Below are 115,343 nucleotides of genomic sequence, written 5' to 3'. Positions count from 1 at the left end.
ACAGCAGGGACAGGCCGAGGCCCGCGATCGCGAAACCGCCCAGGGCGACGTAGGCGTTCGGCGCCAGCACGGCGAAGAACAGGCCGGCTGCCGAGACCATCGAGCCGATGGTGACCAGGCGCTGGGCGCCGAAGCGCACTTTCATCTTGTCGCCGACCATGCGCGACAGCAGCATCATCACCGAGAAGGCCGACAGGGCCAGCGGCGCCAGGCCGTCCGATGCGCCGAAGTGCTCTTTCAGGAACACGCCGCTCCAGTCGGCAATGCTGCCTTCCGACATCGAACCCAGGAAGCCCAGCAGACCCAGCAGTGCCAGCGGACCGCGCGGCAGCGAGAACGATTTCTTTTCGACCTTTTCGACGCTGTCGTCGGCATTCATCATGCTGAATGCACCCCACAGGACCACGGCCAGCGGACCGGCCAGCATCAGGAAGTGGGTGCCTGGTGCAATCTTCATGCTGGCCATCAGGCTGCCGAGGGTGGCGCCCGCCAGGCCGCCGGCGCAGCCGATACCGTGCAGCATCGACAGTTCCGACTTGCCGGTCAGCTTTTCACGCTTGGTGGCGGCCGAGTTGATGGCGACGTCGAAGGTGCTGGCGGTAATGCCCAGCATCAGGACCGACAGCATCAGGCGCGGCACGGTCGGCGCCATGCCGATCGACACCAGCACGCACAGGAGGGCCATGCCCGAGATCAGCAGCGACTTGCGCGCACCAAAGCGGCCCATCAGGAAGGACGAAATCGGATAGGACACGACGGCGCCCAGGCCGCCGCACAGCAGGACCATCGACAGCGCCGAGTGGGACACCTGCACACGCTCGGCCAGCGCCGGGATACGGCCGGCCCACGAACCCATGATCAGGCCGAACAGTGCGAACAGGACCGGCAGTGCGTACTGCTGGGTCTGCGCGAGGGAAAACGAACGTGGAGCAGAAACAGTGGTGTGCATCGAAGGAAACCGAATTGTTAAATTTTTAGGTGACTTAAAAACTGCTAACAGGCTTTGAAATGCAAACGCCAACCGAAAATAGTTGGCGTCGAAAGCTGATGGACGGCAATTTTACCGTCAGGAAAAAATCTGTGTTTGCCGCGCGGAAAAAAATTTGTCGCTGTTGTTTTGAGTCGACGCCAAGATGGCAACTGTGTTGGCGGATGACTATGAATCCCTTCGGCAAACACAGCGAATCGCGCCAAAAGCGTGCAGATAGCTGTCAAATACTGTTGAGTTAGCGCCGTATTGACATTGCGGCACAGTGGCATAGTCGTCTATTTCCGGATGCTGAAAATACGCGCGAACTGATCAACCGGGCAAAAAAATAGGCGGGAAATGCGAACTCAGCATTATGCTGAATTCGCATTTCCCGCCATAAGCAATCCCTTTCCGGAATCGCCGTTTAGCGCATCAAATTGTTAAATATAGGGATCGCGAATATGCGGCATACACAGCGCGCATTTCTCCCGCTTTCATTAATTAGATGAGTTCCAGGGTGACGTCGATATTGCCGCGGGTCGCGTTCGAATACGGGCAGACGATGTGCGCACGCTCGACCAGGGTGCGCGCTTCCTCTTCCGGCACGCCAGGCAGGCTGATCTGCAGCGTAACTTCGATGCCAAAGCCGGTCGGGATCGGGCCGATGCCGACACTGCCCTGCACCGAGACGTCCGGCGAGATCTTCAGTTTGTCTCTAGCCGCCACGAACTTCATCGCGCCCAGGAAGCAGGCCGAGTAGCCGGCAGCGAACAGCTGCTCGGGATTGGTGCCGTCGCCGCCGGCGCCGCCCAGTTCCTTCGGGGTCGACAGTTTGACGTCGAGTGCATTGTCGGACGAGACGGCACGGCCATCGCGGCCGCCGGTGGCCTTGGCGCTTGCACGGTAGAGGACTTTTTCGATTGCCATGGTGATGCTCCTTTGCTGGTTGCGGGCTGCTGCCCGGTTGTTTTAACTCGATTAAATAGCGCACTACTTATATGCACTTGTTTGATGCTGATGTGGCAGCCATCTGGATCTGCTCCGTCTTCGCTGCCATGGACGGAATATTACATAGCGCGCTATTTAATTGCAAGCGATTTTTATTGAACGCTTCGAATGAAGTCGAAGCGTCAGCCGCGATCAGATGCGCCGCACCGATTCCCGCACGATCAGGCTCAGCGCCGGCATGTCCATCTCCGGCTGCTCGTGGCCCAGCATGCCCAGCATCATGCGGCCGATGTTGGTGCCGACTTCGTACAGCGGCTGGCGCACCGTGGTGAGCGGCGGCGTCGTGTACATCGAGCTATGCAGGTCGTCGAAGCCGACGATCGAGATATCGTCCGGCACCCGGATGCTGCGGCGGTACAGCGCCAGCCGTGCGCCATAGGCGGTCAGGTCGTTGCTCGCGAAGATCGCGGTAAAGCGCTGGTTCGAGGCCAGCAGCTGGTTCACCGCCAGCAGGCCGCCCGATTCCTGGAAGTCGCCCGGCACGATCAAGCCCTTGTCGACCTCGATCTTGTGCCTGGCCAGCGTGTCGCAATAGCCGGCCAGGCGCGCACGCGCATCCTCGTGGTCGGCCGGACCGGTGATCATCGCGATGCGGCGGTGTCCCTGCTCGACCAGGAACTCGACCGCTTCGCAGGCGCCGCGGTAGTTATCGAGCCCGAAGCTCAGCACGCGCTCGCCCGCCACCTTGCGCCCGAAGGCAACGATCGGCACGCGCCGCGAGAAGTCCAGGATTTGGCTGTCGCTCATGTTCCCGGTCAGGATGGCCACGCCGTCGACACGGCGCGCGATCAGGAGTTCGACCCGCTCCGCTTCCTCGTCCGCGTGCCAGTGGCCGCTCATGATCAGGAGCGCATAACCGGAGGCCTTGACCGCGTCCTCGATGCCGACCATGGCGCGGTTGAAGTAACCGCTCTCCAGTGACTGGGTGAGTACGCCGATGGTGCGCGTGCTGCCCATCTTCAGACTCTGGGCCAGGCGGTTCGGCTTGTAGTTGAGTTCTTCGATGACGCGCTCGATGGTGCGGCGCTTCTCGTCGGCGACCTTGGCGGTGCCATTGAGGAAGCGCGACACCGTGGCGGGAGACACACCGGCCGCCTGGGCAACCTGGTTCAGGGTAGTCGTGCTGCTCTCGTCGTTTTTCATGAATGCGTTCGCTATGCAAGGGCCGATACGTCGAGCTTAACACGCCATGAAAATCTTTCATAGATTTGACGGCACTGGTTTACGAACAGCTGTTCGTTAACTTTTTCAAAATTTTGTTTGACTTCTTATCAGGAGCAGATTTAGCATGAAATCGTTTTCAAGAATTATGAAACCGTTTTCTTGAAACGCATGCATTAGATCAATAAAACTCAAAAATTCGAATATTGGAGACAGCATGAACACCTTCGCACCGCAGCGCCGGCGCTTCGCCCCCATTCACCTTGCCGTGCTTGCCCTCGTGGCAGGTATCGGGAACGCGTCCGCCCAGACCGCTCCCGACATGGCGCGTCCGGGCGAGACCGCGCCCGGCCCGGCAGCCACCGCGCCCTCCGGCGCAATCGACAGCAATGGCATGGCCGAAGTGATCGTCACCGCGACCAAGCGTTCCACTTCGCTGCAAAAGACCCCGATCGCGATCACCGCGCTGTCCGCCGCGACCCTGGCCGACAACCATGTGCAGACCATGCTTGACGTGGTGCAGCTGGTTCCGGGCTTCCAGGCCACCGCCCAGGGCGACCACGGTGTCACCACCATGACCCTGCGCGGCATTGGCAACGACAGCGCCAAGACCCAGTACGCCGACCCGGAAGTCGCCTCGTTTGTCGACAACGTCTACTCGCCGCGTGCGGAAGGCGCCACCGCCCTGATGTTCGACGTCGAGGGCATCGAAGTGCTGCGCGGCCCGCAGGGCACGCTCTGGGGCCGCAACTCCACCGTCGGCGCGGTCAACATCCAGACCATCAAGCCGGAACTGAACAGCCGCAGCGGCTATGTCGAAGGCGGCGTCGGCGACTACAACCGCTATGGCATGCGCGGCGCCGTCAACGTGCCGCTGTCCGATACCGCCGCCCTGCGCTTCGCCGTGGTCCACGAGCAGCACGACGGCTACGTCGACTATCAGAAATTCCCGGGCGTGCCGCTCGACCAGCAGCGCGCCGCCTACCTCGCCGCCGGCGGCGCCGCAGCGGCCTTCCGTCCGATCGACCCGAACCAGTGGGCTGTCGGCGACAAGAAATACAATGCCCAGGACCAGAGCGCCGCCCGCATCAGCCTGCTGTGGCAGATCACGCCGGCACTGCGCTGGAACGTCGCCTACGAAAAATTCGACGACCGCGGCACCCCCAGCGCCAACCTGATGCAGACCCCGCGCGCAGGCCAGAAGCACTGGTCGATGCTGAGCGACAGCGCGCCCTGGATCGACCGCACCAGCCACAACATCCGCAGCCGCCTGAGCTGGGACCTCAACCAGGACATGGCCCTGCACTACATCGCCGGCCTCTCCAAGTACAAGGGCACGATGCGCTTCGACCAGGACGGCGGCGCGGTGCTGCCGACCTCGGTGCGCTCGGGCGGCGTGTGGCAGGAGCACACCACCACCGATTCCGACTACCGCAGCCAGAGCCACGAGGTCTACCTGCAGTCGACCGGCGCCCGCGCCATCGACTGGCAGGTCGGCGCCTACTACGGCGGCGAGAAGAACAGCATCCGCTTCGACATTCCAATCATGAACGGCACCAAGGACAGCGGCAGCGTGGTGTGGCAAGGCTCCTTCATCCAGCCGAAGGAAACCGTCGACTCCACCGCGGCTTTTGGCCAGGCCACCTGGAACCTGTCGGACAAGCTGCACCTGACCGGCGGCGCGCGCTACACCCGCGACAAGCGCGAGAACATCGGCGGCCGTGCCTACACCTGGGCCTACAACGCCGCGGCGCCGCAGCTGCCGCTGAGTCCCTCGATCGACCCGCGCGTGCAGCCGGGCTTCAAAGAAGACGTGCCGGGCAACGACGGCAAGTTCAGCGGCAGCAAAGTCACCTGGCTGGGCCGCGTCAACTATGACCTGAACAAGGACCACATGGTCTACGCCAGCGTCTCCACCGGCTACAAGTCGGGCGGCACCCAGGACCGCGGCCTGACCTACCAGCCCGAGACCCTCACCAACTACGAGCTCGGCTCGAAGAGCTCCTTCATGGGCGGCGCGGTCAAGCTCAACAACGCCCTGTTCTACATGGACTTCAAGGACTTCCAGTTCAACTCGCCGGTGAACTTCTCGGACGGCAGCCGCGGCCTGTCCATCGAGAACGCCGAAGGAGCGGAAGTCTATGGCCTGGAATCCGAGATCGCGGCGCGCCTGTCGCCGGACGACCGCCTGTCGGTCAGCGTCGCCCTGCTCAAGACCAAGCTGGGCGCCCTGATCGCCGGCTCCAACGACTACACGCTGCCGAGTCCCTGCCTGGCCAAGCCCGAGTTCGACCGCTGCCTCGACGTCGGCGGCAATACCCTGCCGCACGCGCCGCGCTTCTCGACCACGGTGATGTACCAGCATACCTTCCGCTTCGCCAGTGGCGCGACCCTGGTGCCGCGCATCACCGCGCACTACGAGACCGATGCGGAACTCTCCGTGTTCAACCTCGGTGCGGAAGACCGCCAGGAGTCGTATGCCACCGCGGACCTCGGCCTGCGCTACCAGAACAAGGGCTGGTGGGTCGACGCGTTCGTGCGCAACGTGAACGACAAGAAGATCAAGACCAGCGCCTTCAACGGCTTCGGCCCGTGGCTGGCGCAGTACAAACCGCCGCGCACCATCGGCATCAACACCGGCTTCGATTTCTAAAGCCGTCAGCAGCGGCGGGCCCGGACACCGGCCCGCCGCCTTTTTGCAATCAAGATAAGCGTCCCATGACCAAGCGATCCTCCTTCGAATCCGAATTCGACTCCATCAACGATTTTCCTGCCGATTTCACCTGGGGCGTCGCCACCAGCGCCTTTCAGATCGAGGGAGCATCCGACGCCGATGGCAAGGGGCCGTCGATCTGGGATACGTTTTGCCAGAACCGGTCCAACATCAAGGACGCCAGCGACGGCACCGTCGCCTGTGAGCACTACCACCGCTACCGCGAGGACGTGGACCTGATGGCCGGCCTCGGCGTCGACGCTTACCGCTTCTCGATGGCCTGGTCGCGCGTCCAGCCGAACGGCAAGGGCGCCTGGAACGAACGGGGTTTCGATTTCTACGACCGCCTGCTCGACGAACTGGCCGCCAAGGACATCCGCGCCCACCTGACCCTCTACCACTGGGACCTGCCGCAGGGACTGCAGATTGATGGCGGCTGGCTCAATCGCGACACCGCGCACCGCTTCGCCGACTACGCGCATGAAGTGGCGCGCCGCTTCGGCGACCGCATCGAGGCGATCGCCACCCACAACGAACCCTGGTGCACGGCCAACCTCGGCTACGGCAACGCCCAGTTCGCGCCGGGCGTGGCGGACCTGAAGCAGTCGATCCAGGTCTCGCACCACCTTCTGCTCTCGCACGGCCTGGCGATGCGCGCCATGCGCTCCCTGAACCGGAGCGCCAAGCTGGGCATCGTCCTGAACCAGTGGACCGCCGACCCGGCCACCGACTCGCAGGCCGACCGCGACGCCGCCGCCTTCGAATACGCACGCTCGACCCAGTGGTTCATGGACCCGATCTTCAAGGGCCATTATCCGGAACTGGCGCTGCGCGGCCATGGCGCCAACGCGCCCGTCGTGCAGGAGGGCGACTTCGACATCATCCACCAGCCGATCGACTTCCTGGGCTGTAATTACTACTTCCGCGCCTGGTGCAGCACCGACAACCCGCCGAAGCCGATGCCGGGCAAGCTCGGATTCACCGACATGGGCTGGGAGATCTACCCGCAGGGCCTGCCGGAACTGCTGCTCAAGCTGAAATCCGAATACGCGCTGCCGCCGATCTACATCACGGAAAACGGCATGGCGCATGCGGACGTGGTGGCCGACGGCCACGTACACGACCAGGAACGCATTGCTTTCGTGCGCAGCCACCTGGCTGCGCTGCATGCGGCGATCGCGCAGGGCGTCGATGTGAAAGGCTACTTCCTGTGGAGCTTGCTGGATAATTTCGAGTGGAATTCCGGCTACAGCAAGCGTTTCGGCATTGTCCACGTCGACTACGCCACCCAGCAGCGCACCCTGAAGGACAGCGCGCTGTGGTACCGCGAATTCCTGGCCGCACGGCGTCGCTAGAACGCCGGCCGCACATAAGAAGGAGGAGACATGAACGATTACATCGACGGGCCACGCTTAGTGGCCGACATCGGCGGCACCAACGCCCGCTTCGCGCTCGAGACGGGTCCCGGCAGGATCGAGGCCATGCTGACCCTGGCCTGCGCCGACTACCCGCGCTTGGAGGATGCAGTCCACGCCTACCTGGCGCATTGCGGCGCACCGGTGGCGCATGCCGTGATCGCGATCGCCAACCCGGTCGACGGCGACGCCATCCGCATGACCAACCACCACTGGGGCTTTTCGATCGAGGCCGCGCGCGCGGAACTGAAGCTCACGACCCTGCTGGTGGTGAACGACTTCACCGCGCTGGCGATGGCGCTTCCCGCGCTGGGTCCGGCCGACCTGATGCAGGTGGGCGGCGGCGCCGCGCGGGCCGGCAGCGCCATCGGCCTGGTGGGCGCCGGCACCGGCCTCGGGGTCTCCGGCCTGCTCGCATCAAGCGGGCGCTGGGTGCCGCTGCACAGCGAAGGCGGCCACGTCGCCTTTTCCCCGCTCGACGAGCGCGAAGTCGACGTCCTGCGCTACTGCTGGCAGCGTTACGACCATGTGTCGGCCGAGCGCTTCGTCTCCGGTCCCGGCATCGCCCTGATCCGCGAAGCGCTGGCGGCTGGCCGCGGCATTGCCTTCGACGCAGAGCTGTCTCCGGCGCAGATCGTCTCGCGCGCGCTGAGCGGCGGCGATGCCCTGAGCCGCGAAGCGGTCGACTGCTTCTGCGGCATGCTCGGCACCGTCGCCGCCAACCTGGCGGTGACGCTGGGCGCGCAGGGCGGGGTCTACATCGGCGGCGGCGTGGTACCACGCCTGGGCGAGTACTTTATTGACTCGCCCTTCCGCGCCCGCTTCGAGAAGAAGGGCCGCTTCAGCACCTTTACCGCGCAGATTCCGACCTGGGTCATCACGGCGCCCTATCCGGCCCTGACCGGCGCGGCTGGCATCCTGGCCGACCATCTGCAGCGTCATCCTGCGCCGGCGCGACCACGCCGCCGCGTCCGTTCAGTTTCGCCGACCCACGCGGAGGTCGAACATGCGGTCCGCTAAACCCGCCGTATCGCCGCTGCTGTGGGTGCCGACCGGCTACTTCACGATGGCGCTCGGCTACGTGATGCTCACCAGCGTCACCGCCATCATGTTCAAGAACCTCGGCATGGACAACGGCCGCGCGGCCCAGTATTCGAGCCTGCTGATCCTGGCCTACACCATCAAGCCGCTGTTCGCGCCTTTCGTCGAGATGTACCGCACCAAGAAGTTCTTCGTGCTGTGCGCGCAGGTGCTGATCGGCCTGGGCTTTGCCGGTGTCGGCCTGTCCCTGGGACTGCCCGGCTATATGGGCTTCCTGATGGTGGTGTTCTTCGCGCTCTCCTTCATCGGCGCCACCCAGGACATCGCCAGCGACGGCGTCTACGTCACCTCGCTGGACACGCGCGCCCAGTCGCTCTACTGCGGCATCCAGAGCCTGTCCTGGAATATCGGCCCCATCGTGGCGGCCGGCGGCATGGTGTTCCTGAGCGGTTACCTGCACACCAAGGTGTTCGGCCATGACCCGACCATCTTCGGGCCGGACTGGATCGACGCCTGGCGCGTGATCTTCTTCCTGGTCGCCGGCATCACCCTTCTGATGGCGCTATGGCACCTGCGCTTCATGCCGCAAGGGGCGCGGGCAGCCGACACACCCTCCAGCGTACGCGACGCCGGCCGCATCCTGCTGGACGCCTTCGTCACCCTGTTCCAGAAGCGCGGCGTATGGCGCATGATCGCCTTCGCTTTCCTGTTCCGGCTCAGCATCGGCTTTCTCGAGAAGATCGGCCCCTTCTTCATGGTCGACCCGGTGTCGAAAGGTGGGCTGGGTCTGTCCAACGAGATGCTCGGCCTGATCTACGGCACCTATGGCCTGGCGGCCGTGCTGCTCGGCTCCCTGCTGGGCGGCTGGTACGTGGCCAGGCGCGGACTGAAGGCGACCCTGTTCGTGCTGTGCTGCGCGGTGAACATCCCGAACGTCACCTTCCTCATCATGAGCATTTACCTGCCCAGTAGCCTGCTTGCCATAACGGCGGGGGTCGTGATCGAGAAGTTCTTCTTCGGTTTCGGGGCGGTCGGCTTCATGATCTACCTGATGCAGCAGCTCGCGCCGGGCAAGTACACCACCACGCACTACGCCTTCGGCACCGGCCTGATGGCGCTGAGCGGCATGGTGACGGGCGTGGTCAGTGGCCACCTGCAGGAGATGATGGGTTACGTCAGCTACTTCGTGTTCGTGATGGTTGCGACGATTCCTTCCTTCCTGGCGACCTGGTTCGCGCCCTTTTACCACGATGACGGCAGCACGCCGGCAAAGGATGGGCAGGCCAGGGCGGTGCCGGCATGAAGCGGCTGTCCCTGCTGCTGACATTGTGCGCGGCCGGCGGCGCGCTGGCCGCACCCGAGGCGATCATCAAGGTGAACCAGCTCGCCTTCCTGCCGGCGTCACAGAAGCTGGCCGTCGTGCCCGCGGAGGCAAAGGGCGGGCGCTTCGACATCGTCGATGCGGAGGGCAAGCCGGTCTTCAGCGGCACCCTCGGCAGCCCGGTGCGCTGGGATGCATCAGGCGAGACGGTACGCATCGCCGGCTTCAGCGGCGTCAACGTGCCGGGGCGCTACCGCGTGAAGGTCGACGGCCTGGCGCCCTCCGATCCGTTCACGGTCGGCCCGGATGCCTACCGGGCGCTGGGCGCCGCCTCGCTGAAGGCCTACTACTTCAACCGCAGCGCCATCGCGCTGGCGCCGAAGCACGCCGGTGTTTATGCCCGGCCCGCCGGACATCCGGATGATCGCGTGCGGGTGCACGCCTCGGCGGCATCGAGCACCCGTCCTGCGGGCAGCGTCATCGCCAGTTCCAGGGGCTGGTACGACGCCGGCGACTACAACAAATACCTGCCCAGCTCGGGCATCTCGACCTATACGCTGCTGGCCGCCTACGAGCATTTCCCGGCCTGGTTCGAGCGCCTGGACGTGAACATCCCTGAATCCGGCAACGGCGTCCCGGACGTCGTCGACGAGGCCATGTGGAACCTGGAGTGGATGTTGAGCATGCAGGACCCGGCAGACGGTGGTGTCTACCATAAGCTCACTAACCTGAAGTTCGACGCCATGGTCATGCCGCACCTGGCCATGAAGGAACCGCGCTATGTGGTCGCCAAGAGCACCTCGGCTGCTCTCAACTTTGCCGCCACCATGGCCGCGGCCAGCCGCGTGCTGGCGCCCTACCAGAAGCAGTATCCCGGCATGGCCGCGAAGATGCTGACGGCCGCCGAAAACGCCTGGAAGTGGGCGCAGGCCAATCCGGCCGTGCTGTTCAAGAATCCGCCCGACGTCGTCACCGGCGAATACGGCGACGCCCGCGTGGACGACGAGCTGGCCTGGGCCGCGGCGGAGCTCTACATCAGCACGGGCAAGGACAGCTACTACCTCGCGATGCAGCCGGAGACGGTGTCCGCCACCTATCCCGCCTGGGACGACGTGCGCGGCCTGGCCTGGATGTCGCTGGCCCACCACCGGTCGCGCTTGACCCCGCTCGCCGACCACGCCCTGATCGCCGCCCGCATCGACGGCCTGGCCGCGCGCCTAGCGGCAGAATGGCGCAGCTCCGCCTACCGGGTCCCGATGCGGGCGCAGGACTTCGTCTGGGGCAGCAATGCCGTGATGCTGAACCAAGCCATGATGCTGGTGCAGGGCTACCGTCTGAACGGGAAGCGCGAGTACCTGGAAGCCGCCCAGTCCGCGCTCGACTACGTCCTCGGCCGCAATGCGCTAGGGCTTTCCTTCGTCACCGGTTTCGGCGCGCGGCCCTCCATGCATCCGCACCACCGGCCCTCGCAGGGCGACAGCGTCGCGGCGCCGGTGCCGGGCTGGGTCACCGGCGGGCCACAGCCCTTCCAGCAGGACAAGGCGGAATGCCGGCCCTACCCGAGCACGCTGCCGGCCCTGTCCTATCTCGACCACGTGTGCAGCTTCGCCAGCAACGAGGTCGCCATCAACTGGAACGCGCCGCTGGTCTACCTGACGGCTGCGCTGTCCGAACTCACGCCACAGGCCCGCACCATGAGTGAACACGGCAATGCGCTGGACGTCCTGCGCCGCCAGGAACAGCTGCTGCAGTTCGACAGCTTCAGCAACGATACGGCGCTGGAGATCGGTCTCAAGCTTGTGGAACTGGCGCGCGCCAACAAGCAGGTGATCAGCGTCGAGATCGCACGCAACGGCCAGGTGCTGTTCGCCCACGGCATGACCGGTGCGCCGGCCGACCATGGGGACTGGATCCGCCGCAAGAGCAAGCTGGTCAACCGTACCGGCCACAGCTCCTTCTACGTCCACACCGAGGTGGTGCAGAACGGCGGCGACATCGATGCCATTCCCAGCTTCGACATCCGGGAGTATGCTGCACATGGCGGCTCCTTCCCGGTGGTGGTCAAGGGAACCGGCCAGGTCGGCACCATCACCGTCTCGGGCCTGCCGGGTCCGGATGACCACCGGCTGGTGGTGACCGTGCTGAAGGATTACCTCAAGGTGAGGGAGGCTCTCTGATGAGTGAAACGGTACGGTGGGGCATCCTGGGCACAGGCGGCATCGCGCGCGCCTTTGCGCTCGGCCTCAAGCACGCGCCCGGCGCCGTGCTGGCGGCGGTCGGCTCGCGCACGCTGGACAATGCCCAGGCCTTCGCGCGCGAACTCGGCATCGAGCAGGCCTACGGTTCCTACGAGGAGCTGGCCGGCGCCGATGGCGTCGACATCATCTACATCGGCACGCCCCACCCCATGCACGCCGCGAACGCGCTGCTGGCGCTCGGCGGCGGCAAGGCGGTGTTGTGCGAAAAGCCCTTCGCCATGAACCGGCGCGAAGCCGGCGAAGTGGTGGCGCTGGCACGGGCAAAACAGCTGTTCCTGATGGAAGCCATGTGGACCCGCTTCATGCCGGCGCTGGCCGAGGTGAAGCGCATCATGGCGTCTGGCGAGATCGGCACGGTCACGCAGGTGCATGCCGACTTCGGCTTCTCCGCCACGCTCGATCCCGAACACCGCGTCAACAAGCGCGAACTGGGCGGCGGCGCCCTGCTCGACCTCGGCATCTACCCGCTGTCGATCGCCTGCGCCCTGTTGGGCAGGGTGGAAACGGTACAGGCGCAGGCCATCATGAGCGAGACCGGTGTCGATGCGACCACGGCCTTCACCATGAAGCACGGCGGCGGTACGCTGTCGATTTGCAGCTGCTCGATCCGCGCCCGCTCGGCCTCGGAGCTCATCGTTTCCGGCACCAGGGGCAGCATCCGCATGCACCGCATGTTCCACCTGGCCGAGCGCATCACGGTCGACCTGCAGGATGGTTCCTCGCGCACCATCCCGACGCCCTACCTCGGCAACGGCTACACCCATGAAGCGATCGAGGCGGGGCGCTGCCTGCGCGATGGGCTGATCGAGCATCCCCTCATGACGCACGGAGACACGCTCATGCTGATGACCCTGCTCGACCAGATCCGCGCCCAGATCGGGCTGCGCTACCCTTCGGACGCCTGAAGCGCGCCTGCCGGCACCGGCCGCTCGCCGATCTGCTGGCGCCACATCGCGTAGTACAGGCCCTTCTGCGACACCAGGACCTCGTGCGAACCGGTTTCCACGACGCGTCCTTTTTCCAGCACGTAGATCGTATCCGCATGCATCACGGTCGACAGGCGGTGCGCAATCAGGATCGTGATCTGGCTGGCGCGCGCCGAGATGCTCCGCACCGTGTTGGTGATCTGCTCTTCCGTGAGCGAATCGAGCGCCGACGTCGCCTCGTCAAAAATCAGGAGCCGCGGCTCGCGCACCAGGGCGCGCGCGATCGACAGGCGCTGCTTCTCGCCGCCCGACAGCTTCATGCCGCGTTCGCCGATCACGGTGTCCAGCCCTTCCGGTGACTTCTCGAGCAGATTCAGGCAGGAGGCCTGCGCCATCGCCGCCATGATCTGCTCGTCGGTCGCATCCGGCTTCACGAACAGCAGGTTGTCGCGAATGGTCCCGGCGAACAGGTTGGTCTCCTGGGTCACGAAGCCGATCTGGCGGCGCGCCTCGTTGTAGCGCAGGTCCTCGGTCGAGATCTCGTTGTAGAACACCTGGCCGCGCGCCGGCGTGTACAGGCCGACCAGCAGCTTGACCAGGGTCGACTTGCCCGATCCCGACGGCCCCACGAAGGCCAGGGTCTGGCCCAGCGCGGCGCTGAAGGAGATGTCGACCAGCGAATCCTCCGGCGCGCCCTTGTGGCGAAAGCCCACGTCGGCGAAGCGGATCTGCTCCAGCGGGCCGATCTCGACGAAGTCCTGCGGACGCCGTTCGATCGGTTTGTCCATCAGGGTGCGGAAGTTGAGCAGCGAGGCCTCCACCTCGCGGTGCGCCAGGATGATGTTGCCCAGCTCCTGCAGCGGCGCGAAGATCGCCACCGAGATGAACTGCATCGCGATCAGTTCGCCCGTGGAGAGCACGTTGCGGAAGATCAGCCACAGCAGCGCGAACAGGATCGCCAGCCTCAGGAGGCTCAGGGTACTGCCCTGCAAAAAGGAGAGCAGGCGGATGCGCTTCACCTTTTCCATCTCGAGCGCGAAGATGCTGTCGGTCTGTTCGCGCAGGCGCCGGATCTCGGTGAAGGTCAGGCCCAGGCTCTTGATCAGTTCGATGTTGCGCAGCGACTCGGTGATGAAGCCGGAGTTGCGGTTGGTCTCGCGCACGATCGAGCGCTGCTGGGTCTTGATCTCGCGCGACAGCAGGCCGGTAAGCCCGCCCAGCACCAGCACCCCGACCAGGAACACCGGCACCAGCAGCCAGTGCTTGGTCACCGCGTACCAGATCAGGAAGGAGACCCCGACCAGGGACGCGAACACCGTATTGATGAAGGTGTTGATGAAGCGCTCGCTGTCGGCGCGCACTTTCTGCAGCAGCGACAGGGTCTCGCCGCTGCGCAGGTCCTCGAATTCCTGGTACTTCAGGCGCAGCACGTGGCGCAGGCCGTCGTTGAAGATCGCGACGCCGAGGCGCTGCACGGTCAGGCGCGTCACGTATTCCTGCAGCGCCTTGGCCAGGCGCGACAGCAGGGCCACCAGCACCGCGAGTCCCAGCAGGCGCAGCACGCCAGACACCAGCTGCGCGTCGGTCTTGCTGCCCGGGTGCAGGGCATAGTCGTCGATGATCTTCCCGAAGATGATCGGGTCGACCAGGTTCAGCACCTGTGCCAGGCCCGCCAGCAGCAGGGCCAGGACGGCGAGGCGCCAGTGCGGGCGCAGGTAGCTCCAGAGGATGTGCATGCCTGGATGGTATCAATGCCTCCTGCCGAAGCGCGCACGGCATTTACCTGGCTTTACATGTGCCGCCCTGCGCCGCGCCTGCCCGGCGCCGTTAATGGGGGAAGACGTTCACGCAAGGATTGATATGGTAACGAGCATCGGCAGCGCCACCCTGGCGCCAACTACGCAAGCACAGGCGGCTAAGCCCCGCCCCGAGGACACCACCGTACCCGCGCAGGCCGTCGCCAGCGACAGCGCGGCAACGGAGAACGGCGCCGAAACGCAGAGCGCCCTGTCCAGCGCCACGGCGCGGGTCGGCGACGAGCTGCAGGCACAGGCGGATGCCTCGCGGGTGCAGCGCGCCATCGAGGAAGCACCACCGGCGCCCGAGGGAGCGGAAAGCGGCACGGAGGACACGGAGGACACGGTAACCGCCTCCGCCGCGCCGGCACGCGGCGCGGCGCCCGCCGGTGGCGGAGGCGCAGCGGCGACGAGCGAGACCACGTCTGCCGACTACATCGCCGAAGCCGACACCAACTCGGACAAGAAGGTCAGCGACCAGGAACGCATCGCCTACGAGAAGAAGCTGGAGCAGCAGTCGGAGTCCAAGGCCGCAAACCGCGACCAGTCGTCCGAGCTGAACGCAGCCTACGGCCTGTCGGAAGAGGCAGCGCCGACGCTGGCGGTCACGGCCTGAACTCCTTTGTTGCCGGCATGACCGTGAGGTGTGCCTGAGGTAACGCGTTGCCGTAATCCATGCAAAAACAGTACAGTAGGCATATTTGCCATCTGCGCCCGCATGGAGATTCGCGTGAACGACAGCACAATCCGGGTCTCGTCGCCGCTGCCGTCCCAGCGCTCGCTGCCGGGGACCGGACTGTGCGCGCATAACAAGACCTTCTGCGGCACCTGCTCCCTGCAGGTGCCGCGCGCGGAAGGTGGCGACGATGGCTGAGCGAGCGCCGGGGAGCTGACTGCGATGCTGCTGATACTGCTCCTGCTTCCCTTCGCCGCTTCCTTCATCGCGGCCTGCATGCCCGGCGACTCGCGCGACCGGCCCGCGGCCGTCGCCGGCATCGCCACCCTGATGGCCCTGCTGCTGGCCGTTTCCCGTTTCGACTTCATCGCCGGCGGCGCCGTGCCGCTGGAGCGCTACGCCTGGCTCCCGTCCTATGGGCTCGACATCACGCTGCGCATGGACGGCCTGGCATGGCTCTTCAGCGTGATGGTGTTGGGGATCGGCGCGCTGGTGCTGCTCTACGCGCGCTACTACATGTCGCGGCGCGATCCGGTGGCGCGCTTCTATTCCTACATGATGGCCTTCATGGGGGCGATGCTGGGCGTGGTCCTGTCGGGGAACCTGATCCAGCTGGTGGTGTTCTGGGAGCTCACCAGCGTCACCTCTTTCCTCCTGATCGGCTACTGGCAGGAGCGTAACGACGCGCGCCGCGGCGCCCGCATGGCCTTTACCGTCACCACCATCGGTGGCCTGTGCCTGCTGGCCGGCGTGCTCCTGCTCGGCCACATCGCCGGCAGCTACGAGCTGGAGACCGTGCTGGCGGCCGGGAACCGGATCCGCGCCCACGACTGGTACGTGCCGGCCCTGGTGCTGGTACTGCTGGGAGCCCTGACCAAGAGCGCGCAATTCCCCTTCCACTTCTGGCTGCCGCATGCGATGGCGGCGCCGACACCGGTCTCCGCCTTCCTGCACTCGGCGACCATGGTCAAGGCCGGCGTATTCCTCCTGATGCGCCTGTGGGCGGCGCTGGCCGGCTCCGAGGAATGGTTCTGGATCCTGGGCAGCGCCGGCGTGGCTACCCTGCTGCTGGGTTCCTTCTTCGCGATCTTCCAGTACGACATGAAGGGCCTGCTGGCCTATTCGACCATCAGCCACCTCGGCCTGATCACCGTCCTGCTGAGCATCGGCACGCCGCTGTCGGTGGTGGCGGCCATCTTCCACACCATGAACCACGCGGTGTTCAAGGCTTCGCTGTTCATGGCGGTCGGCATCGTCGACCACGAGACCGGCACGCGCGACATGCGCCGGCTGCGCGGGTTGAGACGGGCCATGCCGCACACGGCGGCGCTGGCGATCGTGGCCAGCGCGGCGATGGCCGGGGTGCCGCTGATGAACGGCTTCCTGTCCAAGGAGATGTTCTTCGCCGAGACCATGATCGTCGGCGGCAGCGACAACTGGTGGATGTCGGTGGCGGCCGGGCTGATGGGCCTGTTCAGCGTGATCTACTCGCTGCGCTTCATCAGCGTGTTCTTCGGCCCGCTGGAGCGCGACCTGCCGGAAGAGCCGCACGAGCCGCCGCGCTGGATGCGGGTGCCGATCGAGTGCCTGGTCCTGCTGTGCATCGCGGTTGGCATGCTGCCCGAGCGCGTGGTGGGCGACGTGCTGGCGGTGGCGGCGGGCTCGGTGCTCGGCCCCACCCTGCCAGAGTACAGCCTGGCCATCTGGCATGGCGTGAACCTGCCGCTCCTGATGAGCGCCATGGCGCTGGCTGGGGGCGTGGTCGCCTACCTCATCCTGCGCAACCGCTTCGAGCTGGCGCAGCGCGAGCGCGTGCCGGTATTGCACCGCGTGAAAGGCGCCCAGCTCTACGAGAACATCATGCTCGGCCTGTCGCAGGGCGCGGCCTGGCTGCTGCGGGTGGCCGGCACCCGGCGCCTGCAGCCGCAGCTGCTGGTCTTGACGGCGGCGATGGCCGCGGTGCCGCTGCTGCTGGCGCAGCCGGTGCTGGATTTCGTCATGCCCGACCCGGCCAATGCCGACCCGCTGTTCGCGCTCCTGTGGCTGATCGGCGCCGGCTGCGCCGTGGCCGCGGCCTGGAAGGCGAAATACCACCGGCTGGCGGCGCTGGCGCTGGTCGGCGGCACCGGCCTGGCCACCAGCGTCACCTTCCTGTGGCTGTCGGCGCCGGACCTGGCGCTCACCCAGCTGATGGTCGAGACGGTGACCACGGTGCTGATCCTGCTCGGCCTGCGCTGGCTGCCGCCGCGCTTCCAGCCTGCCCACCTGAAGGGGCGCGTCCCGCCAGGCTCCTGGCTGCGCCGCTCGCGCGACCTGCTGGTGGCGCTCGCTGGCGGCCTGGGGCTGGCGGCGGCAAGCTACGCGGTTCTCACCTCGCCGCAGGAAGGCGCCAGCGCCGCCCTGCGCGACTTCTTCGTGCTGCGCGCCCTGCCGGAGGGCGGTGGCGCCAACGTGGTCAACGTGCTGCTGGTCGACTTCCGCGGCTTCGACACCATGGGCGAGATCACCGTGCTGTCGGCGGTGGCGCTGACGGTGTATGCCCTGCTGCGCCGCTTCCGCCCGGCGCCCGAGAGTATCGCGATTCCCGTCCAGCAGGCCAACGACGTCGACCCGGCCGTGGGCCAGAAGCCCGCCCAGCAGGCGCGCGACGGCTACCTGATGGTGCAGGCGGTCTACCTGCGCTTCCTGCTCCCGGTGATGGGGGTGGTCGCAGTGTACTTCTTCATGCGCGGGCATAACCTGCCGGGTGGCGGCTTTGTAGCCGGCCTGATCTTCGCCACCTCCCTGATCGTGCAATACATGGTGGCCGGCACCGACTGGGTCGAATCGCACCTGCGCCTGCGGCCGCACCGCTGGATCGGCTGGGGCCTGGCCACCGCCTGCGGCACCGGCATCGGCGCCTGGCTGCTCGGCTATCCCTTCCTGACCAGCCACACCGCGCACCTCACGCTGCCGCTGCTGGGCGAGCTGCACATTCCTTCCGCCTTCGTGTTCGACCTCGGCGTGTTCCTGGTGGTGGTCGGCACCACCATGCTGATCCTGGTGGCGCTGGCGCACCAGTCGCTGCGCAGCCGGCGCACGCCGCCCGGGACCAGCCGCAGCGCCGCACTGGCCGCCATGCCGCCACCCAAGGAGATCCGGTAATGGAAACCGTGCTGTCGCTCGCCATCGGCATCGTGTTCGGCTCCGGCATCTGGCTGCTGCTGCGTCCGCGCAGCTTCCAGGTGCTCACCGGCCTGATGCTGATGTCCTACGCCGTCAACCTGTTCATCTTCGCGATGGGACGCCTCACCGTGGACCAGCCGCCGTTCACGCCCGCCGGCAGCACACCCGACCCGGTACTGCTGGCCGACCCGGTGCCGCAGGCGCTGGTGCTGACCGCCATCGTGATCGGCTTCGCCACCACGGCCCTGTACCTGGTGGTGATGATCGGTGCGCGCGGCCTGACCGGTACCGACCACATCGACGGCGAGGAGCCCGAGGCATGAGCCTGGACTGGACTCGCCACCTGGTGATCGTGCCGGTGCTGCTGCCGCTGCTGTGCGGCGCGCTGCTGGTGCCGCTGACCGAAGGCCGGCACCGCCTCAAGTTCGCGGCCAGCTATGCCTCGGTGCTCGGCCTGATGGCCACCGCGCTGGCGCTCGTGCTGTTCACCGACAACCGCTGGCCGGGCGGCGTGCAGCCCTACTTCGCCGCCAACTGGGCCGCGCCCTTCGGCATCGCGCTGGTGGCCGACCGCTTGTCGAGCATCATGCTGGTGCTCACCGCGCTGCTGGCCCTGGCCGCCCTGCACTACGCGCAGCCGCGCTGGAGCCGGATCGGGGTGCACTTCCATTCGCTGTTCCAGTTCCTGCTCATGGGGATCAACGGCGCCTTCCTGACCCACGACCTGTTCAACCTGTTCGTGTTCTTCGAGGTGATGCTGGCCGCCTCGTATGGCCTGGTCCTGCACGGCTACAACGTGGCGCGCCTGCGCGCCAGCATGCAGTACATCGCCGTCAACCTGGTCGCGGCCCTGTTGTTCCTGATCGGCGTCGCGCTCATCTACGCCACCACCGGCACCCTCAACATGGCCGACCTGGCGGGAAGGATCAATACGCTGGCGCCGCACGCCCTCGGCCTGCTCAAGGTGGGCGTCTCGGTGCTGGCCCTGGCCTTCCTGGCCAAGGCAGCCATGTGGCCGCTCGGCTTCTGGCTGCCCACCACCTACGACGCCGCCTCGCCGCCGGTGGCCGCGATGCTGGTGCTGATGACCAAGGTTGGCGCCTACGTCGTGCTGCGCATCTGGCTGCTGGTGTTCCCGGAAGGCGCCGGCGAGGCGGCGCGCTTCGGCTATGACGCCCTGCTGTGGGGCGGCATGGCGACCATCGTGTTCGGCGCGGCGGGCATGCTGGCCACCGACGGGGTCGGGCGCATGGCCGGCTATGCCGCGATCGTCTCGTCCGGCACGCTGCTGGCCGTGATCGGCTATGGCCAGGCGCCCCTGGTCACCGCCGGCCTGTATTACTACCTGGCCTCCACCATCGCGATCGCCGCCTTCGTGCTGCTGATCGAGCTGGTCGACCGCATCCGCACGCCCGGCGCGGCGATGCTGGCGCTGACCATGGAAGCCTACGCGGTCGAGGACATGCCGGCCGAGCCGAAAGGCCGCGGCGTGCCGGCCGCGATGGCCTTCCTGTCGCTGGCCTTTGCCGCCTGCGCCCTGATCATCGCGGGCCTGCCGCCGCTGTCGGGTTTCGTCGCCAAGTTCGGCATGTTCCATGCGCTGGTCAATCCGGGGCCTGGCCTGCCCCCGATCGGGGCGCGCGGCTGGACCTTGATGGCGCTGGTGATCGGCTCCGGCCTGGTCGCCATCGTGTCGCTGATGCGCTTCGGCGTGCGCACCTTCTGGGCCGCGGAGACGGTCGGCCCGCCGCGCCTGCACGCGGCCGAGGCGCTGCCGGTGGCGGCGCTGCTGCTGGCGTCGGTGCTGCTGACGGTGCAGGCGCAGCCGGTGCTCGACTACCTGGGGCGAGCCAGCGCTGACCTGCACCATCCCGCCCTCTACCTCGACAAGGTGCTGGGCACGCCGCCCGTACCTGGTCCGGAGACGCCATGACGCCCTGGCTGCCCTACCCGATCGTGTCGCTGTCGCTATGCGCGCTGTGGCTGCTGCTGAACCAGACGCTGGATCCGGCCAACCTGCTGTTCGGCGTGGCGTTGGGCATCGCGGTGCCTCTCTTGAGCCGCCGCCTGCAGCCCTTCGGCTATCCGCGCCTGCGCGCGCCGCTGGTGTTCCTGCGCCTGATGGGCATGGCCCTGGTGGAGATCGTGCACTCCTGCTTCAACGTGTCGCGCATCATCCTGCTGCGCGACTACAAAACGGTGAATGCGCAGTTCATCCGGGTGCCGCTCACGATCCGCGATCCCTACGGGCTGGCGATGCTGTCCTGCCTGATCAACATGACGCCGGGGACGGTGTGGGTGGAGATCCTGCCGGAGCACCATGAGCTGTCGCTGCACGTGTTCGACCTGCACGACCAGCAGTGGTGGATCGACACCATCAAGGGCCGCTACGAAGCGCCGCTCATCCAGATATTCGAATCGGAGAATGACCATGCAAACCCTGCTTGAACTGGCGATCGGCTACGCCATGGTGTGCGTGCTGGTGGCGATGGGCTTCTGCGCGCTGCGCCTGCTGATCGGCCCGTCGGCGCACGACCGCGTGCTGGCCCTGGACACGCTGTGGATGTCCGGCATGCTGCTGGCCCTGGTGCTGGGCATCCGCTTCGGCACCCAGGTCTACTTTGAGGTGGCGATCCTGATCGCGCTGGTCGGCTTCGTGTCGACGGTGGCGATGGCGAAGTTCCTGATGCGCGGGGAGATTATCGAATGAGCGGCATCGAATACTTGCCTGCCTGGGCCGCACTTCCCGTGGCGGTACTGCTGGTGCTGGGCGCGAGCATCGTCCTGATCGGCGCACTTGGCCTGCTGCGCCTGCCCACCTTCTACCAGCGCATCCATGGCCCCGCGCTCACGGTGACGCTCGGCGCCGGCTGCCTGCTGCTGGCCTCGATGGTCTATTTCACGGCGGCGCAATCGCGCCCGGTCATCCACGAGATCATCATCGCGGTCTTTATCCTGATGACGGCGCCGGTGGTGTCGATGACGATCATGCGCGCCGCCGTCTACCGCGACCTGCGGGCACGCAAGCGCGATTCCGGGGTGACGCTTGGCGGAGTATACGGCATCGTCGAGGAGACCGAGGGCAAGCCGCCCGGCGAAGCCTAGGCGCTCATCCGCTCGTGAAGCGGCCGGCAATGCCGCGCGCCCGGAACTGGTCGACCACATACTCGACGAAGACGCGGACCTTGGCCGGCACCAGCTTGCGGCTTGCGTAATAGATGAACAGGGGCCGGGTCGTCGCATGCCAGCGAGGCAGGATGCGCACCAGTTCACCGCGCTCCAGCAGCGGCAGCGCGTGCGGTAGCGGCAGCAGCGCAATCCCGATCCCACAGGCCGCGGCGCGCGCCATCGCTTCCGGGTCGTCGAACACGGCGGCTGGACGGATCTCGGCCACCACTTGTTCTCCGCTGTCGCTCTGCAGTTCCCAGCTGACCAGCCGGCGCGATACGATCGAGCGCCGCAGCAGGCCGCGGTGGCCGGCCAGCGCGGATGGGTCTTGCGGCGTGCCCTGGCGTTCGAGATAGGCGGGCGAGGCCACCGGCACGATCCGTACCTGCGACAGCTCGCGCGCCACCAGGCCTTCGGTCAGCTCGATGCCGCCGCCAATGGCGACGTCGAAGCCTTCCGCCACGAGATCGACCTGTCGGTTCTCGAACCAGACGTCGGGCACGATGTCCGGGTACTGCGCCAGGAAGTCTTCCAGCAGCGGCACGAAGTACATCCGCCCAACCGCAGGCGCCATCGAAATCTTGAGGTTCCCCGCCGGCTTGCCAGCGCCCTGGCGCAGCTCGCCGAAGGCGTCGGCGATGTCGCGCCAGGGCAGGCCCACCTGGCGGTACAGCAGCTCGCCTTCCGCCGTCATGCTCAGGCTGCGCGTGCTGCGCTGGAACAGGCGCACGCCCAGCCCGGCTTCCAGACGCGCCACGCTCTTGCTGACCGCGGCCGGCGTCACGCCCAGGCGGCGCGCCGCCGCCGAGAAACCGGCTTCTTCAACGGACGCGATGAAGGCGTCCAGGTGGATGGCGAGTTCATTTTGCATGTCTCGTCTTATACCACGGGTTGAAAATGTTATGCCTGGGTTGCTACTACCGCTATCGATTCCCTTGGCCGATACTGGCTTCCATCAACCCAAGAAAGGAAACATCATGAACACCAGGCTCGAAGGAAAAGTGGCATTCATCAGCGGCGGTTCGCGCGGCATCGGCGCAGCGATCGCTCAGCGCCTCGCCAGCGAAGGCGCGCAGGTCGTGATCGGCTATGCGGCCTCCAGCGCCGCGGCGCTGGCCCTCGTCGACCGCATCGAAACCGGCGGCGGCAAGGCTATCGCGGTGCAGGCCGATGCCGCCGATCCGGTGGCGCTGACCAAAGCCATCGACGATGCGGCGGCACGTTTCGGCCGGCTCGACATCCTGGTCAACAACGCCGGCGTCCTGCTGCTCGGGCCGGTGGACGAATTCTCGCTCGAAGACTTCGACCGCACCCTGGCCGTCAACGTGCGCGCCGTGTTCGTCGCGGCAAAAGCAGCGGCGGCCCACATGCGTGACGGCGGCCGGATCATCAACATCAGCAGCACCAACGCCTTGCGCATGCCCTTCACCGGCGGCGCCGCCTACGCGATGAGCAAGTCGGCCCTGACCGGCCTGGCCAAGGGCCTGGCGCGCGACCTCGGCCCCCGCAACATCACGGTCAATAACGTCCAGCCGGGCCCGGTGGACACCGACATGAACCCGGCCGAAGGCGAGTTCGCCAGCTTCCTGCATGGCCTGATGGCAGTGCCGCGCCACGGTCACGTCGACGAGATCGCCGGCATGGTGGCCTACCTGGCCAGTCCGGAAGCGGCCTTCGTCACCGGCGCCGACCTGCTGATCGACGGCGGCTTCGCGGCCTGAAGCCGAATAAAAAAACGGATGAGCCCAAAGGCCCATCCGTTTTCGTTTCTACCGAAGCGTCGTTTGATCAGAACGGGATGTCGTCATCCATGTCCGAGAAGTTCGGCGCCGGACGCTGCGGCTGCGGACGGGCTGCCGGTGCCGGCGGCGCCTGGCGCGGGGCCGGACGCTGCTGCGGCTCGTAGCCACCGCCGTCATCCATGCCGCCACCCATGCCGGCGTCGCCGCCCATGCCTTGGCGGCCGCCCAGCATCTGCATGTTTTCAGCGATGATGTCGGTCGCGTAGCGCTCGATGCCGTCCTTGTCGGTGTACTTGCGGGTCTGCAGGCGGCCTTCGACGTAGACCGAGGAGCCCTTCTTGAGGTACTGGCCCACGATCTCGGCCAGGCGGCCGAAGAACGAGATGCGGTGCCATTCGGTCAGTTCTTTCTGTTCGCCGGTCTGGCGGTCCTTCGACTTGTACGAGGTGGCGACCGCGATGTTCGCGATGGCGTCGCCGCTCGGCATGTAGCGGATTTCCGGATCGCGGCCCAGGTTGCCGACGATAATGACCTTGTTAACTGATGCCATTTTGATACTCCATTGAGTTTTGTAGAGCCCTGACTCTGCACATGACTAAGCGTCAGGGAACGTGGTGCTGCAACTAACTATTATGGGGCCGACGAGCAGGAATCGAAAGTGCTTTTTTGCGTCTTGCCGGCGCAATGATCCGGGTCAAAAGAGCAGGTCCATACCCGAATCAGGTCTGCTTTCCGTGCATGGCTTCATAGGCCTCGCGGCTGGCCTTCAGGTTGGCGATAATGGCGAGGGCCCGGTCATCGTCCTCGGTCATGTCTTGCAGGAAGGCGGCGTTGTTGTCGCGGATCCAGGTCAGCGGCATGTCCCACCAGGCCAGGTCGACCAGGGCGGCCCGCACCGCTTCGGAGAAGCGGAAACGGATCAGCTTGGCCGGCGCACCGGCGTAGATGCCGTAGGGTTCCGAGCGGAAGTTGGGCGGCAATACCGAGCGCGCGCCGATGACGCAGCCGTTCTCGATGATCCCGCCGCCCAGCATCATGGCCTCGTCGCCGATCCAGACGTCGTTCTTGATGACGGAATCGCCATACTGCGGCGGCGGCGCGTTCATCAAGCCCATGCCGGCGACCGAAAACATGTGGGTGGAAATCGTGCGCATCTCGTGCTGGCCGTTGAGCAGGAATTTCAGGCGCAGACCGCCCGCCACGAAGCGGCCGACGGCCAGGCCTTGCGCGTTGCCGTCGTACTTGGCCAGCGAGCCCACTCCGAAGCCCGAGCAGCGGCCGATGTAGAAGGTGCCGGCCTCCGGTTCCTCGTCCAGCCAGTTGCGGAAGAAACCGTGCGGGATGGTACTGGTGCCGCCGCTGGCGTAGCCCATCACCATGAATTGCTTGGCCCAGGGATGGTCTTCCTGGACACCGCTGAAATCGTCTTCGGTAAAAATCTGCATGCTTGTCTCGCGTGAGTGATTGGCAAGTTCTCGAGAACTTGCACCAAGCCAACACTCTACTATGAAGCCTCCCGCGGCGATACTCGGAAAAAACCTAAAAAAAGTGTCGATTATTGCCGACTGAACTATTGAACTAGCGGCCGGACGCATCAGATACCTCACTTCACCCACGTCGCCTCGTGTGTCCTAGCGGCACAAAAGTGCTGGATGCATGTACAGCACTTCGAAAAACCGGCTACACTAATGGGTTCTCCCTGACAGGCCCGCTCACCGCGATAAACTTTGTGCGCCGGCCCCGCAAACTTACAGAAAGCCTTCAAAAACTTAATGGAAGAAATTCGGATCCGCGGCGCTCGCACGCACAACCTGAAGAACATCAACCTCGACCTTCCGCGTAACAAGCTGATCGTCATTACGGGCCTGTCCGGGTCGGGCAAGTCCTCGCTCGCGTTCGATACCCTGTACGCAGAAGGCCAGCGCCGCTACGTCGAGTCGCTGTCGGCCTACGCGCGCCAGTTCCTGCAGCTGATGGAAAAGCCGGACGTCGACCTGATCGAAGGCCTGTCGCCGGCGATCTCGATCGAACAGAAAGCCACCTCGCACAACCCGCGCTCGACCGTCGGCACCGTCACCGAGATCCACGACTACCTGCGCCTGCTGTACGCGCGCGTCGGCACGCCCTACTGCCCGCAGCATCCGCACGAGCCGCTGGCGGCCCAGACCGTGTCGCAGATGGTCGATGCCGTCCTGGCCATGCCGGAAGGGACCAAGCTGATGATCCTGGCGCCGGTCGTGGCCAACCGCAAGGGCGAGCATGGCGACCTGTTCCAGGCCATGCAGGCCCAGGGCTTCGTGCGCTTCCGCGTCGCGAGCGGCGTCAACGCGGCCAAGATTCACGAGATCGACGAGCTGCCCAAGCTCAAGAAGACCGAGAAGCACACGATCGACGTCGTGATCGACCGCGTCAAGGTGAATCCGGAGATCAAGCAGCGCCTGGCCGAGAGCTTCGAGACCGCATTGCGCCTGGCCGACGGCCGCGCCGTGGCCTACGAGATGGACACCGAAAGGGAAACCGTCTTCTCGAACAAGTTCGCCTGTAACGTCTGCGGCTACTCGCTGCAGGAGCTCGAGCCGCGCCTGTTCTCCTTCAATAACCCGATGGGCGCCTGCCAGGAATGCGATGGCCTCGGCCACATCGAGTTCTTCGATCCGAAGCGCATCGTCGCCTTCCCGCACCTGTCGCTGGCTTCCGGCGCCGTGAAGGGCTGGGACCGCCGCAACCAGTTCTACTACCAGATGCTGCAAAGCCTGGCGTCTTACTACGACTTCGACCTGGACAAGCCGTTCGAGTCGCTGCCGAAGACGGCGCAGGAGGCCGTGCTGAACGGTTCCGGCAAGACTGCGATCCCGTTCAGCTATGTGAACGAGCGTGGCCGCACCGTGATCCGCGAGCATACCTTCGAAGGTGTGGTCAACAACCTGCAGCGGCGCTACCGCGAGACCGACTCGATGGCGGTCAAGGAAGAACTGGCGAAGTTCATCAATGAGAAGAAGTGCCCGGCCTGCGAAGGCGCGCGCCTGCGCACCGAAGCGCGCTTCGTCAAGATCGGCCAGGGCGAGCAGCAGCGCGCGATCTACGAAGTGTCGGACAAGCCGCTGCGTGATACGCTGGCCTTCTTCGAGACGCTCGAACTCACCGGCGCCAAGAGGGACATCGCCGAGCGCGTGATCAAGGAGATCACGGCGCGCCTGAAGTTCCTGAACAACGTCGGCCTTGATTACCTGTCGCTCGACCGCAGCGCGGACACGCTCTCGGGCGGCGAAGCCCAGCGTATCCGCCTGGCCTCGCAGATCGGTTCCGGCCTGACCGGCGTGATGTACGTGCTGGACGAGCCCTCGATCGGTCTGCACCAGCGCGACAACGACCGCCTGATCGCGACGCTCAAACATTTGCGCGACATCGGCAACAGCGTGCTGGTGGTGGAGCACGACGAGGATGCGATCCGCACCGCCGACTACATCGTCGACATGGGTCCGGGCGCCGGCGTGCATGGCGGCCAGATCATCGCCGAAGGCACGCTCGAAGAAATCATGCAGAACGAGCACTCGGTGACGGCCCAGTACCTGGACGGCCGCCGCAAGATCGCGGTGCCGAAAAAGCGCACCAAGGCCGATCCTGCACGCCAGCTGGTGATTACCGGCGCCAAGGGCAACAACCTGAAGAACGTGACGCTGACGCTGCCGGTTGGCCTGATGACTTGCATCGCCGGCGTCTCGGGTTCGGGCAAGTCGACCCTGATCAACGACACCCTGTACCCGGCCCTGTCGCGCCACCTGTACGGTTCGCAGACCGAGCCGGCGGAGCACGAGACCATCCACGGCCTCGAGCACTTCGACAAGGTGATCTCGGTCGACCAGGCCCCGATCGGCCGTACCCCGCGCTCGAACCCGGCGACCTACACCGGTCTGTTCACCCCGATCCGCGACCTGTTCGCGACCGTGCCGACCGCGAAGGAACGTGGCTACTCGGCGGGCCGCTTCTCGTTTAACGTCAAGGGCGGCCGCTGCGAAGCCTGCCAGGGCGACGGCGTGATCAAGGTCGAGATGCACTTCCTGCCGGACGTGTACGTGCCTTGCGACGTCTGCCACGGCAAGCGCTACAACCGCGAGACCCTGGAAGTGCAGTACAAGGGCAAGAACATCACCGAAGTGCTGGAGATGACGGTCGAGGATGCGCACGAGTTCTTCAAGCCGGTGCCGGTCATCGCGCGCAAGCTCCAGACCTTATTGGATGTGGGCCTCGGCTACATCAAGCTGGGCCAGAGCGCGACCACGCTGTCGGGCGGCGAGGCGCAGCGCGTCAAGCTGTCGCTGGAACTGTCCAAGCGCGATACCGGACGCACCCTGTACATCCTGGACGAGCCGACCACCGGCCTGCACTTCGCCGACATCGACCTGCTGCTGAAGGTGATCCACCGCCTGCGCGACCAGGGCAACACCCTGGCGATCATCGAGCACAACCTCGACGTGATCAAGACGGCGGACTGGATCGTCGACCTGGGCCCGGAAGGCGGCGCGGGCGGCGGCCAGATCGTGGCAAGCGGCACGCCGGAAGAGGTGGCGAAGAACAAGGCTAGCGTGACCGGCAAGTACCTCAAGCCGCTGTTGAAGGCTTGAGGAGTCGGCGTCGCCTGACGCTGACCACCAGCCCGAAGACCGTCGTACCGGCAAAGGCCGGTACCCAATTTTCCACGCATTTCGTTAGCGTGTGACGCTAAAGGTAGGTACGAAAAATTGGATTCCGGCCTTCGCCGGAATGACGACTCAAAGGCTGGAGGTACTAATGAAAAAGGGGCAGCGCCGCCAGGCACTGCCCCTTTTTTTTACTCCGCCGTATAAAGCGGCTGCTGCATCCGCACCGGCCTTACATCCATCCTGATCCGGTAGATCGACCACGCATCCTCGCGGTTGGTCACATACTCGCGGCTGTCCGGCACCCGCGTAAACGTGAACTCGAACCCACGCTCCGGCGCGCGGCTGGCCGGCCCTTCGAAGGCCAGTCCCGTCGCCCGATCCAGGTTGCTGTCGACCAGCTTCTCGAGCAGGTTGACGATCGAGGTATTCCCCAGGATGTCGGTATAGAACAGCGCCTCGCGGTGCTCGCGCAGGCTCTTATCGACCGCTTCCTTGCCCGGACCCGGCGTATAGCCGCGGCTGACCAGGTTGAAGCGGTCGCCGTTGTCCAGGTAGCTGACCCGCGCGTTCGACAGGTTGAACAGGGGCTTGGCCTTGTCGCTGCTGGCCTCGTGAAGGTCCAGCACCAGCGCGCCGGTGTAGCCGACCACCGTCACCTCGCGATTCGGCCCGACCACGGCGGCGGTGTTCTCGTCGATCCCCAGTCCCAGCCTGTAGCCCTTGGCCAGCATGACCGGCAGCATGCGCGCGAAGCGGCCGCGCACCAGGAGGTGCTGGTCGATGAAGACGTCGCCGCCGATAAAGCCCAGGCCCGGCGCGATGTCCTTGCCGTCCACCACCCCATGCTTGAGGACCGGGACCACGTCCAGCGGCGGATCGAAGAACATGGTGCTGCTCATGATCGCGGCGCCGGCGCTGGTGCCGGCGATCACGCCGCCGCGCCGGTACATCGACCACAGCGCATCGAGCACCGCGCTGTTGCTGCCATCAAGCCGGCGCAGCGAGCCGGTGATGCGGGCCTGGTCGCCGCCGGTGAAGAAGGCGCCGCCGGCGCTGCGCACCGCGTCGGCGATCGCCGGGTCATCGGCCGCCTTGCGCGCATCGCTGCCTGCGAGCTTCGGCGCAAGCGGCACCACGAAAGCCTGGGCCCCATGGCGGTTCAGGTTCTCCGCCGCCTTGCTGCCTTCGAACTGCGGATTCTGGGCAGCCGTCGGGAACACGGCGATGCGCGCGCCCTTGCCGCCTGCCAGGGCCACGATTCTCTCCCACACCGCCGCATTCTCGGCGCGCAGGCCGCCGCCGATGATGACCAGCGATCCCTTCGGCGCCTCCGCTGCCGTGGTGATGGCGGAGGCGCCGGCGAGCGCCAGCGCGAAACACAGGCTTTTCAGCATACGTCCTCGCTTAGCGGAACGAGTAGTTCACGCTGACGAAGGCGTTGCGGCCGCGCGGATCCGTGTAGCTTGGGTCGTACCCGGCCAGGAAGAAATAAGCCTGGTTCGAGAACGGCGGATCCTTGTCCAGCAGGTTCAGCACGCCGGCGCGCAGCTTGAGCTGCTTGGTGATGGCCCAGCTGCCGGTCAGGTCCCACAGCGAATAGGCCTTGACGTGGTTCGGCGCCAGCAGCTTGTCCGTGAACGGGTCGTAGGTCGTGTTCTGGTCGGTGTAGCTGGACGAGTACTGGTTCGCCAGGGTCAGGCTGGCCGGACCGCCGTCCCACTCGAAGCTGATCCGGTGACGCCACTTCTGGATCGCCTGGTCGTTCAGGAACACGCCCAGGTTGCTGCGGAAGGGCTCGGACGGGCCGTACTGGCGGTCGTATTTCAGGATGCGGGTGCCGGACAGGTTGACGCCGAACCGGCCCCAGGCCCCGCGCTCGCTGCGCCAGTCGGCCGCGATGTCGATGCCCGAGGTCTTGAGGCGCCCCTGGTTTTCCTTCATCAGGAGGATGTTGGAGATGAAGCCGTCCTCGTCGCGCTCGATGTATTTGCCGTTGTAGGCGGCCGGGTTCTCGATGATCACCTGCTCGCCCAGGGTGCTGATCACGTCCTTCTTCTCGATGTTCCAGTAGTCGACCGAGAAGTTGGTGCGCTTGTTCAGCTCGAACACGGTGCCGAAGGTGAACTGGCGCGACTTCTCAGGCTTCAGGTCCGGGTTCGAGCGGCGCTCGACGTTCCACTGGTCGGTACACAGGTCGATGCTGCCTTCCTGCGCCACGCATTGCGGATCGGTCAGGATGCCGGCCGAAGTGCCGAAGATGGTGGGACGCTTCAGGTCCGACAGCGAGGGTGCGCGGAAACCGGTGCCGGCCGAGGCGCGCACCAGGAAGGCCGCATTTGGCTGCCAGCGCAGGCCGATCTTGGGGTTGGTGGTGGAGCCGACTTCGCTGTAGTGGTCGTAGCGCAGCGCGAACTGCATTTCCAGCTCTTTGGTGAACGGCGCGTTGATCTCGGCGAACACCGAACCGACCTTGCGCGTGTTGTCGGCGGTCTCGACTTCGAGCAGCTCGCCGGCCGGCACCGTGCTGTCGCGGTCGCCGGCGATGTTGTTCGACACCAGCAGCGTCGAAGGGTTGAACATCTGGTGTTCGCGCCGGAATTCGCCGCCGACGGCGAGGGCCAGGTCGCCGCCGCCCAGCGTGGCCAGGGCGCGCGACATCTTGCCGTCGATCGAGGTCGATACGCCCTTGGCCTTGCGCGCCACGTCGTCGATCTTGATCGAGTTGATCAGGTCCAGGCCCGCCTGGGACGAGGGTGCGAACGGATTCACGGTGCCGTTGCGCACGGCGGCGTCGAACTTGTCGTACAGGACGTAGCCGTCGAAGTAGCGGTCGTCCGCGCGGTTCTCGGCGCGCGCCAGGGCCAGGTCGTAGTCCCAGCCGGCCAGGGTGCCGGTGGCGCCCAGCACCAGGCGCTGGCCTTCGCTGGTCACTTCATTGCTGCGGTTGCCCGCTTCCTTCATGCGGTAGCGGATGCCGCTGAAGGTGTCGGGCAGGCCGGGACCGGTGAGCGCGCGGCGGTAGGCTTCGGGCAGGATGGCGACCGGCAGGTTGCGGATGCGGACCGGGTTCGGCGACAGCACGTACTTGGTCTTGGCTTCGGTCTGCACCAGCTCGGCGAACAGCTGGTTGTTCGCATCGACCTGGAAGGTGGCGCGGCCGATGAAGCCAAGCTTGCGCGAATCCGGATAGATCTCGGTGTCTTCCATGTAGTCGTAGCTGCAGCCGGCCACGCCGCCCGGGCCCTGGGCCGCATACACGGTGGCGGGCGGGTTGCACTTGGGCGCGCTCGGGTTGACGCGGCTGACCCGGCTGCCCGCCGGCAGCAGGCCGGCGGCGATCAGGGCGCTGCGCTGCGCGGCCGAGATGTCGACGTTGGCCGGGAAGGTGTTGCTCGACATCTGGGCCGGCAGGGTCGTGGCCAGCGCGCGGTCGGCGATGAAGCTGCGCTGCCCGGAGCGCAGGGCGTCGAGCTGTTGCACGTCGAGCACGCCCCAGACGTTGAAGCGGTCGGTGGCCAGGTCGCCGAAGCCGCCGCTGATGCTGGCGGTGCGCTTGCCGGCGCCGCCGTGCTGGGTGCCGGCAGCCGACGCCGCCAGGTCGATGCCGGTGTAGTCCTTGCGGGTGATGAAGTTGATCACGCCGCCGATCGCGTCGGTGCCATAGATCGCCGAGGCGCCGTCCTTGAGCACCTCGACGCGCTGGATCGCGCCGGCCGGGATGTTGTTCAGGTCGACGCCGGCGTTGTCGCCCGGGGACGCGAAGTTGGCCAGGCGGCGGCCGTTCAGCAGGATCAGGGTCGAAGACACGCCGATGCCGCGCATGTTGGCGCCGTTGAAGCCGCGCTGGCCCGAGGTCGAGTCCGAGATGCTGGGGCCGTCGGTGAGAGGCGCCGTGTTGGCGCTGATGTTCTTCATCAGTTCGGCGGCGGTGGTGACGCCCATCTTGTCGATGCTTTCGCGCGAGATCACTTCCACCGGCAGCGCGGCCTCGCTGTCGAGACGCTTGATGAGCGAGCCCGTGACTTCCACGCGCTGGATCTTCGGGGCTTCCGGCTGCGGCACTGCCTGGGCCCAGGCCTGCTGCCCGACCAGGCCCAGTGCGGCCACGACGCTCGATGCCAGGATGGTCGGCCGCAAGGTAATCGACATGTGCTTCCTCATGCAATGCTCCTCTCGATGATGAATCAGGACTTCTTCACGGACTGGCGCCTGCGGGCGCCCTCTTTTTTCTGCGTGCTGCCGGTACGGATCTGGTGCTCGCCAACCAGGTAGGCGGCGATCGCCTCGGTGTGGCGCGCCGCCTTGGCGACGTTGGCTTTATTGGAGGTCATCAGCGAGACGGCCAGCGCCTCGATGACGGCCAGGGCCGCGCTCGAACTGCTGGGCAGCACCGGATGCGCGCTATGCGCGTACAGCACGTGGTGCCCGAGTTCGGCCAGCGGCGAAGCGGGGGAATCGGTGATCGAGACGACGGTGGCGCCGCTGTCGCGCGCGAAGCGGGTCAGCGAGACCGCCGCCAGCGTGTAGCGCGGCAGCGAAATCACCACCAGTACGTCCTTGTCGGTGACGGTCGCCAGCTGGCTGGCCGCGACCTCGGTGCCGCCGGCCGCGGCCACTTCGACCACGTGGCGGCAGAAGGGCTGCAGGTGCATCGCCAGCGTCCCGGCCAGGAAAGTGGACAGGCCGAAGCCCATCACGTAGACGGTGCGCGCCTTGGTGAGTCCAGCGCCGATGCGATCCAGCTGGGCGCCGTCCAGCGCGCGGCTGGTGGCCGTGATAGCCGCCTCGGCATAGCCCAGGCTTTCCAGCGCGGGCGAAGCGGGACGGCGCGCGATCGAGCTGCGCAGCTTCTCGACCGGCTGCAGCATCGACTGCAGGGTCTCGGCCACCGCGCCGCGCATCGCCGCGTAGTTCTTGAAGCCGAGGTCGCGCGCGAAGCGGCTGATGGTGGCGGTCGAGACCTCGCAGACCTCGGCCAGCTCCTCGATGCCCAGCGCCGTCACGCGCACCTGGTTGCGCAGCAGGTAGTCGGCGATGCTGCGGTTCGAGACCGAGCCTTCGGCCAGCATGCGCAGCAGCGACTGGCCGAGCGAGGACTCGGCGAAGCCGATATCGGGAGAAGCGTTGGACTGGGCGGGCGCTGGCATGTGTTGTCTTGATCGCTTTTCTTTATGACATGCAAATTTCAAAATATTTTCCAAATGTAATCATCTTCTGTGGCAAACTCAACAGGAATTTGAAAATATTCTTTCATTCATTCGACCTGTGTAAAAAAACCGACATCGGTTTTCATGGTGTGGAGACTTCGCATGCATATACAGACCCACCCGATCGCGACGGAGCCGGGCGTCGCCATCCACCAGCTGGTGTCCTGCCACTACGGCACACCCGGCAGTGGCAGGAAGGCCTATATTCAGGCTGCATTGCACGCCGACGAAGTGCCGGCGATGCTGGTGGCGCAGTTCCTGCGCCGCGAACTGGAACGGCTCGACGCCGAGGGACGCATCCGGGGCGAGATCGTGCTGGTGCCCACCGCGAATCCGATCGGCCTGTCGCAGGTGGTGCACGGCATACCGTTCGGCCGTTTCGACCTCGGCACCGGGGTCAACTTCAACCGCGCCTTCCTGCACGTCGCCGCTGAACTCAAGCAAACGCTGTCCGGACGCCTCGGCCCGGACGCACAGTCCAACGTCGCCGCCATCCGCCGCGAGGCCTGCGCCGCGGTGGCGCGCTGGGAGCCGCAGGACAATGTCGAGCTGCTGAAGAAGACCCTGCTGTCGATGGCGATCGACGCCGACGTGGTGCTCGACCTGCACTGCGATAACGAAGGCCTGATGCATGTGTATGCGGGCACGCCGCTGGCCGAACGGGCGGCGCCGCTGGCGGCACTGCTGGGTGCGCGCGCCCTGCTGCTGTCCAGCGCCTCGGGCGGCGCGCCTTTCGACGAAGCCTGCAGCCGCCTGTGGTGGGACCTGGCGGCGCACTTCGGACCGGACACGCCGGTTCCTGCGGCCTGCGCCGCCGTGACGGTCGAACTGCGCGGCGAAATGGATGTGCGCTACGACTACGCAGAGCAGGATGCGCAGGCGCTACTGCAGTTCCTGGCGCGCGAAGGCCTGCTCGACATCCCGCTCGCCGAGCTGCCGGCGCCGCAATGCGATCCGACCCCGCTGGCCGGCGTCGAACCGCTGCATGCGCCGCAGTCCGGGGTGCTGGTGTTCCTGAAGGCGCTGGGCGAGTGCGTCGCCGCCGGCGAGGCGGTGGCCGACATCGTCAACCCCGTCAGCGGCGTCACGACTACCCTGCGCGCATCACAGGATGGGCTGCTGTTCGCCAGCACGGCCCATCGCCACCTGATGCGCGGCATGCAGGTCTGCAAAATCGCGGGCGCCACGCCCTTCCGTTTCGGTCCCTTATTAAGCCAGTGAGTGAGTCCATGCGCCTTCGAATGCCCAACACCTTCGTGCTGCTGTTCGCCATCCTGGCGCTGATCGCGCTGGCGACCTGGTTCGTCCCCGGCGGGAAGTATGAGACCCACCTGGTCGACGGCCGCCAATTGGTCGACCCGGCTTCCTTCCACTACGTCGCCAGCAATCCGCAGGGCCCGGTGGCGCTGCTCAAGGCGCCGATCAAGGGCTTCGTGGAGGCGGCCCAGATCATCGGCTTCGTGCTGTTCGTCGGCGGCGCCTTCGCGGTGCTGCAGCGGACCGAGGCGATCGATACCGCGATCCGTTCGATCGCGCGCGCCCATACCCGCTCGGCGCTGGTGCGCAAGCTCTTGATCCCGGTCTTCGTCACCCTGTTCTCGCTGGGCGGCGCCACCTTCGGCATGAACGAGGAGGTGATTCCCTTCATCCTGATCTTCGTGCCGCTGGCGCTGGCACTGGGCTACGACACCGTGACGGGCGTGTCGATTCCTTTCCTCGGCTCGCAGGTCGGTTTCGGCGCGGCCTTTCTCAATCCCTTCAACGTCGGCATCGCCCAGGGCATCGCCGGGGTGCCGGTATTCTCGGGCATGGGCTACCGTCTGATCGTGTGGGCCAGCGCCACACTGGTAACGGTGCTGTTCCTGATGTGGTACGCGGCGCGCGTCAAGCACAATCCGGCGCTCAGCCCGACCTATGTGCTCGACCAGAGCAAACGCCAGGACATGCCGGCGGTCGCCGTCCACGAACACGAACGCATGACGCGGCGCCATGCGGCGGTGCTGGCGATCTTCGCGCTCACGCTGAGCGCGATGGTGGTCGGGGTGGTGCGCTACGAATGGTTCATCGACGAGATCGCGGCACTGTTCCTGGCGATGGCGATCGTGGTCGGCCTGGTCGGGCGCCTGGGCGCCGACGACTGGGTGGCCTCCTTCATGCAGGGCGTGAAGGACCTGGCGCCCACCGCGCTGGTGATCGCGATCGCGCGCGCCACCATGGTGATCGCGCGCGACGCCCACATCATCGACACCATGCTGCACGAACTGATGCCGCTGGTGCAGTCCAGCCACCCGGTGTTCGCGGCCCAGAAGATGTACCTGATCCAGTCGGTGATCAACTTCTTCATCCACTCGGGCAGCGGCCAGGCCGCGCTGACCATGCCGATCATGGCGCCGCTGGCCGACCTGGTGGGCGTGTCGCGCCAGACCGCCGTCCTCGCCTTCCAGCTGGGCGAACTGTCGACGCCGATGATTCCGACCTCCGGCATCACCGTGGGCGTGCTGGCGCTGGCGCGCATCCCCTGGCTGACCTGGGCCAAGTGGATGATTCCGCTGCAGCTGATCTACCTGGTGCTGTCGCTCCTGCTCCTGGTGCCGCCCTGCCTGATGGGCTGGAATTGAATCGTCATCGGCTGCGCTCGCGCTCGGTATCGGACTTGGCCTCCTTGCCGGAACCCGTCGTGCCGCGCGCGCCGCTGCCGCCCATGCTCGAGGCCGCGCTGCCGCTGGAGGTGTTGGCCAGGGCCTGGCGCAGCATGTCGGCCTGGGGATTGGTGACCTTGCCGCTCAGGACGTCACGCGCAGCCACCGGGCGCTTGTAGTAGGCCGAGGTTTCGTCCTCGTCGTAGTCGATGTCGGTGAGGTTGATGGCGGCGCCGCCGAACAGCCCTTCCGTATCGGACCAGGCGGTGATGTTGCCCCAGTCGGCCGAGCCCGCACCTTTCTTGGACCAGTCCACCAGCGTCAGGTCGGCGTCGGCGCCCAGCGAGAACTTGTTGTTCTGCGCAAAGCTGTTGAGCGCCTTCTGGTCATTGAGCACGAAGGCGATGGCGCCCGCTTGCGCGCCCGCCTGCAGGCCGGCGCTGATGCCGCCCATGTTGTAGAAGGCCAGATGGCTCCAGGTAGAGCCATTACGCACCAGCAGCACGCCGGCGCCGCCGCGCGCGCCGACACCGAGCGCCGCTTCGCCATACTGCGGCACCACGAACACGCCTTTCGAGCGCTGCAGCAACGCGCGCATCTCCGGGTTGGCCTGCATCCTGTGCACCACCTGCACCGCCCTGTTGACGTGCTCGGTCGCATTCCGCATCTCCTTCCGGTTGCGCTCGGTGCCCGGCGTGCCGGCCTCCCTGGCCGATCCGACCTGGGCTGCCGCGGCCGCGGTCGTTCCTGCCAATAGCGCGGCCAGCGATGCGGCGACGAGGTGCTTCATGGTCGGATTCATGATGGTTCCTTCCTGGAGTGGCGTTGAACGAGCCGATAGCCTAAGACGCATGCTGGACGGGCAGCGCCACTTTGAACGCGAGACAGCGCTTGTTGGCAACGTCTTGACAGCGCGACAGGTCGGAGAGACATTGTTGCTACCAATCTCATCGGGTAAGCAGCCATGATCGATTTCTTCCTCGCCAGCGTCCACCACCTGATCGTGTTCGGCATCGCGGCCGTGCTGGCCGCCGAGCTGGCGCTGATGCGTCCGGCGGCGATGTCGCCGCATACGGTGCGGCTGCTGGGCCGCTTCGACGCCGCCTACGGCCTGCTGGCCATCGCCATCCTGTTCGTCGGTTTCGCCCGGGTCTGGCGCGGCGCCAAGGGCGCGGATTTTTACATGGACAACCCGATGTTCTGGGCCAAGATCGTTGCTTTCGCTGTAGTGGGCGTCCTGTCGATCCGGCCGACCATGCGCATAGCAAGCTGGCAGAAGGCCCTGAAGCTCGATGCCGCCTTCGTGCCGGCGCAGGAAGAGATCGCGCGGGTACGCCGCACCATGCTGCTGGAAGTCCACGTGTTCGCGCTGATCCCGATCTTCGCCGCGGCCATGGCGCGCGGCATCGGTTACGGCCCATAAAAAAAGGACAGGCCGGGCCTGTCCTTCTTCAGCGAAAAGCGGCCTGGGCCGCCATCATCTTCCTTACGCGCTCAGGCGCTGCTCGAGCTGCTTCTTGGTGTCCACCAGTTCCTGCGGCAGGCGGTAGGCCAGCTTGTCGAACAGTTCGCTGTGCAGCTTCAGTTCTTCGTTCCAGGCATCCTTGTCGATCGAGGTGATCTGGGTGAACTGCTGCTCGGTGAAGTCCACGCCTTCCCAGTTCAGGTCGCCGTAGTTCGGCGAGGTGCCGAACATGTGCTGCTGGCCTGCCGGGGCCGAGCCTTCGGCACGGTCCAGCACCCACTTCAGGACGCGCATGTTGTCGCCGTAGCCCGGCCACACGAAGCCGCCGTCTTCACCGGTGCGGAACCAGTTGACGCAGAAGATCTTCGGCGCCGTGCCCTTGGCTTCGACTTTCTTGCCGAGATCGAGCCAGTGCTGGAAGTAGTCGCTCATGTTGTAGCCGATGAAAGGCAGCATCGCGAACGGATCGCGGCGCACGATGCCCATCTGGCCGGCGGCGGCGGCGGTGGTTTCCGAGCCCATGGTGGCGGCCATGTAGACGCCTTCCACCCAGTTGTTGGCTTCGGTAACCAGCGGCACAGTGGTCGAACGGCGGCCGCCGAAGATGAAGGCCGAGATCGGCACGCCGGCCGGGTCGTCCCAGGCGGCGTCGATCACCGGGTTCTGGGTGGCGGCGACGGTGAAGCGCGCGTTCGGGTGGGCGGCCTTGGTGCCCGATGCCGGGGTCCAGTCCTTGCCCTGCCAATCGATCAGGTGACTAGGTGCCTGCTTGGTCATGCCCTCCCACCACACGTCGCCGTCGTCGGTCAGGGCCACGTTGGTGAAGATGACGTTCTCGCGCAGCGAGGCCATGCAGTTCGGGTTGGTCTTGTCGTTGGTGCCCGGGGCCACGCCGAAGTAGCCGGCTTCCGGGTTGATGGCGTACAGCTGGCCGTCCGCGCCCGGCTTGATCCAGGCGATGTCGTCGCCGATGGTGGTGACCTTCCAGCCATCGAAGGCTTTCGGCGGGATCAGCATCGCGAAGTTGGTCTTGCCGCAGGCCGACGGGAAGGCAGCCGCCACATATTTCTTGTCACCCTTGGGCGATTCGACACCCAGGATCAGCATGTGCTCGGCCAGCCAGCCGGTGCCGCCCTGCTGCGCTTCCTGGTAGCCCATGTTCGAGGCGATGCGCAGTGCGAAGCACTTCTTGCCCAGCAGCGCGTTGCCGCCGTAGCCCGAACCGAAGGACCAGATCTCGCGGGTTTCCGGGTAGTGGACGATGTACTTGGTGGCGTTGCACGGCCACGGTACGTCCTTCTGGCCGGCGGCCAGCGGCATGCCGACGGTGTGCACGCAAGGCACGAACTCGCCATCGGTACCCAGCACGTCGAACACGGCCTTGCCCATGCGCGTCATGATGCGCATGTTGACGGCGACGTAAGGCGAGTCGGACAGCTCGACGCCAATGTGGGCGATCGGCGAACCCAGCGGGCCCATCGAGAACGGCACCACGTACAGGGTGCGGCCGGCCATGCAGCCGTCGAACAGGCCGTTCAGGGTGCGGCGCATCTCGGCCGGGTCCATCCAGTTGTTGGTCGGGCCGGCCTGCTCCTTGGTTGCCGAGCAGATATAGGTGCGGTCTTCGACGCGGGCCACGTCCGACGGGTCGGACCAGGCCAGGTAGGAATTGGGACGCTTTGCCGGATTCAGTTTCTTCATGGTGCCGGCTTCGACCATCTGCGCACACAGGCGGTCGTACTCTTCCTCGGAACCGTCGCACCAGTAGATGCTGTCAGGCTTCGTCAGGGCGGCGATGTCCGCTACCCAATTGATGAGCTGCTGGTGTTTGACGTGAGCTGGAACGTTCAGTGCGGCGACGCCGCCCATCACGGGCTGGTTCATAGATACCTCCAATGCCAATTAAGAATACTGTCACGGCAGGATCGTCCGTCTGGCCGTGCCTTAGAATGGCTGTTCGCTCCAGCGGAGCGCGGCGTTTACGGCGGTCGTGTCGACGGTCTCTAAGGAGACCGGTCTGGATGCTGCGGCGGGTCGGCAAAGCATGCCAATCCCTCAAGAATTGGCCGATTGTACACCCGGAAAACCGCGATTCGTGCTCAGCTACTACAAAAAAGTAGCAGAAATGCCAGAGTAATGTAGTAGGCTATTCGGCGGCATTTTGGAACCTGTTATTTCGCTACGCGATCAACGTTAATTGGAAGAAACTCTCATGCGAATAGCTGTTTTGGACGACTACCAGGACGCGGTGCGTGGTCTGGCCTGCTTCCGTTTGCTGGACGGCCACGAGGTCAAAGTATTTACGCATACCGCGCGCGGGCTGGGCCAGCTGGCTGCCCGGCTGGCGCCCTTCGAGGCGCTGGTGCTGATCCGCGAACGCACCGCCTTCCCCGCCGCGCTGCTGGCGCGCCTGCCCAACCTGAAGCTGATTTCACAGACCGGCAAGGTCAGCGGCCACATCGACGTCGCCGCGGCGACCGAGCACGGCGTTGCCATCGCGGAGGGCATCGGCTCGCCGGTGGCGCCGTCCGAACTCACCTGGGCGCTGATCATGGCGGCCAGCCGCAAGATCGTGCCGTATGCAAACAACCTGAAGGATGGCCTGTGGCAGACGGCGTCCACCAATCCGGTGCTCAACGGCCTGGGCCGCTCGCTGCGCGGGCGCACGCTGGCGATCTGGGGCTACGGCAAGATCGGCCGCCTGGTAGCCGGCTATGCGCGCGCCTTCGGCATGCGGGTGCTGGTCTGGGGCAGCGAAGGCAGCCGCCAGGCGGCGACGGATGATGGCCTTGAGGCGGCCGTGTCGCGCGAAGCCTTCTTCGCGCAGGCGGACGTGCTGACGATCCACCTGCGCTTGTCGGACGAGACGCGCGGCATCGTGAAAGCGGAAGACTTCGCACGCATGAAACCGGACGCGCTGTTCGTGAATACGAGCCGGGCGGAACTGGTCGAGGAAGGCGCGCTGGAACAGGCGCTGCGTGCGGGACGGCCGGGCTATGCCGCGCTGGACGTGTTCACCAACGAGCCATTAAAAGGCGATGCACCGCTGCTGCGCATCCCGACCGTGCTGGCGACGCCGCACCTGGGCTACGTGGAGCAGGACAGCTACGAGATCTATTTCCAGACGGCCTTCGAGAACGTGGTGCGCTTCGCGGCGGGTACGCCAGATAACATCCTCAATCCGGAAGCGCTGGGGAAACGCTAGCTTTCCTGCTTGAGTTCGGGCACGCCGGTGAAGCTGGGCCGGCGCACCGGCATCACATGGGTGCCGGTCCACAGTCCGGCCCAGCCCGGCGGCCAGCCGATCGCGGGGCCGGCATACGGCTGCAGGCCGGCGCGCACCGGGACCACCGGCACCGGCGGCGCCTCGACCAGGCCACCGCCTGCCGGACGATCCATGTTGAGGCTGTACATATAGCCGGGCAGCAGCAGGTCGCAGACCTGCGCGAACCAGGCCGTGTGGTCTTCGTCGCGGCCCAATGCCTGCGCCAGTCCCTGCGGATCGAACTTCGCCAGCGCGTGGATCAGCTCGTCCGTGCTCGCGCCCGGCGTATCGCCCCAGCCCATCACCGGATTGTTGTTGTAGTCCGCGCCCGAGCCATACCAGCCTTCGCGCCAGGTGCGCTGCATCCAGTTGCGCGGGCCGGTGAACAGGTGCCAGCGCCAGTGCAGGCCCGAGGGTTTGGGCCAGGAGTACAGATACAGCTTCTGGTAGCCGGCCTTGTGCAGCTCGCGCACCACGGCCATCAGGCGCGCATGCGGCATGCGGTCCGGCGGGGTGCGGCGGAACAGGATCGGTTCGCCGTCCGCGTGCTGCACCTCGTCGCTCGACAGGTTCAGGTCGAGGGTGCGCTGCTCGTTGCCGAATCGGGCCGAGATCCACCCCGTCAACAGGTTGACGTGGGTGATCACGCCATAGCCCCGATGGCGGTGGAAAATGACGGTACCTGGTGCGACGGCTTTCATGGGAACAAGTGAAGAAGAGAAAGGGAAGGGAGTAGTCTACTCATCCGATCCAGACGATTCTAGCGCAGTCACATACGGATACACTACCGTTTAGGGCTATCATGTCGCACCTTATTTCTGCACGTGGACAAACCAACATGACTTTACGAATCATCGCCACCGGCGGCACTTTCGATAAACACTACAATGAACTCAATGGCGTACTCGGCTTTGCGGAAAGCCACCTGCCGGCCGTGATCGCGCGCTCGCGCATGACGATTCCCGTCGAGTTGGAGGTGTTGCCGCTGCTCGATTCGCTCGACATGCAAGACCCGGACCGCCAGCGCGTATTGGCCTCCTGCCAGGCGGCAAAAGAAAAGGCCATTGTCATCATCCACGGCACCGACACCATGCGCGAAACCGCCGCCGTGCTCGGCGCGGCGAACCTCCGCCAGACCATCGTTCTGACCGGCGCCATGATCCCCTACGAGATCGCCAACTCGGACGCGCTGTTCAATCTCGGCTTGGCTTGCGGCGTTGCGCAAACCCTGCCGGCCGGCGTGTACGTCGCCATGAACGGCCAGGTGTTCCCGTGGGATAACGTCACCAAAAACCGCTCGGCCGGCGTCTTCCAGCAGCTGTAGTTGCGTGCGGGCAGGCGCGCGCTGCCCGCTCCTGCGCCTGCCTATACTCGCCTCTCCAACGAATCCGCACGAGGAGAGAAAATGAACGAGCAGCGTCCCTTCCTGACCACGCGCCAAGGCCACCCGGTCCGCGACAACCAGTCGCTGCGCTCGGTCGGCGAGCGTGGTCCCGCCACGCTCGAGAATTACCAGTTCATCGAAAAGATCACCCACTTCGACCGCGAACGCATCCCGGAGCGCGTGGTCCATGCGCGCGGCACCGGCGCCCATGGCTACTTCGAGCCCTACGGCACCATCGGCGGCGAACCCGCCAGCAAGTACACGCGCGCCCGCGTGCTGAACGAACTCGGCGTGCAGACGCCGATTTTCCTGCGCTTCTCGACCGTGATCGGCGGCAAGGAATCACCCGAGACGGCGCGCGACCCGCGCGGCTTCGCGATCAAGTTCAAGACCGTGGACGGCAACTGGGACCTGGTGGGCAATAACCTGAAGGTCTTCTTCATCCGCGACGCGATCAAGTTCCCGGACATGATCCACGCCTTCAAGCCCGATCCGGTCACCAACCAGCAGGAGCCCTGGCGCTTCTACGACTTCATCTGCAGCCATCCGGAAGCCCTGCACATGGTCACCTGGGTCAAGAGCCCGTGGGGCATCCCGGCTACCTACCGCGAGATGGAAGGCTCGGGCGTAAACACCTATAAACTGGTCAACGACCAGGGCGTGGCCCACCTGGTGAAGTTCCACTTCCAGCCGAAGCAGGGCGTGCGCAACCTGACCGCGCAGCAGGCGGCCGAGATCCAGGCGCACGACACCAGCCACGCCACGCGCGACCTGTACGACGCGATCGAGCGCGGCGAGTTTCCGGAATGGGAATTCTGCGTGCAGGTGATGAGCGACGGCCCGCATCCGGAACTCGACTTCGACCCGCTGGACGATACCAAGCGCTGGCCGGAAGACCAGTTCCCGCTGCTGCCGGTCGGCCGCATCGTGCTCAACAAGAACCCGGACAATGTGTTCGCCGAGACGGAGCAGTCGGCCTTCGGCACCGGCGTGCTGGTGGACGGCATCGACTTTTCGGACGACAAGATGCTGCAGGGCCGCACCCTGTCCTATTCCGACACCCAGCGCTACCGCGTGGGCCCGAACTACCTGCAGCTGCCGATCAACCAGCCGCAGGAAGGCGCGGCCGCGCGCACCAACCAGCGCGATGGCCAGATGACCTATTACGTGGACGGCCGCGGCGAAGACAAGCACATCAACTACGAACCGAGCCTGATGGGCGGCTACACCGAAGCGCCGAAGCCGGAGAAGGAATACAACCAGTACGTCGAGGGCCACCTGGGCCGCTTCCAGACCACCCGCACGATGGACGACTACGCCCAGGCCGGCACCCGCTACCGTACGTTCGAAGACTGGGAGCGTGACGACCTGGTCAACAATGTGGGCGGTGATCTGAAGAAGTGCCCGGAACCGATCCAGCTGCGCATGGTGTGGCACCTGTGGCACTGCGACGAGGACTACGGCCGCCGCGTGGCGGCAGTGGCGGGCATCGACCTGGAACGCGCCAAGGCGCTCGAACCGCTGCCGGGCAAGCCGGCGCCGCACCAGAACCGGTCGGGGTCAACGTATTCCAGCGGCAAGGCGGAACAGGGGGATGAGCCGTCGACCAGTGAGGAGATGGCGGGGGCGAAATAAGTTAGCCTAAAAACCGTCATCCCGGCGGAGGCCGGGATCCAATTTTGCATGCATTCCGATAACGCAAACAGAACTAGGGTCCCGGCCTTCGCCGGGACGACGTGCTAACTCAAATAATGAGCGTTGCTGGCCTGCTTAGGCCTTGGCTTCGCCGCCCAGCGCCTCGACGACGTCGGTCAGCAGCTTGGCCATCTCACCCGTCATCAGCGTGATGTCGTTGTCAAAACGCTCGTCGTCGCTGTAGGTGACCGCTTCGCCTTCCTTGATCACATCCAGGGGCTTCACGCCCTTGATTGCCAGCGACTCGGTCAGCACGAAGCTGATGCGGTCGTTCCAGGTCATGGCCAGGCGGGTGCATTGCTTGCCGGCGGCGATGTGGCGGCGGATGTCGTCCGGTTCCAGGGTGTGCTTCACGTAGCGCACGGCCGCGCGGCTTTCGCCGGTGGCGCGCAGTTCGGTGTCCTGGTCGATCGTGAAGCCGTAGGGCGCTTCGTCCGCTTCCAGCCAGCCGGTCATCACGGCCACCGGCGAACGCTGCACGCGCAGCGATTCCAGCGGCATGCGGTCGACCGCCTTGAGCAGTAGCTTGATCACGTCGTCGGCTTTGGCCGGGCTGGCGGCGTCGATCACCAGCCAACCGTTGACCGGGTCGATCCAGACCCAGACATTGCTGCGGATCGAGAAGGCGCGCGGCAGCAGTTCGTCGGCCACGCGTTCCTTCAGTTCCTTCATCGCCTTCTTGCCCGGCGGGAAGCCCTGCTGCTCTTCCAGCTCGGCGGCCTTGGCCTTGGCGACCTGGTTGATGACCGAGCTCGGCAACAGCTTCTTCTCGCTGCCCAGCATCATCAGCATCTGCTTGTTGACCACATGGACCAGCTTGCCGTTACCGCGCGGCGAATCCCAGCCCTGGCGCAGCAGTTCATTGCTGCTCGCGGGCGTGAAGGCCTGCGACTGCAGTGCTTCTTCCATCTGTTCCGGGTTGAATGCCCAGGGAGCGGGCAGGCGATAAATCTGGAGATTCTTGAACCACATACGCTTGTTATCCGATTGTTTCCAACATTTTGGGGAACGACATTCTACGCTGCCGCGCGGAAATTTCGACCGGCGGAGCAGGGAAAAAGTTAACTTGTTGTCGAGTCGCCAACGACCTCGACGATCGCCAGCGGCATCGTGTCGTCGAACAGGCGCAGCTGTTCCACGGTCTCGGTATCGCCCAGGCGCACGCCCACGCCGAGCAGCCGTACCGGGCGGCTATGGCGCGCCCAGCCGGTTTCCATGAGGCGTGCATAGGTTGGGATATGTGGCGCATAGCCAACACACTCCACCGTGGTCTGCTGGAAGTTCGAGAACTTGATCTTCACAAAAAGCTTGTTGATGAACTTTTCAGCACCGTTGCGCTTGATGCGGCCAAGCAGGTGCTCATAGAGATCCGGCAGCAGGCGCAGGCAGGCGCCGAGGTCCGGTACGTCCGGCGTATAGGTCTCTTCCGTGCTGATCGACTTGCGCTCGCGCGAGGTATTCACTTCGCGCTCGTCGATGCCGCGGCACAGCTGGTACAGGCGGTAGCCGAAGCTGCCGAAATGTTCGGTCAGGCGTTCGATGCTCCAGTTGCGCATGTCGCCGCAGGTCTGCAGGCCGAGCCGGTGCATCTTCTCGGCCGTCACCTTGCCCACGCCATACAGCTTCTTGACCGGCAATGTGGCGACAAACGCATCCACCTCTTCCGGGCGTACCAGGAACAGGCCATCCGGCTTGTTCCAGTCGCTGGCGATCTTGGCCACGAACTTGTTCGGCGCCACCCCGGCCGAGGCGGTGATGCCGACGGTTTCAAAAATGCGCTGCCGGATCTCCTGGGCGATGAGGGTGGCGCTGCCCTTGCAGTGAGGCGAGTCGCTGACGTCGAGGTAGGCTTCGTCCAGGGAGAGCGGCTCCACCAGTTCGGTGTAGTCGCGGTAGATGTCCATGATCTGGCGTGAGGCGATGCGGTACTTCTCCATCGCCGGCGGAATCACCAGCAGCTGCGGGCACAGCTTCATGGCTTGGGCCGTGGCCATGGCCGAATGGATGCCGAAACGCCGCGCCTCGTAGTTGCAGGTGGCGATCACACCGCGCTGGTCGGGACGGCCGCCGACGGCGAGCGGACGCCCGCGCAACGAGGGGTCGTCGCGCATCTCGACCGACGCGTAGAAGCAGTCGCAATCGCAGTGGATGATTTTACGGAGAGGGGGGTTCACAAGACGGCGGGGCCGACTACTGTCATTCCATACAGTATCCGGTTTTTCTCGTGAGCCGTCAAAAAAGAACGCGCGGCATTGCCGCGCGTTCCCGGATGAAGCGGCGCAGGGGAGCGCGCCGCTTCGCCCTAGGCTTACCAGCTCAGCTTGACGTTGTAGGTACCTGCGGTACCGACGCTGCCGCTGTAGTACACCACGCGCACGTAACGGCTGGCGGTGGAGGTGCCGGTGTTGGCCGAGCTTGCGCTGTCGACCGCGCCTGCACCGTTCTCGCTGCTGCTCAGCAGGGTGCCCGAGCTGTTGTAGATGTACAGGTCGTAGTCCGACGAGCTGTTCGGCGTCATCGTGGCGCTCAGGGTCTTGCCGGCCGGCAGATCGACACGGAAGTAATCCGTATCGGTCGAGCTCGACATGGTGGCGTTCACGGTGGTGCCGGTGGTCGAAACCAGGTTGGCGGTCGCCAGCGTGTTGTTCGACTCGGTCTCGCTGATGGTCGGCGCGGTCGGGGTGGTGGTGCCCAGCGCAGCGTTCACGGCGGCGGTGGCGTCCACGATGCCGGTGCCGCAGCCCGAGCAGGTCGCCGGGAAGGCGCGCGCGGTCGACTTCAGCATGCTCTCCACCTGGTCCGGGGTCAGGGTCGACTTGGCCGCGAACATCAGCGCAGCGGTGCCGGCCACGTGCGGGGTCGCCATCGAGGTGCCCTGGTAGCCGGCGTAGTTGTCCGAACCCGGCGAGCTGGTGCCCGAGTTCAGGGTCGAGATCACGCTGTAGCTGCCGTCGCCGCCCGGGGCTGCAACGTCGACCAGGGTGCCGTAGTTCGAGTACGAGGCACGGCCGCCGGTCTTGCCGGTAGCGGCCACGGCGATGACGCCGGAGCAGTTCGCCGGGCTGGCGTTGCTGACGTTCATGTTGTCATTGCCGGCCGCCACGACCACGACCGCACCGCGCGAACGGGCGCCGTTGATCGCGCTCTGGGTGGTGGCGTCGCAGGCGCCGGTGCCGCCCAGCGACAGGTTCAGCACCTTGGCCTTGTTGGCATTGGCCGGCACGCCGGTCACAGTGCCGCCCGAGGTCCAGGTGATGGCGTCGGCGATGTCCGAGGTATAGCCGCCGCACTTGCCCAGCACGCGGGCCGGGACGATCTTGGCGTTGTACGCCACGCCGGCCACGCCCAGGCTGTTGTTGGTACGGGCGGCAATGGTGCCGGCCACGTGGGTGCCGTGCCAGCTCGAGCCGGAGGCCGGCGAGCCGGTGCCGCACTCGCCTGCGGCGACCCAGTCGCCCGGATCGCTGGCGTCGCTGTCGCGGCCGTTGCCGTCGTTGCCGATGGCGGCGGTGCTGATGAAGTCATAGCCCTGCAGGATCTGGCCGCTCAGGTCGGCATGCGGACGGTAGCCGGTATCGATCACGGCCACGACCACGCCGGTGCCGGTCGACTTGTCCCAGGCGGTCGGCAGGCGCAGGCCGCCGACGGTATCGGTGTAGTGCCACTGCTGGGCGTAGTACGGGTCGTTGGCGGTCGCCATGTGGGTCATGATGCGGTCCGGCTCGGCGTATTCGATGTCCGGGTCGCGCGCCATCATTTCGGCGGCCAGCTTCTTCACTTCGTCCAGGTGCTTGCGGCCGTTCAGCTTGAACACGCGGGCGCCGGTCGAGATGGCGTGGCTTTCGCTGACCAGCATGCCGAATTCCTGGCCGGCGCGGTCCAGCTTGGCCTTGCGGTCTGCTTTCAGGGCGAACTTGGCAGCCTTGGCGGCATCCTTGCCGTCCGGCACCGCGTCCTTGTACTTCACGATGATACGGTCCGTCTCCACGATGAATTTCTGCTCAGCTGCACCGGCCGTAGCCGCCACCAATGCGAGCGAGATTGCAGCGCACATCTTCAACATTGCAGGATGAATCGAATGCGTTTGCTTCATGTTTCTTCCTTATTGTGATGTTTTCCGTCAGGTGAAATGTTCCTCGCCTGTGTCGTTGATTTCCGGTCATTGCCGGTGCCGTCTGGATGCGGCGAAAAGCAGCGTAATACGAAAGGAAGAGCGCGTGCGTGACAATTGGAGACAATTTCAGCGTATTAACAACACTCTGCATAGCGCACACGTCAAAAACATGTTTTCTTCTGTGAAACGTTAAATAAGGCAAATATTCTATGCCACAATTGTGTTGACATATCTCAAAGTGCTTTCCAAGGATTAATGTAGAGCACGCTAACAAACCCCGTTGCGGGCATAAAAAAAGGCCGCGCAAGCGCGGCCTTCGTCATGGTGTTGCGACAGCTCAGAAGTTACCCTTGAACTGCACACCCCACTGGCGCGGCTCGTTGGTGAAGCCGGTCAGGTTGTTGAAGTCGATCGCGCCGGTGATGCGGCGCTGGTCGAGCACGTTACGGCCGAAGGCAGCCACTTCGTACTTGCCGTTACCGAAGATGTAGCCCAGGCGCACGCCGCCTTCCGTCAGCGGGGCGCCGACGAACTCCGTCGCCTCGTACAGGAAGAAGTTGATCTTGCTGCGGTAGGACCAGTCGGTGAAGAAGTACAGCTCGCCGTCCGCGAACGGCACGCCGTAACGGGCGGTGGCGTTGACGGTCCAGCGCGGCGCCTGCGGCAGCGGGTTGCCGTTGATGACGACACGGCCGGCGGCGTTCAGCGGATCGGTCACGGTGCACTGGGCGCACTTGTTCACCGACAGGCTCGCATCGCGGATCTGGGTGTAGTTGTAGCTCGCGCCGGCGCTCACGCGCAGGGCGGTGCTGACGGCCGCTTCGAAGTCGAACTCGGCGCCCTTGCCCTTGGTGCGGTCGGCGTTGATCAGGCGGTTGACGTTCGAATTGCCGCCCACCACGGTCAGCTGCTGGTCCTTGACGGTGTAGTCATATACCGAGAACGAGGTGCGGGCGCGGCGCTCGAACAGGTCGGCCTTGATGCCCAGCTCGTACGAGGTGATGGTTTCCGAATTGGCCACGGTGATCGGCACGGCGGCCGAGGCGGCGGCGATACTCGGGGCGCGGAAGCCGGTGGCGACGCGGCCGTACAGGTTCACGGCCGGGTTCAGCTTGTAGCTGGCCGACAGGTCCCAGTTGACCTTGTCCTGGCTGGTTTCCACCGAGCGCGGGCCGATCTGCGCGACGTTCTCGTTCACCAGGGTCTGGAATTCCTTCTCGTCCTTGGTATAGCGCACGCCGCCGCGGATGGTCCAGTCCGGGGTGAGGGTGTAGTTGACCGAAGCAAACGCAGCCCAGGCGTCGTTCTTCTGGTTGCTGACCAGGCGCGAGGTGCGGGCGCCGGCATCGTTGAAGTTGTCGCTGCCGCCGGTCGCGTCCTCGTCGAAGAAGTACAGGCCGGTCTGCCAGTTCAGCGGGCCGGTGTTCTTCGATTCGACGCGGAATTCCTGGGTGTACTGGTCGAGGTCGGTGATGTAGCCGCCGGTCTGGACCTGGAAGGGGATGAAGCCAGGGCCGCCAGGGGTGCCGCCGTCGATGTCGCCGCGGCTGTAGTAGTCGCTGACGTGCTCGTAGCCGGTCACCGAGAACAGGCGGAAGTTGCCGAAGTCCCAGGACAGACGCAGGTTGGCGCCATTGGTCTTCAGCTGCTGGAAGTTCTCGGCGTTGGTGACGATCTTGTCGAGGTCGTAGCCCGGTACGATCTTGTTCGAGCCCTTCTGGATCAGGTTGGCGCGGAACAGACGGGCGCTGCCGTTGGTATTACGCTGGTGCAGGTTCAGCAGGGCGTTGAAGTTGCTGTCCGGCTGGTACAGGAACTGGACGCGCTCGGCGTGCTCGTTGTAGCCGTCGAGTTCATTGCGCTTCTGCGTCATCGCCACGTTGGCGAAGTTCTCGACGAAGTCGTCGCGGTGCTGGCCGACGGCCGACACGCGCATCGCCCATTTGTCCGACAGCGGCACGTTGACGGCGCCTTCCAGGTTGGCGGTCTCGTGGGTCGCGATCGAGGCGTTGACATAGCCTTCGGTCTTGCCCAGCTTCGGACGCTCGGATTCGAACTTGACCACGCCGGCCGGGGTATTACGGCCGAACAGGGTGCCCTGCGGGCCGCGCAGCACTTCGACGCTGGCCAGGTCGAAAATCGGGAAGCCCTTCAGGATCGGGTTTTCCTGCACCACGTCGTCGTACACCAGCGAGACCGGCTGCGAGGCGAAGGTGTTGAAATCGGTATTGCCGTAGCCGCGGATGTAGAAGCGCGGGAAGGTACGGCCGTTGGAGGATTCGACGTTCAGGCTCGGCACCTTGCCGGCCAGCAGGCGAATGTCTTCGCCACCGGAGATCAGAACGTCGAGCTTTTCGCCCTTGAGCGCGGTGACGGACACCGGTACTTCGCGGATGTTTTCGGTGCGGCGTTGCGCGGTGACGGTCACGCTCTGGAGTTCCGGCGCCGTGTTCACGGTGGTCTGGGCCTGGCCAGGGATCGCTGCAGCCAGCGCCAGGGTGCCGAGCACGGCTTGGCGCATCTTGGACATCTTCATCATGGAATGTTTCCTATGGATTGAAAAAAGAACCGATGTCCCCGTTCTCTCTTGTCGTCGTTGCGGCCATGGCGACCACAGCGCGGCGGTATGCTCCGCCACCGGCAGGCATCTTTACGATGTCTCAAGATTGCCGGTTTTATAAAACGCGTATTGTCTGTGATGAATACGTGCAATAGCAAGGAGAAACGGAACGTTTGGCGCTTTTTGCAACGTCTTTACAACACATCCGTTTCGATGACGATGGCGCGCAAGTCGTTTACGTTGGTGCGGGTCGGGCCGGTGACGACCAGCTGGCCGAGCGCGCTGAAGAAGCCGTAGCCGTCGTTGTCGGCCAGGCGCGCCCGCGCATCCAGGCCCTGCGCGCGGGCGCGCGCCAGGGTGCCGGGAGCCAGCCAGGCGCCGGCATTGTCCTCGGTGCCGTCGACGCCGTCGGTGTCGACCGCGATCGCATGCACGCCCGGCAGGCCGTCGAGTGCGACGGCCAGGGCCAGCAGGAATTCGGCATTGCGCCCTCCGCGCCCCTGCCCGCGCACGGTGACGCTGGTCTCGCCGCCGGACAGCAGCACGCAGGGCGCCGCCAGCGGCTGCCGGTGCTGCAGGACCTGGCGCGCGATGCTGGCATGTACCAGCGCGACCTCGCGCGCCTCCCCTTCCATGCTGGACGACAGGATCAAGGCTTCATAACCGGCCGCGCGCGCCGCCGCCGCGGCCGCATCGAGCGCCTGCTGGGCCGTGACGATGACGTGGACCCGGTTCCCCGCCAGGCGCGCATCGCCCGGCAGCGGCGCCGCCAGTTGCGGGTCCAGCAGCACCGCGCGCACCTGCTCAGACACGGGGATGGCGTATTTCTCGAGGATGGCGAGCGCATCTGCACCGGTACTGCCGTCGGGCACGGTGGGGCCCGAGGCCACCACCGCCGGGTCGTCGCCCGGCACGTCCGACACCACCAGCGTCACCACCTGCGCCGGATAACAAGCCAGCGCCAGCCGGCCGCCCTTGATGGCGGACAGGTGGCGCCGCACCCGGTTCATCTCGCCGATCGGCGCGCCACAGCGCAGCAGCGCGCGGTTCAGCGCGCGCTTTTCCTCGAAGCCGATCCCAGGCGCCGGCAGCGACATCAGCGCCGAGCCGCCGCCCGAGACCAGGCACAACACCAGGTCGTCCGGCCCCAGGCCGGCCGCCGCATCAAGCATGCGCCGCGCCGCGTCTTCGCTGGCGGCGTCGGGCACCGGATGGCCGGCCTCGATAACCTCGATGAAGCGGGTCGGCGCGCCATGGCCGTAGCGCGTGACCACCAGGCCTTCGAGCGGCCCCTGCCAGTGACGCTCGACCGCCTCCGCCATGCGCGCCGCCGCCTTCCCGGCGCCGAGCACCAGGGTGCGCCCTTTCGGCGGCGGCGGCAGGTAGGGTGCGATCAGCTTGTAGGGATCGGCGGCGGCCATGGCGGCGTCGAACAGGTGCTGCAGCAAAGGATGGGCAGTAAGCATGGTCTGGTTCTCGTCCGGGTCAGCCATGATCTTTGCACAAAAGCGCCCTCGGGGTTGAAAACGGGGTTTTCAATTTTTTTTCAAAAACCCTTGCACACCTCGAATTCCAGCCTCTATAATTCGGGCCTCTTCGGACGCAATGACAAGCGTCAGACAGAAACCTCTGATGAAGTAGCGGGCGCTTAGCTCAGTTGGTAGAGCGGATCCCTTACAAGGATTAGGTCGGGAGTTCGAGCCTCTCAGCGCCCACCAAAGCACATCGGATGGTTGATCGAAGTAATGATCAGAGTAAACGGAGCGGTAGTTCAGTTGGTTAGAATACCGGCCTGTCACGCCGGGGGTCGCGGGTTCGAGCCCCGTCCGCTCCGCCAGTTATAAAGGAAAGGGTCCGAGAAGTCGGACCCTTTTTCTTTTCTATCAGAGCATTCGTCCCTGCGGACGAATGCGGGCCATGGGCTCGAAGGGATTCGCTTGCAAGCGAATCCGCGGCCGGCGGAACGTCGGCGAGCCCCGTCGCTTTGAACACCTCAAATAAAAATGGTCCGCACAAGCGGACCATTTTTATTTGCACTCTAGATTTCTTCTACGCCCGTCTTTGCTGCGGCATCCCCGCTTCAACGCGATCCCTCCCCCCACTCTTCGCCGCATACAGCGCATGATCCGCCCGCGCCAACGCCATCCCCAGCGTCTCATTCGGATCCAGCACCACCACCCCAATACTCACCGTCATCGTATACCCCGTCCCGCTGGTAATCACAGTCGCCTCCCGCACCGCCTGCCGCAGCCGTTCCGCCGCCTGCAGCGCGCCGCCCAGATCGGTCCCCGGCAACACCATCGCAAACTCTTCCCCACCCAGCCTTCCCACGGTTTCATGCGCGCGCAAGGTCTCGCGCACAGTCCGCGCGAACACCGTCAAGGCCTCGTCGCCAGTGGCATGCCCGAAGCGGTCATTAATCTGCTTGAAGTGGTCGATGTCCATCATCGCCAGCGCCAGCGGCTGGCGCTGGCGCAGCGCCGCCTGGCGCGCATGCTCGGCCCGTTCCAGGAAGGCGTGGCGGTTGGGCAGGCCAGTCAAGCAGTCGGTGGTGGCCAGGCGCGCCATCTCGGCATCGTCCTTTTCCTTGCACAGCAACAGGAAGCCGAAGCCGTTGACGATCATCAGCAGGTAGCCGGCCAGGTAGGCCGACTCCTGGGCGGCGCGCAGGCCCATCGGCGCCTCGCCGGTCAGGCAGCTGGCCGCCCACAGCGCCACCGATACCGCGAACACGGCGTCGTTGACGCCGATGATCCGCTGCAGCAGCGAAGCGCGGCGGCGCGGACGCAGCAGGATCCAGGCCATGGCTGCCGCGAACAGCGCGACCACGCCGGACACCAGCGCCGTCAGGTAGACGACCGGCGCACCGGCGCTGCCGGCGGCCAGCACAATCGCCAGCGACAGCGCCGCTATCGGCAACAGCACGCGCTGCCAGCGTTCGAGGCCGAAGAAGATGCAGTAGGCCGCCACCTCAAGGGTCACCGCGAGCACCCAGCCGGCGCCTTCGAGACCATGCAGCGCCGGCACGTTGAGGAAGGGGCGGCACCAGCCCAGCAGCTGGCAGAGACCCATGCCGAAGCGCGCCCACATCCACAGGCGCAGCCCTGGACTGGGCGCGGCGCCATGCGTGTAGCCCGCCATCAGCACGGCAAACGCGATATTGCCGACGCCGAGCGCCAGCAGGAAGGAATGGATGTCGATCACTGCCTGTTCCCAGGATGCCGCCTTATGGGCAGCACCGCAATCATGGTATCTTGTTAATATATATTGCCGTAGAGAATTATATTACACGGTTTTCCAGGACTGCGGCCGCACAATTGAACAGACAAGTGGCAACATGCGCAAAGCGCAACACTTCTCGGTGAGACACTTCTGGGACACAGTTTTTGATGCGCAGCAGCACTCGATAGCGGATAATCATCCGACAACATACCAACGCACCACTTTGGAGCAATCGTGATTTTCGGTTTCCTCAAGCCGCACAAGATGTCGCCGCGCCTGCATCGGTTGAAGAACACCTCGCTGTTTTCCGCGCTGACACCCCTGGAACTGAAAATCGTCGACGGCCTGCTGCACGAGCGCCGCTACCTGACCGACGAGATCGTCTTCGACGAAGGTGAGGAGGGCCAGGCCCTGTACCTGATCATGAGCGGCCGGGTGGTGATCAACAAGCTGCACCAGGGCAGCAACCAGGTCGTGGCCGAGCTCGAACCGGGCAGCTTCTTCGGCGACCTGGCCCTGCTCGACAACTCGCCGCGCAATGCCCAGGCACGCGCCGTCGAGCCCTGCGAGATGGCGGTGTTCTTCCGCGCCGACTTCCTCGGCCTGCTGGAGACCGACGCCGTGATCGGCTACAAGATCTCGCTGGCGCTGGCGCGCCACATCGGCCTGCGCCTGCGCGAATGGATGGGCACCGGCCGTCCCCAGCTGGAAGCCCTATGAACCGCAGCGAGCGCGCCGGGCCGGTCGTCTGGACCGGGATCATCGCGGTCACCTGCCTGCTGCTATTGGTGGTGCAGCAGATGCTGTGGCTGGCCCTACCCTTCATCTTCGGCGGCGTGCTGCACTACATCCTGGTCGGGCCGATGCAGCGCCTGGTGCGCGCCGGCTACGGCAGGAATAGCGCGGCGATGCTGGTCTGCCTGCTGTTCTTCGCCGGCCTAGCGCTGGCCCTGACCGCGGCCTTCTCCTGGAGCCGCGGGCCGGAAGAGGAATCGTGGGAAAAGACCATCGGCCTTTACCTCGACGGCGGGATCGCCTTCGTGCACAACACGACGGCCCTGCTGGAAAAGAAGTTCCCGCTGCTGGCCGAGATGCACCTGACCTCGACCGTCAACGCGGTGTTCCGCAACCTCACCGATAACTTCGCGGAGAAGCACCTGGGCGAGATCCTGGTGGCGCTGGCGACCTGGATCCCCTCGCTGCTGCTGGCGCCCTTCCTCACCTTCTTCTTCCTGCGCGACGGCCTGCGCTTCAAGCGCTTCCTGGCGCGCGCGGTGCCGAACGCCTACTTCGAGCGCGCACTCTACCTGCTGCACGAAGTCGACCAGACCGCGCGCCGCTATTTCGAAGGCCTGCTGAAACTCACCGTGCTCGACACCGCGGTGCTGGCGCTGGGCCTGTGGATCATCGGCGTGTCCTCGCCGCTGCTGCTCGGGCTGATGTCGGCGGTGCTGGCCTGGGTGCCTTTTGTGGGCTCCGTGGTCGGCTGCGTGCTGGTGGTGATCGTGGCCTCGACCGATGCGCCCAGCAATCCCTTCATCGCCTACGGCGCGATCGGCGTGTTCGTGCTGGTGCGCCTGCTGGACGACTTCGTGTTCATGCCGCTGACCCTGGGCCGCAGCATCCGCGTGCATCCCTTGGTGACGGTCCTGATGATCTTCATCGGCGGCGCGCTGGCCGGCGTGGTGGGGCTGATGCTGGTGCTGCCGCTCTTGGGCGTGGTGATGGTGGTGGGCGAGACCCTGGGCCGCCTGGTGACCAATCCGCGCCTGCGCGCACGACACCGTTATGCGCGCGCGCTGCGCACGCGCCAGGCCAGCGTCGACCTCGACATCGCGCGCGAACGGCGCGGCGCGCCGACGCCCAACGCGGGCTTGTGACCAAAAAAAACCGGCGCCTGGGCGCCGGTTCGTTCATCGCTTGTTGCTGCCCGCCTTGGGCTTGGATTTGATGGTCGACAGGATCGACGGCTTCACCTTGGAAGGCGGCGCCATGAACGGCGCCTTGGCAGCAGGTGCGCGCTCATTGCCGCGTGCCGCGCGCTTCGGCGCCACCTCGATCGTACGGCCCTTCGGCACACCGCCCGGCACGCGCCGGTCTTCCCGCACCATCGTGGCGCCCTCGTCGGAGCTTGGGACCAGGTGGCGCTCGCCATTGCCGATCAGGTCACCGCGGCCCATGCGGCGCAGGCCCTCGCGGATGACCGGCCAGTTCTCCGGATCGTAGTAGCGCAGGAAGGCCTTGTGCAGCTTGCGCGTCTTGCCGCTCTTCGCGGTCTCGACGACTTCCGACTCCTCGGTCACCTTCGCCAGCGGGTTCTTGCCCGAGTGGTACATGGTGGTGGCCATCGCCATCGGAGTCGGGGTGAAGGTCTGCACCTGGTCGAGCTTGAAGTTGTTCTTCTTCAGCCACAGGGCCAGGTTCAGCATGTCCTCGTCGGTCGAACCCGGGTGGGCCGCGATGAAGTAAGGGATCAGGTACTGCTTCTTGCCGGCCTCGATCGAGTACTTGTCGAACAGGCGCTTGAACTCGTCGTAGGCGCCGATGCCCGGCTTCATCATTTTTGAGAGCGTGCCCTGCTCGGTGTGCTCCGGCGCGATCTTCAGCAGGCCGCCCACGTGGTGGGTCACCAGTTCCTTGACGTACTCGGGCGAGCGCACCGCCAGGTCGTAGCGCAGGCCGGAACCGATCAGGATCTTCTTGATGCCCGGGATCGCGCGCGCCTTGCGGTACAGCGAGATGAGTTTGCTGTGGTCGGTGCCGAGGTTGCTGCAGATGGTCGGGTAGACGCAGGACAGGCGGCGGCAGGACTCTTCGACTTTTTTATCCTTGCAGGCCAAGCGGTACATATTGGCCGTGGGGCCGCCCAGGTCGGTGATGGTGCCGGCAAAATTCTTGGTGGTGTCGCGGATCAGTTCAATCTCACGCAGGATCGAGGGCTCCGAGCGGCTCTGGATGATGCGGCCTTCGTGCTCGGTAATCGAGCAGAAGGTGCAGCCGCCGAAGCAGCCGCGCATGATGTTGACCGAGTAGCGGATCATTTCCCAGGCCGGGATGTGGGCCTTGCCGTAGCTCGGGTGCGGCGCGCGCGCATATGGCAGGTCGTAGACGTTGTCCATCTCGTCCATGGCCAGCGGCAGCGGCGGCGCGTTCAGCCAGACGTCGCGGTCGCCGTGCTGCTGCACCAGCGCGCGCGCATTGCCCGGGTTCGACTCGAGGTGGAACACGCGCGAGGCGTGCGCATACATCACCGGGTCGGTGCTGACGGTCTCGAAACTCGGCAGGCGCACCACGGTCTTGCGCGCCTTTTCGCGCGCCGCGGCCTGGCGCTCTTCGCGCGTCATGATCACGACCGGCTTCACCACCGGCTCGGGTTGCGCATTCTCGGTGGCGCACGCCTTGGTGTCTTCCTGCGCCATCGCGTACGGATTCGGGTGCGCATCGATGCGGCCCGGCACGTCGACGCGGGTCGAGTTGTGCACGCTCCATTCGTCGTCCGGCAGCCAGCCGTGCGGCACCAGGAAGGCGGTGCCGCGCAGGTCGCGGATGGTCTTGATGTTCTCGCCCGCGGCGATGCGGCGGGTGACGTCCACCAGCGCGCGTTCGGCATTGCCGAAGATGACCAGGTCGGCCTTCGACTCGAACAGCACCGAGCGGCGCACCTTGTCCGACCAGTAGTCGTAGTGGGCGATGCGGCGCAGCGAGGCCTCGATGCTGCCGGCGATCACCGGCACGCCCGGGAAGGCTTCGCGGGCGCGCTGGCAGTAGACGGTGACGGCGCGGTCCGGACGCTTGTTCGGCTCGGCGTTGGGGGTGTAGGCGTCGTCGGAACGGATCTTGCGGTCGGCCGTGTAGCGGTTGACCATCGAGTCCATGTTGCCGGCGGTGATGCCCCAGTAGAGGTTCGGCTTGCCGAGCGCGCGGAAGGGCTCGACCGAGGTCCAGTCCGGCTGGCTGATGATGCCGACGCGGTAGCCCTGCGCTTCCAGCAGACGGCCGACCAGCGCCATCCCGAAGCTCGGGTGGTCGATGTAGGCATCGCCGGTGACCAGGATGATGTCGCACGAATCCCACCCCAGCTTGTCCATTTCGGCGCGGGTCATCGGGAGGAAAGGCGCGGCAGCGGCGCGGCTGGAGCGCTTCGGGACGCTCTCGAAAAGGTTTACTGGGGAGTTCATTGGCCGGTATTGTACCGGAAAACCATTTTTGGGTCTCCCACTCCTCCCAAAAATGGCTTACTTATCAATGAGTTGCGCGTTAGATACCCATGCTGGAGAGCATGTTGCCGAGCTGGCGCAGGCCGGCCGAGACGGTCGGGTGGTTCACGTTGAAACGGGCCGCCAGCTCCTGGGTGCGCGAGGACAGGCCGTAGGTGTTCTCGTCGAGCTGGTTTTCTTCGCGGCGCGCCAGGGCGCGGTCGATGTCGCCGTCGAGCTGGCGCAGCAGGGTTTCCAGTTCCGGGTCGACGTCGTTGGTTTCCTGCAACTGGCGGTGCAAGGCTTTGAGGTGCGCTTTCAGGTTCGCATCGCTATCGTTACCGTTGATCTGCATTGTCGTTCTCGCTAGTTGGTGAAGCGGGTATCGAGGTACAGCTTCTCGACCTGCTCGCGCGCCCACGGGGTGCGGCGCAGGAATTTCAGGCTCGACTTGATGCTGGGGTCTTTCTGGAAGCAGTTGATGTCGATCCTGCGGCCGAGTCCGTCCCAGCCGTAATGCTCGACGAGACGGGTTAACAGGGATTCTAAGGTAATACCGTGGAGAGACTGAACACTCATCGCTTGCTGTGCCATGCATAAGAAAAAGGGGAACGATGCCATGGGCACCATTCCCCGATTTTACGTGAACCTGGCCGGCCGCATTGCACGGCCGGCTTCGCGCGATTACTCGCCGGTCAGGCCGCGGCGTTCCAGCAGCGGCTGCACTTGCGCATCGCGGCCGCTGAAGTTGCGGTACATCTGCATCGCATCGAGCGTACCGCCGCGCGACAGCAGGGTCTTGCGGAAGTGGTCGCCGTTCTTGCGGGTCAGGCCGCCGTGCTCCTTGAACCAGTTCACGGTGTCCGCGTCCAGCTTCTCGGCCCACAGATAGCCGTAGTAGCCGGCCGAATAGCCGCCCGAGAAGGTGTGCGAGAAGTAGGTGGTGCGGTAGCGCGGCGGCACCAGGGCAAAGTCGACGCCCGCTTTTTTCAGCGCGTCAGCTTCGAAGGCCAGCACGTCGGTCGGGATCTGGTTCGGCGACAGCTGGTGCCAGGCCTGGTCCAGCAGCGAGGCCGCCAGGTACTCGGTGGTGCGGAAGCCTTCGTTGAACTTCTGCGAGGCCTGCACCTTGTCCAGCAGTTCCTTCGGCATCGGCGCGCCGGTCTGGTAGTGCTTGGCATAGTTGGCCAGCACTTCCGGCCAGGCCATCCACATCTCGTTCACCTGCGACGGGAACTCGACGTAGTCGCGCGGCACGCGCGAGCCCGAGAAGCGCGGGTACTTCACGTCCGAGAACATGCCGTGCAGCGCGTGGCCGAACTCGTGGAAGGTGGTGCGCACTTCATCGTAGGTCAGCAGGGTCGGCTCGCCGGCGGCCGGCTTGGCGATGTTCAGGTTGTTGGCGATGACCGGCTTGGTGCCCATCAGTTTGCTCTGGTTGACCCAGCCATTGGCCCAGGCGCCGCCGCGCTTGGTGGCGCGCGCATACGGGTCGAAGGTGAAGATCGCCAGCTGCTTGCCGTCGTGGTCGAACACGTCGAACACGCGCACGTCCGGATCGTAGGTCGGCAGGTCCTTGCGCTCCTTGAAGCTGATGCCGAATTCCTTGTTGGCGGCGAAGAACACGCCGTCCTGCAGCACGCGGTTCAGTTCGAAGTAAGGCTTGAGCTGGTTGGCATCGAAGGCGTACTTGGCGGCGCGCACCTTGTCGCTGTAGAAGCCCCAGTCCTGCGGACCGGCCTGGAAGCCGCCTTTTTCCGCGTCGATCACCTTCTGGATCTCGGCGGCTTCCTTCCTGGCGTTGTTCACGGCCGGCTTGGCGAATTCGGCCAGCAGCTGGTTCACGGCGCCAGTGGTCTTGGCGGTCTGGTCTTCCAGGTTGTAGGCGGCGTGGTTCGGGTAGCCCAGCAGCACGGCGCGTTCGGCGCGCAGCTTGGCGATCTTCAGCACCACGTCGCGGTTGTCGAATTCACCGCCACGCGAGCCGCGCGACAGCGAGGCCGCCAGCAGCTTTTCGCGGGTGGCGCGGTTGGTCAGCACCGACAGGCCGGCCTGCTGGGTGGTGTTCACCACCGGGATCACGAACTTGCCGTCCATGCCGCGCTTCTTGCCCTCGGCAGCGGCGGCGTCGATCTGCTTGTCGCTCATGCCGGCCAGCTCGGCGCGGCTGTCCACCACCAGGGCCGAGGCGTTGGCTTCCTTCAGCACGTTCTGGGCGAACTGGGTCGACAGCGCGGCCAGCTGGCCGTTCATCTCCTTCAGCTTCTGCTTGTCGGTGTCGGACAGCTTGGCGCCGGCGCGCACGAAGTCGGTGTGGTAGCGCTCGATCAGGTACTGCGACTCGGCGTCCAGGCCCAGCTTGGTGCGGCGGTCGTACAGCGACTTGATGCGCGCGTACAGTTTCGGGTTCAGGCGGATCGCGTCATTGTGGGCCGACAGCTTCGGCGCCAGGTCCTTGGCCAGGGCGATCAGGGTGTCGTTGGTGTAGGAGCCGGTCAGGGTGCCGAAGGCGGTGCTGACGCGGTTCATCAGCAGGCCCGAACGCTCCATCGCCACGATGGTGTTCTCGAAGGTCGGCGCGGCCTTGTTGTTGGCGATCGCCTCGATTTCCGCACTTTCCAGGCGCATGGCTTCGGCGAAGGCCGGCGCGAAGTGCTCGTTCTTGATCTTGTCCCAGGCCGGGTACTGGAACGGCAGGGTACTCGGCTTGGCGAAGGGGTTCGAGGCTTCAAGCATCGAAGCGGGTGCGGCATAGGCGAGGGTGGAGGCGACGCTTGCTGCGGCGACCAGCATGATGTGTGGACGGATCATGATGTCTCTTTTAGTAAGTACTGCGAACGGCGCACCGCCCTCCCCGCGCTCGTGGCGCGAGGCTGGCGGCGCAGGGGGGTTTAGTTGCCGGTGAGGCCGCGGCGTTCCAGCAGCGGCTCGATGACCGGGTCACGGCCGCGGAAGTTGCGGAACAGGTCCATCGCATCGGCGCTGCCGCCGCGCGACAGCAGGGTCTTGCGGAAGTGGTCGCCGTTCTTGCGCGACAGGCCGCCGCTCTGGGTGAACCACTGCACCGTGTCGGCGTCGAGCTTTTCGCTCCACAGGTAGGCGTAGTAGCCGGCCGAGTAGCCGCCGTTCATCGAGTGCGAGAAGTAGGTCGTGCGGTAGCGCGGCGGCACCGGGGCAAAGTCGACGCCGGCGTCTTTCAGCGCCTCGGCTTCGAAGGCCAGCACGTCGGTCGGGATCTCGCTCGGCTTGAGCTGGTGCCAGCGCTGGTCGAGCAGCGAAGCCGCCAGGTATTCGGTGGTCATGTAGCCCTGGTTGAACTTCTTGGAGGCGACCACCTTGTCCAGCAGCTCCTTCGGCATCGGTGCGCCGGTCTGGTGGTGCTTGGCGTAGTTCGCCAGCACTTCAGGCCAGATCGCCCACATCTCGTTGACCTGCGACGGGTACTCGACGAAGTCGCGCGGCACGCTGGTGCCCGAGAAGTGCGGGTACTTCACGTTCGAGAACATGCCGTGCAGCGCGTGGCCGAATTCGTGGAAGGCGGTGCGCACTTCGTCATAGGTCAGCAGCGTCGGCTGGCCCTTCGTCGGCTTGGGGATGTTCAGGTGGTTGGCGACCACCGGCTTCTTGCCCAGCAGGGACGATTGCGACACGTATTCGTTCATCCAGGCGCCGCCCTGCTTGTTGCCGCGCGCATAGGGGTCGAAAATGAAGATCGCCAGCTGCTTGCCGTCGTGGTCGATCACGTCGAAGGTGCGCACGTCCGGGTCGTACACCGGCAGGTCCTTGCGCTCCTTGAAGGTGATGCCGTATTCCTTGGTAGCGGCGAAGAACACGCCGTCCACCAGCACGCGGTTCAGTTCGAAATAGGGGCGCAGCTGGTTCTCGTCGAAGTTGTACTTGGCGGCGCGCACCTTGTCCTGGTAGATCGGCCAGTCATACGAGGCGACCTGGAAGCCACCCTTCTCCTTGTCGATGACCTTCTGGATTTCCGCCGCTTCCTTGCGTGCGTTGTTCACGGCAGGTTTCGCCAGTTCGGCCAGCAGCTTGTTGACGGCGGCCGGGTTCTTGGCGGTTTCCAGCTCCTGCGAATAGGCGGCGTAGGTCGGGTAGCCCAGCAGCGCGGCGCGTTCGGCGCGCAGCCTGACGAGTTTGAGCACCAGCTCGCGCGAATCGTACTGGCCGCCATGGCTGCCGCGGTTCAGCGACGCGGCCATCAGGCGCTCGCGGGTCTTGCGGTTGGTGAGGCTGGACAGGGCCGGCTGGCTGCTGGTGTTGACGATCGCGATCGCGAACTTGCCCGTCAAGCCGCGCTTTTCCGCTTCAGCAGCGGCGGCGTTGATCTCGGCCTCCGAGAAGCCGGCCAGTTCGGCGCGGGTGTCGACGATCAGTGCCGAGGCATTGGCTTCCTTCAGCACGCGCTGCGAGAAGTCCGACTGCAGCGAAGCGATTTCGCCGTTGTACTTCTTGAGCTTGTCCTTGTCCGCGGCGGACAGGTTCGCGCCGGCGCGCACGAATTCCTTGTACACGCGTTCGAGCAGGTGCTTCGACTCGGCGTCCAGCTTGAGCGTGGCGCGCTTGTCGTGCAGGGTTTTCACGCGCTGGAACAGCGCCGGGTTCAGATAGATCGCGTCGCCGTGCGCTGCCAGTTTCGGCGACATCTCGCGGTCGACCGCGTCCAGCGCATCGTTGGTGTTGGCGGTCTGCAGGTTCGAGAACACGGCCGACACGCGTGACAGCAGCTGGCCGCTGCGCTCCATCGCGACGATGGTGTTCTCGAAGGTCGGCGCTGCCTTGTTGTTGGCGATCGCATCGATCTCGCGCAGCTGCTCGGCCATCCCGGCCGCGTAGGCGGGCAGGAAGTGTTCGTTCTTGATCTTGTCGAAGGCCGGGTAGTTCAGCGGCAGGCTGCTGGGCTGGGCAAAGGGATTCGAAGCGTCGAGGGTGGGTGCTGCGGGTGCTGCGATGGCGGCTGCCTGGACCAGCGCCAGGCTGGCGGCAACGATGAGCATGTGTGGTCGGTTCATGAGATCTTTCACGGACTCTTGGGAAGGAGCTGCCGGGCGTGCTCGACAGCCGTTGCGCGAAGATCATAGCAGGCTTATACACACATCGTCACAACAAAAAAGGTATGTATGCCGCATGTATCCGCCATGTATCTTCATGTATCAAAACGACGTGCTAGCATCCGTCCTTACGCATGAATCCCCACACCGAATCCTCCTTTGACGCCATCGTCGTCGGCACCGGCCCTGGCGGCGCCAGCACCGCGCGAGCTGGCCCGCTCCGGCGCCCGCGTGCTCGTCCTCGAACAGGGCAGCGCCGCGCCACTCGCCGGCACCATCAAGCAGATGGCCACGATGGCCCTGCCCGGCCGCGGCGCCTGGCTGCACCGCGACGCGTCGCTGCTGGTGTCCGGCACTACCCTCGGCGGCAGCTCGGCGCTGAACTTCGCCACCGCTGCGGCGCCGCCCGCCGCGATGTTCGCGGCCCACGGCATCGACCTGGCCCCAAGCCTCGCCGCGCTGCGCGCCGAGCTGCCGCTGGCCCCCCTGCCCGACAGCCTGGTCGGGCCGATGGCGGCGCGCATCATGGACGCGGCGCAGGCCGCCGGCATCGGGTGGCGCAAGCTCGACAAGATGATCCGCCCGCAAGCCTGCCGCAGCGGCTGCTGGCGCTGCGTCTACGGCTGTCCCTTCGGCGCCAAGTGGAGCGCGCGCGACTTCGTGGACGAGGCATGCTTCCACGGCGCCGTGCTGCGGGACCGCAGCCGGGTGCAGCGCGTGCTGATGGAAGATGGCCGTGCGGCCGGTGTGGCGTTCACGCGCGACGGGACGCTGCACACGGCGCGCGCACCGCTGGTGGTGCTGGCGGGCGGTGGCATCGGCAGCCCGCGCCTGCTGCATGCGTCAGGCCTGGGACCGCGCCTGGCGTCCTTCTTCAGCGATCCGGTGGTGGCGGTGATGGGCAGCGTCGACGACGTGGATGGGGGCGCGGAAGTGCCGATGGCGGCCGGCGCCAGCTTTCTTAAAGAGGGCATCGCGCTGGCCGACCTCACGCTGCCAGGCCCGATGTATGCGGCCTTCGCACTGCAGGCAGGCCGCGTCGACCGCCTCAAGGCGCACCGGCGCACGCTGAGCATCATGGTGAAGATTCGCGACGACATCGGCGGCGCCGTGGGGCCGCGCTGGGTCGACAAGCGCCTCACTCCAGGCGACCGGGCGCGCCTCGACAAGGGCATCGGAATGGCGCGCAGCATCCTGCAACAGGCGGGTGCGCATCACGTCTTCGCGACTCACCATTTCGCGGCCCATCCGGGCGGCAGTGTCCGGATCGGCCAAGGGGTGGACGGCGAGCTGCGCGCCGCGCCGGGCCTGTACGTGTGCGATGCCTCGGTGATTCCCCAGCCCTGGGGATTGCCGCCGACCCTGACCCTGCTTTGCCTGGGCAAGCGACTGGGCTTAATGCTCAGTAGTGGGGTGGTTTCTCGTTGACCGGCCCCTGGCGGGTGGACTGCAGGGTACGGACATGGTCTACCAGTGAGGCGACCATCGCTTCGAGCTGGTCGATGCGGCGGCCCTGGCGGTAGATGGTGTCGTTCAAGCTCTCGACCAGGTCTTCCTGGTGCGCGAGCTTGATTTCGATGTCAACAAAACGGTCTTCCTGGCTCATTGGCTGCTTCCCGGCGCAAAGCCGGCATTATGAAGCAAATCTGCAGCCAATGAGTCGTCCCGGATTAGTTAGTCCAGGGTGTGAAGTCGATGCCGTTCTGGATCGCGCCGATGACCTGGGCCTGGTTCTCGAAGCCTTCGCTGAACTCGATCATGATCTGTTCGCGGCTGCTGCCGACGATGCGGCCAACCCAGTAGTCGTAGCCGGCGGCATCCGGTTCGCGGTCCAGGATGTTGATGTACAGCTGGCGCAGGAACTGGGCGTCGGTCGGGTTGGCGCCGTAGAGGTCCTTGAATTCGACCTGCTTGGTGAACTCGTTCGCGACCTGCTGCAGCGAGGTGCCGGTTTCCATGCGCGAGATCCAGTAGCCCAGGCCCGCCTTTTCCGCCGGACGGCCGAGGGCCGCTTCGTACAGGCGATAGGCCTGGCCGGCGATGCCGTCGATGTCGAGCGCCTTCCAGGTGTCGTTGAACTGGACGCGTTCGACGTTGATCAGGTTGTCGGTGCCCAGCACGCCGTTCTTGTCGGTCACGGTCACACCGTACACGCCGCGCTGCAGCGTGAAGTCGGTGCTCACGCCGGTGTACACGACGGTATCGGTGCCGGCGCCGCCGTCGACCGCGTTGTTGCCCGCGCCGAGGTTGGTGAAGCGGTTGTTCTGGGCATTGCCGGTCTGGCTCAGCGTGCTGTTGATGGTGAAGTTCAGGTAGGCGTCGGCGCTGGTGGCGCTGCCGGCGATGTCTTCCGACACCGCGATCGCCTTGTACACGCCGTTTGGCAGCGCGGCGGAATCGATCTTCCAGGTACCGTCGGCCTTGGCGACCGTGCGGCCGATTTCGATCGCCTGCGGGCTGTCGACGCGGTACAGCCTGATCGTGGTGTTGGCTTCTGCGGTGCCGCTGAACGCCGGCTGGTTGCCGCCGTCGGTAAGGGTCATCACCGACGTCGGTTTCACCGGCGGCGTGGAGTCGACGTTGAAGGCGACCGTCGCGCTGAAGCCCGACACGTTGCCGGCCGCGTCGGTCGCGGTCGCGCGCACTGCGTAATTCAGCGCATCACTGAAGACGCTGCTGGCAGTGATCGAGTAGAGACCGTTCGCATCGGCCTTGGTTTCCGCTACCAGGCGCTCGCCCAGGTAGATGCGCACCGTCGAATTCGCTTCGGCGGAACCGGTGAACAGCGGCTTGCTGTAGGAGGTGTAGCCGGCGGCGTTTTTTGTGACCGACAGGCTCGGGGTCGGCGGCGGGGTCGTATCGCCCAGCACCTGGGCGCGCAGATATTTACCGTCCAGGAAGGAGAACTGCTCGACATTGCTCATGGTGACGGTTCCCAAAGTGGCGTGGCTGGCCAGCACATTGCCGCTGGCGTCCTGGCTGAAGCTGTATTCGCTGCGCGCGCGGCCGAACACGACGGTGTCGTTGCCCGCGCCGCCATCGATGAAGTCGTTGCCGCCCAGGCTTTCGAGCACGTCGTCGAAGGCGGTGCCGGTCAGGCGATCGCCCGCACCGGTGCCGGTGATGTAACGGGCGCCGGTGGTCGAGTTGATGCCGAGCGCGCCTCGCAGGCCGTCGCCGCCGTACAGCCAGTTCAGGGCCGCGATGTCGTAGGGGCTGAAGGTGCTGTAGGGGCCGCTGGTGTAGTCGTAGGACATGATGGTATTGACCAGCTTGTCCTGGCTGCTCGGCAGCACGATGTCGCCGGCGTCCTCCATGAACGGATGCTTCAGGCCCAGGGCGTGGCCGAGTTCGTGCAGCAGGGTCTGGTAGCCCTGGCCGCCAGGCTGGAGGTCACGGTTCTGGGCGCGCCATTCGAAGTTGTCGAGGTAGACATAGGCGTTCGCCGAGTAGCTGTTCAGGACATTGTTCGCGCCATAGGTCAGGCCGCTCTGCCAGCTGCACAGGCCCGTCGTATTGCTGTTCTCGAGGTCGCGATTGGCCAGGTGGATCTGGGCGCTGGTGCCGATCGAGGTTTCGACAAACTTGATGCCGGTAACCTGCTCCAGGTACTCGAAGGCGGTACGGGTGGCGATCTGCTGCGCCTGGGTGAAGGCTTCCTGGCCGCTCACGTCTTTTTCGTTACCCGAAGAGATCGAGAACGTGTAATACAGGGTATTCGCCGTCACCCCGGTCAGGTAGTTCCAGTCGGGGCCCTTGTCGAGCAGCGCGTCAATATGGTTCAGCCCGGAATGGGGCGTGATTTCGATGTCGGAAACGGTTGCCATGTGCGAAATAGGTAGGAAAGTGGGCGCGAGCTTATCCATGATGAGCTCGCTTTCCGGAAAGTATTTCCTGCCGCACAGACTAAGTCAAATAAGAATTTCAATCGTGCGGGGTGATTAGCAGGGATTCAAGGCTTATCCGCAACGCATGCGTGGCACATTTATGCTTTTGGCATTGCCAACAGCGCTTTTAGACTGGCCAGCCGCTCCTTGGGCGACAGTACTTCCGTTTCCTTGGGCGGGGCGTCGCCCACGTCCAGCGCCATCTCCTTGATGAAGCGCGATGGCTCGCAGTGCACCAGTTCGCCGGCGCGCTTGCGCTTCTTGCACCAGGTCAGGCGCAGGGTGCGCTGGGCGCGCGTGATCCCCACGTACATCAGGCGCCGCTCTTCCTGGATGCGGGCGGCGATGACTTCCACCGGCGCGTCCGGGTCGCCCTTGTGCGGCAGAATGCCCTCTTCCACGCCGACCAGGAACACGTGCGGGTATTCCAGGCCCTTGGACGCGTGCAGGGTCGACATGCGCACGGCATCCTGTTCCTCGTCCTGGCCTTCGAGCATCGACATCAGGGCCACCATCTGGGTCAGCTCGAGCAGGTTCTTCTCTTCGCCGTCGCGGTCGCGCCCGCCGCGGCCGCGTTCCTTCAGCCAGTTGGTGAACTCGAGCACGTTCTGCCACTTGCCCTGGGCCGCGCGGTCGTCGAAGCTTTCATACAGGTAGTGCTCGTAGTTCATCTCCTTCATCATGTCATCGAGCACTTCGGCGGCATTGTCGCCGCTGCCCGACGGGCCTGGACGGGTGGCGCGGTCTTCCAGCTCCAGCAGGAAGCGGCAGAAGTCGCGCAGTGGCGCCAGCTGGCGCTCGGCCAGCTTGGCTTCCAGGCCGTTCTTGCGCGCCGCCTCGAACAGCGAGCAGTTCCATTGCTTGGAGAATTCGCCCAGCGTCTCGAGCGTGGCCATGCCGACCCCGCGCTTCGGCGTCGTCACGGCGCGGATGAAGGCCGGGTCGTCGTCCTGGTTCGCAATCAGGCGCAGGTAGGCGATGATGTCCTTGATCTCCGCCTTGTCGAAAAAGCTCTGGCCGCCCGACATGGTGTAGGGGATGCGCTCCTTGCGCAGGGCCTGCTCGATCACGCGTGCCTGGTGGTTGCCGCGGTACAGGATGGCGTAGTCGGTCCACTTGTTCTTGCGCTGGAAGTGGTCGGCCGAGATCATGATCGCCACCTGCTCCGCTTCCGTCTCGTCGCTCTGCATGCCGAACACCTCGATCGGCTCGCCCAAGCCGTGCTCGGACCACAGCGACTTCTCGAACAGCTTCGGATTGTTGCCGATGACGGCGTTGGCCGCCTGCAGGATGCGGGTGGTCGAGCGGTAGTTCTGTTCCAGCTTGATGACGCGCAGGTCGGGGAAGTCGGTCTGCAGGGTCTTCAGGTTTTCGACGGAGGCGCCGCGCCAGGCGTAGATCGCCTGGTCGTCGTCGCCCACGGCGGTGAACATCGGTTTCTTGCCGATGCCCGTCACCAGCAGCTTCACCAGTTCGTACTGGCAGGTGTTGGTGTCCTGGTATTCGTCCATCAGAAGATAGCGCAGGCGGCGCTGCCAGCGGTCGCGGATCGACTCGTTGTTGCGGAACAGCTCCACCGGCAGGCGGATCAGGTCATCGAAGTCGACCGCCTGGTAGGCCTGCAAGGTAGCCAGGTAGCTGCGGTAGACGCGCGCGGACATGGCTTCGTCTTCATCCTTGGCGTTGCGGATCGCGTCTTCCGGGTCGACCAGGCCGTTCTTCCACAGCGAGATCGCATTCTGGATGCGGCGGATTTCCTGCTTGTCGGTGGTCAGCGCCAGGTCGGACACGACGGTATAGCAGTCGTCGCTGTCCATGATCGAGAACTTGTCCTTCAGGCCGACGCCGGCCGCTTCCTGGCGCAGGATTTTCACGCCCAGCGAGTGAAAAGTGGAGACGGTGAGCTGCTTGGCCTGTTTCGGCTGCTTGAGCAGCTTGCCGATGCGCTCCTGCATCTCGAGGGCGGCCTTGTTGGTGAAGGTCAGCGCCGCGATCGTGCGCGGATCGTAGCCGCAATGCTCGATCATGTAGGCGATCTTCTGGGTAATGACGCGCGTCTTGCCCGAGCCGGCGCCGGCCAGCACCAGGCAGGGGCCGTCGAGATAAAGCACGGCTTCGCTCTGCGGCCCGTTGAGGCCGAATTTTGGTGCGTTGGACATGGGAAAGATTTTTGCAGGATGGACCGGTATTGTAAGGCTGAGTCCGGCCTCGCGCCAAAAACCGATCTGTTCCTTGGTCTGTTTGCAACAGCCCTAGCTCAGCAGCGCAACTGCCTTGACCTGGGCCCAGACCGGGCTGCCTGGGCCGATCGCCAGCTCGCGCCGCGAGCGTTCCGAAATCCGCGCCAGCAGCAGCACCTCGCCCACCCGCATCTGCACCAGCACGTGGCCGGGCGTCCCGGTGGCCGCCGTCGCCGTCACCACGGCGGGGAGCAGGTTGACGATGCTGGTGCGCTGCGGCCGCTCCAGTGCGAGGCTGACGTCGCGCGCATGGATCCGGCAGCGCAGCCGGGCGCCGAGGGCTTCGCGCCGGCGCCCGACCGACAGCGCGCCGCCCGCGAACTGCAGGCGCGACATGTCGTCTTCTTCGTGCCCGGCCAGCACGGTGTCGAGCACCACGCCGGTATCGTCGGCAAAGGCGGCCGGCAGGTCCATGCGCGCCAGGATCTCGCCCAGCGGCCCGCTGGCGACGGCCCGGCCGGCTTCGAGCAGCACCAGGTGGTCGGCCAGGCGCGCCACCTCGTCCGGCGCGTGGCTGACGTAGATGATGGGGATCGACAGCTCGTCGTGCATGCGTTCCAGGTAGGGCAGGATCTCCTGGCGGCGCTGCAAGTCGAGCGCGGCGAGCGGCTCGTCCATCAGCAGCAGGCGCGGCGAGCACAAGAGGGCGCGGGCGATCGCCACCCGCTGCCGCTCCCCACCCGACAGGCTGGCCGGGCGCCGCTCCAGCAGCGCGCCGATGCCGAGCATCTCGACCACTGGCCCAAGGGCGAACTTGCGTTCTGCCGGCTGCACCCGCTTCATTCCGAATTCGAGGTTGGCGCGCACGTTCATATGGGGGAACAGGCCGGCGTCCTGGAACACGACGCCCAGCGCGCGCCGGTGAGGCGGCACGAACAGCCCGCGCGCGTCGTCCTGCCACACCTCGCCGCCCAGGGCCACGTAACCGCCGGGCGCGCGCTCCAGGCCGGCGATGGCGCGCAGGCAGGTGGTCTTGCCCGAGCCCGAGTGGCCGAACAGCGCGCTTACGCCGCGTCCCGGCAGCTCCAGGTCGACGTCGAGCGTGAAGCCATTGCGCGCGATGCAAACGCGGGCGCGGATGCCGTTCATGCCCGCACCACCTTGCGCGAGGGCGGGCTGAAGGTGTACAGCGCCAGCAGCACCAGGAAGCTGAACACCAGCATGCCGCCGGCCAGCCAGTGTGCCTGCGCATACTCCATCGCCTCGACGTGGTCGTAGATCTGCACCGACACCAGGCGCGTCTTGTCCGGGATGTTCCCGCCGATCATGAGGACGATCCCGAATTCGCCGACGGTGTGCGCGAAACCGAGGATGGCGCCCGACAGAAAGCCCGGGCGCGCGAGCGGCACCGCGATCGACCAGAAGCGGTCCCAGGGACCGGCGCGCAGGGTCGCCGCCGCTTCCAGCAACTGCTCGCCGATGGCTTCAAAAGCGTTCTGCAACGGCTGCACGACAAACGGCAGCGAATAGAACAGCGAGCCGACCACCAGCCCGGGGAAGCTGAAGGGCAAGGTCCCCAGGCCGAGCGCTTGCGTCACCTGTCCAACCGGTCCGTTCGGCCCCATCGCCACCAGCAGGTAGAAGCCGAGGACCGTGGGCGGGAGCACCAGCGGCAGCGCCACCACGGCCCCGACCACGCCCTTCAGGCGCGAGCGCGTGCGCGCCAGCCACCAGGCGACCGGCGTGCCGATCACCAGAAGCAGCGCGGTCACGATCGACGCCAGCTTCAGGGTCAGCCAGACGGCTGCAAGGTCCGCTCCCGCCATTCGCGCTTACAGCTCGTAGCCATAGGCGCGGATGATGCCGCGCGCCTTGTCCGACTTGAGGTAGCTCGCCAGCGCCGTGGCTGCGGGATTGGCGCGGCCTTTGGCCAGCACCAGCGCATCCTGGCGGATCGGCGCGTGCAGATTGGCCGGCACGATCCAGCCCGAGCCGGAGGCGATCCTGCCGTTCACGGTCACCTGGGACAGGGCGATGAAGCCGAGTTGCGCATTGCCGGTGCTGACGAACTGCTGGGTTTGCGCGATGTTCTCGCCCTGCACCAGCTTCGGCTCCACGGCGTCGTAGCGCTTCAGGTTCTTCAGCACCGCCACGGCGGCCGCGCCATACGGGGCGGTTTTCGGATTGGCGATGGCGAGGTGCTGGAAGTCGCCCGTTTTCAGGACATCGCCACGGGCGTCGACGTAGCCCGGCTCGGCCGACCACAGGACCAGCCTGCCGATGGCGTAGGTGAAGCGGGTGCCGGGGACCGCCCGGCCCTCCTGCTCCAGCCTGGCCGGCGTTTCATCGTCGGCCGCGAGCAGGAATTCGAAAGGGGCGCCATTGCTGATCTGCGCGTAGAACTTGCCGGTCGCGCCGAAGGACAGCACGGCCTTGTGGCCGGTGTCCTTCTCGAATTCCGCAGCCAGCTTTTGCATGGGGCCAGTGAAATTGGAGGCGACGGCGACGTGGACTTCCCCGGCCCAGGCAGCCGGAATGCCCATCAAGGCGATGGCGAGGCAGGCAAGTCGTTTCATTCGGTTTGTCTCCTGAGCGGCAGGCTGGCGGCCGGGTGGTGTGTAATATACGCGAGTATAAACGGGGCGGATCACCCCGGCTGCCCGGGTCAGCCGGCACGGCGACGCCGCGCCGCGCAATCGGGTACCATCCCACCCTTGCGGCGCAGCGCGCCGACGCTATTTTGGACAGGCACCATGAAATTTGAACATCTCATCCAGATCAACGATCCGCTCAATCCGCTGATCGACACCATCTCGGTCGAACAACTGTGGCGCGGGCTGGTGCTGCGCGCGGAAAACCCGACCCTGTTCGTGCCGCACCTGGACGAATGCACCATCGGCGAGCGCTCGAGCGGCAGCTTCCAGCGCCGCCTGCGCTACGGCGACCTGGTGATCGACGACGTCGTCCACCTGACGCCGCTGAAGGAAGTGCGCTACGAAGTGCCGGCCCAGGGCGAGATCGCCGCCTCCACCCTGAGCATGCGGATCGAGGCGCCGGGCGAAGCCGTGCTGCTGGTGCGCTTCTGCTACGACGACGGCCAGGGCGAGCACAGCGACCCGGCCAACGAAATGTACGACGACTTCAAGCGCTCGGCCTACCAGGAAGCCGACATCGACACCGTGCGCATCCTGCGCCAGCTGGCCGGCGAGGGCAAGCTGGACGCCAGCTACCTGAATTAAGTTTCGTTAATCTTTTCCGCGCCGAGTTAAGCGCAGCTGATCTTACGTGCCCGGCTCGGTATCGGCCGGGTCGATCTCGCTCTCGCCCCGCGTCAGGCACTGCGCCAGGTCGCGCAGCGCGGTGCGCACGCCCTCCTCGATGACAGGATGGTAGAAGGGCATCTCCAGCATCTGGTCCACCGTCATGCGCATCTGGCAGGCCCAGGACAGCGTGTGCGCCAGGTGCTCGGCGCGCGGCGCGATCATCTCGGCGCCCAGGAAGCGGCGCGAACCGAATTCCGCATACACCCGCAGCATCCCCTTGTTCTGCAACATCACGCGGCTGCGGCCCTGGTTGGCGAAGGAGACCGAGCCAACCGCGAACTTGCGGTGGCCGCCCTCGCACAGGCTGCGGTAGCTGGCGCCCAGGGTGGCGATATTCGGTTCGGTAAAGGCGACCCCGATCGCGGTGCGGCGCAGGCCCGGACGCACGTCCGGATAACGGCCCGCGTTGTCGCCGGCGATCTTGCCGTGGTCGGCCGCGTCGTGCAGCAGCGGGCGCTCGTTGTTGGCGTCGCCCGCGATGAAGATGTGGCTGGTCCCGCACTGCATGGTGCGGGTATCGAAAAGCGGGATGCCGTCGGGCCCGCGCTCCAGGCCCGTGTGTTCGAGACCGATGTTGTGCACGTTGGGCGTGCGGCCGGCCGCCATCAGCACATATTGGAAGCGCTCGGTTTTCTCGTCGCCGAGCGCGTCGCTGACGGTCAGCGCGACCTCATCGCCTTCTTGCACCGCCCCCACCACCCTCGACTGGAACTGGATATCGAGTTCCTCGCTCAGCACGCGGTTGGCATTACGTAGCACCTCCGGGTCGCTCAGCTGCGCGATGCTGCCGCCGCGCGCGAACAGTTTCACGCGCACACCCAGGCGGTGCAGGGCCTGGCCCAGCTCCAGGCCGATCACGCCGGTGCCGATCACGGCGACCGACTTCGGCAAGTCGTCCCAGTAGAACACGTCGTCGGAGGTCACGATGCCGGGGCCGACGTTCTCCAGCGCGGGCAGGCGCAGCGGCGTGGAGCCGGTGGCGATCACGACGCGCGCGGCCGTGATCTCGGTGTGGTCGTTGACCAGGAGCGTATGCGGGCCGGTGAAGCGCGCATGGCCGCGCAGGCGGTCTTCTTCGGGAAAGGATTCGACGCTTTCCAGCACGAAGCCCACAAAACGGTCGCGCTCCTTGCGCACCCGTTCCATCACGGCGGGGCCGTCGATGCGCACTTCGCCCGCATGTACGCCGAACGGCGCGCTGTGCTGCATCGCGTGGGCGCTTTCCGCGGCGGCGATCAGGAGCTTGCTGGGCATGCAGCCGACCCGCGCGCAGGTGGTGCCGTAGTGGCTGCTTTCGATGACCACGGTGCGCGCACCCTGTGCCTTGGCGGCTCGGTAGGCCGTCATGCCGGCGGTGCCGGTGCCGATGATGGCGACATCCACGTCGAGTTTTTTCATCGCGTTCTCCTGCTTCCTTTGTCGGATAACCAAGACGATACGCGATTTTCCCGAACCCGGCAGGCAGCCCTATCGGATGTAGAAAGTATAGGTGGTCTGGATCAGGGCTTCTTCCGGGATTCCCTTCGGATGGGGATAGCGCCGCAGCGCTCGGTCGGCAACCTCGCCCACCACTTTCTCGAAGCCGCCGGTGACGGCCTTGCGCTTGCGGTCGCGCAGGCGGTCGACCGCGAAGTAGCCGATCAATTCGTACTCCTGCGAGCCGGTCTGCTGCAGCTCGAAGCGCGGCGTGGCGGGATAAAAGCGCAGCGATACGTCGCCGCCGATGGAGAAGCCGAGCGCCAGGTCGGGATAGCGCATTTCGGCCGAGATGGTCGACATCACGCCCGCCACATAGACACAGTAGGCCAGCCGCGTGGCTTGCCACTTGCCCATCTCCGCCACCAGGCGTTCCGGGTCGGCCGGCGCCTTGCCGTCGACCCCGCATTCGGACAGGTTGAAGCCGCGCCCGCGCCAGGCCCACCAGATGGCGGCGGCGGCATCCGGGCCGTTGGCCGGATCGGCGAAGCCGGCCGCCAGCCGTTCGGCGCCTTCCGGCTGGCCGCCCTCGGTAGCGCGCGCATACAGGGGAATGGCGCGCTGCCAGTCGCGCTTGACGCAGACGCCGTGTTCGTACATCGAACCGCCCATCAGCGCCACCTCGGCTTCGTTCTTCGCCAGCCCCTCCTTGAGCCGTTCGATGGCGCCGCTGCAGTCGCGGTTCTCGATGCGGCGCCGGATTTCCGCCACCGAGTATACGCCGTCGGTCGGCAGGGTCGCCAGCGCGGCCGGCGCCGCCAGCAGGCTTGCGAGAAGGACGGCCAGCCGGCCGTGGATGCCACTTTGATAGACCATCGCCACGCTCCTGGAAAAAGTCGAAGGTTTGCTCATTCGAGGGAGAACACGTACTTGACCGAGACCGAGGTATCGGCCGGGATGCCGGGCGGCTGCGGATAACGGCGCAAGGCGCGGTCGGCGACCTCGCGCATCATTTTCTCGAAGCCGCCGCGCGCCGGAATGGATTCGCGGTCACGCAGGACATCGCCGTCGATCACGCCATACAACTGGTAGGCGCCGGTCTCGCCTTTCTTGACTTCGATGCGCGCCAGCCCCGGGAGAAAGCGCAAGGTCACGTCGCCATGCAGGCCCCATGCCTGGGCTTGCGCCGGATACTTCACTTCCGCCGCGATGGTCCAGAGCACGCCGATGATGTAGTTGCAGATCGCCAGCCTGGAAGGGTCCCAGGTCTTGAGTTCGGCGACAAAGCGATCGGGATCCTGTTCCACTTCCTCCGGCACGGCGCAGGTCCCGCTACGCATGCCGCTGCGGCCGCGCAAGCTCCACCACAGCGCCGCCGCGGCATCCGGGCCGCGCGCCGGGTCGGCATAGCCGGCGGCCAGGCGCTCGGCGGCTTCCGGCAGGCCGCCCTGGTGCGCCTGGACGTAGAAGGTGACCGCATTGTCCCAGTTGGCCTTGACGCAGATGCCGTGCTCGTACATCGATCCGGCCAGCAGCGCGAGCTCGGGATGGCCGGCTTTCAGGCCCGCCTTGAGCTGCTCCACGGCCGCGCCGCAGTTGCGCGCTTCGATCCGGATGCGGACGTCGTGGACCGCCTCGAGCGCGGCGCGCGACGCGGCCTGCCCCTGCGCCAGGGGAAGGACAAGCAATGCAGGCAGCAGGCGGCGTGCGATCGGCAGGGGCAAGGCGGGCTCCGGAACGGTTGAGTCGCCACTCTAGCAAAAAACCGGGCGACGAAACTCACGGATGACCACAAGTTTAAATATCGAGCGGATCGACTTCGAGCGACCAGCGCACGCGTGACTTCATGGCGCGCAGGATCTCGACCCATTCGCGCAAGAATGCCTGCAGCGCGGGACGTGACGCGGATTCCACCAGCAACTGGGCGCGGTCGACGTTGTGCACGCGCGTCATCGTCATCGGAATCGGGTCGTTGATCATCACCCCGTCGCACACCAGGCTGTCGCGCGCCGCTTCCAGGAAGGCGATCGCGGTGGCCAGTTCGGGCGCCTCGGCGCGCAGCAGCGCCTGGTACATATAGGGCGGCAGGCCGGCCTGGCGGCGTTCCGTCAAGAGGCTGCCGGCGAAACGGTCGTAGTCGTGGCGCATCACGGCGCCGTACAGCGGGTGGCTGGCGTAGCGGGTCTGCACCAGCACCTCGGATGCCGCCCCGGCGCGGCCGGCGCGCCCCGCCACCTGCATCAGCTGGGCGAACAGGCGCTCGCTGGCGCGGTAGTCCTGCGAAAACAGCGCAGTGTCCGGGTTGAGGATGCCGACCAGGGTCAGCTTCTTGAAGTCGTGGCCCTTGGCGACCATCTGGGTGCCGACCAGGATGTCGACTTCGCCGCGGTGCACGGTATCAAACGCTTCCTGGGCGCTGCCCTTCAGGCGCGTCGAATCGGCATCGATGCGCAGGATGCGCGCCTCCGGGAACATCGCCTGCAGGCCCTCCTCGATGCGCTGGGTGCCGCGCCCTAAGGGCTGCAGGTCGACGTTGCCGCAGGTCGGGCAATGCCGCGGGATGCGCAGCTCCAGGCTGCAGTGGTGGCAGCGCAGCCGGTGCTCGGGGCGGTGCAGCACCATGAAGGCGGTGCAGCGCGTGCAGTTGCTGATCCAGCCGCAGGCGTCGCAGCAGATCACCGGGGCATAGCCGCGCCGGTTCAGGAACAGCAGCGACTGTTCGCCGCGGTCCAGGCGGCCGCGCAGGGCTGCGATCAGCGCGCCGGTGAGACCGTCCTTGGGCCGGTCGCGCTCCATGTCAACCAGCTTCACGGTCGGCAGCACGGCATCGCGCACGGCGCGCTCGCGCAGCTCCAGCTTGCGGTAGCGCCCCGATTGCGCGTGGTGCCAGGTCTCGAGCGAAGGTGTGGCCGAGCCGAGCACGATCGGGATCGCCAGCTGGTGTGCGCGCCACACCGCCAGGTCGCGCGCCGAGTAGCGCAGGCCTTCCTGCTGCTTGTACGAGGGGTCGTGCTCCTCGTCGATGATGATCAGCTTCAGATTGGGCAGCGAGGACAGGATCGCCAGCCGCGTGCCCAGCACGATGCGCGCGCGCCCCTCGTGGGCAGCCAGCCAGTGCAGCATGCGCTCGCCCTCGGACAGGCTGCTGTGCAGGGTGGCCAGCATCAAGCCGGGGAAGCGCGCGCGGATATTCCCTTCCAGCTGCGGGGTCAGGTTGATCTCGGGGACCAGGATCAGGATCTGGGCATCGGGCGCGCGCGCCAGCACCTGGGCGCAGGCCTGCAGATAGACCTCGGTCTTGCCGCTGCCGGTCACGCCGTACAGCAGGATCGGAGTAAAGCCCCGAGCGCCGCCGATGCCGTCCGCCGCCTCCTGCTGCGCCGGATTCAGTACCGGCATGCCGGAGGGCGTGGGATCGTGCGCCGTAGCGTCCTTTGCCAGTTTTTTGAGCGCCCGGTCCAGCGCCACGGTCTTCGGCACCCGCAGGTTCTTGGGCAGGCCGGGCAGCGCCACCTCGCCCAGCGGGCGCTGGTAGTAGTCGGCGGCGAACTGCGCCAGCGCGATCCAGCGCTCGGGCAGCGGCGACAACTGGCTGCGCACGGCGATCGCATCCTTGAGCTTGTCCAGCGGGACCTCGGTCTCTTCCTTGACGGCGACGATCAGGCCCACCACCTCGCGCCGCGCGAACGGCACCAGCACCAGCTGGCCGACCAGCGGCTCCTGTCCGGGCTCGCAGGTCCAGCGGTAGTCGAAGCAGCTGTTGAGCGGCGTATCGAGCGCAACCTGTAGGAAGCAGTGTGCCAAGTCCAACTTTCTAAAGTGAGGAAACTGAGAACAGTAAGCTGTGGAAAACTTTGTGAATAGCGCTGTACTTGACCGTGGTCGAGGTTTACGTTAGATCAACTCAGAACGCGCGATTCGCTGGGACAACAATAAAATCTTCAATAAATTCAATGGCTTGCAAACCATGAGTTATCCCTGTTAACAACCCGGGCTGGAATCGCCTTGCTGTGCATAACTGCACATGTGTAACGGGAAAACTCGTTGCGGTGCACCAGAAACTTCAGACCTTACTTGAAGAGTTGAGCTAAGTCCGCGTAAACGAAGCACTTTTCATAACTCATCAGTCGCAGTGTGGATAACTTTGTGAACAATGGACAGGAAGCCTGGACAATTTACCTCTTAAGGCCCAGCTCTACTGTGTAAATCCACAGTCCCACATGAAAAAAACGTTTAAGAATCATTGATTTACGTCTTTTCATGCTCGGCAAAGATGTCCACAGGAATAAATTTGGAGTTTTACGAACTTGTGAACAAGTGTGATTTTGCTGCGGCAACCCATGCCGCAGCAATGACCCGCGTTAGGCTGCGCGCTGCTTGCGGCTGAAGTTGTGCACCGCTTCGACCATCGCCGTGACGGACTCCGGCGGGGTGAACTGCGAAATGCCGTGGCCGAGGTTGAACACGTGGCCGTGACCTGCCGATGGTTTTCCGTAGGCCGTCAGGGAACGCTCGACTTCGGCTTGGATCTGCTCCGGCGCGGCGAACAGGATGGCCGGGTCGAGGTTGCCCTGCAGGGCCACGCGATCGCCCACCAGCGCGCGCGCCTTGCCCAGGTTGACGGTCCAGTCCAGGCCCAGCGCGTCGGCGCCGATGTCGGCCATCTCGTCCAGCCACAGGCCGCCGCCCTTGGTGAACACGATGGCGGGGATACGTACACCATCCTTCTCGCGCTGCAGCTGGCTCAGCACCTTGCGCATGTAGTCCAGCGAGAACTGCTGGTAGGCGCCGTCGGCCAGCGCGCCGCCCCAGGAATCGAAGATCATCACGGCCTGGGCGCCGGCATCGATCTGGGCGTTCAGGTACTGCGCCACCGCCTGCGCATTGGTGTCCAGGATGTGGTGCATCAGGTCGGGGCGCGCATACATCATCTTCTTGATGGTGTGGAATTCGCGCGAGCCGCCGCCTTCGACCATGTAGCAGGCCAGCGTCCACGGGCTGCCGGAGAAACCGATCAGGGGCACGCGGCCGTTGATCGCGGTGCGGATCTGGGTCACCGCCTTGAAGACGTAGTCGAGTGACGCCATATCCGGTACCTGCAGGGCGCGCACTTCCGCTTCCGTGCGCAGCGGACGCTCGAACTTCGGGCCTTCGCCGTCGGCGAAATACAGGCCCAGGCCCATCGCGTCCGGCACGGTCAGGATGTCCGAGAACAGGATCGACGCGTCCAGCGGGTAGCGGTCCAGCGGCTGCAGGGTGACTTCGGTGGCGAAATCCGGATTCTTTGCCAGGCCCAGGAAGGAACCGGCCTGCTGGCGCGTGGCGCGGTATTCCGGCAGGTAGCGGCCCGCCTGGCGCATCAGCCACACCGGGGTGTAGTCAGTCGGCTGGCGCAGCAGCGCACGCAGGAAGGTGTCGTTCTGAAGCGGGGCAAATTGTGGCATGGCTGACAATCGTAAAGATACGGGATTCGGAAGGAAAACCCCTATTATCGCATCCCCCGGCCCCCACTTATAATGCGTTTCTTGTCCTATTGAGAGAACCTGTCATGAGCAAACAGCAAGCCCCTTGCGGTACCTGGACGTCCCCGATTACGGCGTCCGTCGTCGCGGCCGGCGCCACGCCGCTGGCTTCGCTCATGCTCGACGGCGCCGCCGTGTACTGGCTGGAAGGCCGGGCCAGCGAAGCGGGACGTTCGACCCTGGTCTCGACCCATGGCGAACTGACGCCGGCGCCCTTCAACGTGCGCAGCAAGGTGCATGAATACGGCGGCGGGGCCTATGTCGTCGACGGCGGCGCGGCCTGGTTCTCCAACCACGCCGACAGCCGTCTTTACCGCGTCGAAGCCGGCGCCCAGCCGGTGCCGGTCACGCTCGAGGACAACCAGCAGCGCTACGCCGACTTCGTGGTCGACGCGCCGCGCCGGCGCCTGGTAGCGGTACGCGAAGACCATTCCGCCGGCGGCCACTACCCCGTGAACACGATTGCCGCCATCGGTTTCGACGGCGTTGAGACCGTGCTCGTGGACGGCAATGACTTCTACGCGGCGCCGCGCATCTCCCCCGATGGGCGCCAGCTGGCCTGGCTGTGCTGGGACCATCCGCGCATGCCCTGGGAGGGCAGCGAGCTGTGGCTGGCCGACATCCTGGATGACGGCACGCTGGCCAACGGGCGGCTGGTGGCGGGCGGGCCGCAGGAATCGGTCTGCCAGCCGGAGTGGTCCCCGGGCGGCGTGCTGCACTTCGTGTCCGACCGCAGCGGCTGGTGGAATTTGTACCGCTTCGAACATGGCGTCGTGCAGGCGCTGTGCCCGCGCGAAGCGGAATTCGGCGGCCCGCTGTGGACCTTCGGCGGCTCGCTGTACGGTTTCGCATCAAACGACGAGATCGTGTGCGCCTACATCGAGGGCGGCGTCAGCAAGTTGGCGCGCCTGCGCGGCGGCGAGCTGACAGAGATCGCGACGCCCTACGAGGAAATCCGCGAGCTGCGCGTGAACGCGCACACGGTGGCGCTGCTGGGCGGCGCGCCGACGGTGGCGCTCGAACTGGCGCGCATCGACATCGACGGCGGCCAGCATCAGGTGTTGACCCGCTCGATTGCGCAGCTGCCTCCTGTCGGCTATCTGTCGGTGCCGCGCGCGATCAGCTACCCGAGCGCGAACGGCCGCACGGCATACGCCTTCCACTATCCACCGACCAATGCGGACTTCGCACCGCGCGACGGCGAACTGCCGCCCCTGATCGTGATCGGCCATGGCGGCCCGACCGGCATGGCGGCCAGCACCCTGAAGCTGGCCACCCAGTTCTGGACCAGCCGCGGCTTCGCGGTGCTGGACGTGAACTACGGCGGCAGCACCGGCTTCGGCCGCGCCTACCGCGACCTGCTCAAGGGCCAGTGGGGCGTGGTCGACGTCGAGGACTGCGTGGCCGGCGCCCGCTTCCTGGCCGCTCAAGGCCTGGCCGATCCCGAGCGCCTGCTGGTGCGCGGGAGCAGCGCCGGCGGCCTGACCACCTTGTGCGCCCTCGCCTTCCACGACGTGTTCAAGGCCGGCGCCTGCTACTACGGCGTGTCCGACCTGGCAGGACTCGATGCGGACTCGCACAAGTTCGAATCGCACTACAACCAGTACCTGATCGCCCCACCCGAGCGCGCCGAACAGGTCTACCGCGAGCGCTCGCCGATCCACCACACCGACAAGCTGACACGCCCGATGATCTTCTTCCAGGGCCTGGACGACATGGTGGTGCCGCCGCAGCAGTCCGAGACCATGGTCGAAGCTCTGCGTGCACGCAAGGTACCGGTGGCCTACATCACCCTGGAAGGCGAAGGCCATGGCTTCCGCAAGGCCGAGAGCGTGGTGAAGACGCTGGAAGCGGAGCTGGCCTTCTACCTGCGCGTCTTCGGCATTCCGGTGCCCGCCGGGCTGCCGGCGGTGGAGATCGAGAACCTGCCGGCTGCATGAATTTCAATGAACTGAACGCGGGAGAGCAGGCGATCCTGTCCCTGCTGGCCATGGCTGGCGAACCGATGGGGCGCCAGCGCATCCTCGAACACCTGATGGCCGCCGGCCTGCCGCTGCCGGAGGGGCAGTGGGCGGCCGAACTGGAACGCCTGCGGGGCCTCGCGCTGGTAACCGATGTCGTCGGGCGCGGCTTTGCGATCGCGCCGGCCGCCGTCTGGCCGGCCCTGGCACATGCGCTGGACACGGAACTGTTCCGCGCGCTGCAAGGCGCTTACGAGCGGGTCACGCCGCTGCGCCGCGACTGGCAGGGCACGCCGATCCTGCGCAGCTACCGCCAGGGGCTGGCGCTGCTGCGCATGGCCTTGCTCTCCGGTGAGAACGCCACGGTCGTGATGCCGCTGCTGGATGCCTGCCTGCGCTGCCACGAAGCGGCCTACCTGCATCCGCTGGTCGAGGTCTGCGCGCGCCCGTTCGCGCTGGCGCTCATCGACCGCATCCATCCCTACCTGCGCGACAGCGTGCTGGCCGAGCTGGTCAGCCATGCGCAGCGCGAACCGGCGCTGGCGCCCGCCATCCGCGCGGCGGCCGAAACCCATGCGGCCAAAGGAGACATTTCAGTCAGCCTTCGTATCGCGCTGGCCGAACACTTCATCCTGTGCGGTCGTCTGGACGAGGCCCTGGCCCTGCTGGCCGAAGTGGCCGACGCCCCTGGGATGTTCCTGCGCAGCGTGATCGCCCTGCTGCGCGACGATCTGGACACCGCCCTGCCCGACATCGAGAAATCGCTCAAGGCATTGCGCCGCGAGACCGGCAAGCGCAAGGCCATTTTCGACGGGATTGGCGCCCACCTTTATCTCGCCGCCCTCTTGCGCAGCAACCAGCCGGCGCAGCTGAAGCTGGCGGACGCCTGGCTCGACATCGCCACCCGCGCGGTGCAGCGCCCCGAGACCGCCGTGGTCTTCCAGCTCAGCATGCTGCAGGAAATCCGGCGCGGCACCGTGGACGCCGAGGTGCTGGCGTCGCGTAACTGGGAGATGGCGCTCGAGCCCTTCACCTTCCGCGCGCTGATGCACCACTGGCTCGGCCTACCGCAACTGCTGGGCAAGCGCCAGGACATCGAGGACATGCTGGCGCAATCCGAGCGCGCCGGCTTCGACCTGCTGTCGGCGCAGCTGGCCGCCCTGCTGGGCCATGTCGGCGGCCCGGGCGCGGTCGCGCATGAAGGACGCGCGAGTGAACTGCGCGGGAAGCACCGCTTCACCGACCTGAGCCACTGGTTCGAGCGCGAAGAACCGTGGGAACGCCAGCTCAACGCCCTGATCAACCTGCAGCCGGCGCTGAATGCCGAGGTGGTGCGCGAATCGCGCCTGGTGTGGATGATCCGCTACGACGAGCACATGGGCGTGCGCGAATTGGAGCCGCGCGAGCAGAAGCGCGACGCGCAAGGCGGCTGGAGCCGCGGCCGCGCCATCGGCCTGAAACGCCTGGCCGAGGACGCCCAGGAGCTCGACTTCCTCAGCGCCCAGGATGTGCAGGCCGTATCGAGCATTGCTGGCCGCCGCTACTACGGCAGCACCGGGATCCGCTTCGAATTCGAGCTGGACAAGGCCATCGCCGCGCTGGTCGGCCACCCGCTGCTGTTCTGGATGGATTCCCCCGGCACCCGGGTCGAGCTGCTGCCGGGCGAACCCGAGCTGCACGTGAAGGCGCGCGGCGCCAAGGTGACGATCTCGCTGCATCCCGCGCCCGGCGAACAGGACGGCGACGTGATCGTCACGCGCGAGACCCCGACCCGCCTGCGCCTGGTGCGCGTGGGCGAGGAGCACCGCCGCATCGCCGCCATCGTCGGCGAAGGCCTGGAAGTGCCGGTGGAAGCCGAGCGCCGCGTGCTGCGCGCGATCAGCGCGATCTCTTCGATCGTCACGGTGCAGTCGGACATCGGCGCCAGCCCGGGCGACATCGAACAGGTGGCAAGCGATCCGCGCCTGCACCTGCACCTGCGTCCCTATCAGCAGGGCATGAGCATGCAGGTGCTGGTGCGCCCGCTCGACAATGGCGCCTATTACTCGCCCGGCGCCGGCGCGGAAAGCGTGATCGCCGATGTGAACGGCGTGCGCACCGAAGCCAAACGCGACCTGAATGCGGAACGCGAGGCCGAGCGCCAGCTGGTGGGCGCCTGCCATGCGCTCGAATATGGAGAACTGGAACACGGCGAATGGCTGCTGGGCCAGCCCCTGCAATGCCTGGAGCTGGTGGACGAGCTGCGCGGCCTCGACCCGGCCAAGGTGGTGGTGGCCTGGCCGGAAGGAGAAAAATTCCGCGTATCGAAGCGCGCGAATGCGAAATTGGTGCGCATCCAGATCCGGCGCGACCGCGACTGGTTCGCGGCAAACGGCGACATCGTGGTCGACGAGCAGCGCGTGATGGACTTGCGCACGCTGCTCGAGCGCGTACGCGAAGGGAAGAGCCGCTTCGTCGCGCTGGGCGACAACGAATACCTGGCCCTCAGCGACGAACTGCACCGCCGCCTGATGGAGCTGGCCGACTACGGAACGATGCATGGCGACGAGCTGCGCATGCATCCGCTGGCCAGCTTCTCGCTGGCGGAGCTGGCGCGCGAGGCAGGAGAAGTAAGTACCGACGACGCCTGGCGCAAGCACCTGAAGCGCATCGCCGACAGCGAGGCGTTCACGCCGGCGCTACCTTCCACCCTGCAGGCCGAACTGCGCGACTACCAGCGCGAAGGCTTCGAATGGCTGGGACGCCTGGCCCACTGGGGCGTCGGCGCCTGCCTGGCCGACGACATGGGCCTGGGCAAGACCCTGCAGGCCCTGGCCCTGCTGCTCACCCGCGCGCCTGACGGCCCGGCGCTGGTGGTGGCGCCGACCTCGGTGTGCCTGAACTGGATCGCCGAAGCGCAGCGCTTCGCACCGACCCTGAACCTGAAACTGTTCGGCCCCGGCGACCGTGCCAGCCTGCTGGAAGAAGCCGGCCCCTTCGACGTGGTGGTGGCGAGCTACGGCCTGCTGCAGCAGGAAGCGCCGCTGTTCGCGAAAAAGCCCTGGCACAGCATCGTGCTGGACGAGGCCCAGGCCATCAAGAACATGCACACCAAGCGCTCGCAGGCCGTGATGTCGCTGCAGGGAGGCTTCCGCATGGCGGCCACCGGCACGCCGCTGGAAAACCACCTGGGCGAGCTGTGGAACCTGTTCAGGTTTATCAACCCGGGCCTGCTGGGCAGCGCCGACCAGTTCCAGCTGCGCTTCGCCGGCCCGATCGAAAAGGCCCAGGACAAGCGCGCCGAGGCGGGCGCCCGTGCGCGCCTGCGCAGGCTCACCCAGCCTTTCATCCTGCGCCGCACCAAGGCCCAGGTGCTCACCGAACTGCCGCCGCGCACCGAGATCGTGGTGCCGGTCGAACTGACCCAGGAAGAGACCGCGCTGTACGAGTCGCTGCGCCGCGACGCGCTGGACAAGCTGGCCTCGCTGGAAGCGCCGGAAAGCCAGAAGTCGATCGAGATCCTGGCCGAGATGATGCGGCTGCGCCGCGCCGTCTGCAATCCGGAACTGGTGGCGCCCGGCGCCGGCATCGCCAGTAGCAAGCTGATCGCGTTTGCGCGCCTGGTCGACGATCTGCTGGAGAACCGCCACAAGGTGTTGGTGTTCAGCCAATTCGTCGACCACCTGAGCCTGATCCGCAAGTACCTGGACGGCAAGCAGATCCCCTACCAGTACCTCGACGGCGCCACGCCGATGCAGGAACGCAAACGCCGCGTGGATGCCTTCCAGGCCGGCGAGGGCGAACTGTTCCTCATCAGCCTGAAAGCCGGCGGAGTGGGCATCAACCTGACGGCGGCCGACTACGTGATCCACATGGACCCGTGGTGGAATCCGGCGGTGGAAGACCAGGCCTCGGACCGCGCCCACCGCATGGGCCAGCAGCGGCCGGTGACCATCTACCGCCTGGTCGCGCGCGGCACCATCGAGGAAGGCATCGTCGACCTGCACCACCGCAAGCGCGACCTGGCCGACAGCCTGCTGGAGGGCACCGAGATGGCGGCGCGCATGTCGCCGGGCGACATGCTGGCGATGCTCAAGCAGGGACTGAGCCTGTCCTGAACTTGATTCCGGCACGGGCTCCGTGTGATGATGCCGCTTTATTGATGAGATAACACACATGGAACTGGACAAAGCGGCAAGGCCGGCGCAAGCCCATGTCATCGGCGTCAAATCCTGGCTGGCCTATGCCGGTGTCCTTGCGCTGGCGGTGCTGCTGTTCTTCGTCGCGCTGCCGCTGGCCTTCCACTGGAACGAGATGGCCGCCGCCGCGGTGCTGGGAGTGTCGGCCGTGATCGTCGTATATAAGTTCCTGCAGGTGCGCAGCGTGCAGCTGTACTACGACGACGTCGGCGTCTGGGTCTACTCCGGCGTCCTGCCGTGGAAGAAGGGCGTGGCGGGCGTGAAGTGGCGCGACATGGACGAAGCCAGCTACGTCAACGGTTTCGTGAGCTGGGTGACGCGCTCGTACACGGTGCGCATCGGCCACCGCTTCACCCGCGACAGCGAGATCGTCCTGCACCATATCGCGAGTGGCCGCCGGGCCGTCGAAACGCTCAATGCGCTGCACCAGCAGATGATCCGCTCCGGCGCCGTCGATTAAGGACGGGCTAAGTGTCGGATTGTTTCAGCCGCCCGCAAGCGGACTGAATGGTGCTACTCTTCTCGGGCTCCGCCCTGCGCATGCCGCGCGCCGGGGCTCCGACCTTTTAATTTGCAGGGTTCGAACAGGATGATGAAAACGAAGATTGCGCTGGCCGTGCTGCTGGCGAGTTTCGCGCTGGCCCCCGCCAGCGCCAAGACCACCAAGCCCGCCAAGGGCAAGGCGAAAGCCGCAAAAGTAGTCAAATCGAAAACGAACAAGGCCAAGGCGCCGGTCAAGAAGGGCGCAAGCAAAGCGGCCGTCGCAGCTGCTGCCACCGCCGCCGTCGCCGTCGCCGCCCCGGTCGCAGCGGCCCCGGTCGCCAACGCGAACGAGAAACGCCTCGACCGCCGCCTCGATTCGATGAGCATGCAGTACCTGACCGCGCTGTGGCGCGTCGATCCGGAAGGCGGCATCTACGTCGGCAAGTTCGACCAGGCCGCCAACCTGACCATCCCGGACGCCGCCACCCGCGCCAAAAAGCTGGCCTTCGCCAACGAGTGGCTGGACAAGTTCAACAAACTCGATACGCGCCAGCTGTCGCCGCGCCAGCGTACCGACCTGGCCCTGCTGGTAAACAAGCTGGAGAAGGACCGCTGGAACCTCACCACCTGGCGCGAGTACGAGTGGAACCCGTCGCTGTACAACATCGCCCAGCCGCTCGACCTGATCCTGAATACCGAGTACGCCGCCAAGCCGCAGCGCCTGCGCACCCTCCTCAAGCGCCTGGCCGAGGTGCCGGCCTTCTACCAGGCCGCGCAGGCCTCGATCGTCAACCCGACCCGCGAACACACCCAGCTCGCGATCGCGCAGGCGCCGGGCACCATCGCGGTGCTGGCCGACCTGGGCAAGGCGGCGCAGGAATCGATCCTGAACGCGCAGGAAAAGGCGATCTTCGCGCAGCGCATCGCCAACGCCGGCAGCGCGGTGCTGGGCTATGTGGATTTCCTGGCGGCGCTCGATCAGAACGCCGCCAAACCGCGTCCTTTCCGCGCCGGGAAGGCGATGTACGAGCAGAAGTTCGCGCTCGAGATCCAATCCTCGAGCAGCGCCGAACAGACCTTCCGCAAGGCCCTGGCAACGCGTGAAGAGCTGCTCGCCCGCATGGACACGATCTCGGACGAGCTGTGGCCGCGCTACCTGACGGGCGTGAACAAGCCGCGCGACCGCTTCCAGAAGATCGGCATGATGATCAACAAGCTCTCCGAGCGCCACGTCGCACGCGAGAACTTCCTGCCCGAGATCCGCCGCCAGATCCCGGCCCTGCAGAAGTTCGTCACCGAGAAGAATCTGCTGACGCTGGACGCGGACAAGCCGCTGGAAGTGCGCGAAACCCCGATGTACCAGCGCGGCGTGGCCGGCGCCAGCATCGACGCGCCGGGTCCGTACCGTCCGAAGGACAAGACCTACTACAACGTCACTCCGCTCGACAGCCTCACCGCCGAACAGGCCGAGAGCAGCCTGCGCGAGTACAACGAGTGGATCCTGCAGATCCTGAACATCCACGAGGCGATTCCGGGCCACTACGCGCAGCTGGTGTACGCCAACCGTTCGCCGTCCCTGGTGAAGTCGCTGTTCGGTAACGGCGCGATGGTCGAGGGCTGGGCGGTGTACGGCGAGCGCATGATGCTGGAGAACGGCTACGGCGACAACGCGCCCGAGATGTGGCTGATGTACTCGAAGTGGAACCTGCGCAGCGTCACCAACACCATCCTCGACTACAGCGTCCACGTGCTGGGCATGGGGCAAAGCGAAGCGATCGACCTGCTGGTGCGCCAGGCCTTCCAGACGCGCCAGGAAGCCGACGAGAAGTGGCGCCGCGTGCAGCTCACCTCGGTGCAGCTGACCAGCTACTACAGCGGCTACGAGCAGATCATGGCCCTGCGCGAGCGCCGCAAGCAGCAGCTGGGAGATCGCTTCAACCTGAAGGAATTCCACGACCAGTTCCTCAGCTACGGCAATGCGCCGGTGAAGATGATTTCCGAGTTGATGGAGTAGAAACCGCTTTGATTTTGCACAGGAAACCACCTGTGCAAAAGCGCACAAGCAGCGTGCTCGCGCGCTCGCTTGTGCGCAATATCTCCGGGGCTAGAATGGGCATGCACTGCACATAATCACAAGACCGGAGACTTCGATGACTTCCCTTCCCGCACCCGCGTCCTGACGACGCAACCGGCCCACGCTTTCCTCTCGTTGTACCCGTTGCACCGATCCGCGTTTGCGCGACCGGCGTGGCCTCGTTACGCCCATGCGCGGGCGCATGCCCAGCACGACAACAAACAGAACGGAGACGCACCCATGGCATCCCTCTTCAAACGGGCCGCAGCCGCGGCCTGCATGGCGCTGGCCATCCCGGCTTTCGCCCAACTCCAGGCCGGACCCGGCGCCTGGAGCGCGAACCAGACCTGGGCCACCGACACTACCAACGGCGGCGCCCTCACCGGCTACTACTACTGGCCGGCCACGGCGCCCGCCTTGGGCGGCAAGCGCGCGCTGGTGCTGGTGCTGCACGGCTGCGCCCAGACCGCGGCCAACGACGTGATCAACGGCAGCACGGATGGCGGCTACAACTGGAAGGCGGCGGCCGACCAGTATGGCGCCGTGATCCTCGCGCCCAACGCCACCGGCAACCTGTACAGCGCGCATTGCTGGGACTGGGCCGCTACCAACCGCAGCCGCAGCTATGGGCACAACGCCGTGCTGCTGGACCTGGTCAACCGCTTCGTCAGCAACCCGCAGTATGCGATCGATCCGAAGCAGATCTACGTCACCGGCCTGTCCTCGGGCGGCGCCAAGACCATGGTGATGGGCTGCGTGGCGCCCGACATCTTCGCCGGCATCGGCATCAATGCCGGCCCGGCGCCGACGGTGTCGACCTCGCAGATCTCCACCGTCCCTTCCGGCACCACCTCGAGCAGCGTGGCCAGCAGCTGCACAAGCTGGGCGGGCAGCAATGCCAGCCATTTCACCACCCAAGTCGCGAGCGTCATCTGGGGCACCAACGACTACACGGTGGCGCAGGCCTATGGCCCGCTCGACGCCGCGGCCATGCGCCAGGTCTACGGCGGCACTTACACAAAAGGCGCCACCACGACGGTGGCCACCGGCGGCAGCAACGTACCCTACCTGGACGCCAACGGCAAGCTGCGGACCTCGGAAATCACGGTCACCGGCATGGGCCACGCCTGGCCGGCCGGAACTGGTGGCCAGAACAGCAATTACGTCGACGCGACCAAGGTCAACTACCCGGCCTTCGTGATGGATTTCTGGTTCAAGAATAACCTGCGCGTCACACGCGCGGCGGCGCCGGCGATGACTTCGTGCAGCGCCAGCGTCTCCGGTTCGACCGTGACCGTCAACGGCGCGGCGACCGATGCGGCAGGCGCCATCAGCAGCTACCGCGTGGTGCTCAGCGGCCCAACGCCAGTGGACGACACTGCGGCCGGCAGCGGCGCCAGCTTCAGCAAGGCCTACGCGGCACGCGCCGACGGCTATTACACCGGCACAGTCACGGCGACCAACAACGCCACCGGCCTGACGTCGAACGCCTGCACTATCCCGCAATTCCTGGTCGGCACCGCCCCTGCCCTGCAAGCGCCGGCCGGCCTGGCCGTCGGCGCGCGCACCGCGAACAGCATCGCCCTGAGCTGGAACGCGTCGAACGGCGCTACCGGCTACAACGTCTACCGCAACGGCGCCAAAGTCACCGGCACGCCGCTGGCGGGCACGGGCTACACCGACGGCGGCCTGGCGGCGTCGACCAGCTACACCTACCAGGTGACGGCGACCGGGAGCGGCGGCGTCGAGAGCGCGAAGTCGGCAAGCGTGACGGGCACGACGACTTCAGGCTTCGTGTGCACGGCCACCACCGCCAGCAACTACGCGCACGTGACGGCGGGACGGGCGCACGACAGCGGCGGGTATGCGCTGGCCAACGGGTCGAACCAGAACATGGGGCTGAACAATACCTTCTACAGCGCGACGCTGGCCCAGACCTCGGCAGGCTACTACGTCATCGGCAACTGCCCATAAAGCAGCGAGCCCTCATGCGCAGGGCGACATGAGGGCTCGGGCAGGAAAAAAGATCGTGTTACGCGTGCTCTTCGGGGGCACGCGTCATGCGCGCGAACATCGGCGCCACGATCAGGCCCAGCTCGTAGAGCAGGCACATCGGGATGGCCAGCGCCAGCTGGCTGACCACGTCCGGTGGCGTGACGATGGCGGCGATCACGAAAGCGCCCACGATCACATAGGAGCGGATCGACTTCAGCTTCTCGATGCTGACGATCCCCATGCGCACCAGGATCACGACCACCACCGGCACTTCGAAGGTGGCGCCGAAGGCCAGGCACATCGACATGACGAAGTCGAGGTAGTTCTCGATATCGGGCGTGACGGCGATCGAGGTCGGGGCGAACTCGCCGATGAAGTGGAACACGCGCCCGAACACGAAGAAGTAGCAGAAGGCCACGCCGCCGATGAACAGCAGCGAGGACGAGATCACCAGCGGCAGCACCAGGCGCTTCTCGTGCGCGTACAGGCCGGGCGCAACGAAGGCCCACAACTGGTAGAACACCCAGGGTAGCGACAGGATGAAGGCCAGCAGCAGGGTGACCTTCATCGGCACCAGGAAGGGCGAGACGACGCCGGTGGCGATCATCTTGGCGCCGGGTGGGAGCGACGCGATCATCGGGGCGGCCAGCAGGTCGTAGACGTGCGAGGGGCCCGGCCAGATGAACAGGGCCGCGCAGGCGATGGCAATCCCGATCGACGCCTTGACCAGGCGGTCACGCAGTTCGACGAGGTGGGAGATGAAGGTTTCTTCGCCTGCGGCTTCTTCGGTCATTTAGAAAAACGAACTCTTGGATTTGCTGGAGCCTGGGCGGAACTTGCGCACGCGCGCGGCGCCCGACAGCACATGGGTCTTGCCACCGTTGCGGTGCTTGTACCAGCTTGGGACGGCGGAGGTACGCACCAGCTTCTTGCGGCGGAAGTCGCGCGCCTTGCGCTCGATGTCGGTGGTGCTGACGAAAGACGGCGTGGAGGGGGACGAGGATACGTGTTCCCGGCCGTCCCACAGCGCCTCGACTTCGTCGACGTGGCTGGACATCGAGCTTTCGACATCGGACTTGAACGATTGCGCGCTCTCGTGCACTTCCTTGTGCAGGTTGCGCAGCTCGTCGAGTTCGATCTCGCGGCTGACTTCGGACTTGACGTCGTGCAGGTAGCGCTGGGCGCGCCCGTACAGGGTGCCCGCCATGCGCGCCACCTTCGGCAGTTTTTCAGGGCCGATCACGATCAGCGCGACAACGCCGATGATCGCCAGTTTCGACAGTCCGAGATCGATCATGCCCGGATATTAATGACGGGTCTTGTCGCGGGCTTCGACGTCGATGGTCGACTTGTCGGCGACCTGTTGCGGCGGCTGGGTGGTCGACTGGGCCGCGTTGGCCTTCTCTTCTTCGCCTTTCACGCCATCCTTGAAACCCTTTACGGCTTTACCGAGGTCGCCACCGATATTGCTGATTTTCTTGGTGCCAAAAATCAGCATCACGACGACTAGGACAATCACCCAGTGCCAAATACTCATCGAACCCATTTTTATCTCCTAGCAAGACGCTTCGTGCGCCTGTAAATCGGGAAAGCGTACGTTTCAGTATACGCCAAGCGGACGCATTGCCCCATAAATTGCCCGCATTAAAAGTTTACTTGAGCTCTGGTAACAATCAGGTGCCCAGGCCGCGCCACGGACGCTTGCCGCCGTACACATGCAGGTGCAGGTGGTAGACCTCTTGGCCCCCGTCTGGACCGGTATTGATCAGGGTCTTGAAACCGCCGCTGCGTCCGCCATTGCCGTCCGACTTGATTGCGACACCGTGCTCTTCGGCCAGCTTCGGCGCCAGCGCCAGCATCTTGCCCAGTACGGCGGCGTGCTCCATGCCGCAGTCCGAGAGGGTGTCCACGTGCTGCTTCGGGATCACCAAGAGGTGCACCGGGGCGGCCGGGTTGATGTCCTTGAACGCCAGCACGTCATCGTCTTCGTAGACGACGCTGGCCGGGATCTGCTTGGCGACGATCTTGCAAAAAATGCAGTTGTCCATCTTGTCTCCGTTACAGCATTCTGAATAAAGAGCCCGTGCATCCTACCGGCGGTACATGACACCGGCATGACGGCGAATGCCTGATTATGACACCGCCAAGCCGCATGGCAAGCATGAGCAAGTGCCTACTCCTTGCGCGCTGCCTTCTCGTCGATCCCGGACACGCCTTCGCGCCGCGCCAGCTCGTCGATCACCTGCTGCGGCGTCAAGCCGAACTGGGACAGCAGCACCATGGTATGGAACCAGAGGTCGGCGGTTTCGTACAGGACCTTGGAGGCGTCGCCCGAGACGCGTGCGTCCTTGGCGGCCATCACGGTCTCGGTGGCTTCTTCGCCGATCTTTTTCAGGATGGCGTCGTCGCCCTTGCTGAACAGCTTGGCGACGTAAGAGGTGGCGGGGTCGCCGCCGGCTGCCGGCTTGCGCGACTCGATCACGGCCGCGACGCGGGCCAGGATGTCACTCATGGGTTTTCTTTTGTGCGGAGTAGATGGTGTCGGGGTCCTGCAGCACGGGTTCCACCGCCTGCCAGTCCTCGCCGTCGAATTTCTGGAAGAAGCAGGAGTGGCGCCCGGTGTGGCAGGCGATGCCGCCCTTCTGCTCGATCTTCAGCAGCACGACGTCTTCGTCGCAGTCCAGGCGCATCTCCAGTACCTTCTGTGTGTGGCCGGACTCTTCGCCCTTGTGCCACAGCTTCTTGCGCGAGCGGCTCCAGTAGACGGCTTCGCCCAGCTCCACCGTTTTCGCGAGCGCCTCGCGGTTCATCCAGGCGAACATCAGAATGTCGCCGCTGGCCGCTTCCTGGGCAATCACCGGCACCAGGCCGTGTTCGTCCCAGCGCACCTTGTTGAGCCATTTTGCATTGGTCGGCATGTTCACTCCAGGCGCATCGGGATGCCGCGCTCCGCCATGAAGCGCTTGGCCTCGCCGACCGTGTGCTGCCCGTAGTGGAAGATGCTGGCGGCCAGCACCGCATCGGCGTGGCCTTCGAGGATGCCGTCAGCCAGATCCTGCAAGCCGCCCACGCCGCCCGAGGCGATCACGGAAATGCCGACCGCGTCGGACACGGCGCGGGTCAGGCCGAGGTCGAAACCGGACTTGGTGCCGTCGCGGTCCATCGAGGTGAGCAGCAGTTCGCCGGCGCCGAGCGACTCCATCTTCTGCGCCCATTCGACCGCGTCGAGGCCGGTCGCGTTGCGGCCGCCATGGGTGAAGACTTCCCATTTGCCGGGCGCGACCTGCTTGGCGTCGATCGCCACCACGATGCACTGCGAACCGTGCTTCTGCGAGGCGTCGAACACCAGCTGCGGGTTGGTGACGGCCGAAGTGTTCATGGACACCTTGTCGGCGCCGGCATTGAGCAGGCGCCGCACGTCCTCGACCTTGCGCACGCCGCCACCGACGGTGAGCGGGATGAACACGGTCGAGGCCACGGCTTCGATGATCGGCAGGATCAGGTCGCGGCCGTCGCTGGAGGCGGTGATGTCGAGGAAGGTGATCTCGTCGGCGCCTTGCCCGTCATAGCGGCGCGCGATCTCGACCGGGTCGCCGGCATCGCGCAGCTCGGTGAAATTGACGCCCTTGACCACACGGCCACCGGTGACGTCGAGGCAGGGGATGATGCGTTTTGCGAGCATAGAATTCTTTGCGTTGGCGCTAATTCGTCGTTCCCGCGAAGGCGGGAACCCAATTTCTGCGTGCGTATCGGCAGCTCATGCAAACTTGGATCCCCGCCTACGCGGGGATGACGGCCCAGAGGGCGGTGGTGCTAAGCACCTGAACCTTACGCCTGCGCTCCTTCAGTCAGTTCATCCGCGCGTTCCTGCGCCGAAGCCAGGTCCAGCGTGCCTTCGTAGATCGAACGGCCGCAGATCACGCCTTCGATGCCTTCGTCCTGCACCGCGCACAGCGCTTCGACGTCGGCCAGGTTGTGCACGCCGCCCGAGGCGATGATCGGAATCCGCACGGCTTGCGCCAGCTTGACGGTGGCTTCGATGTTCACGCCGGCCATCATGCCGTCGCGGCCGATGTCGGTGTAGACGATCGATTCGACGCCGTAGCCTTCGAATTTCTTGGCCAGGTCGATGACCTCGTGGCCCGACATCTTGCTCCAGCCGTCGGTGGCGACCTTGCCGTCCTTGGCGTCCAGGCCGACGATGATCGAGCCCGGGAAAGCGCCGCAGGCGTCGTGCAGGAAGCCCGGGTTCTTCACGGCGGCGGTGCCGACGATGATGTAGGTGATGCCGTCGTCCAGGTAGCGCTCGATGGTGTCGAGGTCGCGGATGCCGCCGCCCAGCTGGACCGGGATCTCGTCGATGCCCATCTCTTCGGCGTAGTCCTGCACGGTCTTCAGGATGGCCTTGATCGCTTCCTCGTTCTTCGGCTTGCCGGCGAACGCGCCGTTCAGGTCGACCAGATGCAGCCGGCGCGCGCCCTTCTTCAGCCAGTGCAGCGCCATGTCGGCAGGGTCTTCGGAGAATACGGTGGCGAGGTCCATGTCGCCCTGTTTCAGGCGAACGCAGTGACCGTCTTTCAGGTCGATGGCAGGGATCAGCAGCATGGTCGTTGTCGGTTGGTTGACGGCGGATTAAGGATAAAACTCACGGGTTCCAGTGAATGAAATTGCGATACAGGCGCAGCCCGGCGGCGGCGCTCTTCTCGGGGTGGAACTGGGTGGCGACCAGGTTGTCGCGCGCGACGGCGCAGGCGTACGCGCCGCCGTAGTCGGCTTCGCCGATGGTGTCCTGGGCATGCTCCGGCGCGGCGTAATAGCTGTGCACGAAGTAGAAATAACTGCCGTCCTCGACGCCTTCCCACAGCGGGTGGGATCGGGTCTGGCGCACGCGGTTCCAGCCCATCTGCGGCACCTTGAAACGCGAGCCATCGGCTTGCCGCTTGCCGTCCAGCTGGAAGCGCACCACGCGGCCCGGCAGCAGGCCCAGGCCCGGCGTGCCCTCGTTCTCTTCGCTCTCGTCGAACAGCATCTGCTCGCCGACGCACACGCCCATCACCGGGCGCGTCTTCACGGCGCGCAGCAGAGCGTCCTCGGCGCCGGATTCGCGCAGGCTGCGCATGCAGTCGCGCATCGCGCCCTGCCCCGGCAGCACGATGCGGTCGGCGGCATCGATGTCTTCAGCCTTGTTCGACACCAGGATGTCGGCCTCGGGCGCGGCAGCGCGCAGCGCCTGCGCGACCGAGCGCAGGTTCCCCAGGCCATCGACCACTACAATCTTGTTCGTCATGGTGGTCTGCTTACAGGCTGCCTTTGGTCGAAGGAATGATGCCGGCGGCGCGCTCGTCCAGGGTGGTGGCCATGCGCAGCGCGCGGCCGAACGCCTTGAACACGGTCTCGCACTGGTGGTGCGCGTTCACGCCGCGCAGGTTGTCGATGTGCAGGGTCACGCCGGCGTGGTTCACGAAGCCGCGGAAGAATTCGCCCGTCAGGTCGACGTCGAAAGTGCCGATCATGGCGCGGGTCCAGGGAATGTGCATTTCGAGGCCCGGACGGCCCGAGAAGTCGATCACCACCCGCGACAGCGCTTCGTCGAGCGGCACGTAGGAGTGGCCGTAGCGCACCATGCCCTTCTTGTCGCCGACGGCCTTGGCCACTGCCATGCCGAGGGTGATGCCGGTGTCCTCGACCGTATGGTGGGCGTCGATGTGCAGATCGCCGACGGCTTCGACTTCGAGGTCGATCATGCCGTGGCGCGCGATCTGGTCGAGCATGTGGTCGAGGAAGGGGACGCCAGTGTTGAGCTTCTGGCGGCCGGTGCCGTCGAGGTTGATCGAAACGCGGATTTGCGTTTCGTTGGTATTGCGCGTGATGTCGGCGGTGCGGGTCATTGCGAGTGCTCGTCGGTGCGTGGTCCTCCGTGTGGAGGAAACGCTGCTATAGGGACGCTTTCAGGGCATTCAGGAATGCGGTGTTTTCTTCGGGAGTGCTGACCGTGACGCGGATGCAGTTGGCCAGCATCTTGTCCATTTTACCTAAATTCTTGATCAGCACCTTTCCGTCGCGAAGTTCCGAACAGACCTTGTCGGCATCCGGCACGCGCATCGAGATGAAATTCGCGGCCGATGGAAACACTTCGACTCCCGGCAACGCCGCCAGTTCGCCGGCCAGGCGGCTGCGTTCAAGGTTCAGCAACTCGGCCTGGCTGTCGAGCACGTCGAGGTGGTCGAGCGCGAACTCGGCCGCCACCTGGGTCAGCACATTGACGTTGTAGGGCGGACGCACCTTCTCGAACTGCTCCAGCAGCTTGGGGTCGCCCGACAGGTAGCCGAGGCGGATGCCGGCCAGGCCCAGCTTGGACAGGGTGCGCATCACGACCAGGTTCGAAAATTCCGGCAGGCGGCCCATGAAGCTCTTCCTGGCGAAAGGCTGGTAGGCCTCGTCCACCACCGCGATGCCGGTCTCGCCCAGCGCGCGGATGATCGCGACCATGTCGTCCGCATCGAACAGGTTGCCGGTCGGGTTGTTCGGATAGGCCAGGAAGACCAGCGCAGGCTTGTGCTCGTCGATCGCGGCCAGCATGGCGGGCAGGTCGAGCGAGAAGTCGGGCTTGACCGGCACGCCGACGAAATCGGCGCCTGCGAACTGGGCCGAGCGCGCGAACATCACGAAGGCCGGGGTCGGCGCCATGACGACCGCCTTCCTGTCCTGACGGGCGATGGCGGTGGCCATGATCGAGATGAGCTCATCCGAGCCATTGCCGAGCAGGACGTCGTAGCCGGCCGGGACGCCCAGGCCCGCGCAGATCTTCTGCTTGAGCGTGGCGTAGGAAGCGACCGGGTAGCGGTTCAGCGCGGCATCGGCCAGGCGCTGGCCCAGTACGGCGCGCAGGCCTTCCGGCAGCTGGTAGGGGTTCTCCATCGCGTCGAGCTTGATGTAGCCGCTGGCATCCGGCACGAAGTAGCTGGCGATGTTGCGCACGTCCGCGCGGATGGTGTGTTCGATCAGCTTGTCGATGCTAGTCATGCTGGTTCCTCGTTCAGGGGCGCGTTCTTGGCCGCGCTTTTGCGTTTCTTCGCTCCTGCAACCGGTACCTCGGGCGCCGCCAGGCGCTCGCGGATGATGTCGCAGTAGGCGGGATTCAGTTCGAAGCCGGTGAAATGGCGCCCGGCCTGGCGCGCGGCGATGGCCGTGGTGCCGCTGCCCATGAAGGGGTCGAGCACGACGCCGCCCGCCGGGCAGGAAGCCTTGACCATGCGCTCGATGATCTCGAGCGGCTTCTGGGTCGGGTGGTCGGCGCGTTCCGGATGCTCGCGGTGCAGGCGCGACACGCTCCACACGTCCTTCGGGTTGTAGCCCACTTCCAGCCACTTGGCGCCGATGAAGATCGAGCGCGAGCGCGCCTTCTTGGTCTCGGCGTCGTAGGGGATGCGCACGGCATCCAGATCAAAATAGTAGTCCTTGCGGTTCACGAAAAACCCAATGGTGTCGTGCACCGACGAGAAGCTGCGCACGCTGCCGCCCATCGAGGGCACGCGGCGGTCCCAGATGATCTCGTTCATCATCGTCATGCGCTTTTTCAGCATGACGAAGATCTCCGGCGCGAAGCGCCAGGTCAGGAAGATGTACAGGCTGCCGTTGGCTTTCAGCTTGGGCAGCGCGGCGTCGATCCAGCGCTCGGTCCAGTCCAGGTATTCCTCGACGCCCTGCTGGTCGGAAGCGTTGCCGTAGTTCTTGCCGAGGTTGTAGGGCGGGTCGGTCAGGATCAGGTCGATGGAAGCGTCCGGGATGCGCGCCAGGCCCGTCAGCGCATCCTCGCAGAACACCTGGTCGACCCAGCCCGTCATGACTTCGGACTCAAAGGCTGAATTCTCAACTCTGCACTGCGGGCGTGCGCCTGCAGGCCTTCGCCATAGGCCAGTTCGGCCGCCACCTTGCCGAGCGTCTGGGCGCCCTGCTCGCTCACCTGGATTACCGACGAACGTTTCTGGAAGTCGTAGACACCGAGCGGCGACGAAAAGCGCGCGGTGCGCGAGGTCGGCAGCACGTGGTTCGGGCCGCAGCAGTAGTCGCCCAGCGACTCGGACGAGAAGCGGCCGAGGAACATGGCGCCGGCGTGGCGGATCCGGTCGGCCCATGTCAACGGGTCTTCGGCCGAGATCTCGAGGTGCTCGGCGGCGATCGCATTCGCGATGCTGCACGCTTCTTCCATGTCGCGCACTTTCACCAGTGCGCCGCGGTCGCTCAGCGAGGTCGTGATCGTGGCGGCGCGCGGCATGGTGGGCAGCAGCTTGTGGATGCTTTGCTCGACGCGCGCGATGTAGTCCGCGTCCGGGCACAGCAAAATCGCCTGGGCCAGCTCGTCGTGCTCGGCCTGCGAGAACAGGTCCATCGCCACCCAGTCCGGGTCGGTGGTGCCGTCGCACAGTACCAAGATTTCCGACGGACCGGCAATCATGTCGATGCCCACCACGCCGAACACGCGGCGCTTGGCGGCGGCCACGTAGGCATTGCCGGGGCCGACGATCTTGTCGACGGCGGGAATCGTCTCGGTGCCGTAGGCGAGCGCGCCCACGGCCTGGGCGCCGCCGATGGTGATAACGCGGGTAACGCCGGCGATCGCAGCGGCAGCCAGCACCATCTGGTTCTTCACGCCGTCCGGGGTCGGCACCACCATCACGATTTCCTGCACGCCGGCTACCCGAGCAGGAATCGCGTTCATCAGCACCGACGACGGATAGGCGGCCTTGCCGCCCGGGACGTAGATGCCGACGCGGTCGAGCGGCGTCACTCGTTGGCCCAGCACGGTGCCGTCAGGCTCGGTGAAGGTGAAGCCGTTCAGTTCCTGCTTCTGGCGCTCGTGAAACACGCGGATGCGCTCAGCGGCGGTGCGCAGCGCAGTGCGCTGGGCGTCGGGGATCGCCGCCAGCGCCGCGTCGAGTTCTTCCTGCTGGATGTCGAAGGCGGCCATCGACGACGCCCCGCCGTTCGGGATGCGGTCGAACTTGTTCGTGTACTCCAGCACGGCAGCATCGCCACGCTGCTTCACGTCTGCCAGGATCTTCGCGACGCTCGATTCGATGGCGTCGTCGGTCTCGGCCTCGAAGGTCAGCAGCGCATCGAGGGTCGGTTTGAAATCGGGTGCGGTGGAGTCGAGCTTGCGGATCTGTACTGCCATGTTTCTTCAGCCTTGTTGTGAGGAAGGGTCCGCCCCGGCGGCCCGTTGGAAGGCGTCGAGAATCGGTTGCAGGCGCTCGCGCTTGAGCTTGAGCGCTGCCTGGTTCACCACCAGGCGCGAGGAGATGTCCATGATCTTTTCGACTTCGACCAGGTTGTTGGCGCGCAGGGTGCCGCCGGTCGAGACCACGTCGACGATGGCATCCGACAGGCCGACCAGCGGCGCCAGTTCCATCGAGCCGTACAGCTTGATCAGGTCGACGTGCACGCCCTTGCTCGCGAAGTGCTCGCGCGCGGTGTTCACGAACTTGGTCGCCACGCGCAGGCGCGCGCCCTGGCGCACCGCGGTCTCGTAGTCGAAGCCGGCGTTCACTGCCACCGACATGCGGCAGCAGGCGATGCGCAGGTCGATCGGCTGGTACAGGCCTTCGCCGCCATGCTCGAGCAGCACGTCCTTGCCGGCCACGCCGAAATCGGCGGCGCCATGCTGCACATAGGTCGGCACGTCGCTGGCGCGCACGATCAGCACGCGCACGCCCGGGTCGTTGGTCGGCAGGATCAGCTTGCGCGAGGTTTCCGGATTCTCGGTAACGGTAATCCCCGCGCTTGCTAACAGCGGCAGGGTGTCTTCGAAGATGCGGCCCTTGGACAGCGCCAGGATCAGCCCGGGCTCGCCGGTTCTAGTCAGAGTGGGACTCATTTTTCCATTACTTGATGCGGACGATGTCGGCGCCAACCGCCGACAGCTTCACTTCCATGCGGTCGTAGCCGCGGTCGAGGTGGTAGATGCGGTCGACCAGGGTCGTGCCTTCGGCCGCCATGCCGGCGATGACGAGCGACGCCGACGCGCGCAGGTCGGTTGCCATCACCGGTGCGCCGACCAGGCGGTCCACACCCTTGATGAAGGCGGTGTTGCCCTCGGTGGAGATCTGGGCGCCGAGGCGGTTCATCTCCTGCACGTGCATGAAGCGGTTCTCGAAGATGGTTTCGGTGACGCGGCTCGAACCATCGGCCAGGATGTTCACGGCCATGAACTGGGCCTGCATGTCGGTCGGGAAGCCCGGGTATTCCGTGGTCCGGAAGGAGACCGGGTGCGGGCGGCCATCCATGCGGGCGCGGATGGTGTCGGCGCCGACGTCGAGCTGCAGGCCGATCTCGCGCAGCTTGTCGAGCGCGACATCGAAGATGTCGGTGCGGGTGTTGCGCAGCAGGATGTCACCACCGGTGGCCGCCACCGCGCACAGGAAAGTCGCGGCTTCGATGCGGTCTGAAATCACTGCGTGTTGTGCGCCGTGCAGCGCGTCGACGCCCTGGATCACCAGGCGGTCGGTGCCGATGCCCTCGATCTTCGCGCCCATCGACGCCAAGAGATTGGCCAGGTCGGTCACTTCCGGTTCGCGCGCGGCGTTTTCCAGCACGGTCTCGCCTTCGGCCAGCGTTGCCGCCATCAGGAGGTTCTCGGTGCCGGTGACGGTGATCATGTCGGTGTGGATGCGCGCGCCCTTGAGCTTCCCGTTCGATTTCGCGTGGATGTAGCCGCCTTCGATCGTGATCTCGGCGCCCATCTGGCGCAGACCCTTGATGTGCTGGTCGACCGGACGCGAACCGATGGCGCAGCCGCCCGGCAGCGAGACCTTGGCTTCGCCGAAGCGCGCCAGCAGGGGCCCCAGCACCAGGATCGAGGCGCGCATGGTCTTCACCAGTTCATACGGCGCTTCCAGCGAGGTGATGTTGGCGCCGTTGAGCGTGACGCGCTCGTCGTCCTGGGTGACCTTCAGGCCGGTCTGCTCGAGCAGCTTGAGGATGGTGCGCACGTCGTGCAGGCGCGGCACGTTCGACAGTTCGAGGTCGCCGCCCGTCAGGAGGCCGGCGCACAGGATGGGCAGTGCGGCGTTCTTGGCGCCGGATACCGGGATTTCGCCGTTCAGGCGCTTGCCGCCAACGATCTGGAGCTTGTCCATGCTTAGCCTCCGTATTCTTCGGGAGTGAGGGTTTTCATCGACAGCGCGTGGATTTCTTCGCGCATGCGGTCGCCGAGCACGGCGTATACGAGCTGGTGGCGCTGGATCGGGCGCTTGCCGGCAAAGGCTGGCGACACGATGACGGCGGTGAAATGCTGGCCGTCGCCTTCGACCTGAAGGTGGGTGCAGTCGAGGCCATTGCTGATGTAGCTGTGGATCAGTTCGGGTGTGGTCGCCACTGGGTAACTCCGGTGAATTCTTTAATGACGCACTCAGTGGCGTAACTTGTAGCCACGTTTGAGCATATTGATCGCAATGGTCGCCAGCACCACCAGGAACACCGACACGATGGCCAGGCTGGTCCAGGGCGAGACGTCGGACTTGCCGAAGAACCCATAGCGGAACCCGTCAATCATATAAAAGAACGGGTTGAAATGCGAGACCGCCAGCCAGAAGGGCGGCAGTTTTTGGATGGAATAGAACACCCCGGCCAGGAAGGTGGCCGGCATGATCAGGAAGTTCTGGAAAGCCGCCAGCTGGTCGAACTTCTCGGCCCAGATCCCGGCGATCACGCCCATGGTGCCGAGAATGGCCGCGCCCAGGAAGGCGAACACCACGATCCACAGCGGCGCCACGAAGCTCAGGTGCGCAAACCAGGCCGTGATCACGAACACGCCGAAGCCGACCGCCAGCCCGCGCAGGATCGAAGCGGCGATGTAGGCCGACAGGATCTCGGCATGCGACAGCGGCGGCAGCAGGATGAATACCAGGTTGCCTGTGATCTTGGACTGGATCAGCGAAGAGGACGAGTTGGCGAAGGCGTTCTGCAGCACGCTCATCATCACCAGGCCGGGAATCAGGAAGGCGGTATAGCTGACGCCCTCCAGCATCTCGACGCGGCCGTCCAGCACGTGGCCGAAGATCAGGAGGTAGAGCATGGCCGTGACCACCGGCGCGGCGATGGTCTGGGTCGCCACCTTCCAGAAGCGCAGCGACTCTTTATAGAACAGGGTGCGGAAACCCACGGAGAACAGGTTCATTGCGGGCCTCCCGGTTGCTTGTCACCGACCACCTGCAGGAAGATGTCTTCCAGGTCGGCCTGCTCCAGCTGCATCTCGTCGATCACGGCGCCGCCCGCGCGCAGGCTGGCCAGGATCGGCTCGACTTCATTGACGTCGTTGACGCGTAGGGTGTAGCGGTTGCCGTTGGCGTGTTCGTCGTGCGAGACCAGGTGGCGCAGCCCTTCCGGCAGGTCGCCGCTCTTCAGGTGTACCACCAGCTGGGAGCCCGACACGCGGCGCAGCAGCGCCGACATGGTGTCCAGCGCCACCACTTCGCCCAGCTTGAGCATGGCGACGCGCTGGCACATGGCCTGGGCTTCCTCGAGGTAGTGGGTGGTCAGGACCACGGTGTGGCCTTCGCGGTTCAGGCGCGAGATGAACTTCCACAGGGTCTGGCGCAGTTCGACGTCGACGCCGGCGGTCGGCTCGTCCAGCACGATCACCGGCGGCTTGTGCACCAGCGCCTGGGCCACCAGCACGCGGCGCTTCATGCCGCCCGACAGGGCGCGCATGTTGACGTCGGCCTTGTTGGTGAGATCCAGGTTGTGCATCACCTCGTCGATCCAGGCATCGTTGTTCCTGATCCCGAAGTACCCCGACTGCAGGCGCAGCGTCTCGCGCACCGTGAAGAAGGGATCGAACACCAGCTCCTGCGGCACCACCCCCAGGCGCTTGCGCGCTTCGCGGAAGTCGCTCACCACGTCGTGGCCGTGGATCTTGACGCTGCCGACGTCCGGGCGGATCAGGCCGGCGATGGTGGAAATCAGGGTCGTCTTGCCGGCGCCGTTGGGGCCGAGAAGGCCGAAGAACTCGCCTTCCTCGATGGTCAGGGAAACGCCCTTGAGGGCCTTGAAGCCCTTGTAGCTTTTCTCGACGCTGCTAATCTGGATCGCTGTCATTCTTGTTGGGAGTGGCGGCGCGGGCGCGCCAAAGCCGTGCGGGTGAAACGGCCCATTATAGGTGAAATCAGAAATGCAAGAGGCCGGCGGAGAATTCGGCGGAAGGGAATCGCCGGGCCCGGCCATGGCGGCCGGACCCGGGAAGGCAGATCAGGAGTGCGGAAGCAGTCCGTCCACGCCATACAGCGCGGCCAGCTTTTGCACGTTTTCCGGAACGTTGACGAAGCTGAGGCGCTGATTGGCGGCGCGCGCACGGCGCTGCCATGCCAGTAGCACCGCTACGCCGGACGAATCGGCGGCGCTGACGCCGGCCAGGTCGAACACGGTTTCGCCGGCGGCGATCGCAGCAACGCCCTGCTCCAGCGCGCCGCGCGCGCTGTGGAAGGTCAGGGCATCGAGCGAGAGCATCGGATTGGCTTCGGCCATTACTTCGGCGCCTTCAGCGGCTTGGAAGCCAGCTGCTGGTTACGCTCGGCCAGGCTCTTGATCAGGCCATCGACGCCGTTCTTGCTGATCTGGCTGGCGAAGGTGCCCTTGTAGGTCTCGACCAGCCAGGCGCCCAGCACGTTGATGTCGTAGATCTTCCAGCCCTGCGGGCCGTTGGCCAGGCGGTAGTTCAGGGTGATCGGCTCGCCGCGGGTGACGTTCACCTGCGAACGCACCTCGACGTCGGTGGCGCCGGCTTCGGCGCGCATCGGCTTGAACTCGACGGTTTCGTTCTTGATGGTGGAGAGCGCACCCGAGTAGGTGTAAACCAGCAGGGTGGTAAATTCCTTGGTCAGCGCTTTCTGCTGCTCAGGAGTGGCCTGGCGCCAGAAACGGCCGGCGGCCTGCTGGGTCATCTTTTCGGCATCGACGTGCGGCAGGATCTTGGAGTTCACCAGGTCCATGATCTTGTTGCGGTTGCCGGCCTGGATGTCCTTGTCGGCCTTGACGGTGTCGATGACGTCGGCGCTGATGCGCTTGACCAGCGCGTCCGGTGCTTCGGCGGCGATGGCCGAGGTGGCAAAAGCGATGGTGGCGGTAGCGGCTGCAATCAGTTGAATGACTGGTTTCATGTGTCGGTTTCCTTATCGATGGGACGCGCCGTGCAAAGGCCGGCGCGGCATTCCCCGGTTAACTCTTCTTACTGCTTCTCGGATGACACCGGTTGTGTAACCGTTTGTGAGCTGGCCGGCTTCTCTGCCGGCTGCTCTGCCGGCTTTTCGGCCGGCTTCTCTGCAGGCTGCTCGACGGCCTTGCCTGCCGGATCGGCTGCCGGCTCGGCATTGCTGGTCGCGCCATCGGCCGGTGCGTCGGCATCGTCTGCCGCGCGCGGCACATTGCCGTCGTAGACCTGGCTCTGGCGGCGCTGCATGTAGCCGTCGCGAATGAACTCGTAGCGGTCCAGGGCGGCGTCTTCCAGCAGGCTGGACGCGTCCAGCAACTGGGCGCGCTTGTCGACGATGCGCACGGCGCCGCCGATGTTGCGCCAGTTCTTCGGCTGCTTGTACTTCCAGATATCGCCACCTATGTCGGCAGGCAATGCCGCGGTGTCACGCACCGTAGATGGGCCCAGGATCGGCAACATCACAAAGGGACCGCTCGGCACGCCCCACACGCCCAGGGTCTGGCCGAAATCTTCGTTGTGTTTCGGGATGCCGGCTTCCGAAGCGATGTCGAGCAGGCCGAAGATGCCGAAGGTCGAGTTGACGGCGACACGGGTAACATCGCCCATGCCTGCCTGGCCCTTGCCCTGCAGCAGGTTGTTGACGGCGCTCCAGGCATCTGACAAGTTGCCGAAGAAGTTGCTCACGCCGGTTTGCACGAAGCTCGGCGTCACTTTCTTGTAAGCAGTAGCGGTCGGCTTCAGCACGGTGCGGTCGACCGTATCGTTGAAGCCGAACACGGCGCGGTTATAGCCTTCCAGCGGATCCTGCGGGTTGCGCGTGGTCGCGCAGCCGGTCAGCAGCAGGGCGGCGGCGGCAAACGCCAGTCCTTGCATGCGGCCGGGAGTACGGTGCGTGTGCTTCATTCACTACCTTCCTTTCCTTCGGCGGCCTTGCTATAGATAAATTGGTTAATCAGGTCTTCGAGCACCGTGGCCGACTGGGTACGGTTGATGCGGTCGCCGTTGACCAGGGTCTGGGTGTCGCCGCCCGGCTCGATGCCGATGTACTGCTCGCCCAGCAGGCCAGCGGTCAAGATCTTCAGCGAACTGTCTTTCGGGAATTTATATCCTGGCTCCATATCGAGGCGCACGAGCGCCTGGTAGGTCTTGTCGTCGAAAGTGATTTCACCCACGCGGCCGACCACCACGCCGGCGCTCTTGACCGGCGCCTGCGGCTTGAGGCCGCCGATGTTGTCGAACTTGCCGGTCACGGCGTAGGTCTTGCTGAACGAAATCGTGCTCATGTTGCCGGCCTGCAGGGCCAGGAACAGCAGCGAGGCCACGCCCAGCAGGACAAACAGGCCAACCCAGACGTCGATAGTTTTGCGATGCATACGAATACCCTAGTAGATCTTATTACTTGTTGAACATCAGTGCGGTCATGATGAAGTCCAGGCCCCAGACCATCAGCGACGCGATGACGACGGTGCGCGTGGTGGCGCGCGACACGTCCTCGGGGGTCGGCTTGGTCTGGTAACCCTGGAACAGCGCCGTGAACGTGACCGCGATACCAAAGATAAAACTTTTCAAGACACCGTTCAGTACGTCAGCGCGCACATCCACGCCGGACTGCATCTGCGACCAGAACGCGCCTTCGTCGACGCCGATCAGCTGGACGCCGACCAGGTAGCCGCCGAACACGCCGACGGCCGAGAACACGGTGGCCAGGATTGGCATGGCAATCACGCCGCCCCAGAAACGCGGGGCCAGTACGCGTTGTACCGGATTGATTGCCATCATTTCCATGGCGGACAGCTGTTCGCCCGCTTTCATCAGGCCGATCTGGGCCGTGAGCGAGGTGCCGGCGCGGCCGGCGAACAGCAGCGCGGTCACCACCGGGCCCAGTTCGCGCACCAGCGCCAGCGCCACCACCTGCCCCAGCGCCTGCTCGGCGCCGTACTGGTTCAGGGTGTAATAGCCCTGCAGGCCCAGCACCATGCCGACGAACAGGCCGGAGACGATGATGATCACCAGCGAATAGTTGCCGATGAAGTGGATCTGTTCGGAAATCAGGGCCGGGCGCTTGAAGGCCCCGGGCGAGACGCCGAGTAGGTTGAAGAAGGCGCGCGTGGCGAAGCCGACGCTGGCGATGGCTTCGCGCACGTTGCGGCCGATGCTTTCCAGGAAGCGGCTGATCATTTGCGCACTCCCAGCCCGAGGTCGTCAGCCAGCGACTTGCCCGGATAGTGGAAGGGCACCGGGCCGTCCGGCGCGGCGTGGACGAACTGCTTCACGTAAGGGTCTTCCGAGACGCGCAGATCGTCCGGCGTGCCTTCCGCAACGATCTTGCCTGCCGACATGAAATACACATAGTCCGCGATCGCAAAGCACTCGTGCACATCGTGCGAGACCAGGATCGAGGTCGAGCCGAGGGCGTCGTTCAGGTTGCGGATCAGGTTGGCGGTCACACCCATCGAGATCGGATCCAGGCCGGCGAAAGGCTCGTCGTACATGATCAGTTCGGGGTCGAGGGCCACGGCGCGCGCCACGGCCACCCGGCGCGCCATGCCGCCCGAGATCTCGGCCGGTTTCAGCTTGTGCGCATTGCGCAGGCCGACGGCGTTGAGCTTCATGAGGACCAGGTCGCGGATCAGCTCTTCCGGCAGGTCGGTGTGCTCGCGCAGCGGGAAGGCGACGTTGTCAAACACTGACAGGTCGGTGAACAGAGCGCCGAACTGGAACAGCATGCCCATGCGGCGGCGCAGGCGGTACAGGCCTTCGGTATTCAGTTGGTGCACGACTTCGCCGCCGACGCGCACTTCACCGCGCTGCGGACGTATCTGCCCGCCGATCAGGCGAAGCACCGTCGTCTTGCCACAGCCGGAGCCGCCCATGACGGCGACGAGCTTGCCGCGTGGAAAGTCCATACGGAGGTTCGACAGGATGGAACGCTCTCCGTACGCAAAGTGCAGATCGCGGATTTCGACTAGGTTCGACACAGCGTGATTGATATTTGGGTAATCCGTTATTGTAGTGCAGAAAGCTAAACCCTCGCTTGAGGTGCCCCATTTTCGGGCCGCTTCCACGACGTACCGTTACAACAAAACTAACTAACGAGTCAGCTATTCCGATTCGTAAGCGCTTGTTTTTTAAGAGATATGTATGTCTAGCAAAATACGATTTGTTGAATTATATCAACAAATACCCCGGATCAATAATTATACATTTACGGATGTATCTTTTTAATTGCGTGTCATTTCGGGCATGTGATGCACTGCAATAAGACTGAGCATACGAATATTGCTCGGCTTGTCATTGTGCGGACGCGCACATAAGTGCGTCGGTAAGCAGTAAATACCGCGTCATTGTTGGACACTGCCCACACTATGTGGAGACAGCAATAAAAAAGGCGGCCGAGGCCGCCTTGATCGAGTGAATGGGCTTCAGCGCGGCAGTACCGAACTTCCCATCAGGAACTCGTCAACCGCGCGCGCGCATTGACGGCCCTCGCGGATCGCCCACACCACCAGCGACTGGCCGCGGCGCATGTCGCCCGCCGTAAACACCTTTGCCTTCGAGGTCTGGTAGGAGCGCTCGCCTTCGGTCGTGGCGCGCGCATTGCCGCGGGCATCCTTCTGCACGCCGAAGGCGTCCAGGACGTTCTGCACCGGCGACACGAAGCCCATGGCCAGGAACACCAGGTCGGCCTTCATCTCGAATTCCGAGTCCGGCACTTCAACCATCTTGCCGTCTTTCCACTCGACGCGGCAGGCAATCAGTTTCTCGACCTTGCCGCCCTTGCCTTCCAGGCGCTTGGTCGCCACCGCCCAGTCGCGCTGGCAGCCTTCCTCGTGCGAGGACGAGGTGCGCAGGCGGGTCGGCCAGTAGGGCCAGACCAGCGGCTTGTTTTCCTGCTCCGGCGGCATCGGCATCAGTTCGAACTGGGTGACGGAGGCGGCGCCGTGGCGGTTCGAGGTGCCGACGCAGTCGGAACCGGTATCACCGCCGCCGATCACGACCACGTGCTTACCCGTCGCCTTGATCTGGTCCTTGAGCTTGTCGCCGGCATTGACCCGGTTCTGCTGCGGCAGGAAGTCCATCGCGAAGTGCACGCCCTTCAGTTCGCGCCCCGGGACCGGCAGGTCGCGCGGCTGCTCGGCGCCGCCGGCCAGCACGACCGCGTCGAAGTCCTTTTCCAGGTCTTCCGGGAAGATGGTGTCGCGCGCCATGTTGCTGACCGTGGCCGGGAAGTCCTTGCCGACCAGGACGCTGGTGCGGAAGGTGACGCCCTCCGCCTGCATCTGCTCCACCCGGCGGTCGATCAGGCCCTTTTCCATCTTGAAGTCGGGGATCCCGTAGCGCAGCAGGCCGCCGATGCGGTCGCTCTTCTCGAACACGGTCACGTCGTGGCCGGCGCGCGCCAGCTGCTGGGCCGCGGCCAGGCCGGCCGGGCCGGAGCCGATCACGGCGACCTTCCTGCCCGTCTTGACGGCAGGAGGCTGCGGCACGATCCAGCCGTGTTCCCAGCCGGCGTCGGCGATCTTGCGCTCGATCGACTTGATGCCGACCGGGTCGTTGTTGATGCCGAGCGTGCAGGCCGACTCGCACGGGGCCGGGCAGATGCGGCCGGTGAACTCGGGGAAGTTGTTGGTCGAGTGGAGGTTTTCCACGGCGGCGCGGTAGTTGCCGTGGTAGACCAGGTCGTTCCAGTCCGGGATCATGTTGTTGACCGGGCAGCCCGTGTTACAGAAAGGGATGCCGCAATCCATGCAGCGTGCGCCCTGCACCTTGGCCTGGCCATCGGTCAGGGTCAGCACGAATTCCTTGTAGTTCTTGACGCGATCCGTCGGCTCGAGGTGGCCCTCTTCCTGCCGTTCGAATTCCATGAAGCCGGTAATTTTGCCCACGTTGTTTTCCTTTTGTCCGTCAGAGTCGCCACTGGCTCCTCCGCCGTCATCCCGGCGAAGGCCGGGATCCAAGTTTGCTGGCGTATCGTCTGCTCATGCAGAACTTGGGTCCCGGCCTGCGCCGGGACGACGTTGTTTAACTGTGTCGATTAAGCAGCCAGTTCGATCTTGTCGTTCGCCTCTTCCATGCTCGAGTTATGCATCTCCTCGAGGGCGCGCTTGTAGTCGGTCGGGAAGACCTTCACGAACTTGCCGCGGCTGTTGGCCCAGTCGTCCAGCAGGTTGCGCGCGCGGGTCGAACCCGTGTGCTTGAAGTGGCGTTCGATCAGGCGGCGCAGGATGACCTCATCCGACTCGCGCTCGCCATCGCGGGTCTGGCTGTGCCAGCCGGCCTTGTCGCCCTGCTGCTTGGTGGTGAGCACGGGCTCAAGATTGACCATCGTCGTATTGCACTTGGCCTCGAACTCGCCCTTCGGGTCGTACACGTAGGCGACGCCGCCCGACATGCCCGCCGCGAAGTTGCGGCCGGTCTCGCCCAGCACCACCACGGTCCCGCCGGTCATGTATTCGCAACCGTGGTCGCCGCAGCCCTCGACCACGGCAACCGCGCCCGAGTTACGCACCGCGAAGCGCTCGCCTGCCACGCCGTTGAAGAAGGCTTCGCCGGAGATCGCGCCATACAGCACGGTGTTCCCGACGATGATGTTGTCCACCGCCCAGCCGCGGAACTCGGTGTTCGGACGCACGATGATGCGGCCGCCCGACAGGCCCTTGCCGACGTAGTCGTTGCCTTCGCCGACCAGGTCGATCGTGATGCCGGCCGCCAAGAAGGCCGCGGCCGACTGGCCGGCGGTGCCTTGCAGCTGGATGTGGATGGTGTCGTCCGGCAGGCCGGCATGGCCGTAGCGCTTGGCCACTTCGCCCGACAGCATGGTGCCCACGGTGCGGTTCAGGTTCTTCACCGGGGAGATGAAGGACACGCGCTCGCCCTTCTCCAGCGCGGCCTTGGCCTGGGCGATCAGCTTATGGTCCAGCGCGCGGTCCAGGCCATGGTCCTGGCCGTCGGTGTGGAACAGGGCGCGCGGCGAATCCGTCTTCGGCTGGTAGAAGATGTTCGAGAAGTCCAGGCCCTGCGCCTTCCAGTGCTGGACGGCCTTGGCCTTGTCCAGCAAGTCGGTGCGGCCGATCAGTTCGTCGTAGCTGCGGATGCCCAGCTGCGCCATGATCTGGCGCGCTTCTTCGGCGACGAAGAAGAAGTAGTTCACCACGTGTTCCGGCTTGCCCTGGAACTTGGCGCGCAGTTCCGGATCCTGGGTCGCGACACCGACCGGGCAGGTATTCAGGTGGCACTTGCGCATCATGATGCAGCCTTCCACCACCAGCGGTGCGGTGGCGAAGCCGATTTCATCGGCGCCCAGCATGGCGGCGACCACCACGTCGCGGCCGGTGCGCATCTGGCCATCGGCCTGGACACGGATGCGGCTGCGCAGGCCGTTGAGCACCAGCGTCTGCTGGGTCTCGGCCAGGCCCAGCTCCCATGGGGTGCCGGCGTGCTTGACCGAGGACAGGGGCGAGGCGCCGGTGCCGCCATCGTGGCCGGCGACCACCACGTGGTCGGCCTTGGCCTTGGAGACACCCGCGGCGACGGTGCCGATGCCGACTTCCGACACCAGCTTCACCGAGATCGAAGCGTTCGGGTTGGCGTTCTTCAGGTCGTGGATCAGCTGCGCCAGGTCTTCGATCGAATAGATGTCGTGGTGCGGCGGCGGCGAGATCAGGCCCACGCCCGGCACCGACACGCGCAAGGACGCGATGTACTCGGTCACCTTGTGGCCCGGCAGCTGGCCGCCTTCGCCCGGCTTGGCGCCTTGCGCCATCTTGATCTGGATTTGATCGGCCGATGCCAGGTATTCGGCGGAGACGCCGAAGCGGCCCGACGCCACCTGCTTGATCTTCGAGCGCAGCGAGTCGCCCTCTTCCAGCGGGATGTCGGCCACCACGCGGTCCGAACCCAGGATCGAGGCCAGGGTCTCGCCCTTGGCGATCTTGATGCCCTTGAATTCGCCCATGTAGCGGCGCGGGTCTTCGCCGCCTTCGCCCGTGTTCGATTTGCCGCCGATACGGTTCATGGCGATCGCTAGCGTGGCGTGGGCTTCGGTGCTGATCGAGCCGAGCGACATCGCACCGGTGGCGAAGCGCTTGACGATGTCCTTGGCCGGCTCGACTTCTTCCAGCGGGATGGCCTTGGACGGATCGATCCTGAATTCGAACAGGCCGCGCAGGGTCAGGTGACGGCGGCTCTGGTCGTTGATGATCTGCGCGTATTCTTTATAGGTGCTGTAGTTGTTGGCGCGGGTCGAGTGCTGCAGCTTGGCGATCGCGTCCGGGGTCCACAGGTGGTCTTCGCCGCGCACGCGGAAGGCGTATTCGCCGCCGGTATCGAGCGCGTTGGCCAGCACCGGGTCGTTGCCGAAGGCGAGCGAATGCAGGCGCAGTGCTTCTTCCGCCACTTCAAACAGGCCAATGCCCTCCACCGTCGACGAAGTGCCGCGGAAGTACTTGTCGACCAGCGACTTGTTCAGGCCCACGGCTTCGAAGATCTGGGCGCCGCAGTAGGACATGTAGGTCGAGATGCCCATCTTGGACATCACTTTCATCAGGCCTTTGCCCACCGCCTTGGTGTAGTTGGTGATCGCCTTGTCGGCGTCCATCTCGTGCGGCAGGTTGTGCGCGAGCTCCGCCAGGGTCTCGAGCGCAAGGTAGGGGTGGACGGCTTCCGCGCCGTAGCCGGCCAGCAGGGCGAAGTGGTGGGTCTCGCGCGCCGAACCGGTTTCCACCACCAGGCCGGTGGACGCGCGCAGGCCGCGCCCCACCAGGTGCTGGTGGATGGTGGACGTCGCCAGCAGCGCCGGAATCGCGACCTGTTCGCTCGAGAGGTTACGGTCCGAGACGATCAGGATGTTGTGGCCCGACTTGACCGCATCCACCGCTTCCGCGCACAGCGAGGCCAGGCTCGCTTCGATGCCTTCCTTGCCCCAGGCGACCGGATAGCAGATGTTCAGCTCATACGACTTGAACTTGCCGCCGGTGTGCAGGCTGATCGAGCGCAGGCGCGCCATGTCGTCGAAGCCGAGGACCGGCTGCGAGACCTCCAGGCGCATCGGCGGATTGACGTTGTTGGTGTCGAGCAGGTTGGGCTTGGGTCCGATGAAGGAGACCAGCGACATGACCATGCTTTCGCGGATCGGGTCGATCGGCGGGTTGGTCACCTGCGCGAACAGCTGCTTGAAGTAGTTATACAGGGGTTTGAGCTTGTTCGACATCACCGCCAGCGGCGAGTCGTTGCCCATCGAGCCGGTGGCTTCCTCGGCCAGCACCGCCATCGGCGCCATCAGGAACTTCAGGTCTTCCTGGGTGTAGCCGAAGGCCTGCTGGCGATCCAGCAGCGCGATCGGGGCTTTCTCGCCTTGCGCATCCTTGGCGCGGTGCTGTGCCAGCTGCGATTCGGACAGCTTGATCTCGTTGAGCTTGATGCGCACCGACTTGATCCAGGCCTTATACGGCTTGGCGTTCGAGTAGGTGTCCTTGAGTTCCTTGTCGTCGATGATGCGGCCGGCTTCCAGGTCGATCAGGAACATCTTGCCCGGCTGGAGGCGCCACTTCTTGACGATGCGCGATTCCGGGATCGGCAGCACGCCCGACTCGGAGGCCATGACCACCAGGTCGTCCTCGGTGATGACGTAGCGCGCCGGACGCAGGCCGTTGCGGTCCAGGGTGCCGCCGATGTGGCGGCCGTCGGTGAAGGCCATGGCGGCCGGGCCGTCCCAGGGTTCCATCATCGCGGCGTGGTATTCGTAGAAGGCGCGGCGGTTGTCGTCCATCGACGTATGGTTTTCCCAAGCTTCCGGGATCATCATCATCATCGCCTGGGCGACCGGGTAACCGGCCATCACCAGCAGTTCGAGCGCATTGTCGAAGCAGGCGGTGTCGGACTGGCCTTCGTAAATCAGCGGGAACAGCTTGCCGAGGTCTTCGCCCAGCACGGCGGACTTGAGCATGCCTTCGCGCGCGCGGGTCCAGTTGAAGTTGCCCTTCACGGTGTTGATTTCGCCGTTGTGCGCGATCAGGCGGTAGGGGTGGGCCAGCGGCCATTCCGGGAAGGTGTTGGTCGAGAAGCGCTGGTGCACCAGGGCGAGCGCGGAGATGCAGCGCGGGTCCTGCAGGTCCTTGTAGTAGACACCGACCTGGTCGGCCAGCAGCAGGCCCTTGTAGACGATGGTGCGGGCCGACATCGAGGGAACGAAGAACTCCTTGCCGTGCAAGAGCTTGAGGGCCTGGATCGCGTGGCCGGAGGATTTGCGGATCACGTAGAGCTTACGTTCGAGCGCGTCGGTGACCATGATGTCCGGGCCGCGGCCGATGAAGATCTGGCGGATCACCGGTTCTTTCTTCTTCACGAAGGGCGACATCGGCATGGTCTCGTCGACCGGCACGTTGCGCCAGCCGAGCACGACCTGGCCTTCGATGCGCACGGCGCGTTCGATTTCCTGTTCGCAGGCGATGCGCGAGGCGTGCTCTTTCGGCAGGAACACCATGCCGACGCCGTACTCGCCCGGAGGCGGCAGCTCGACACCCTGCTTGGCCATCTCGTCGCGGAAGTACTGGTCCGGGATCTGGATCAGGATGCCGGCGCCATCGCCCATCAGCGGATCGGCGCCGACGGCGCCGCGGTGGTCGAGGTTCTTCAGGATCTGCAGGCCCTGCTCGATGATCGAGTGGCTCTTGTTGCCCTTGATATGGGCGATGAAACCGACGCCACAGGCATCGTGTTCATTGGCGGGATCGTACAAACCTTGGGCAATCATGAGGCAATCTCCACAACTTTATCGGGGGTTGAGGACCGAGAATAGTGCAACGCAACACGAACGGCAACAAGAATAATTAGGGTCAGAGTCAAATTGTTTGACAACTTTTTCGATTCGCGATTAATTGGGGACAGAGTCAAATCAAGTTAGCCTTCGGACAGTATTTCAATAGTAAGTCCTTGATTTTATTGCTTGATTTCTGCCTGCCTCAGGAGATTGATGTCTAGGCTGGAGAGGCGAGAAATGGGGTGGAAGCAAGCGCTGAGTAAAAAAACGGCACGAAAAATCGTGCCGTTGATCGATTGACGTACTTCAGGCTGCCGGAAGCGGAGGAATCGGTTCGCGGAAGGGTCGGCCGCGCTTGGCGGGGAGGATCTGGCGCTTCGTCCTGCGCTCGAGCTCGGCCTTGAAGGCATCCGAACCCAGGGGCTGGTTCTTCAGCACCGAAGTGGTCACGAAATCGACTTCGTCCTGCGGAATGCCCTGCATCACCAGGTCGGTGTAGGCCGCTTCGCGCTGGAAGGGCGTATTGCCGAGGCCCCAGAAGAGCAGGTGGTCGGTGACCAGCCCGTCAGTGCGCACGCCGGTGTGATGGGCGTAGCTCGACCACGGGTAGTCCAGCGGGCCCGCGACCAGGCCGGCGCGCACCGGATTGAGCTCGATATAGCGGCTGCAGGCCAGGAAATAGCGCTCGGTATCGATGAGCGAGGTGCGGAAACGCCCTTCGAACAGGCCGCCGGTGCGTTCGTACTTGTTATTAAACCAGGGAACGTAGAAGCGGCCGACCTTCTGCATCATCAGCGCCAGGCCGACGTTGTCGGAGGGCGTCGCGAGCAAATGTATGTGATTGGGCATGAGCACATAGGCATGAATCGCCACCTCGTAGAAGCGCGCGGCCTCCTTCATCCACGCCAGGAAACGCTGGTAATCAGCCTCTTCGCGGAAGATCGGCTGGCGGTTGTTACCGCGCTGGATGACGTGGTGCGGCTGGTTCGGGATGATGAGTCGGGGAAGGCGTGCCATGGCGTGCTCAAAAGTTGAGCAGGCATTTTAGCTGAGAAATTTTACTCTGTCCCCAATTAATCTCAAGGGCGGCAAAAATATGGCTGACTCTGTCCCCAATTATCAGAAATGCCGTTTTATTGTGCAGCCATGCTCACTGTCGATGAGCAATTGCCCAATAATTCGACACTGACCCTAATTATCCACTGGGCTATTGGCCAATAATTCGACTCTGACCCTAATTGGAAGTGGGCCGGTTATGGGCAATTGCTCAATAATTCGACTCTGACCCCATTTAGGGGTTAATTGATTGCGGGTCAGGCGAGGGTGAAGCCGGCGGAGAGGCTGTAGCCTTCGCCGTAGGCGCTGCGCAGGGGGAGGTCCTGGCCGAGGCCGGAGCGGGCTTTCTTGCGCAGGCGGTAGACCAGCATGTCGACCCGGCGGCTGGCGTCGGGATCCTCGCCGCCCATGCCGGCGACGATCACGTGGCGCGGGACCGGGCGGGTGTTGATTGTCAGGAGGTGCAGGAAGTTGCACTCCTTTTCGGTCAGGTCG

Annotated in this window: 94 protein-coding genes and 2 tRNA genes (2 of these 96 cut by a window edge); 33 read left to right on the top strand and 63 right to left on the bottom strand. The window is 65.3% G+C overall.

Annotated features, from left to right (window positions below):
• From GV068_RS16350 to GV068_RS16340, 3 genes are all read right to left on the bottom strand, one after another.
• Positions 1 to 949, bottom strand: the 5' portion of a protein-coding gene (locus GV068_RS16350) for an MFS transporter (RefSeq protein ID WP_159700003.1). The gene continues 206 nt to the left of window position 1, outside the view; 949 of the gene's 1,155 nt are visible here — the first part of the coding sequence; the start codon lies at positions 947 to 949; its stop codon lies beyond the left edge, outside the window.
• Positions 950 to 1,471: 522 nt separating this feature from the next.
• The gene (locus tag GV068_RS16345; protein WP_159700000.1) at positions 1,472 to 1,897 is read right to left on the bottom strand and encodes an organic hydroperoxide resistance protein; all 426 of its coding nucleotides are present in this window, start codon (positions 1,895 to 1,897) and stop codon (positions 1,472 to 1,474) included.
• Between the two features lie 213 nt (positions 1,898 to 2,110).
• Entirely contained in the window at positions 2,111 to 3,121 is a 1,011-nt protein-coding gene (locus tag GV068_RS16340) for a LacI family DNA-binding transcriptional regulator (RefSeq protein ID WP_159699997.1), read from the bottom strand.
• A 235-nt stretch (positions 3,122 to 3,356) separates the two neighbouring features.
• Here GV068_RS16340 and GV068_RS16335 point away from each other — a divergent pair, with 235 nt between their 5' ends.
• The 6 genes from GV068_RS16335 to GV068_RS16310 all read left to right on the top strand — a co-directional run bounded on the left by GV068_RS16335 (position 3,357) and on the right by GV068_RS16310 (position 12,792).
• Positions 3,357 to 5,792 (top strand): TonB-dependent receptor, encoded by a 2,436-nt coding sequence (locus tag GV068_RS16335; protein ID WP_159699994.1) that lies wholly within the window; start codon positions 3,357 to 3,359, stop codon positions 5,790 to 5,792.
• Positions 5,793 to 5,857: 65 nt separating this feature from the next.
• Positions 5,858 to 7,207: a GH1 family beta-glucosidase gene (locus tag GV068_RS16330; protein ID WP_159699991.1), complete on the top strand. Its 1,350-nt coding sequence runs from the start codon at positions 5,858 to 5,860 to the stop codon at positions 7,205 to 7,207.
• Between the two features lie 30 nt (positions 7,208 to 7,237).
• Entirely contained in the window at positions 7,238 to 8,287 is a 1,050-nt protein-coding gene (locus GV068_RS16325) for a glucokinase (protein WP_159699988.1), read from the top strand.
• Positions 8,274 to 9,611, top strand: coding sequence for an MFS transporter (locus GV068_RS16320; protein WP_159699985.1), 1,338 nt, complete (start codon positions 8,274 to 8,276; stop codon positions 9,609 to 9,611). Before GV068_RS16325 ends, GV068_RS16320 begins: the two co-directional genes overlap by 14 nt.
• Positions 9,608 to 11,806: a heme-degrading domain-containing protein gene (locus GV068_RS16315; protein WP_159699982.1), complete on the top strand. Its 2,199-nt coding sequence runs from the start codon at positions 9,608 to 9,610 to the stop codon at positions 11,804 to 11,806. Before GV068_RS16320 ends, GV068_RS16315 begins: the two co-directional genes overlap by 4 nt.
• Complete coding sequence (locus GV068_RS16310; RefSeq protein WP_159699979.1) at positions 11,806 to 12,792, top strand: Gfo/Idh/MocA family protein; 987 nt, start codon at positions 11,806 to 11,808, stop codon at positions 12,790 to 12,792. The genes GV068_RS16315 and GV068_RS16310 overlap by 1 nt, the downstream gene beginning before the upstream one ends.
• Here GV068_RS16310 and GV068_RS16305 read toward each other — a convergent pair.
• On the bottom strand, positions 12,774 to 14,549 hold the full coding sequence (locus GV068_RS16305) for an ABC transporter ATP-binding protein (protein ID WP_159699976.1): 1,776 nt from the start codon (positions 14,547 to 14,549) through the stop codon (positions 12,774 to 12,776). The two genes, GV068_RS16310 and GV068_RS16305, sit on opposite strands and share 19 nt — an antisense overlap.
• Positions 14,550 to 14,673: 124 nt before the next feature.
• On the opposite strand from GV068_RS16305, the gene GV068_RS16300 reads away from it, so the two are divergent.
• The 8 genes from GV068_RS16300 (at position 14,674) to mnhG (ending at position 21,555) form a co-directional block, all read left to right on the top strand.
• Entirely contained in the window at positions 14,674 to 15,225 is a 552-nt protein-coding gene (locus GV068_RS16300) for a hypothetical protein (RefSeq protein ID WP_159699973.1), read from the top strand.
• A gap of 114 nt (positions 15,226 to 15,339) precedes the next feature.
• On the top strand, positions 15,340 to 15,483 hold the full coding sequence (locus GV068_RS16295) for a hypothetical protein (protein WP_159699970.1): 144 nt from the start codon (positions 15,340 to 15,342) through the stop codon (positions 15,481 to 15,483).
• A gap of 24 nt (positions 15,484 to 15,507) precedes the next feature.
• Positions 15,508 to 18,429: a monovalent cation/H+ antiporter subunit A gene (locus tag GV068_RS16290; protein WP_159699968.1), complete on the top strand. Its 2,922-nt coding sequence runs from the start codon at positions 15,508 to 15,510 to the stop codon at positions 18,427 to 18,429.
• Positions 18,429 to 18,773, top strand: a complete 345-nt coding sequence (locus tag GV068_RS16285; protein ID WP_159699965.1) for a Na+/H+ antiporter subunit C — start codon at positions 18,429 to 18,431, stop codon at positions 18,771 to 18,773. Before GV068_RS16290 ends, GV068_RS16285 begins: the two co-directional genes overlap by 1 nt.
• Positions 18,770 to 20,383 carry a monovalent cation/H+ antiporter subunit D gene (locus GV068_RS16280; protein WP_159699962.1) on the top strand — a complete coding sequence of 538 codons (1,614 nt, stop codon included), beginning with the start codon at positions 18,770 to 18,772 and terminating at the stop codon, positions 20,381 to 20,383. The genes GV068_RS16285 and GV068_RS16280 overlap by 4 nt, the downstream gene beginning before the upstream one ends.
• Positions 20,380 to 20,898 carry a Na+/H+ antiporter subunit E gene (locus GV068_RS16275; protein WP_159699959.1) on the top strand — a complete coding sequence of 173 codons (519 nt, stop codon included), beginning with the start codon at positions 20,380 to 20,382 and terminating at the stop codon, positions 20,896 to 20,898. The genes GV068_RS16280 and GV068_RS16275 overlap by 4 nt, the downstream gene beginning before the upstream one ends.
• Positions 20,882 to 21,160 (top strand): K+/H+ antiporter subunit F, encoded by a 279-nt coding sequence (locus GV068_RS16270; RefSeq protein WP_159699956.1) that lies wholly within the window; start codon positions 20,882 to 20,884, stop codon positions 21,158 to 21,160. The genes GV068_RS16275 and GV068_RS16270 overlap by 17 nt, the downstream gene beginning before the upstream one ends.
• Positions 21,157 to 21,555, top strand: a complete 399-nt coding sequence (gene mnhG, locus GV068_RS16265) for a monovalent cation/H(+) antiporter subunit G (protein ID WP_159699953.1) — start codon at positions 21,157 to 21,159, stop codon at positions 21,553 to 21,555. The genes GV068_RS16270 and mnhG overlap by 4 nt, the downstream gene beginning before the upstream one ends.
• Before the next feature lie 4 nt (positions 21,556 to 21,559).
• Here mnhG and GV068_RS16260 read toward each other — a convergent pair whose 3' ends face one another.
• Positions 21,560 to 22,489 (bottom strand): LysR family transcriptional regulator, encoded by a 930-nt coding sequence (locus GV068_RS16260; protein ID WP_159699950.1) that lies wholly within the window; start codon positions 22,487 to 22,489, stop codon positions 21,560 to 21,562.
• A gap of 106 nt (positions 22,490 to 22,595) precedes the next feature.
• Here GV068_RS16260 and GV068_RS16255 point away from each other — a divergent pair, with 106 nt between their 5' ends.
• Complete coding sequence (locus tag GV068_RS16255) at positions 22,596 to 23,339, top strand: SDR family oxidoreductase (RefSeq protein ID WP_159699947.1); 744 nt, start codon at positions 22,596 to 22,598, stop codon at positions 23,337 to 23,339.
• A 67-nt stretch (positions 23,340 to 23,406) separates the two neighbouring features.
• Here the strand turns inward: GV068_RS16255 and ssb are convergent, their stop codons facing one another.
• Both ssb and GV068_RS16245 read right to left on the bottom strand, forming a co-directional pair.
• Positions 23,407 to 23,910, bottom strand: coding sequence for a single-stranded DNA-binding protein (gene ssb / locus GV068_RS16250; protein WP_159699944.1), 504 nt, complete (start codon positions 23,908 to 23,910; stop codon positions 23,407 to 23,409).
• Between the two features lie 169 nt (positions 23,911 to 24,079).
• Positions 24,080 to 24,805 (bottom strand): acetyltransferase, encoded by a 726-nt coding sequence (locus GV068_RS16245; RefSeq protein ID WP_159699941.1) that lies wholly within the window; start codon positions 24,803 to 24,805, stop codon positions 24,080 to 24,082.
• A gap of 327 nt (positions 24,806 to 25,132) precedes the next feature.
• Between GV068_RS16245 and uvrA the strand changes: the two genes are divergently transcribed.
• Positions 25,133 to 27,982, top strand: coding sequence for an excinuclease ABC subunit UvrA (uvrA, locus tag GV068_RS16240; protein WP_159699938.1), 2,850 nt, complete (start codon positions 25,133 to 25,135; stop codon positions 27,980 to 27,982).
• 206 nt (positions 27,983 to 28,188) lie between these two features.
• Here uvrA and GV068_RS16235 read toward each other — a convergent pair whose 3' ends face one another.
• Genes GV068_RS16235 through GV068_RS16225 form a run of 3 tightly spaced genes read right to left on the bottom strand, consistent with a single transcriptional unit; the run spans position 28,189 to position 33,147 of the window.
• Positions 28,189 to 29,394 carry a cyanophycinase gene (locus GV068_RS16235; RefSeq protein ID WP_159699935.1) on the bottom strand — a complete coding sequence of 402 codons (1,206 nt, stop codon included), beginning with the start codon at positions 29,392 to 29,394 and terminating at the stop codon, positions 28,189 to 28,191.
• Between the two features lie 10 nt (positions 29,395 to 29,404).
• Entirely contained in the window at positions 29,405 to 32,161 is a 2,757-nt protein-coding gene (locus GV068_RS16230) for a TonB-dependent receptor (RefSeq protein ID WP_159699932.1), read from the bottom strand.
• A gap of 23 nt (positions 32,162 to 32,184) precedes the next feature.
• Positions 32,185 to 33,147 carry a MurR/RpiR family transcriptional regulator gene (locus GV068_RS16225; RefSeq protein WP_159699929.1) on the bottom strand — a complete coding sequence of 321 codons (963 nt, stop codon included), beginning with the start codon at positions 33,145 to 33,147 and terminating at the stop codon, positions 32,185 to 32,187.
• A 162-nt stretch (positions 33,148 to 33,309) separates the two neighbouring features.
• Between GV068_RS16225 and GV068_RS16220 the strand changes: the two genes are divergently transcribed.
• Positions 33,310 to 34,428: a succinylglutamate desuccinylase/aspartoacylase family protein gene (locus tag GV068_RS16220; protein ID WP_159699926.1), complete on the top strand. Its 1,119-nt coding sequence runs from the start codon at positions 33,310 to 33,312 to the stop codon at positions 34,426 to 34,428.
• A gap of 20 nt (positions 34,429 to 34,448) precedes the next feature.
• Complete coding sequence (locus GV068_RS16215; RefSeq protein WP_229464258.1) at positions 34,449 to 35,825, top strand: YfcC family protein; 1,377 nt, start codon at positions 34,449 to 34,451, stop codon at positions 35,823 to 35,825.
• Between the two features lie 4 nt (positions 35,826 to 35,829).
• Here GV068_RS16215 and GV068_RS16210 read toward each other — a convergent pair whose 3' ends face one another.
• Entirely contained in the window at positions 35,830 to 36,648 is an 819-nt protein-coding gene (locus GV068_RS16210; RefSeq protein ID WP_159699920.1) for a lipid-binding SYLF domain-containing protein, read from the bottom strand.
• 162 nt (positions 36,649 to 36,810) lie between these two features.
• Here GV068_RS16210 and GV068_RS16205 point away from each other — a divergent pair, with 162 nt between their 5' ends.
• A complete protein-coding gene (locus GV068_RS16205) occupies positions 36,811 to 37,269 on the top strand; it encodes a DUF2214 family protein (RefSeq protein WP_159699917.1) in 459 nt (152 codons plus the stop codon).
• A gap of 63 nt (positions 37,270 to 37,332) precedes the next feature.
• Here GV068_RS16205 and GV068_RS16200 read toward each other — a convergent pair whose 3' ends face one another.
• A complete protein-coding gene (locus GV068_RS16200) occupies positions 37,333 to 39,195 on the bottom strand; it encodes a phosphoenolpyruvate carboxykinase (GTP) (RefSeq protein ID WP_159699914.1) in 1,863 nt (620 codons plus the stop codon).
• A 328-nt stretch (positions 39,196 to 39,523) separates the two neighbouring features.
• Here GV068_RS16200 and GV068_RS16195 point away from each other — a divergent pair, with 328 nt between their 5' ends.
• The gene (locus GV068_RS16195) at positions 39,524 to 40,516 is read left to right on the top strand and encodes a D-2-hydroxyacid dehydrogenase family protein (RefSeq protein ID WP_159699911.1); all 993 of its coding nucleotides are present in this window, start codon (positions 39,524 to 39,526) and stop codon (positions 40,514 to 40,516) included.
• Here the strand turns inward: GV068_RS16195 and GV068_RS16190 are convergent.
• The gene (locus GV068_RS16190; protein WP_159699908.1) at positions 40,513 to 41,277 is read right to left on the bottom strand and encodes an L-asparaginase; all 765 of its coding nucleotides are present in this window, start codon (positions 41,275 to 41,277) and stop codon (positions 40,513 to 40,515) included. The genes GV068_RS16195 and GV068_RS16190 overlap by 4 nt on opposite strands.
• A gap of 137 nt (positions 41,278 to 41,414) precedes the next feature.
• On the opposite strand from GV068_RS16190, the gene GV068_RS16185 reads away from it, so the two are divergent.
• Both GV068_RS16185 and GV068_RS16180 read left to right on the top strand, forming a co-directional pair.
• Positions 41,415 to 41,900: an asparaginase domain-containing protein gene (locus GV068_RS16185; protein WP_159699905.1), complete on the top strand. Its 486-nt coding sequence runs from the start codon at positions 41,415 to 41,417 to the stop codon at positions 41,898 to 41,900.
• A gap of 81 nt (positions 41,901 to 41,981) precedes the next feature.
• Positions 41,982 to 43,595, top strand: coding sequence for a catalase (locus GV068_RS16180; RefSeq protein ID WP_159699902.1), 1,614 nt, complete (start codon positions 41,982 to 41,984; stop codon positions 43,593 to 43,595).
• A gap of 135 nt (positions 43,596 to 43,730) precedes the next feature.
• On the opposite strand, the gene GV068_RS16175 is transcribed toward GV068_RS16180, so the two are convergent.
• The 5 genes from GV068_RS16175 to GV068_RS16155 form a co-directional block, all read right to left on the bottom strand.
• Positions 43,731 to 44,627, bottom strand: a complete 897-nt coding sequence (locus GV068_RS16175) for a recombination-associated protein RdgC (protein WP_159699899.1) — start codon at positions 44,625 to 44,627, stop codon at positions 43,731 to 43,733.
• An 89-nt stretch (positions 44,628 to 44,716) separates the two neighbouring features.
• A complete protein-coding gene (gene dinB / locus GV068_RS16170) occupies positions 44,717 to 45,829 on the bottom strand; it encodes a DNA polymerase IV (RefSeq protein ID WP_229464256.1) in 1,113 nt (370 codons plus the stop codon).
• Between the two features lie 134 nt (positions 45,830 to 45,963).
• The gene (locus tag GV068_RS16165; protein ID WP_229464248.1) at positions 45,964 to 47,643 is read right to left on the bottom strand and encodes a S8 family serine peptidase; all 1,680 of its coding nucleotides are present in this window, start codon (positions 47,641 to 47,643) and stop codon (positions 45,964 to 45,966) included.
• Positions 47,644 to 48,106: 463 nt separating this feature from the next.
• A complete protein-coding gene (locus GV068_RS16160) occupies positions 48,107 to 50,308 on the bottom strand; it encodes a TonB-dependent receptor (protein WP_159699893.1) in 2,202 nt (733 codons plus the stop codon).
• Between the two features lie 215 nt (positions 50,309 to 50,523).
• Positions 50,524 to 51,822, bottom strand: a complete 1,299-nt coding sequence (locus GV068_RS16155) for a glycerate kinase (protein WP_159699890.1) — start codon at positions 51,820 to 51,822, stop codon at positions 50,524 to 50,526.
• Positions 51,823 to 51,971: 149 nt separating this feature from the next.
• Between GV068_RS16155 and GV068_RS16150 the strand changes: the two genes are divergently transcribed.
• Both GV068_RS16150 and GV068_RS16145 read left to right on the top strand, forming a co-directional pair.
• Positions 51,972 to 52,047 (top strand) — tRNA-Val (locus GV068_RS16150).
• A gap of 42 nt (positions 52,048 to 52,089) precedes the next feature.
• Positions 52,090 to 52,166: transfer RNA gene (locus GV068_RS16145), tRNA-Asp, on the top strand.
• A gap of 212 nt (positions 52,167 to 52,378) precedes the next feature.
• Here GV068_RS16145 and GV068_RS16140 read toward each other — a convergent pair.
• Positions 52,379 to 53,533, bottom strand: coding sequence for a diguanylate cyclase (locus GV068_RS16140; RefSeq protein ID WP_159699887.1), 1,155 nt, complete (start codon positions 53,531 to 53,533; stop codon positions 52,379 to 52,381).
• A gap of 252 nt (positions 53,534 to 53,785) precedes the next feature.
• Here GV068_RS16140 and GV068_RS16135 point away from each other — a divergent pair, with 252 nt between their 5' ends.
• Both GV068_RS16135 and GV068_RS16130 read left to right on the top strand, forming a co-directional pair.
• Positions 53,786 to 54,271 carry a cyclic nucleotide-binding domain-containing protein gene (locus GV068_RS16135; RefSeq protein WP_159699884.1) on the top strand — a complete coding sequence of 162 codons (486 nt, stop codon included), beginning with the start codon at positions 53,786 to 53,788 and terminating at the stop codon, positions 54,269 to 54,271.
• Positions 54,268 to 55,431, top strand: a complete 1,164-nt coding sequence (locus tag GV068_RS16130; protein ID WP_159699881.1) for an AI-2E family transporter — start codon at positions 54,268 to 54,270, stop codon at positions 55,429 to 55,431. The genes GV068_RS16135 and GV068_RS16130 overlap by 4 nt, the downstream gene beginning before the upstream one ends.
• 33 nt (positions 55,432 to 55,464) lie before the next feature.
• Here the strand turns inward: GV068_RS16130 and GV068_RS16125 are convergent, their stop codons facing one another.
• The 5 genes from GV068_RS16125 to GV068_RS16105 form a co-directional block, all read right to left on the bottom strand.
• Positions 55,465 to 57,729: a YgiQ family radical SAM protein gene (locus tag GV068_RS16125; protein WP_159699878.1), complete on the bottom strand. Its 2,265-nt coding sequence runs from the start codon at positions 57,727 to 57,729 to the stop codon at positions 55,465 to 55,467.
• Positions 57,730 to 57,808: 79 nt separating this feature from the next.
• Positions 57,809 to 58,102, bottom strand: coding sequence for a DUF4404 family protein (locus tag GV068_RS16120; protein WP_159699875.1), 294 nt, complete (start codon positions 58,100 to 58,102; stop codon positions 57,809 to 57,811).
• Positions 58,103 to 58,113: 11 nt separating this feature from the next.
• Positions 58,114 to 58,326: a VF530 family DNA-binding protein gene (locus tag GV068_RS16115; RefSeq protein WP_159699872.1), complete on the bottom strand. Its 213-nt coding sequence runs from the start codon at positions 58,324 to 58,326 to the stop codon at positions 58,114 to 58,116.
• A 105-nt stretch (positions 58,327 to 58,431) separates the two neighbouring features.
• Positions 58,432 to 60,558, bottom strand: a complete 2,127-nt coding sequence (locus GV068_RS16110; RefSeq protein WP_159699869.1) for a M3 family metallopeptidase — start codon at positions 60,556 to 60,558, stop codon at positions 58,432 to 58,434.
• Between the two features lie 80 nt (positions 60,559 to 60,638).
• A complete protein-coding gene (locus GV068_RS16105; protein WP_229464246.1) occupies positions 60,639 to 62,771 on the bottom strand; it encodes a M3 family metallopeptidase in 2,133 nt (710 codons plus the stop codon).
• 198 nt (positions 62,772 to 62,969) lie between these two features.
• On the opposite strand from GV068_RS16105, the gene GV068_RS16100 reads away from it, so the two are divergent.
• On the top strand, positions 62,970 to 64,238 hold the full coding sequence (locus GV068_RS16100) for a GMC family oxidoreductase N-terminal domain-containing protein (RefSeq protein ID WP_229464244.1): 1,269 nt from the start codon (positions 62,970 to 62,972) through the stop codon (positions 64,236 to 64,238).
• Here GV068_RS16100 and GV068_RS16095 read toward each other — a convergent pair.
• From GV068_RS16095 to modA, 6 genes are all read right to left on the bottom strand, one after another.
• Positions 64,213 to 64,416 carry a SlyX family protein gene (locus GV068_RS16095; protein WP_159699866.1) on the bottom strand — a complete coding sequence of 68 codons (204 nt, stop codon included), beginning with the start codon at positions 64,414 to 64,416 and terminating at the stop codon, positions 64,213 to 64,215. The two genes, GV068_RS16100 and GV068_RS16095, sit on opposite strands and share 26 nt — an antisense overlap.
• Positions 64,417 to 64,480: 64 nt before the next feature.
• Positions 64,481 to 66,637, bottom strand: a complete 2,157-nt coding sequence (locus GV068_RS16090; protein ID WP_159699863.1) for a DUF4214 domain-containing protein — start codon at positions 66,635 to 66,637, stop codon at positions 64,481 to 64,483.
• 158 nt (positions 66,638 to 66,795) lie between these two features.
• Positions 66,796 to 68,856, bottom strand: a complete 2,061-nt coding sequence (locus GV068_RS16085; protein ID WP_159699860.1) for a UvrD-helicase domain-containing protein — start codon at positions 68,854 to 68,856, stop codon at positions 66,796 to 66,798.
• A 93-nt stretch (positions 68,857 to 68,949) separates the two neighbouring features.
• Complete coding sequence (gene modC / locus GV068_RS16080; protein WP_159699857.1) at positions 68,950 to 70,026, bottom strand: molybdenum ABC transporter ATP-binding protein; 1,077 nt, start codon at positions 70,024 to 70,026, stop codon at positions 68,950 to 68,952.
• Positions 70,023 to 70,703 carry a molybdate ABC transporter permease subunit gene (gene modB / locus GV068_RS16075; RefSeq protein ID WP_159699854.1) on the bottom strand — a complete coding sequence of 227 codons (681 nt, stop codon included), beginning with the start codon at positions 70,701 to 70,703 and terminating at the stop codon, positions 70,023 to 70,025. Before modB ends, modC begins: the two co-directional genes overlap by 4 nt.
• Positions 70,704 to 70,709: 6 nt before the next feature.
• Positions 70,710 to 71,453: a molybdate ABC transporter substrate-binding protein gene (modA, locus tag GV068_RS16070; RefSeq protein ID WP_159699851.1), complete on the bottom strand. Its 744-nt coding sequence runs from the start codon at positions 71,451 to 71,453 to the stop codon at positions 70,710 to 70,712.
• Positions 71,454 to 71,630: 177 nt separating this feature from the next.
• On the opposite strand from modA, the gene GV068_RS16065 reads away from it, so the two are divergent.
• Positions 71,631 to 72,116: an SRPBCC family protein gene (locus tag GV068_RS16065; RefSeq protein WP_159699848.1), complete on the top strand. Its 486-nt coding sequence runs from the start codon at positions 71,631 to 71,633 to the stop codon at positions 72,114 to 72,116.
• Positions 72,117 to 72,158: 42 nt separating this feature from the next.
• Here the strand turns inward: GV068_RS16065 and GV068_RS16060 are convergent, their stop codons facing one another.
• The 5 genes from GV068_RS16060 to hemE all read right to left on the bottom strand — a co-directional run bounded on the left by GV068_RS16060 (position 72,159) and on the right by hemE (position 79,060).
• Positions 72,159 to 73,598, bottom strand: a complete 1,440-nt coding sequence (locus GV068_RS16060) for a dihydrolipoyl dehydrogenase (protein ID WP_159699845.1) — start codon at positions 73,596 to 73,598, stop codon at positions 72,159 to 72,161.
• Between the two features lie 69 nt (positions 73,599 to 73,667).
• A complete protein-coding gene (locus GV068_RS16055) occupies positions 73,668 to 74,492 on the bottom strand; it encodes a hypothetical protein (protein WP_159699842.1) in 825 nt (274 codons plus the stop codon).
• A 32-nt stretch (positions 74,493 to 74,524) separates the two neighbouring features.
• Complete coding sequence (locus GV068_RS16050) at positions 74,525 to 75,340, bottom strand: hypothetical protein (RefSeq protein WP_159699839.1); 816 nt, start codon at positions 75,338 to 75,340, stop codon at positions 74,525 to 74,527.
• A 73-nt stretch (positions 75,341 to 75,413) separates the two neighbouring features.
• Entirely contained in the window at positions 75,414 to 77,420 is a 2,007-nt protein-coding gene (locus GV068_RS16045) for a primosomal protein N' (RefSeq protein WP_159699836.1), read from the bottom strand.
• Positions 77,421 to 77,977: 557 nt separating this feature from the next.
• Complete coding sequence (gene hemE, locus GV068_RS16040) at positions 77,978 to 79,060, bottom strand: uroporphyrinogen decarboxylase (protein ID WP_159699833.1); 1,083 nt, start codon at positions 79,058 to 79,060, stop codon at positions 77,978 to 77,980.
• Between the two features lie 104 nt (positions 79,061 to 79,164).
• Between hemE and GV068_RS16035 the strand changes: the two genes are divergently transcribed.
• The 5 genes from GV068_RS16035 to GV068_RS16015 all read left to right on the top strand — a co-directional run bounded on the left by GV068_RS16035 (position 79,165) and on the right by GV068_RS16015 (position 89,808).
• Complete coding sequence (locus tag GV068_RS16035) at positions 79,165 to 81,078, top strand: S9 family peptidase (RefSeq protein WP_159699830.1); 1,914 nt, start codon at positions 79,165 to 79,167, stop codon at positions 81,076 to 81,078.
• Complete coding sequence (locus GV068_RS16030; protein ID WP_159699827.1) at positions 81,075 to 85,196, top strand: DEAD/DEAH box helicase; 4,122 nt, start codon at positions 81,075 to 81,077, stop codon at positions 85,194 to 85,196. The genes GV068_RS16035 and GV068_RS16030 overlap by 4 nt, the downstream gene beginning before the upstream one ends.
• Positions 85,197 to 85,254: 58 nt before the next feature.
• Positions 85,255 to 85,737, top strand: coding sequence for a hypothetical protein (locus GV068_RS16025; RefSeq protein WP_159699824.1), 483 nt, complete (start codon positions 85,255 to 85,257; stop codon positions 85,735 to 85,737).
• Positions 85,738 to 85,866: 129 nt separating this feature from the next.
• Positions 85,867 to 87,774 carry a DUF885 domain-containing protein gene (locus GV068_RS16020; protein WP_159699821.1) on the top strand — a complete coding sequence of 636 codons (1,908 nt, stop codon included), beginning with the start codon at positions 85,867 to 85,869 and terminating at the stop codon, positions 87,772 to 87,774.
• A 300-nt stretch (positions 87,775 to 88,074) separates the two neighbouring features.
• A complete protein-coding gene (locus GV068_RS16015) occupies positions 88,075 to 89,808 on the top strand; it encodes a PHB depolymerase family esterase (RefSeq protein ID WP_159699818.1) in 1,734 nt (577 codons plus the stop codon).
• A gap of 58 nt (positions 89,809 to 89,866) precedes the next feature.
• Here GV068_RS16015 and tatC read toward each other — a convergent pair whose 3' ends face one another.
• From tatC to GV068_RS15875, 28 genes are all read right to left on the bottom strand, one after another.
• Positions 89,867 to 90,622 carry a twin-arginine translocase subunit TatC gene (tatC, locus tag GV068_RS16010; protein WP_159699815.1) on the bottom strand — a complete coding sequence of 252 codons (756 nt, stop codon included), beginning with the start codon at positions 90,620 to 90,622 and terminating at the stop codon, positions 89,867 to 89,869.
• Complete coding sequence (tatB, locus tag GV068_RS16005) at positions 90,623 to 91,126, bottom strand: Sec-independent protein translocase protein TatB (RefSeq protein WP_159699812.1); 504 nt, start codon at positions 91,124 to 91,126, stop codon at positions 90,623 to 90,625.
• A gap of 9 nt (positions 91,127 to 91,135) precedes the next feature.
• Positions 91,136 to 91,375 carry a Sec-independent protein translocase subunit TatA gene (gene tatA / locus GV068_RS16000; protein WP_159699809.1) on the bottom strand — a complete coding sequence of 80 codons (240 nt, stop codon included), beginning with the start codon at positions 91,373 to 91,375 and terminating at the stop codon, positions 91,136 to 91,138.
• A 127-nt stretch (positions 91,376 to 91,502) separates the two neighbouring features.
• The gene (locus GV068_RS15995) at positions 91,503 to 91,877 is read right to left on the bottom strand and encodes a histidine triad nucleotide-binding protein (RefSeq protein WP_159699806.1); all 375 of its coding nucleotides are present in this window, start codon (positions 91,875 to 91,877) and stop codon (positions 91,503 to 91,505) included.
• A gap of 125 nt (positions 91,878 to 92,002) precedes the next feature.
• On the bottom strand, positions 92,003 to 92,341 hold the full coding sequence (locus tag GV068_RS15990) for a phosphoribosyl-ATP diphosphatase (RefSeq protein WP_159699803.1): 339 nt from the start codon (positions 92,339 to 92,341) through the stop codon (positions 92,003 to 92,005).
• A complete protein-coding gene (hisI, locus tag GV068_RS15985) occupies positions 92,334 to 92,747 on the bottom strand; it encodes a phosphoribosyl-AMP cyclohydrolase (RefSeq protein WP_159699800.1) in 414 nt (137 codons plus the stop codon). The genes GV068_RS15990 and hisI overlap by 8 nt, the downstream gene beginning before the upstream one ends.
• 2 nt (positions 92,748 to 92,749) lie before the next feature.
• Entirely contained in the window at positions 92,750 to 93,511 is a 762-nt protein-coding gene (hisF, locus tag GV068_RS15980) for an imidazole glycerol phosphate synthase subunit HisF (protein ID WP_159699797.1), read from the bottom strand.
• Between the two features lie 146 nt (positions 93,512 to 93,657).
• Positions 93,658 to 94,434, bottom strand: coding sequence for a 1-(5-phosphoribosyl)-5-[(5-phosphoribosylamino)methylideneamino]imidazole-4-carboxamide isomerase (hisA, locus tag GV068_RS15975; RefSeq protein WP_159699794.1), 777 nt, complete (start codon positions 94,432 to 94,434; stop codon positions 93,658 to 93,660).
• A 40-nt stretch (positions 94,435 to 94,474) separates the two neighbouring features.
• Entirely contained in the window at positions 94,475 to 95,116 is a 642-nt protein-coding gene (hisH, locus tag GV068_RS15970) for an imidazole glycerol phosphate synthase subunit HisH (RefSeq protein WP_159699791.1), read from the bottom strand.
• A 10-nt stretch (positions 95,117 to 95,126) separates the two neighbouring features.
• Positions 95,127 to 95,717: an imidazoleglycerol-phosphate dehydratase HisB gene (gene hisB / locus GV068_RS15965; protein WP_159699788.1), complete on the bottom strand. Its 591-nt coding sequence runs from the start codon at positions 95,715 to 95,717 to the stop codon at positions 95,127 to 95,129.
• 46 nt (positions 95,718 to 95,763) lie between these two features.
• A complete protein-coding gene (gene hisC / locus GV068_RS15960) occupies positions 95,764 to 96,852 on the bottom strand; it encodes a histidinol-phosphate transaminase (RefSeq protein WP_159699785.1) in 1,089 nt (362 codons plus the stop codon).
• Positions 96,849 to 97,673, bottom strand: a complete 825-nt coding sequence (locus GV068_RS15955; protein WP_159699782.1) for a site-specific DNA-methyltransferase — start codon at positions 97,671 to 97,673, stop codon at positions 96,849 to 96,851. The genes hisC and GV068_RS15955 overlap by 4 nt, the downstream gene beginning before the upstream one ends.
• Positions 97,670 to 99,004: a histidinol dehydrogenase gene (gene hisD / locus GV068_RS15950; RefSeq protein WP_159699779.1), complete on the bottom strand. Its 1,335-nt coding sequence runs from the start codon at positions 99,002 to 99,004 to the stop codon at positions 97,670 to 97,672. Before hisD ends, GV068_RS15955 begins: the two co-directional genes overlap by 4 nt.
• A 6-nt stretch (positions 99,005 to 99,010) precedes the next feature.
• Positions 99,011 to 99,703, bottom strand: a complete 693-nt coding sequence (gene hisG, locus GV068_RS15945) for an ATP phosphoribosyltransferase (RefSeq protein ID WP_159699776.1) — start codon at positions 99,701 to 99,703, stop codon at positions 99,011 to 99,013.
• Between the two features lie 7 nt (positions 99,704 to 99,710).
• Complete coding sequence (gene murA, locus GV068_RS15940; RefSeq protein WP_159699773.1) at positions 99,711 to 100,964, bottom strand: UDP-N-acetylglucosamine 1-carboxyvinyltransferase; 1,254 nt, start codon at positions 100,962 to 100,964, stop codon at positions 99,711 to 99,713.
• Between the two features lie 2 nt (positions 100,965 to 100,966).
• Complete coding sequence (locus GV068_RS15935) at positions 100,967 to 101,203, bottom strand: BolA family protein (protein WP_159699770.1); 237 nt, start codon at positions 101,201 to 101,203, stop codon at positions 100,967 to 100,969.
• Positions 101,204 to 101,236: 33 nt separating this feature from the next.
• Positions 101,237 to 102,004, bottom strand: coding sequence for an ABC transporter permease (locus GV068_RS15930; RefSeq protein ID WP_159699767.1), 768 nt, complete (start codon positions 102,002 to 102,004; stop codon positions 101,237 to 101,239).
• A complete protein-coding gene (locus GV068_RS15925) occupies positions 102,001 to 102,924 on the bottom strand; it encodes an ABC transporter ATP-binding protein (protein WP_159699764.1) in 924 nt (307 codons plus the stop codon). The genes GV068_RS15930 and GV068_RS15925 overlap by 4 nt, the downstream gene beginning before the upstream one ends.
• A gap of 150 nt (positions 102,925 to 103,074) precedes the next feature.
• On the bottom strand, positions 103,075 to 103,350 hold the full coding sequence (locus GV068_RS15920; RefSeq protein WP_159699761.1) for a lipid asymmetry maintenance protein MlaB: 276 nt from the start codon (positions 103,348 to 103,350) through the stop codon (positions 103,075 to 103,077).
• Positions 103,350 to 103,982, bottom strand: coding sequence for a phospholipid-binding protein MlaC (locus GV068_RS15915; protein ID WP_159699758.1), 633 nt, complete (start codon positions 103,980 to 103,982; stop codon positions 103,350 to 103,352). The genes GV068_RS15920 and GV068_RS15915 overlap by 1 nt, the downstream gene beginning before the upstream one ends.
• Positions 103,983 to 104,050: 68 nt before the next feature.
• A complete protein-coding gene (locus GV068_RS15910; RefSeq protein WP_201303301.1) occupies positions 104,051 to 104,938 on the bottom strand; it encodes a VacJ family lipoprotein in 888 nt (295 codons plus the stop codon).
• Positions 104,935 to 105,408: an outer membrane lipid asymmetry maintenance protein MlaD gene (gene mlaD, locus GV068_RS15905; RefSeq protein ID WP_159699755.1), complete on the bottom strand. Its 474-nt coding sequence runs from the start codon at positions 105,406 to 105,408 to the stop codon at positions 104,935 to 104,937. Before mlaD ends, GV068_RS15910 begins: the two co-directional genes overlap by 4 nt.
• A 22-nt stretch (positions 105,409 to 105,430) precedes the next feature.
• Complete coding sequence (gene mlaE / locus GV068_RS15900) at positions 105,431 to 106,213, bottom strand: lipid asymmetry maintenance ABC transporter permease subunit MlaE (RefSeq protein ID WP_159699752.1); 783 nt, start codon at positions 106,211 to 106,213, stop codon at positions 105,431 to 105,433.
• Positions 106,210 to 107,013 carry an ABC transporter ATP-binding protein gene (locus tag GV068_RS15895; RefSeq protein ID WP_159699748.1) on the bottom strand — a complete coding sequence of 268 codons (804 nt, stop codon included), beginning with the start codon at positions 107,011 to 107,013 and terminating at the stop codon, positions 106,210 to 106,212. Before GV068_RS15895 ends, mlaE begins: the two co-directional genes overlap by 4 nt.
• 444 nt (positions 107,014 to 107,457) lie before the next feature.
• Positions 107,458 to 108,921 carry a glutamate synthase subunit beta gene (locus tag GV068_RS15890; RefSeq protein WP_159699745.1) on the bottom strand — a complete coding sequence of 488 codons (1,464 nt, stop codon included), beginning with the start codon at positions 108,919 to 108,921 and terminating at the stop codon, positions 107,458 to 107,460.
• Positions 108,922 to 109,070: 149 nt separating this feature from the next.
• A complete protein-coding gene (locus tag GV068_RS15885) occupies positions 109,071 to 113,786 on the bottom strand; it encodes a glutamate synthase-related protein (RefSeq protein WP_159699742.1) in 4,716 nt (1,571 codons plus the stop codon).
• 312 nt (positions 113,787 to 114,098) lie between these two features.
• The gene (locus tag GV068_RS15880; protein ID WP_159699739.1) at positions 114,099 to 114,809 is read right to left on the bottom strand and encodes a transposase; all 711 of its coding nucleotides are present in this window, start codon (positions 114,807 to 114,809) and stop codon (positions 114,099 to 114,101) included.
• A gap of 296 nt (positions 114,810 to 115,105) precedes the next feature.
• A protein-coding gene (locus GV068_RS15875; protein ID WP_159699736.1) for a response regulator transcription factor crosses the window boundary here: on the bottom strand, positions 115,106 to 115,343 show its 3' portion. The gene runs 443 nt beyond the window's last position; only the last 238 of its 681 coding nucleotides appear in the window; its start codon lies off the right edge, out of view — the gene reads right to left on this strand; it ends in the stop codon at positions 115,106 to 115,108.

This window comes from Massilia sp. 9I (assembly GCF_902506415.1).
Classification (GTDB): domain Bacteria; phylum Pseudomonadota; class Gammaproteobacteria; order Burkholderiales; family Burkholderiaceae_D; genus Telluria.
This window is presented reverse-complemented; position numbering and strand designations above follow the sequence as displayed.

Excerpts from the sequence above, each read along its gene's own strand:
- GV068_RS16345 (WP_159700000.1), bottom strand. The coding sequence starts at position 1,897 with ATGGCAATCGAAAAAGTCCTCTACCGTGCAAGCGCCAAGGCCACCGGC.
- GV068_RS16340 (WP_159699997.1), bottom strand. The coding sequence starts at position 3,121 with ATGAAAAACGACGAGAGCAGCACGACTACCCTGAACCAGGTTGCCCAG.
- GV068_RS16335 (WP_159699994.1), top strand. The coding sequence starts at position 3,357 with ATGAACACCTTCGCACCGCAGCGCCGGCGCTTCGCCCCCATTCACCTT.
- GV068_RS16330 (WP_159699991.1), top strand. The coding sequence starts at position 5,858 with ATGACCAAGCGATCCTCCTTCGAATCCGAATTCGACTCCATCAACGAT.
- GV068_RS16325 (WP_159699988.1), top strand. The coding sequence starts at position 7,238 with ATGAACGATTACATCGACGGGCCACGCTTAGTGGCCGACATCGGCGGC.
- GV068_RS16320 (WP_159699985.1), top strand. The coding sequence starts at position 8,274 with ATGCGGTCCGCTAAACCCGCCGTATCGCCGCTGCTGTGGGTGCCGACC.
- GV068_RS16315 (WP_159699982.1), top strand. The coding sequence starts at position 9,608 with ATGAAGCGGCTGTCCCTGCTGCTGACATTGTGCGCGGCCGGCGGCGCG.
- GV068_RS16310 (WP_159699979.1), top strand. The coding sequence starts at position 11,806 with ATGAGTGAAACGGTACGGTGGGGCATCCTGGGCACAGGCGGCATCGCG.
- GV068_RS16305 (WP_159699976.1), bottom strand. The coding sequence starts at position 14,549 with ATGCACATCCTCTGGAGCTACCTGCGCCCGCACTGGCGCCTCGCCGTC.
- GV068_RS16300 (WP_159699973.1), top strand. The coding sequence starts at position 14,674 with ATGGTAACGAGCATCGGCAGCGCCACCCTGGCGCCAACTACGCAAGCA.
- GV068_RS16290 (WP_159699968.1), top strand. The coding sequence starts at position 15,508 with ATGCTGCTGATACTGCTCCTGCTTCCCTTCGCCGCTTCCTTCATCGCG.
- GV068_RS16285 (WP_159699965.1), top strand. The coding sequence starts at position 18,429 with ATGGAAACCGTGCTGTCGCTCGCCATCGGCATCGTGTTCGGCTCCGGC.
- GV068_RS16280 (WP_159699962.1), top strand. The coding sequence starts at position 18,770 with ATGAGCCTGGACTGGACTCGCCACCTGGTGATCGTGCCGGTGCTGCTG.
- GV068_RS16275 (WP_159699959.1), top strand. The coding sequence starts at position 20,380 with ATGACGCCCTGGCTGCCCTACCCGATCGTGTCGCTGTCGCTATGCGCG.
- GV068_RS16270 (WP_159699956.1), top strand. The coding sequence starts at position 20,882 with ATGCAAACCCTGCTTGAACTGGCGATCGGCTACGCCATGGTGTGCGTG.
- mnhG (WP_159699953.1), top strand. The coding sequence starts at position 21,157 with ATGAGCGGCATCGAATACTTGCCTGCCTGGGCCGCACTTCCCGTGGCG.
- GV068_RS16260 (WP_159699950.1), bottom strand. The coding sequence starts at position 22,489 with ATGCAAAATGAACTCGCCATCCACCTGGACGCCTTCATCGCGTCCGTT.
- GV068_RS16255 (WP_159699947.1), top strand. The coding sequence starts at position 22,596 with ATGAACACCAGGCTCGAAGGAAAAGTGGCATTCATCAGCGGCGGTTCG.
- ssb (WP_159699944.1), bottom strand. The coding sequence starts at position 23,910 with ATGGCATCAGTTAACAAGGTCATTATCGTCGGCAACCTGGGCCGCGAT.
- GV068_RS16245 (WP_159699941.1), bottom strand. The coding sequence starts at position 24,805 with ATGCAGATTTTTACCGAAGACGATTTCAGCGGTGTCCAGGAAGACCAT.
- uvrA (WP_159699938.1), top strand. The coding sequence starts at position 25,133 with ATGGAAGAAATTCGGATCCGCGGCGCTCGCACGCACAACCTGAAGAAC.
- GV068_RS16235 (WP_159699935.1), bottom strand. The coding sequence starts at position 29,394 with ATGCTGAAAAGCCTGTGTTTCGCGCTGGCGCTCGCCGGCGCCTCCGCC.
- GV068_RS16230 (WP_159699932.1), bottom strand. The coding sequence starts at position 32,161 with ATGAGGAAGCACATGTCGATTACCTTGCGGCCGACCATCCTGGCATCG.
- GV068_RS16225 (WP_159699929.1), bottom strand. The coding sequence starts at position 33,147 with ATGCCAGCGCCCGCCCAGTCCAACGCTTCTCCCGATATCGGCTTCGCC.
- GV068_RS16220 (WP_159699926.1), top strand. The coding sequence starts at position 33,310 with ATGCATATACAGACCCACCCGATCGCGACGGAGCCGGGCGTCGCCATC.
- GV068_RS16215 (WP_229464258.1), top strand. The coding sequence starts at position 34,449 with ATGCCCAACACCTTCGTGCTGCTGTTCGCCATCCTGGCGCTGATCGCG.
- GV068_RS16210 (WP_159699920.1), bottom strand. The coding sequence starts at position 36,648 with ATGAATCCGACCATGAAGCACCTCGTCGCCGCATCGCTGGCCGCGCTA.
- GV068_RS16205 (WP_159699917.1), top strand. The coding sequence starts at position 36,811 with ATGATCGATTTCTTCCTCGCCAGCGTCCACCACCTGATCGTGTTCGGC.
- GV068_RS16200 (WP_159699914.1), bottom strand. The coding sequence starts at position 39,195 with ATGAACCAGCCCGTGATGGGCGGCGTCGCCGCACTGAACGTTCCAGCT.
- GV068_RS16195 (WP_159699911.1), top strand. The coding sequence starts at position 39,524 with ATGCGAATAGCTGTTTTGGACGACTACCAGGACGCGGTGCGTGGTCTG.
- GV068_RS16190 (WP_159699908.1), bottom strand. The coding sequence starts at position 41,277 with ATGAAAGCCGTCGCACCAGGTACCGTCATTTTCCACCGCCATCGGGGC.
- GV068_RS16185 (WP_159699905.1), top strand. The coding sequence starts at position 41,415 with ATGACTTTACGAATCATCGCCACCGGCGGCACTTTCGATAAACACTAC.
- GV068_RS16180 (WP_159699902.1), top strand. The coding sequence starts at position 41,982 with ATGAACGAGCAGCGTCCCTTCCTGACCACGCGCCAAGGCCACCCGGTC.
- GV068_RS16175 (WP_159699899.1), bottom strand. The coding sequence starts at position 44,627 with ATGTGGTTCAAGAATCTCCAGATTTATCGCCTGCCCGCTCCCTGGGCA.
- GV068_RS16160 (WP_159699893.1), bottom strand. The coding sequence starts at position 50,308 with ATGATGAAGATGTCCAAGATGCGCCAAGCCGTGCTCGGCACCCTGGCG.
- GV068_RS16155 (WP_159699890.1), bottom strand. The coding sequence starts at position 51,822 with ATGGCTGACCCGGACGAGAACCAGACCATGCTTACTGCCCATCCTTTG.
- GV068_RS16130 (WP_159699881.1), top strand. The coding sequence starts at position 54,268 with ATGAACCGCAGCGAGCGCGCCGGGCCGGTCGTCTGGACCGGGATCATC.
- GV068_RS16125 (WP_159699878.1), bottom strand. The coding sequence starts at position 57,729 with ATGAACTCCCCAGTAAACCTTTTCGAGAGCGTCCCGAAGCGCTCCAGC.
- GV068_RS16120 (WP_159699875.1), bottom strand. The coding sequence starts at position 58,102 with ATGCAGATCAACGGTAACGATAGCGATGCGAACCTGAAAGCGCACCTC.
- GV068_RS16115 (WP_159699872.1), bottom strand. The coding sequence starts at position 58,326 with ATGAGTGTTCAGTCTCTCCACGGTATTACCTTAGAATCCCTGTTAACC.
- GV068_RS16110 (WP_159699869.1), bottom strand. The coding sequence starts at position 60,558 with ATGATCCGTCCACACATCATGCTGGTCGCCGCAGCAAGCGTCGCCTCC.
- GV068_RS16105 (WP_229464246.1), bottom strand. The coding sequence starts at position 62,771 with ATGAACCGACCACACATGCTCATCGTTGCCGCCAGCCTGGCGCTGGTC.
- GV068_RS16095 (WP_159699866.1), bottom strand. The coding sequence starts at position 64,416 with ATGAGCCAGGAAGACCGTTTTGTTGACATCGAAATCAAGCTCGCGCAC.
- GV068_RS16090 (WP_159699863.1), bottom strand. The coding sequence starts at position 66,637 with ATGGCAACCGTTTCCGACATCGAAATCACGCCCCATTCCGGGCTGAAC.
- GV068_RS16085 (WP_159699860.1), bottom strand. The coding sequence starts at position 68,856 with ATGTCCAACGCACCAAAATTCGGCCTCAACGGGCCGCAGAGCGAAGCC.
- modC (WP_159699857.1), bottom strand. The coding sequence starts at position 70,026 with ATGAACGGCATCCGCGCCCGCGTTTGCATCGCGCGCAATGGCTTCACG.
- modB (WP_159699854.1), bottom strand. The coding sequence starts at position 70,703 with ATGGCGGGAGCGGACCTTGCAGCCGTCTGGCTGACCCTGAAGCTGGCG.
- modA (WP_159699851.1), bottom strand. The coding sequence starts at position 71,453 with ATGAAACGACTTGCCTGCCTCGCCATCGCCTTGATGGGCATTCCGGCT.
- GV068_RS16065 (WP_159699848.1), top strand. The coding sequence starts at position 71,631 with ATGAAATTTGAACATCTCATCCAGATCAACGATCCGCTCAATCCGCTG.
- GV068_RS16060 (WP_159699845.1), bottom strand. The coding sequence starts at position 73,598 with ATGAAAAAACTCGACGTGGATGTCGCCATCATCGGCACCGGCACCGCC.
- GV068_RS16055 (WP_159699842.1), bottom strand. The coding sequence starts at position 74,492 with ATGGTCTATCAAAGTGGCATCCACGGCCGGCTGGCCGTCCTTCTCGCA.
- hemE (WP_159699833.1), bottom strand. The coding sequence starts at position 79,060 with ATGCCACAATTTGCCCCGCTTCAGAACGACACCTTCCTGCGTGCGCTG.
- GV068_RS16035 (WP_159699830.1), top strand. The coding sequence starts at position 79,165 with ATGAGCAAACAGCAAGCCCCTTGCGGTACCTGGACGTCCCCGATTACG.
- GV068_RS16030 (WP_159699827.1), top strand. The coding sequence starts at position 81,075 with ATGAATTTCAATGAACTGAACGCGGGAGAGCAGGCGATCCTGTCCCTG.
- GV068_RS16025 (WP_159699824.1), top strand. The coding sequence starts at position 85,255 with ATGGAACTGGACAAAGCGGCAAGGCCGGCGCAAGCCCATGTCATCGGC.
- GV068_RS16020 (WP_159699821.1), top strand. The coding sequence starts at position 85,867 with ATGATGAAAACGAAGATTGCGCTGGCCGTGCTGCTGGCGAGTTTCGCG.
- GV068_RS16015 (WP_159699818.1), top strand. The coding sequence starts at position 88,075 with ATGGCATCCCTCTTCAAACGGGCCGCAGCCGCGGCCTGCATGGCGCTG.
- tatC (WP_159699815.1), bottom strand. The coding sequence starts at position 90,622 with ATGACCGAAGAAGCCGCAGGCGAAGAAACCTTCATCTCCCACCTCGTC.
- tatB (WP_159699812.1), bottom strand. The coding sequence starts at position 91,126 with ATGATCGATCTCGGACTGTCGAAACTGGCGATCATCGGCGTTGTCGCG.
- tatA (WP_159699809.1), bottom strand. The coding sequence starts at position 91,375 with ATGGGTTCGATGAGTATTTGGCACTGGGTGATTGTCCTAGTCGTCGTG.
- GV068_RS15995 (WP_159699806.1), bottom strand. The coding sequence starts at position 91,877 with ATGGACAACTGCATTTTTTGCAAGATCGTCGCCAAGCAGATCCCGGCC.
- GV068_RS15990 (WP_159699803.1), bottom strand. The coding sequence starts at position 92,341 with ATGAGTGACATCCTGGCCCGCGTCGCGGCCGTGATCGAGTCGCGCAAG.
- hisI (WP_159699800.1), bottom strand. The coding sequence starts at position 92,747 with ATGCCGACCAATGCAAAATGGCTCAACAAGGTGCGCTGGGACGAACAC.
- hisF (WP_159699797.1), bottom strand. The coding sequence starts at position 93,511 with ATGCTCGCAAAACGCATCATCCCCTGCCTCGACGTCACCGGTGGCCGT.
- hisA (WP_159699794.1), bottom strand. The coding sequence starts at position 94,434 with ATGCTGCTGATCCCTGCCATCGACCTGAAAGACGGTCACTGCGTTCGC.
- hisH (WP_159699791.1), bottom strand. The coding sequence starts at position 95,116 with ATGACGAACAAGATTGTAGTGGTCGATGGCCTGGGGAACCTGCGCTCG.
- hisB (WP_159699788.1), bottom strand. The coding sequence starts at position 95,717 with ATGACCCGCACCGCCGACATCACGCGCAATACCAACGAAACGCAAATC.
- hisC (WP_159699785.1), bottom strand. The coding sequence starts at position 96,852 with ATGACTAGCATCGACAAGCTGATCGAACACACCATCCGCGCGGACGTG.
- GV068_RS15955 (WP_159699782.1), bottom strand. The coding sequence starts at position 97,673 with ATGACGGGCTGGGTCGACCAGGTGTTCTGCGAGGATGCGCTGACGGGC.
- hisD (WP_159699779.1), bottom strand. The coding sequence starts at position 99,004 with ATGGCAGTACAGATCCGCAAGCTCGACTCCACCGCACCCGATTTCAAA.
- hisG (WP_159699776.1), bottom strand. The coding sequence starts at position 99,703 with ATGAGTCCCACTCTGACTAGAACCGGCGAGCCCGGGCTGATCCTGGCG.
- murA (WP_159699773.1), bottom strand. The coding sequence starts at position 100,964 with ATGGACAAGCTCCAGATCGTTGGCGGCAAGCGCCTGAACGGCGAAATC.
- GV068_RS15930 (WP_159699767.1), bottom strand. The coding sequence starts at position 102,004 with ATGAACCTGTTCTCCGTGGGTTTCCGCACCCTGTTCTATAAAGAGTCG.
- GV068_RS15925 (WP_159699764.1), bottom strand. The coding sequence starts at position 102,924 with ATGACAGCGATCCAGATTAGCAGCGTCGAGAAAAGCTACAAGGGCTTC.
- GV068_RS15920 (WP_159699761.1), bottom strand. The coding sequence starts at position 103,350 with ATGGCCGAAGCCAATCCGATGCTCTCGCTCGATGCCCTGACCTTCCAC.
- GV068_RS15915 (WP_159699758.1), bottom strand. The coding sequence starts at position 103,982 with ATGAAACCAGTCATTCAACTGATTGCAGCCGCTACCGCCACCATCGCT.
- GV068_RS15910 (WP_201303301.1), bottom strand. The coding sequence starts at position 104,938 with ATGAAGCACACGCACCGTACTCCCGGCCGCATGCAAGGACTGGCGTTT.
- mlaD (WP_159699755.1), bottom strand. The coding sequence starts at position 105,408 with ATGCATCGCAAAACTATCGACGTCTGGGTTGGCCTGTTTGTCCTGCTG.
- mlaE (WP_159699752.1), bottom strand. The coding sequence starts at position 106,213 with ATGATCAGCCGCTTCCTGGAAAGCATCGGCCGCAACGTGCGCGAAGCC.
- GV068_RS15885 (WP_159699742.1), bottom strand. The coding sequence starts at position 113,786 with ATGATTGCCCAAGGTTTGTACGATCCCGCCAATGAACACGATGCCTGT.
- GV068_RS15880 (WP_159699739.1), bottom strand. The coding sequence starts at position 114,809 with ATGGCACGCCTTCCCCGACTCATCATCCCGAACCAGCCGCACCACGTC.